The sequence below is a fragment of the Nostoc sp. DedQUE08 genome, assembly GCF_034530895.1.
Taxonomy (GTDB): domain Bacteria; phylum Cyanobacteriota; class Cyanobacteriia; order Cyanobacteriales; family Nostocaceae; genus Nostoc.
In genome coordinates, this window is the sequence record NZ_JAVRCD010000029.1 from 1 (window position 1) to 94,090 (window position 94,090).

A 94,090-nucleotide genomic window follows, 5' to 3' on the forward strand; every position below is an offset into this window, starting at 1 on the left:
CTTTGATCCTCGTGAATCCACCTCAGAACTCCGTTAACGAGTCTTTGATCCTCGTTAATGAAGCTATAATCTCCATTCTTTTACCTGACTTTTCGCGTTATATGGAAAAGTCCACCAAAAACCTAACCCCCAACCCGTGGCGGGAAGGGGGAAAATTCAAAGTCTCTCTCCTTTTAGGAGAGAGATTTAGAGAGAGGTTTTCCAGATGCCGTGAAAAGTCAGATTCTTTTACGTCCTGCTTGTTGTCCCATGCCCCATGCCCTATCCCCCGATTTTATTTGTATCAATATTAAATTTACGGGCGATCGCTGCGATTATTTCTTGTTCGTGTGGTGTAGTCTTATTATCAAGCTGGGCAATTTTTTTACACTGAGCCAGCAAGGGTATGGCAAAATCACGATTTAGCTGATTGAGCAGTATATCTAAAGATTTAGGTGATTTGATATTTTGAGCAATCGCATCCAACGAGGTAGGACTGAGTTTTACAGCTTGTAATTCTGGCAAAATTTCTTCTAAAGTCTTGTCTGGATGACTAGCAAGGATCATGTGAACTAAGATTTGATCCATGACTGCTTCTTGAGCGATCGCACTTTCTAGATACTTTTCACTTTCGGCTTTTAATGTTGCTAATGTCTGTGGTGATGCTAAGGAAGTTGATTCATCCAGCTTGGTTTCGTAAAATCGACAAGCAGCATAGCCCAATGAATAGATCATCGTTGCATTGGAACTAGCTCCAATAACTGCACCCGCCAAGGGCACATTTCGCAGCAAGCCTAATCCCGCAGCTTTCAACAAACGCCCTCCACCCAAAGCCAACCCAAAAATTGCTAAAATTTCACCTTTACGAGCAGGATCTTTTAAATCTAGCCCGTAGACAGATGCAATTTGATAAAGCATTTCTGACTGCAATTTTGTTGTGGCTGTTAAATCAATTGCCAACAATGCCACTGCTATTCCTGGCAAAATACTAGTGGTTAGTCCAACTGTGGCTGCTTTAGTTGATTTTTCCACCATGATTCGGTGAGCAAGCTGGCTAGGTGATTCATTTGGATACTGTTTTTTAAGCTTGTTTACCGCCGCTTCTGCTTGTTCTAAATTAACAAGGTTACTATCGTTAATCAGCCAATTGAGATTTAAGACTCCAGATAGTTTTCTAATCAGCCAATTTTCGCTCAGACGATTTACAACCTGACCGCTGGTTTGAGTTGTTTGCTCAATAAACTTGTGTGTTTCTTTTGCTGTCGCTTCTCCTACCTCGATTGCTGTGTCTAAAACTGCTTGGCCAGTCTCAGCAACAGTTTTAATCAAAGACTCTACTATAGACGGTTCATTTTCTACTGATAATTGAGTCTGGATTTTTACTTCTGAAGTTTCTCTGGATGAATTAACTAATTTATTCACCTCTATTTCTTGGAGTTTGTCTGCCATAGTTTGACACCATCTTGTAAAGCCTCTCTTTTTTGGTTGTAGCGAAGTTTGAGGGGCTTTGACATCTCTCGATAAGTACAATTTGTCAGAGCAAATAAGAATGATTCTAAGCTTTAACTATAGACATAAGATGGATGACAGAGGTTCTGATTTTACCACTGATAACCTAATGTCAACAATACTTTGCCTTCTAAAATAGTGAGTATTTCTGGAGTCAGAATGCCCAGTTTTATTTGCAATCTTGTTTTATCAATTACCCGCAATTGGTGGCAAAGAGCAACTGAATCCCGTTCTAATCCACCTTCACAACTTTGAATTAATAAACAGGTTGGCAAAGATGCACGACGCAAATTTGTTGTTAGAGGAATGGTGATGATGGTGGTGGAAAATTCGGCGACAATATTATCTTGAAAAAGAATAACTGGTCTTGTGCCTCCTTGTTCAGAACCCTTAGTAGGATCTAAATTGGCTAGCCATACTTCACCTCGTTGAACCCTCATTTTAAATCTTCTTGTGTAAGTAGTTCTGCATATTCATCTAATCCTGCCTCCGCTAGTTGACGATCTTCCTGGGCAAATTCACTGTAAAGAGCGGCCATTTGATTTTTATCTATTTGCCAGCTAATATTTCTGCTGCGAAATTTGAGGAAGGCAATAAAATCACTAACTTGTTTGAGTTGTTCTTCATTCAATTTGTCTAATTCCTGGCTGAGGAACTCTTTGAGAGCAATCATTTAAGAGTCTCCAAAAATATGTGTTTAAGCTTTTTAAGGATGCAAATCTTATTTGAAGGTGACGAGATATTAAATTTACTTTACTTTTCCTTCTTATCAAAGAAAGCAAAATTGAGGTTGTGAACTCTCTGAATTTATGTGTAGCACACTTTTTACTTATTAACTCTACCTGTATCAGCTTTACTTTCTAAAAAGTCGTTATCCTGAAGAATTTCATAGAGATTAGTATCTTGCTCTAGCAAGCAAGCGTGTCCACAATGGGGCAACACTACAATCTTTTTATTTGGTAAGATGTTCCCTATTCGGTTGACTTCGCTTACAGAAGGCAAAAGGCGATCGCTAGCACCAGCAATCAACAAAACTGGTTGAGTTAGACGCCTTAACTTTTCCTCATCAACATGAAAGTCTCGCAGTAAAGATAACCGCCAAAGAACGGTTTCTGACGGGACAGAACGCATCGTTTTTAGCAGATCGTGGCGATCGCTCCGAGAAATGCGTGACAAAGATGCTAAAAATGGCAACAAGCCTAATGCACCGACATCATACAATCCTGATGGCACTAGGTAAGTTAATTGGGATGCCCAACTTAACCAAGGGCGAAGCTGAAAGGACGAAGCTGGGTTAATCAGGATAATTCGCCTAAATAAATGGGGTGCTTGGATTGCCACTTTCATTGCCAAGCAACCACCAAAGGACTCACCGCACAGGTAAACTGGTCTTTGAGAGCTTTTTTCTAATTCAGCATCGATCAAGTCCAATACACTTTTAGTTAGGACATCCCAAGTGTTAAGGTCTTTCCGGGGGAGCGCCAAACAACGGACATCAAAGCCAGCTTCTAATCCAGCGGTTTGCGATCGCAATAGTTGACCAGTTCCATCCATTCCTGGCAAATATACCAAAAGTGGATACTCTGGCTGTACTCGTTTAGGAGTTAGAAAACAAGGATTTAGCTCAACTTCTGTGATAGTCATTGGTCATTAGTCATTAGTCATTGGTCAATGGTATAAAACTTTTGGACTGTCGATCGTTGCTTTCAAATAAAGTTCGGTGCTTCTTACCTAAAACAAACGTCCCTTTAGAGCAAGACATTGAAAGTCATAAGAACAATCCAAAATCCAAAATTGAATGGCTCTAATAGCAACCTTGACGCAGTAAATTGCTAATTTCGCCGTGACAGTGTTCTGTCAGTTCAGCCACAACAGTTCTGGCGTGTTTGCCATGATATTTTTTATGATGTTGGGGCGTAATCCAATAAGGACGACCGATTAACACCGCAACTCGACGATAAATTACCAAGGGATGCCAACCACTTTGCTTAAATAAAGGTTCTGAAGGGTCGAATACACTTAAAAGTCTTAATGGGAAGCCATTAGTGTTTACTTCTTCTAAGGAAGCGATCGCGATCGGCAAAATAGCTAAATCTTGCACATTCGCTCGTAATGCCAAATGGGCAAATCCGCGCTGAAACTCACCCACCTGGTTGGGCTGAGTAAATTTCACCATTGGTGCAGTCCCTTCTGGAAATACTCCCACCATCTGCTTGGACTGCAATAGCAATTGTGACTGCGAAAAAAAGCTTTGCTGGCGGTTTTGAGTTTCTTCCAAGGGAAAACACCCCAATTGACCGGTGACAATCTCCCGCATGACTGGAACTTGTCCCATGTAGTGATGGCAAGCAAAGCGAATCGGACTCGATAACGCCGCCATTAAAATCAGTGCATCCATAAAGCTGCGGTGATTGCTGACTACCAAGACGCTCGCATCCTGGGGAATGCGGTCTTCGTAATAGCGGAACATTTGCGTTGAGAATGCCGCCACCAAAGCGCGAGAAATCTCTAGGGGGCTATTTCCACTCATACCTAATCAATATATCTTCCAGTAAATATGGCAATTTGTCTTAATTTAATTTTTACATTTCTTTACTATCGCCATGACCGTCTTAAGATAGAAATATCTAATCTACAAGAGTAATTAGATTTTCTGCATTCTCAATTATGTATTCTTGAACACAAGAATATCTAATATAAACTATTCAAAAAAATTATGATTAGTTAGTTTCCATTTTTTAGGTAAAAATGAGTTTAATTGATGCGTATTAAAAAACGATTCTGGACTTGATAAACTTGCTAGTATGAAGATGTTATTGGAAAAAATGGTAATAATATTGTATAATTACCTGGTTTTGCCGATAAAAGGTAAGATGTAAAACGTTTTAATAAGTTAATTTTTATTTTGTATGAATCTAGTGAAAAAAAAAGAATTTACATTTGCGCTGACCACACCCCTATATTATGTAAACGATGTCCCTCATATAGGCAGTGCTTACACGACGATCGCAGCCGATGTAGTGGCGCGATTTCAGAGATTACTGGGACATCAAGTATTACTAATTACAGGTACAGATGAACATGGGCAAAAAATTCAGCGATCGGCAGAAAGTTTAGGGAAAGCGCCACAAGAATTTTGTGATGAAATTGTCCCTAGTTTCGTGAGTTTATGGCAATTATTAGATATTCAATACGATCGCTTTAGTCGGACTACTGCGCCTCATCATCAAGCGATCGTTAAAGAATTCTTTGAGCGAGTCTGGGAATCTGGTGACATTTACCAGGGACAACAACAAGGCTGGTACTGCGTATCCTGCGAAGAATTCAAAGAAGAACGGGATCTGCTAGAAGGACACCGTTGCCCAATTCATACTAACAAAGAAGTGGAGTGGCGAGACGAACAAAACTATTTTTTCCGCTTATCAAAATATCAAACTAAGCTGACAGAATTTTATCAATCTAAACCGGATTTTATTCAACCAGAAAGTCGGCGCAACGAAGTCCTCAGCTTTGTCAATCAAGGACTGCAAGACTTTTCCATTTCACGAGTGAATTTAGATTGGGGTTTTCCCGTACCAGTCGATCCCAAGCACACTCTCTATGTCTGGTTTGATGCGTTGCTAGGTTATGTCACAGCATTGCTAGAACCAGATACAGAACCGACTTTAGCAAATGCTTTAGAAACATGGTGGCCAATCAACTTGCATTTAATTGGTAAAGATATTCTGCGCTTTCATGCAGTTTACTGGCCAGCAATGCTGTTATCGGCTGGCTTACCCTTGCCAGAGAGAGTCTTTGGACATGGCTTTTTGACCAAAGATGGTCTCAAGATGGGCAAAAGTCTGGGTAATACCCTTGATCCTGTGGCATTAGTTAAGAGCTATGGTAGTGATGCCGTTCGTTATTACTTCCTTAAGGAAATCGAATTTGGCAAAGATGGAGATTTTAATGAAGTTAGGTTCATTAATGTTCTGAATGCAGATTTGGCAAATGATTTAGGTAATTTGCTCAATCGCACCATGAGCATGGTGAAAAAGTACTGTGCTGAGAATAATGTCCCATCAATCGGCAATGAAGGGATTCCTGACGAAAATCCTTTGAAAGCCATTGGTTTACGTCTAGGGGAACAGGTAAAACAAGCATACCAAGAGCTAGCTTTCAGTCAAGCCTGCGTGGTCATACTTTCACTGGCGCAAGCCAGTAATAAGTTTATTGATGAACAGGCTCCTTGGTCATTATATAAACAGGGACAGCAGGAATCGGTCGAAAAGGTTCTCTACGCAGTTCTAGAATCGGTTAGACTGGCAGCTTATCTGCTATCCCCAATTATTCCGAACATCAGTAGCGATATTTATCAGCAACTGGGCTTTGGAATAAACTTTAACGATCAAATACAAAGTTCAGTTAATGCTCCTTTTGCCACCCATGCTACATGGGGACTACTATCGAGCAAACAACAGTTGGGTAAACACCAACCTGTTTTTCAGCGAATAGAATCCCCGAAAAACGATTAGTCCTTATCAAACTCTGATTTTGTTCAATTTTTTTATTTTCTCACAAAATTTATCGTGGCTCAATTTAAATTAGCTGCGGAACATTATCATAAGCCGCTGTGACTAGCATCTAAAAGTTGGTAATTTGTATCAAAAATAACAGGGATAAAAATTGAGGTATCACAACAATGTTGAATAATTTGGAAAACGATTCAATATTTACGCCAGAACAAGTTTTGGAAAATCGGGGTAGGGTCGCCATATTTATTGATGGCTCAAATTTATTTTACGCGGCATTGCAACTAGGGATTGAAATCGATTACACGAAGCTATTATGTCGATTAACAGGAGGTTCTAGATTACTGCGTTCTTTTTTCTACACTGGTGTAGATCGGACAAACGAGAAGCAACAGGGGTTTCTGCTGTGGATGCGTCGCAATGGCTATCGAGTCATTGCTAAGGATTTAGTCCAGCTACCAGATGGCTCTAAAAAAGCTAACTTGGATGTAGAAATAGCAGTAGACATGATGGCACTTGTAGATTCTTATGATACCGCAGTTTTAGTTAGCGGTGATGGGGATTTGGCTTATGCAGTAAATTCAGTCAGCTATCGTGGCGTGCGGGTAGAAGTTGTCAGCTTGCGTTCGATGACCAGTGACAGCTTAATTAATGTAAGCGATCGCTACATTGATTTAGAAGCGATCAAAGAAGATATTCAAAAAACTCCTCGCCAAAGCTATCCATACCGGCCTTTATCTGGGATCGGTTTTTTGGAAGACCCCAGAAGTAGTGATGGACACCTAGAAATCCAAGAATAATGGCGTATCAATTTCATAAAAGAGGGAGATGGGGAAAGAGAAAAATGCAAGATTTCTCCTCCACTCCCTCCTTTCTTGTTTTACCTTTGACCTTTTTATTGGTATTTGCTTTAGTCGCCTGTGGGGGTAAATCACCTCCAGCTTCCCAACAAAATACTGCTGATTCATCTAACAAAGATAGCAATTTGACTTTCTTTGATGTCACCCTAGAACAAGCAGATGAAGTGGGAAGACCAATTTGGAAAGTCAGGGCTAAAACCGCAAAATACACCAAAGAAAAACAAATTGGTCAGGCTGAAAGTCCTTATGGTGAACTATATCAAGATGGCAAAATTGTTTACCAAATTAAGGCAGATGTAGCAGACATTGAACAAGATGGGAAGCAGTTGTTTCTAAAAGGTAAAATATTTGCCACAGATCCTAGTAATGGGATTGTGTTGCAAGGTAATGAATTAGAATGGCGTCCCAAAGAAGATTTGTTGATTGTTCGTAACAAGATTAACGGCAGCCATAAAAAACTACAAGCAGTAGCGCAGGAAGTACGAGTTAAAACCCGCGAACAACGGATGGAATTTTCTGGAGGAGTAGTAGCAAATTCTATCGATCCCCAGATGCAAGTGAGAACTGAACATTTAATCTGGAATATTAAAGAAGAAAAACTGATTGGCGATCGCCCTCTAGAAATTGACCGCTACAAAGATAATAAAATTAGCGATCGCGGTAAGGGTAATTCTGCCGAAGTCAACTTAAAAACAAAAATTGCCACTATCCAAAAGAATGCTCAACTAGACTTACTAGACCCACCAATGCAAATAGCTAGTAACTCTATGACCTGGAACATGAACGCAGAAACTGTAACTACAAACTCACCTACGCGAATGTTCCAGCGTGCTGAAAATGTCACAGTGACAGCCAATCAAGGTGAAATGAAAATACCGCAAAAAACCGTTTACTTAAAAGGTAACGTCAACGCCGTTGGTCAGCGTCGCCAGTCTCTAAGATCCAATACATTAACTTGGTATTTAGATAATAAGTTAGTTGAAGCTCAGGGAAATGTTGTTTACCGACAAATTGACCCACCATTAAATTTTGTGGGTGAAACAGCAGTTGGTAATCTGCAAACAGAAAATATTGTTGTCAAAGGTGGCAGTTCTAGCGGTAGGGTAGTAACGGAGATTATTCCCCAAGAAAGAGCCAATCGTCAGCAGTAAAGTTAGGGTGAATAGGATCTGCTTTCACTCGTAAGTTTTGGGTTGGTCAAGTACTAGACTAGGATCTTAGTAATACAAGCCTTTTGATAGCCCATGAATGGATCAAATCGATTAGGTAAAAAATCCTTGCCAACACCCCAGCAAGCAGAACATCCCCACTATCACGATACAGACCACGAGCATACAGATGGTACTCATGGGACTGGAGAGTTGGCTCATCCCCACATCCATAGCGAAGAGTCTTTACGGCGAATTGTCAATCGATTATCGCGTATAGAAGGACATGTTCGTGGTATTAAGGCAATGGTCGAGCAAAATAGCCCTTGTCCTGATGTTCTACTGCAAATTGCCGCAGTGCGGGGCGCATTAGATAAGGTAGCGCGAATTGTTTTGGATGAACATTTAACTGAGTGTATTGCTAGAGCCGCACAAGAGGGTAATATTGACGTTGAAATTAAACAGTTAAAAGCTGCTTTAGATCGATTTTTACCTTAAGAATGAGAAAAATAATCTAAATGCGTTCGCCAAATTAATAATTAATATAGTGCATCGTGACATTCACCCTGGCAACATCATATTGATAACTTGTAGATAACCTATTTTTATAGACTTGCCTTGTTTACTCCTAGAAAAAAAAAGTGAACGAGGTAAAAACTTTTTCCATAAGATAATATAGCGGTTATCGAATGGAAAATGCAGTTTGACTTCACTTCCATTCTTCTCTCCTAAAAGGAGAGAGGCTTTGAATCTTACTCCCCTTCCCTTATAAGGAAAGAACTGGCGGTTAGGTCTGTATTCCACTCAACTGATAACCGCTATATGCTGTAGGATTACGAAGTTTTTAGCTAAACTATGAGCGTAAAAAACTATCAGCTTAATTATTCTTTAACTAGCACTCTAGATAAACCACTAATTCTTTTTTTGCATGGCTTCATGGGTAATATTAATGAATTTGATGAAGCTATAAAATTACTATTTAACGAATTTTCCTATTTAACAATTGATCTCCCCGGACATGGAAAAACTCAAGTTTTGGGTGGGGACGAATACTATACAATGGCAAACACTGCTCATGCTTTAATCAACTTACTGGATGAGTTAGAAATTGCCAAATGCTTTTTAGTTGGTTATTCAATGGGTGGAAGATTGGCTTTATACCTAGCCTTGAATTTTCCAGAACGTTTTTATAAAGTTGTGCTAGAGTCAGCTTCCCCAGGTTTATCAACAGCAACAGAACGATTAGAACGGATTAAACTTGATACACAAATAGGTAGAAAATTAACAAGAACCTTTGAAAAAACTGATTTTATTGCTTTTCTATCAAATTGGTACAATCAGCCGATTTTTGGCGATATAAAAAATCATCCAGAATACGATCGCATGATTGAAAGTCGGTTGCAGAACAATTCACAGGAATTAGATAAATCATTGCGCTTTATGGGTACTGGATGTCAGCCTTCTTTATGGGAAAAACTACAATGCAGTACAATTCCCATGCTTTTACTAGTCGGTGAATACGATCAAAAATTTATATCTATTAATACAGAAATGGCTAAAATATGCGAATTTGTACAGCTAAAAATAATTAGCAATGCTGCACACAATATCCACTTTGAAAATCCTTTGGCATTTGTGGAAAATATCAAAAGTTTTTTATCCGCAGCAAGTTAAAAATTAGGATAACTTCACTACTTCTTTAGTGCCTTGCTAGAAGGAGTTGGAGATGGTGGCAAATTTGGGGCTGTTGGTTGTTTAGCTGCGGTTAATTCCTCTTGCAACATTTTCTGATAAACTTTAGGCAAAGAGCTACTAACAGAATTAGTTTCTATACCATATCCCAGACTTGTCCAAGTGGGAGAGAGTCGCCGCAAAACATCATTTAATTTTCCCTGACGCAACAGTTGCGAAATATTAGTTCCCCAAACTTTAGAATCATTTAACCAACGGTAAACTACTACATCTTGATATTCTGCTTCAAAACTATAAGTAGTCCAAAACATCATTCGCATCGGCTTTGGGTGATAAAGAGGAGCTAAACGATACCAAGTAATGTTGATAATTTGATATCTGCCAGCAGCGGTAGAACAATTTCCTGTATTAGGGCCTGTGACAATTGTGACGCATATCTCAGGATGTCGGCTAAGGTCGTTGACTTGCTGTCCCCCATACAACAGCGAATAGGGGCGGTTTCCACTAGCCTCACTTGCCGAGATAGTTCGCATTAAAGCGCGGATATAAGGGTCGCCCTCTTTCATCACCAAAGGCGGCTGTTTATTTTCAAAGATGGGATCGGGAGGCGATCGCAAGTCTCCAATATACCATTGCAACAAATACACAAAGCCGAGAAGCGCGGCTATTGGGCCAATAAGTTTTTCAACACCTTTGAATTCAAAGCCTTTCAGAGTCTGACTCCTTCAAATTCACTCTTTTTGCTAACAAAAATCACCGACGAACTAATTCGAGTAAAGTTCACACCTGATTGTTAGTTATTATTTCCGATTTGCTCATTTTTTGAGAAATTAGCAAAAAAGAGTATAAATACAGGAGTTTGTAAGTAACTGAGGTACAAAATGCCGGACTGACGCATCAAATATAAAGAGTTTCTACCTCCTGCCTTAAAATCCGTAGCTTTGTACTTCATCTAAAAGAAAACTACTGTAAGTATAACAACCGAGAGACTCGCAAAAATCTCGAATAAGTATAAAGTCAATTGATTATAGTAGCATCTGCTCTCAGTAATAATTGCTTCTTTGCTCAAATCGGGCGATAGGTCGATACAATCTCATTGCGAAGGTTTTGATTTAATTTGACACCAATGCCCAACTGCGATCCCCAATAAAAAGTCTGTATTACGACCGATTGAGAACTGCGAACCGTGAGATTGAGTATTTAATGATACTAATTTTAAAAAGAATGCGACAGATACATAGGGACATACCTTTGTTCTGTCTGGCTTTCTTAGAGCTAATTTGTGAAATCAAGTAAAGTACTTGTCTAATAAGGGTTTCAATAATTTAAATCAATCCAGATTTATTCGCTGAAATTCAGACCTAGTAATGAGTTGAGTACCCTTAAAATTTTCTTTACGAATCAGCTCTTAATTTTGAATTGGTATGAGTCTGTTCCTGTAGCCCCACATCATTTTTGTATTTTAAGATACCAAGAATTTCCTGAAGACACTGGAGATAACAAATGTTACTGTGGGCTAGTTGAAAACCAAGAGGCAGATTAGCCTTTATCAATATTGAATCTGCTTTGTGTTTTTACACAATAGTCATAGTCATGGGCACAATATTCAAGTAGCTTGAAATATGAAAATCACTCATATTCACCACCAGTTTGAAAAACTATGGTTAACCGTTTTACTTCCGTGAGTACTGCTCTCACACTTAAGGTAGTTGGAATAATCTGCATTTTGTCGTTTTTCGTTGACTTTTTGATTCTGTTGTTACCCTTTCAACCCACCGATCGGGTATGGCAAATCAATTTGGGAACAGCGCTTGTCGATCGCGGAATTGTCCCTCTAGTCGGTTTGGGGCTTTTGTTTGCTGCCTATTGGATTGAGAATGCCGATCCAGCAAGCGATCGCCCCCAGGGTATCGACTTAAGATTTCCCGCCGCGATTATCTCCAGTATTTTAGGGTTGATGTTCTTGCTGATTTTTCCCCTGCACTTAAATAACGTCAATCAAGCCAAGACTCAAACACTCAACCGAATCACCCAGGAAGCAGATCAGGCAGAAACTCAACTAAACACTCGATTATCGCAATTGCAAGCACAACTGAATACCGATCAAGGAAAAGCGCAACTAGACCAACTGCGAAACCAAACCAAAGCTCAATTTAGTGAAATCCTCAAAGATGACCAAAAATATAAGCAAGCAATTGAAAGCCCTCAAATTCCCGCAAATATCAAAGAGTTACTGAAGAAGGCTAAAACAAATCCCCAAGTACTTGACAAAGCTATCGAACAACAAACAGATGTTCAAACACTGCAAACTCAACAATTGAGCCAAGTTCGCCAGCGCCGAGACGAAGCACTGCAACAGGCTAAAGATACTGCTTGGAAGTCTGGGCTGCGGATTGGTATTAGCAGTTTGCTATTGTCCATTGGTTACATTATCATCGGCTGGACAAGCTTAAGAGGTAGGGGTGCTGTACAAGGTGGTAAACCTAGAACTGCCGCACGCTAATCCACTATTGGCATGGCAGTAGGGAGTATCCAAAAATTATTGACGGCTGATACTGCCATGCGCCTAATAGCTAATAACAATAAAAAGACAACGATCGCTGAGTAAAATCGCTATAAAACTTGAGTAATGTTCTCAATTTACATACTGACATATAACGAAGAACTAGATATTGCTGCTTGTATCGAATCGGCGATGTTATCAGATGACATCATTGTTATGGATTCATGCAGTAGCGATCGCACTGTGGAAATCGCCAGTCGCTATCCCATCCGCGTTGTCCAACACGCTTTTGAAAGCCACGGACGCCAACGTACCTGGATGTTAGAGTCTATCCCCCCGAAGCATCAATGGGTTTACATTCTCGAAGCTGACGAGCGCATGACACCAGAATTGTTTGCAGAATGTGAAAAGGCAAGTCATAATCCAGACTATATCGGTTACTACGTGGCTGAACGCGTCATGTTCATGAATCGTTGGATTCGCTACAGCACACAGTATCCGCGTTACCAAATGCGACTCTTCCGCCACGGGAAAGTCTGGTTTACAGACTACGGTCATACCGAGCGAGAAGTTTGTGAGGGTGCAACTAGCTTTTTAAAAGAAACATACCCACACTACACTTGTAGCAAAGGTTTGAGCCGCTGGATTGACAAGCACAACCGTTATTCTACGGATGAAGCTCAAGAAACATTGTATCAGCTAGAACAGGGTAAAGTTAACTGGCAAGATTTATTCTTTGGTAAATCGGAAGTCGAAAGACGGCGTGCTCTGAAAGATTTGTCTTTGCGTTTGCCTGCTAGACCGTTGCTCCGGTTTGTATATATGTATTTTATCTTAGGCGGATGCTTAGATGGACGCGCCGGAGTCGCTTGGTGTACATTGCAGGCATTCTATGAATACCTGATTTTGCTCAAAGTCTGGGAAATGAAATATCTACCAAAACCTAATTTAGATACAACAGCGATTTTGGTAAAAGAGAGTACACAACAGGTGCAGTGTGCGGATTCTGAAACTACACAGGTTGATGCGGCGTGAACAGGGCTGAAAATCCTTTTGATTTCCAGTAAAATCAGCGATCGCAAAATCATATGGTGCACAGATGTGCTACACAGATCCTTGACTTCGTAAAAGTTGTCAGGGATCTTGTTTTTTATGAATCAAGACTAGATAAAAGGCAATACAGTTCAGTTGGACTTTGGAACCAGAGTTTTACCCTTAGAGGGTGTTTGAAAAGTCCTCTTGTTGGTATCAAAAGTTTTAGATCCCTCTAAATCCCCCTTCAAAAGGGGGACTTTGATTCCGGTTCCCCCCTTTTTAAGGGGGGTTAGGGGGGATCTAAAAGTGCCTAAAGTCACAGCGAACCACTTTTCAAACAACCTCTTAACTGAACCGTATTGAGATAAAAGGGACTTCCAAATAAAAAACATCCCAAATTTTCTAGTGGGATGGGTGTCCTCATCTGTATTCAGGGCAAGCAGAATACTTACCCCACAAGATGGATAATTTATTTCTTAGAAATCCTTAACAAATTAATATTTTTAATAGAACATTTTCATAAAAGCCGCTCCTGTTCAAAAGTGAGTGACTGAACAGATAAACTAATAAATTATTTTATCCAGTAGTACTTGCACAATCATCAGCAGCTTTTGATTAAGCGCGGTACATTAATAATATCTAAGAACTTGCAACAATCATTTACAAGTCTTATAAAGAAAAGTAATATCCTCTAAGAATAAACAGTTGCGATCGGATTGGTGAATGTCTATGTGTATGCTTATAGGAAAATAGCTAATTTCCAGCAGCAGGTACGTGTTTTTGCGACAGCAAGCAACTTGCTAGCGTTTTAGACAGTTGCTTGCGGCAAAAACTGCCAAAGTTAAAGCCTTCGGAATTTGACGAATCTGCTGGTATGGATACGAATAACAAAAGTTCCTCTAGCTTAAAACAGGAGAATCGGGGCTTGGTAATCGATCGCCTAAAACAGGACTTAAAAAACGACCTGATTGCTGGTTTATTGGTAGTAATTCCCCTAGCAACCACTATCTGGCTGACAATTACCATTGCGACTTGGGTAATCAACTTCCTCACCCAAATTCCTAAACAATTGAATCCCTTTGATGGGTTAAACCCAGTTTTAGTAAATATACTTAATTTATTAGTAGGATTGGCTGTACCCCTACTAAGTATATTGTTGATGGGATTGATGGCTCGGAATATAGCTGGGCGCTGGTTGTTAGATTTTGGTGAGCGATTATTACAGGCAATTCCTTTAGCAGGACAGGTATACAAAACTCTCAAACAGCTTTTAGAAACGATACTAAAAGATTCTAATGGCAAGTTTCGCCGAGTAATTTTGGTAGAGTATCCCCGCCGAGGAATTTGGGCGATCGCTTTTGTGACTGGTGTAATCAGCAGTGATATCCAAGCCCAGATATCTCGCCCAATGCTAAGTGTTTTTATCCCCACCACCCCAAATCCGACTACCGGATGGTACGCAGTTGTTCCTGAAGACGAGGTGGTGAACCTCTCAATGTCGATTGAAGACGCCTTTAAAATAGTTGTTTCTGGTGGCATTGTCGCCCCTAATACGCCTTTTGTTTTCCCTCAAGAATCCACACTGGAAGTGAAACACGACGAAATCAAGCAGTAGGTTATTCCCGTTGAAGAAACTTAAAATCAATCTGGCATAGTCACAAGCAAATGCGTAATGTTGTTGTTTGAGTGTGCCAAAATTGATATAATTATAAGTTTGTTTTGCCTAGTTAATTCAGTTCTTGCACAATCACCCCTCAGTTTTATGCAACCTCGTAAACCCCAGCAAATTGCTCGTGAATTGGCGCTTTTAAGCCTTAGCCAATTGCCAGTCAACCCAAAGAAATTAGATAAATTAGAAGACGATCAACTAGTATCCAAGTTGGTGCTAGGAGCAGTACGTACTCTGACCTCAGAAGTACAAGATACCCTCGATAATGCCGCAGGTGAACTGCAACGCAGTAACGATCGCCTCTTAAGCAGCCAAACTCGGGCCTCCGACCTCAATACTGCCAGAACAATGCTTCAAGAAGCGATCGCCTGCACCCAGACAGCAATTAATCAGTTGGGTACAGCAGTTGATTTCCCAGTATTGATTCAATTAGCTAATCAGGACAAGGGAGTTCGGAATTACGCTAAAGAGCTTGTAATCACCGTCAACGAAAATCGACACATTATAGATGAACTCATTTCTGCAGCCTTAGTAGATTGGCAAGTAACTCGTCTCGCCCAAATTGACCGCGATATCTTGCAAATCGCCGTGGCAGAAATGAAGTTCTTAGGAGTTCCAGACAGTATCGCCATCAACGAAGCTGTGGAGCTAGCCAAACGCTACAGTGGAGACGATGGTCATCGGTTTATTAATGGTGTTTTGCGCCGAGTCACTGAGCAGAAAAAAACTGCGTAGTACTGCCGCGGAATTCATAATTTCTTTACTGCCGTGGAAAAAAATCTGTAGCCCCTTCTGCGGCTTCCTCCAAGCGGAACCTCTTCCAAGGGAGATGCTGCGCAAACAGAGGAAACCTTTTATTGTAACGATTTTCTTTAAACTGGCGTTGAAAGGTGAGGATAACCCGGAAGTTTTCACCCCAAGAAAAAGTACAAAGTTAAATTAAACTCATAATTTATAACTTATAACTCATATAACTAATACTGCTGCAATGGTTTTTAATTGGTTCCGTCGTCAACATAACGATTCCTCTAACACTCCCTCCGATCAGAAACAGGAAGAAACTCCTCCTGCAAAAGAACCCCAACCAAAGCCAGCCGAAACCTCCACACCAACTGCTGAAACTACACCAGACACAACGGCAGATTTATTGGCATTTGCGAAAGCTGCCTACAAAAATATTCAGCAAAAACAGCAAGTCGAGGTAGTAGAAACCCTACCCGATCCAGCAGATACCTTAGCACCATCAATAGAACCTGAAACCGCAGAAACGGCAACTGCGGAAATAACCGAACCAGAAGCTACTAATACAACCGTAGAAACAGCACAGCCAGAAGTTATCCAAGCTGCTAGTGAGGAAGAAATTACAGAAGATTCTTCAGTGGCAGCAATTGCTGAACAGCCTGATGTTTCCACCACAGAACTCACGGCAAGCGAAGTTGAACCAACACCTAGCGAACCACTAGCTACGCCAGAAGCAACACAGCCAACAGCACCAGCTAACTTATCCTTTTTAGAACGGGCGGCGGCAGAACGGCAAGCCAAGCTAGAACAACTAATAGCCACCGCCATTGAAGTTCCAGAACCGGAGGTAGTACAGCCAGTAGCTACAACCTCAGAAACACAAGAGGAAATTCCCGGATTGGTTTTTGATGATGGGTTTGTCTGGTCAGCGAAAGTTCTAGCAGCTCAAGGTAGGAGTGCAGAAGACGTTTCTATTGAAGAAATTACCTGGCTGAAAAAGCTCCGGCAAGGGTTAGACAAAACTCGTCGTAGTATTCTCAATCAACTGAAGGCGATCGTTGGTCAAGGGCCGCTAAACTCTGCTGCTGTGACGGAAATTGAAGCATTGCTTTTGCAAGCTGATGTGGGTGTAGAAGCGACAGACTTTATTATCAATGCCTTACAGACAAAACTGCGAGAAGAAGTTACCGCACCTGAAGAAGCGATCGCTTTCCTAAAAAAAATCCTCCGGGATATGCTGGATGCACCGAGCAAAACATCCCAGAAAACTACCTTTACGCCAGAAAAAGAAACCTTGAATATTTGGTTAATCACTGGGGTAAATGGTGCCGGTAAAACCACTACCATCGGTAAAATTGCCCACTTGGGACAAAAATCTGGCTATAAATGCTTGATTGGCGCAGCAGACACCTTCCGCGCCGCCGCAGTGGAACAAGTAAAGGTTTGGGGTAGTAGAAGTGGCGTGGATGTAATTGCCAATCCGGGAAAAAATACAGATCCGGCAGCAGTTGTATTTGATGCGATCGCAGCCGCCCAAGCGCGTCAAACCGAATTACTTCTGGTAGATACAGCTGGGCGACTGCAAAACAAGAAAAATTTAATGGACGAACTCGGTAAAATCCGGCGAATTATCGACAAAAAAGCCCCAGATGCCAAAGTAGAATCTCTTTTGGTTCTAGATGCCACTTTAGGTCAAAATGGACTACGGCAAGCTGAAGTTTTTTCCCAAGCTGCCCAACTCAGTGGTGTTGTCTTAACCAAGCTAGATGGTACTGCCAAAGGCGGCGTTGCCCTTGCCGTTGTACAGCAGCTAGGTTTACCCATTCGCTTTATTGGTGCTGGCGAAGGAATTGAAGACCTACGCCCCTTTTCGAGCTATGAGTTTGTCGAAGCTCTTTTGAGTGGTTAATTGAAAAATTTCGAGTTAAAAATTTTTCTTACCAAACTTAGGACTTACGCAATATTGTATTATTCTTCTCTGGGAGACACTGCGCGTTGGCGTCAGCCTCTGACAGAGAAGGAGGTTCGATCAATTAAGCTTTTTAGCTATTTTTGCGTAAGTCTTAAAACTGATAAATTTAGGGATGACTGGTGTTGGCTATGGCGACTTACTCGTGCAACGTCTATCGAGGGGTTGGAATTATGATGGTTAAATGAAAAGACTCTTTCTGACTTTTGACTTAAAGTTCTTAGAAGATATTTCTTCTATTTTTAGTGTCATCTCTTCTATTCATATCTTACACTTACCAAATGACTCACCCCTAGAATAAATTACAGGCTAATGGTTTAACTCTGTTACCTTTGACTAAGAAGATAGAGTTACTTCACTTTTATCCAGTTTTGATGGATTTAAATTTTGCGTATTCAGCAACTCAAAATTTACAAAACGAGAAATTAAAAATGGAAAAGCTCAATCTTGGCGATTATCCGAGCATTTATGGTGTACAAATTAAGTATTTGAAAACTTATTAACATATACTCAGGTTTGGGAACGAGTGTAGTTCTGTTTTTGAGCAAATCAAGCTCGATTTGAGCGCTTATAGAGGTTTTTACTCAAAAGACTTCTAGTCTTCTAGCTAGTTGCTTCTGCCCAAAAAGTCCCTCTGAGAGCGTTATAAATTATTCTTTGAATAAAGTATTTTTATGACTTTAGAGATATGCTTTGGTAATTAAGTTATGGAAAAATGAAAAATTTTCTGATATATCAGCGAAACTAGTAATTTTTACGGGTAAAATTTGGACTAAAAATACATGATTTGAAATAACTAATATTCCATCAAAAATACAATAAGCAAATAAAATACTTATAAAATTTGCCTGTTACGTCTTTATACTCTTGCTAAAATGGCAAGTCTTGTCTAAATATGGTTTAGCAATGCCAAAGCCAAAAGATTTATAAATCATCTAAAATCTGCCAATATAAAGTGCAATAATACCCGTGCCTGTGTCTCAACTGCCCTCTCAACCCACTGATAATAGTAGTAGTGCCGCGACGGATGTCACACCAGTCGTGGCACTCAAAGAACTCGTGGCAAGGTTGCACCGGGAACAGAACAAAATTCAAGATTTGCTAAGTTCTTTAGGATTTGCCCTGAGAAGTTTCAATAATTTGAATCAGTTTTTAGAACTGATTCCGCTGATGGCAACAAGAGTGACAGATGCAGACGGTAGCGCCCTGTTTCTCTACAAACCTAATGGTCAAGTCAGGTTAGAACAGTTACATTGGCAAGATAGTGGCCAGCGCAAGAATATCCGCAAAGCGCTAGAAATAGCCAGTAGTCAAATCACGCTTTTACCCAATACTGCACCTCTAGCGAATGCCACGGGGATTTTGGATGACCAGATGCATCGCTATTTGGGGCCAGATGTGCAAATCTTTGGTACGGCGATTCTGGTAAAGCATACAGAACGGGGATGGCTCTATGTCTTGAGCCGCGATCCAGAATATAGTTGGACAGAAACCAGGCAAAAGTTAGTTAGGTTAGTGGCAGACCAAACAGCAGTAGCGATCGAAAACGATGAACTAGCTGTAGAACTAAGAAAAAAAGAACGCTTAGACCAAGAATTAGAAATTGGCGCAGAAATTCAACGGCGACTTCTACCACGTCAATGCCCTACAATTCCTGGTGCAGTCCTAGCTGCACGCTGTAAACCTGCCAATCGCGTCGGCGGAGACTACTACGACTTTATTGCTACCAATCATAATAAGATTCAGCCCAAGATCAAAGGTGGCAGCGAAACTAGTCGCTGGGGTTTAGTTATTGGAGATGTCATGGGCAAAGGTGTCCCCGCTGGACTGATTATGACGATGATGCGGGGAATGCTACGGGGAGAAGTCTTACATGGTAATTCCCCAGCCGGAATTCTACAAAACTTAAATAGAGTTATGTATGCGGATTTGGAAAATTCCCACCGCTTTGTAACACTATTTTACTCAGAATATAACCCCTACAGCCGAATTCTGTCTTATAGCAATGCGGCACACAATCCTCCTTTATGGTGGCACGCAGCTACAAAAACTGTCACCCGTTTAGATACTTTGGGAATGTTAATCGGTTTGGATGCTAACAGCCAATATGAAGATGCCCAGGCACAGCTAGAGCCTGGAGATACAATTATTTACTATACAGATGGCTTAACTGATGCCGCTGCTGCTGGTGGCGATCGCTTCGATGAAGACAATTTTGTTACTAGCTTCAATACTGCTTGTAAATACTGCAATGGGCCAGAGGAGATTGTAGATTACCTATTTGACCAAGTTCAGCAATTCATCGGTGCTGATAAACAAAACACTGATGATATGACACTAGTTGTTCTGCAAATCTTATAATCATTGGCTATTTATACTCGATCGAGTCCATTAGTCAATGCTTGAGTTTATGGTGACAGAGGATTCACCACAGTGATTACACTAAATTTAATTTTTTATTTATTTTTCTTTGAATTTTCGTGGCGACCGCCCAAATGGTTGCACATCAACCTTTTTTGGGAACTTGTTTGTATTTAGCCTTTAGGATAATACATAAAAAATGATCGTTAGAATACTTTTCTGTTCAATTAAAAACTATATATTTTGCACATCTAGCACAGTAGGAAACGCCAAGGGGGAGAGCAGGTAAAAGGTAAAATGTACAAGGTAAAAAGTAAAAGGTAAATTTACTTCTTCATTTTTGCTTTCTTTCTATCCTTGTGACGCAAGCATTTAGTCTGCTCCCTTTTGGCGTTTTAATTTTTCTTTCTCCGCCGTAGCAAGTTCACAACAGCTACGACGGAGTTTTGCTTTCTTTGTTTCTTCGTCCTAAATTTGGTTTTTTAAACTTCCTTGCTATTTCAGCGAATAAGCTTCATTTAATAATTTGTCAAGATATTTCTAGAAAATATTTTCGATGAAGAATTTAGATTGCTATTCTTGCGCCCCAGCTTTTTGCAGACTCCGCACCACATTTTTATAACCATTAAATTCTGCAATCATCAAAGCAGTATAACCGCCACGGTTTTTCAAATTCACATCTGCCCCAGCTTGGAGTAATAACTGCACAATTTCGCCATAACCTCCTGAAGCCGCCCACATCAATGATGTGGCCCTCGCTGAGTCTTGAAAATTCACATCTGCCCCCTTTGCCAGCAGCAAATGTACGATCTCTTTGTGTTGGCGTTCGGTTGCCTTGATCAAAGCAGTTTTGCCATCATCCCCTGAAATATTGACATCAGCACCATAGTCTAACAACACTTGCACCGTTTGGGTGTGTCCTTGTGATGCAGCCAACGTCAAAGGTACTTCACCAAGACTTTTCCCATTTATATCTCCGCCAGAACGTACCAGTGCCTCGACAATTTGGCTATGTCCCTGCAATGCTGCTACAAGCAGTGGTGTATCGCCCAGGTGGTTGCTAATTTGGACATCTGCACCCCTGTCAAGTAATATTTGCACCACATCAATGTAGCCTTCCACAACGGCAAGGTGTAAGGCAGTTTCACCATCTCGATCTTGAAGATTAATCTGGGCACCTCCATCTAGTAAAGCTGCTGCGATCGCACTGTGTCCAGCCGCTGCTGCTGCCGATAGGGCTGTTCCACCATCAGCGTTTTTCACATTCACATCAGCCCCTGCTGCTAGCAGTGCTTCCACAATCTTTATATGTCCCAAATCTGCCGCTAGCATTAAAAGTGTCTCACCCTCCTCATCTGGGATATTGACATCGATACCAGTTTGGAGAATTGCTTGTAAAACTTCTATTTTTCCCTGCTTAACGGCAAGTTTCAACGCCGTATCATTATCTTTATCAACAATATTAACTTCGGCACCAGCAGCCAATAAAACTTGCACTACATCGATATAACCTTTGAGGACTGCTGCCATTAATGCTGTACTGCCATCTTCATTAGTGGCATTGACATCTGCACCTTTAGATAGTAAAAGTTGCAAAATGTCAAGCTGTTTGGCACTAGCCGCCAACATCAAAGCTGTTAAACCATAGAGTTTTCTGGGCAAGTTGATATTTGCCCCAGCATCGAGCAGCGATCGCACAATTTCGGTGTAGCCTAAATTGGCAGCAAACATTAACGCCGTGGTACCTTGGCGATCGCACGCGTCCACCCTTGCACCAGCAGCCAGTAGCGCACACAGCCCCTTAATATCACCACTTTTAGCAGCTTTGAGCAGCAAAGTATCGTTGTTTTCAGTCATGGATGAGATCCCACACAAGGGGTTTTGTTCGTCTACCCTCAAAATTTAGTCTGAGATTGTTTATCCACTTTGGCAAGAGGGTGAAGGAAAATAGTCAGGGACGTGCGGAAGTCTCTTTTAATTTGTGCAACATTAAGCACAGAAAATAGAGTTATGCTAATTTTTATAAATATTTAATAATTAATTAGGCGAGAACACGATGAGTCTGGAACTTTCTACGTCGGTGAAATATTGGCTGAACTTCTTCCACCCGGTGCTCATGTGGGCGCTATTAGTACTCTCAATTTATGCTGCCTATTTGGGACTGCAATTACAGCGTACCAGAAATGCTCAAGGGGAAGAAAAGAAAGAACTGATTAAAGGTAAATATAACGTCAGACACTACCAAATCGGTTCTATACTCCTAGGTTTGATGGTAGCAGGTGCGATCGGAGGGATGGCTGTCACTTACATCAATAATGGTAAGTTGTTTGTCGGGCCTCACCTGCTGGCAGGACTTGGTATGACAAGTCTAATTGCATTTTCTGCTGCTTTGTCCCCTTATATGCAGAAAGGGGCAAATTGGGCGCGTGCAACTCACATTTTAATAAATTTCACTCTTTTGGGACTTTTTGCTTGGCAGGCTGTTACTGGGGTGCAAATTGTCCAAAGAATTCTCACTAAAGCATAGTCCTTTGCCATTTGTCCTTTGTCATTTGTCATTAGTAGATGATAAATGACAAAGGATTGTTGACTCAGCGCTTTTGTTTAGAATTCCCAGGAAATGGTATTTCTAAAGATTTATGAAAATCTTCCTGAACTTTGCGAGTTAAGCGGCGGGAGACTTGGCGGACAATTTGGTTAAGTAAGCGATCGCCTGTAGATTGAATTATAGATTTGGGTAATCGCTGAATAAACCGGGGAAAGTGAAGATAAACTATCAAATCCAATTCCCATTCAACTCTTGTAACCTTACCAATGCTAGTGGAAACATCGGTTTCTTTTAACTCTAGAGATGCGCGATAGTCTACGTCATAACCAGGCGGTTGGTAGTCAGGAATGGGGATTGTACGGATGCGGTAAATACCCTCCTCTGGGGGCAACAATTCCAAACCTATTTTTGGTTCTACTTCATAACCGAAAGAACCAAAACGACCAATTGTTAAAGCATAGCCATTTTCCCCAAGTGATTGTACGTTCATGGGTTCAGCGCAGCGCGCAAACCATGAGGCGTGAGAATTGAGATACTCAGCAACCTTCTCTACTGGGGCAGCCATTTCCATACAATCTTGATAACGACCGTAAAATTTTGTCAACGTCGCTACATTTGGTTCTGTTAATGTGTCCTCGGCTTCTTGGCTGGACGCTACAGGTAAAACTGCTTCTGTTATTTCCCAGGATTTATATTCGCCTTTTCTTGAAAGCATAAATGCATTACTGTATATTTTGGCGTTAGTCTATATTAATGATTCCCCACACACCTGGGTCATTTCGCATTCAGATCCTATTTTGACCGAAACCTCATGAATCTGCGAGTAACTCCATAGAATTACTAAAATAAAGAACTGAACAAGCACACAATAGTTTCCCAGGATAGCATTTATCATGAAAGCATTTGTAGCAGGGGCAACAGGTGAAACAGGTCGCCGGATTGTGCAAGAATTAATCGCGCGGAATATTCCCGTCCGAGCCTTGGTGCGGGATATAGAGAAAGCTAGGGGTATTCTGTCTCCTGAAACCGAATTAGTGTTAGGCGATGTGTTACAACCAGAAAGTTTAAGTGCTGCCTTGGGAGATAGCACAGTTCTATTGGTTGCGACTGGGGCAAAACCTAGCTTTGACCCCACTGGCCCCTATAAAGTGGATTTTGAAGGGACTAAAAATTTAGTAGATGCTGCTAAAGCAAAGGGAATTGAGCATTTTATCTTAGTTTCTTCTTTGTGTACTTCTCGGCTTTTCCATCCGCTGAACTTGTTTTGGCTAATTTTGTTGTGGAAAAAACAAGCTGAAGAGTATATTCAAAAAAGTGGTCTTACTTATACGATTGTCCGACCTGGTGGGTTGAAGAATGAAGATAACTCCGACCGCATCGTGATGCAGAGTGCAGATACGCTGTTTGATGGTAGTATCCCCAGGCAGAAAGTTGCACAAGTTGCTGTTGAAGCGCTGTTTGAAGCAGATGCACGCAATAAAATTGTCGAAATTGTTGCCAAACCTGAAGCAGCTTCAAAAAGCTTTAAGGAGCTATTTCAGCAGTGCTGATATTTCACATGATTTTATTGCTTCTGTCTACTTAATTCTCATCCCCAAGATAATCGGCTCACATCTTTATGGAAAAGTGATTCTTATGGCTGTGCCTACGCACTTTTTCAATTCGCCTCTTGATTTTACTCCTTAAAGCGATCGCTCCATCTCCCCTGCAAGGGCTTGTTCCCAAATTGGCAGATCCTCCAGTCGGTCAACATCAGCTAAGGGCAACAAGTCCGCGTATGATAAATTAAGTTTCTGGGCAATATCCACGGTTTTCTGGAATACTTGAGCAGTTCCCCACTCGATGTTAACGAATAACTCCGGGATGGGTTGGCGCAAACCAATTAAGTAATATCCACCATCGAGCGCAGGGCCAAGTACGAGGTCAAAGGCGTGTAACTTCTCAAAGGCTGTTGCTAAAATCTGGGCATTCACTCCAGGACAATCTGTACCAATGATAATTACTTTTTCTGCACCAGATTGAAAAGCATCAAAAAGCGATCGCGCCATCCGCAAACCTAGATCCCCTTCTCCTTGAGACTGGTAAATCAAATCCAACCCCAGCCAATCTTGCATAAGTTGCAAATCGCCGCCTGCAAACCGCACTTCTACAAATATGTCAATGGCCTTTTGCAATTCTTGAACCTGAAATATTGTATGCTCAGTCATTTTCCGTTGAAGATTGGCAGCACCAACATTTCCCAAAGCAGGTATCAATCGGGTTTTTGTCCTACCTGGTTCTGGATAGCGGGTGAAAATAATCAGGTGCTGTTTTGGGCTTGCTGGTAAGTTCAGCACAAAATACCTTGTTTAATTGAATAAAAAATATCTTAAACCACATCTATATTGAGAACCATAGTTTTAAAAGTAGTGGGAGCATGTTGCTACCTGCTGGTATTATTGGGCAAGATGCCCGCACTGCTCCAGGTTTCAAAATCGACGAGATTTAATAGCAATAATTGCCGTTATCGGCTCTAGTATGTTCTTTTGCCGTTCGCATTGTCCCTAAAAGCGTTGAAACAATAACACAACGTTTAGCTTTACCACCAGATTTACTCGATAACGTAATCCTTCCTAAATCTTTAGCATTACCTTTGTAGTCAAATGGAACTTTTTGTATACTACTTAGTGACGGTTGGAAGTTTGTCTCAGAATCAAGGCGTATATTAGCATCTAAGTTATTCCAGTTAGCGTTAGATGGATTTACTGTAGCAGGATGAACTGCCCATTGAACGATATTGTTTTGTTCACGAAAGCTCGCTTGCCAAGTCAATTTTTCCTTGGTGGCTTGCCTTTGGGCTTGACGCATAGCGTAGTAAACCTCGTTTTGAGCAGTGTTGAGGCGGCGAGTATCCATAAAAGCTAGCCAATTAGCTATTCCCAGTGTAGTCAATATACCTATTAATACAACAACAATTAACATCTCTGGTAAGGTAAAACCACTGTTAGAGTGCTTATTTTTAAAGAGTTTTTTTGCATAAGCTAAAGATGGTAGATGCACCAGGCTATCCATTTTTTCTTTTGGTCGTTTTTCAGCTACCTAAGTGTTGAACAATGTTTCAGATTTTTGGCTTCTTACTTCGCGCTGGTTAGTAATACTGTTGAGCAACCTAGGCATTAAAAGGATTATGAAAATTTTTAGTAATAGTTTTAAAGTGAAAGTTATATGCTGAAACCTTGAAGAGTCATTCAGAACATAATTCCATAAAAATTTGGCAGCAGTTAAACCTTTTTGTCGATTAAACGGCTTTTGTAGGGCTTTGCATGTTAGGTACTTATATAAATTTGCCAGACTTAGATTCCAAATATTTTTAAGTCCTAAAGACCTTTTTTTATATGCTTTCTCAAGCACCTGCAAGCAAGCTTTTTCTTGCCTGACAAGATTGGAAGAAACTGAATTAGCAATTATACGGTATAGGGTTTGTGCAGATGGTACACATATAAAATCAAATTTACAGGCTAATCGCAACCACATATCCCAATCTTGAGCAGCACATAGAGATTCATCAAATCCACCTAATTCGATTAAAGCTTCTCTACGAATCAAAGGATTGGAGCCATTCTCCAAAAAATTTGTCACTAATAACTTTTCATAAACGTCTCCATTGGCTGTAACGTGTGTACCAGAGAGTACTATTTCACTCTTTTCATCGATATAATCAGTCCAACTGTAAGCAACTTTTGCAGTCAAATTTTCTTGCAGAGCCTTTAATTGAGATTTAAGTTTATCAGGTGTCCAAAGATCATCTGCATCTAAGAAACTAACAAATTCTCCAACTGCACGGTTTAGCCCTCGGTTACGACTAACGTTTCCGCCAGCGTTGGGATAAGAAAATACTTTTATTCTAGGGTCTTTAATTTGTGTAATAATATCTAAAGTTGAGTCTTGCGAACCATCATTTATGATAATTAATTCAAAATTAGTAAAAGTTTGATTTAAAACAGATTGAATTGTTTCTTTAATGGTTTTTTCACTATTGTAAGCTGGTATAATTACAGAAATAATTGTTACATCCAAAGTTGATTTAACCATTTTGTTGTATTTCCTAAAATTCTGTCTAATTTCCATTTTAGAGAATAAAAAGGACTGATCATACTAGCAAAGTAAAAATTAATTTCAAAAATTGCAATTAAATTAGTTTTTAATTGACCTCTATACTTAATAATATGCTGTAATACTCGGTGTAGATTTCCTAAGATAGTTTTAACTAAAACTATTGGTTTTTGCCAGGTTTTAGCATTGATCAAACGTAGCTGGAAAATACACAGACCACAACCACGCGCTAGCACTAGTAAATAATCTTTTTCTAATCTCCAATGTGGAATTTGATGATTGATATGCATCGCGGGATTATACCATATTTCCCAACCTGCTTTGTGTAAATATAAGAGAGCTTCTGTATCATCCCCGCCAACCATCAATTTATTCAGTCTGCCCTTAAAAACCAATTCTTCAGGAACACTTTTATACCAAGCTTGCTTACGAACAACCAAAGCAGCACCTGGAGGAAGTCTTAAATTCTCTGCATCAAATAAATAAGGTTGTAGTCCGTGTTCCCTGATAGCTAGAAAGGCTTGAATTCTTGGAAAATCTTTTGGAGGATTTACTTCAAAATCACCGTGGATTTGACCACTCCAGGCACCAGCATGAGGATGCTCTTTGCCAAAAATATAAGACTGAAAAACCCAATCTGATGCTGGGAGATTATCATCATCTATGAATGCAATAAACTCACCTCTAGCTTCATTAATAGAACGCATTCTTGCAAATGCTATTCCCTGTTGTTTTTCTTGAAAATACCTCAATTTAAAGTTTTGATTAAATTTGTTTTGGTAATAATCGACTACTTGATTTGTCTCATCTTTACTATTATTGTCAATAATAATAACTTCCCAATTTAGGCTTTCTATACCTGTTTGATTGAGTAACAAGTCTAAAACTTTAGGTAAACGTTTTGCACCATTGTATGTAGGAATAGCTACCGTAAAATCTAATTTTTCAATATCCATATAAATACAAGATTAATTTTTAATTCTATTTTTTAGTTAAATAGCCATTTTTACAAAGATAAAAAGGACTAATAAAACTGCTTAAAAATAGTTGCATTTCGCAAGCAGCTACTAAATCAGTTTTCAACATAGTTCTATATTTAAGTAAATGTAAAATAATTTTACGCAGGTCATTTATCAGATAAGCTAAAAAAGCAAATGGTCTATATATCTGTTTGACATTAATCATTCTAGTTACATAACGGCTAAGTCCAATACCTCTAAAAAATGGAATTAAATAATCTTTTTGCAAACGAAATTTTGGTATTCTGTGAGAAATTTCCATTTCTGGGTTATACCAAATTTCCCATCCTGCTTTTTGGATATAAGACAACATTTCTAAGTCTTCACTGGTAAGCATACTGCCTTTAACTCTTCCAGTTAAAATAGGCTTATCTGGTACAATTTCTAACCAGACTTGTTTACGGACAACAAGTCCGGCAGATGGTGGTAGCAATTTTTTAGCTGCTTCATATAATAGTGGTAAATTACCTCGCTCTGTAATTGCCAAGAATGGAGCAATTCGCTGAAAGTTTTCTGGTGGTTCTACTTCCCAGTCAGGATGAATTTGGCTGCCATAAGCTCCCGCTTTCGGATATTTTTCACCAAAAGCATAAGCTGCTGACACCCAATTTGATACTGGGTAGTTGTCATCATCTAGAAAACCTATGAATTTACCTTTAGCTTCTAAAACTGCTTTTTTTCGGGCATAAGCTGCGCCTTGTTTTGCTTCAAAGCAATACTTTAAAGGGTAAGGACATCGCCAATCTTTTTGATAGGTTTGAACAACTTTAGCTGTATTATCAGTGCTGTTATTGTCTACAACTATAATTTCCCAAGATAAATTTTCGGTGTGAATTTGGTTTTGTAGTCGTTCTAGTAGTTCAGGCAAACGACTTTCACCGTTATAAGTTGGGATAGCTACAGTAAAGTCAAGGTTCTCAGTCATTATTCGGAAAAGTATATTTTAATGATGACGCTTTTTATTATGTTCAGGCAATGGCTAATTTATCAATGGCTTTTAAATGAATCTATCAAATATTAAAACTGCATATGATGTTTCAATTTTGCTATCAACGTGCAGTTTTATGTTCAGCAATATTACGTATTTTTAAACAAATATTGGTATTTAAATTACTTAACTGCATTTATCATCTTTTGCTGTCAGCATTGAGCCTAAGAGAGTTTTTACAATGACACATCGTTTTACGCTACTAGCCAATGTAGGATTTGCAGAGCTTGGTACAGCTACCACTATTTTTAACCCAGGTGGCTCTGTACCTGCTGCCACTGTTCCAAAGTTATTTGGCAGAGTTAGAACTCCCATATAGTCAAAGGTAATTTTTGCTGATGTACTTAAAGGATAGGATACAGGAGAATTAGTAGTAGTATTAGCAATGTTTTCTCCACTAAGATTTCCGCCCAGCAAAAATTTATCGGAATTGGCTCCCACATCGACCGCTAAAGGTTTCCATGTCCATGTGCCGATTGCAGCATCGCTACGATAAATAGCAACCTCTACATTTTGGGTTGTGCTATTTCTCTGAAAACTGACACTGTAGCTAAGTTTTTTGATTTTAGCTTCGCGTTGTGCTTCTTGTAATGCAGCGAAAACGGCGTCGTTAACTTTATTTATCCGTTGCCGATTTACGAAAGCAACCCAACCAGGAGCTGCGATCGCTGCTAAAATTCCTACTAAGAGCATTACTACTATTAGTTCTATCATGCTAAAACCAGCATCCTTTTGGAAGTATGCTGATGTGTAGCGGAGTCTGTTCGCTGAACATTGCGGTTTTGGTGTTTCCACTACAAATCGCTTAAGAATTTTGTTTAACCTCAATAAAGCTGCACTGTGCATACAATACCTTTGATGTTATTAGCTAGAGGTTATTTAGTAAATAAAAATCCGTGGCCTTGTACTCGAATGCTCGAACTTGGAAAATAAGTTTTTGTATTAGCAGTGTAAGCTAAGTTATTATTTTGCAGACGAGCAAGTGCATTGCCTCTAATGTACACCTGTGCTAGTACTTCGTTGGCATCGACACAAGCAAAAAATCCACTTGTTTGGCTGCCTACGAGATTTGGACTAGTGCAAGGTGTGCTGCTAGGTGCAGTGGTACTAATATAATCAACTAAAGTTACGACTTGATTACTAGTAGAGTAATTAGCTAATGCACCTAATGCAGTTTGCCATTGATTCATTTTGTCTTTGAGTGTAGCACCGCTTTTATTTAGTGGTGGTGGATTAAATCCAGTATCACTTGCACTTCCTGTTGCATTAGCATAAGCTGCATTCACTGGGCCTTGAAGTTCAAACCTGCCAATCCGTGCTTCTTGAGACCAAGTATCGTTGGTCTTATTTGGATTTGTGATTAAGTAGTATGCTACCAATGAATAAGCAAAACCATCATCTGTTTGTGTGGTACTAGTCTGAGTGCTGGCAGTAATTCCGACACTATCAGGTTTAAGCTCACGTTTCCAAAAAACAAGTATTGGTGTGCAAACACTCGGATTGCTGCCGCTAGTAGGGCTACAGCTAGAAGCGGATTTAGCTGGTGGTATTTGGTCTGCAATGCCTGAACTACTAATAGTAGTAGTATTTGTGTTTCTGGTAACACCATCGGCATCATAGATGTAAACGGCTTGCTCTAAGTCACGAGCAATATAATCTAGTGCTGCTTGGATTTCTTGCTCGGAATTTGCCTTGGCTTGTTCTTTGCGATCGCCATCTAGAATATTAATCATAAAGGCCATTAAAGGCGTTATGATTAATACTGCCATTATCATAGCTACTAGCAGCTCAATCAGGGTAAAGCCGCTAATTGTCTTATTTATTCCAGAGCGTTTTAATTGAGCACTCAGGATAAATTTCAGTGAATTTATCATACTGCGGTTTCCCTTTTCTTGACAGATATTTAAGAATAGACTTCTTGCATAAATATTTATTTGCGTCACGCAGAGGCGTATGAGAAAGATTTTAAAATTGGAAATTTTCCAAGAAGTCTAATTAAAATTCAATTGCAACCACCCGTGTAGCGGGCGCAAAGGTCGCTGTATTTAGGCACAGTGTCGTTGATATCTGTTGTCATTTCTACTACAGGTGCTTTGCGCTGACCAACGCCTCCGGTAAAAGTAGCTTGTGTTGTCTTAGTTGTGGAAGTGTTCTTGAGTAGAGTAGTGGTTTCTCTGAAAGCATCAGCTCTGTAAACCCGCACTCCTAAAGCATATCCACTAGTAGCACTACTACTAGCTGAGTTGTACCGAAAACCCTGTACAACCATGTCTGTAACACTGGTGTTTTCGCAGCCACCACTATTATCAAAATCAACGCAGTACAAGGATGTACCAGTTGGGGCTGTGCAGTAAGAATTTGCTGTTGTGCAAGTTAGAGTTCCCGTCGCTGTGGGAGCGGCGTATGCAGTTAGGGTATCAGTTCCCGTTGAGGTGGGGGCGTCAATTTTCTTTGTCTTCACCGCATCAATGTATGATTTAGCAGCTTGTGTGGCTAATTCTATCCGTCTGGATTGTATACGGGTTGCTACTGACAGGGAAAGAACAGGTGCGATCGCAACTAGCAAAATGCTAACTACAAGTATCGCTACCAAAGATTCAATAATCGTGAAACCCCCTTCGTTATGTCGTAGGTAGAATACAGATGTATTACCTACTTCAGTAGCCTGTAATCTTTGTTTGTTAGCTTTTTTCCGTATCAACATGGTAATTTACCCAATATCTACAGGATTTATAGGGAGTCAGATGGTATATCTGATGCAGATGGGCAGTCGCTTGGGCGATATTCATCAGGAACTGCTTTTGCATAAGTTACTGTCACTCCTGTTGTCGGGATACCTGTCTGGTTACTAGCTTCCCCGGCACAGAGCAATGTTTTCACCCAGGTATCATCTCGACCAACTTCTCTAAAGAACTCATTCGGGCGACCTGTTGGAGGCGCTGTAAACCTTTGGGCAAACAAGTCTGGTTGCTCTGACAACAGACCAACATCAAACCCCCACTTTCTATTTGGTGCTGCATAGAAAGGTAACAGACCACTAGCGTTTCGAGTTGGGTAAGTGTCTAATGAGTAGTCAAAAATGCTGAGATTATAGTCTTTAGAAGCAGTAGCACTGGATTGTCTGTTTGTGAAAATGGGTGCAATTGGCGCAGTGGAGAAGCTACTCCGTTTTAATTGAATAAAGCTACCGCTAATTTTGGCTTTTTTGGTATCCCAGTTTTCCAAAAACCGCACAAAGTTTTGCAAACCTGATGAGATTTCATCTGTTCTACTAGGACTATTTCCTACTACAAAGGTGGCGTTAAATATAGTGTCAGTTGCCTGTTGTAGCCAATTAGACTTAGAGTCATCGTTTGTACCCACATCGAGCGCATCTATTCTCAAGTTAGGGGGATTCTTTCTTGCATCATGAATTTCTAATACTGGTACTAAGAGCGGTTGACCATCTAAATCAGGGTCAGTATCAGCGTCAGGCCCATCAATGGGGGGGAAATAGAATAGTGGTTTATCACTTGCGTATGATGCTTGGTCTCTGTCTCCTGGGGTCGTTGGGGTACTTGTGGTTCTAAACCAGAGACCGCGGATGTTGGTGTCTATTAAGCCGTAATTAGTGCCATAAGTACATCCATTATTGCTATAAGCAGTACCAGTAGTATCTAAGGGGCAACCTACACCCATAGGTTTGTACAGACCAGGACTGCTTGTAACCAGATTGTTGCTGTTATCACGGGCAAATGCAACTCGACGGGGATAAAGGCGATCTGTAGTTAAAAGATTTTGCAGGGACAATAGATTTGTATCCCCAGACCCAAGTCGGTCTCTGATCGTCTTGCTACCAGTTCCAAATGAAGTACTCCAATTGCTTGGAGTAGATACAGTACCACTTGAAGCAGTACCACCAGCAGCAATTATAGCTTGACCTAACTGATACGTCTTGATATCTTTCTCTTTATCAAGGCTGTTTACTAATCCGTCTCCATTAACATCAAAGGAAACTGTATCTTCTAAGTCAGGTTCTCCATTAGCCTTTAAATCTCCATTAACATTAAACCCAACAACCCAATCATTAGCCGTACACTCTGAAACTAGTAATTTACGGCACATTTCCATAACATACAAGGGTTGACCAGTAACCCTGCGCTGAACTGGAGTCACTCCATTTACTAAGTAGGAGCCTAGAGAAATGTTAGGAGTAACGGTAGTGTCTAGTCTGGGATTACCGTCAGTTGTCCAAAAAGAACTGGTAGAATAGGCATTTTCCCAAAAACCATTTTTTAGACGTTTTAATCTTCTCTCATCTAAAGTGGCTAAGAAAGTGGATGAAGGTGTGGGATAAGGACTTAAGCCATCTTCTATAGCAATGCCAGTGTTATTGTTCAAATCGTAGTCAGCGTATCTCCGTACACCATCTACGAAACTGCCAGAAAGCAAGGTCATTGAATCGGCAATAATCGTTGCTGGTCTCCAAAGGTCGCCCCCAGAAGTAGGGCAGCCAGTTCTTCCTGCACGACAGGCAAAGTCAGTATTGGGAGTACTGCGATCATAAAAGTTGGTACCTGCTGATTCTGTTTCTGAAAATTCCTCAATTTCTGTAGTGCTTGTACTTGTACTGTGCAGATTGAAGTTGCCCTTAATATATGCGGGCAAATTTGTTACTAAAATCAAACCTTTTTCTTTAGCAATGTAAGTATTAGCACTAGTTCTTGCTAAAGTTCCCCCATTAATCAGACGAATGCCATTTGGGCGACGAGTTGAGTCTAACCGAAAATCAGTTGGGCTGAGTAACTCTGAGTTAGATACACTGCTGACATCAGTTTCCACGTATGGCTGACTTGCATCGCGCAAGGCATCATCCCTACTAGCGTAAATAATGCCACTGTAAGGCAATAGATACTCGTTAGCTGTTATTGCTGTGGTGGCTATACCACTCGTAGTGGAACTTAAATCAATGTCTGTAACCCGAATTTCTAAAGGTTGACGCTGTTCTAAGTCTAAGTTGTATGTGGTTGGTGAGCCTGATGTACTTATCTGCTTAACTTCCCTAGCATCAAGGAAAGTTGCTTCCTTGATTGCACCGTGTTTAGGTTGGTTACTAGGAGTAGTAACAAAACCACCTGGATTAGCCAAAATTGAAATAGCACAAAGCGCTGTATCAATTGCTGAATAATCAGCTAGCTGCAAACCAGTACTAGGTACTGTAGTACCAGCTCCAATTTTTGCTAGAGCATCTTGTAAAGGTTTATTAACCCAACGCCCGTTGGGGAATTTCAAGTTGGCTTGTAGTTGTAGACGAGTTTTGTTAGTCGTAAAAAATGTGCCTCTTCCATTTGTCGGGTAATTGTAAACAACGCCATTGTTTGACCGACCGTTAATAACACTCGAAGGTAGCGCAGGTGTTGTATCTGGTCTATTATTTTTTGTGTCTTCGGTTGAAGGATCGTAGTAGCTACTTACACAAGCAATTGGTTCTTGGTCAGTGCCATAGTCTACTTTGTAGTGATAAACAGCGGTGGCTCGCATTTGGAGATCGCCTTTGCGAACATTTCCAGGTGTTGACATCGGCATTGTGTCAGGCCAGACAACTGTATCAGTCGCAGAAGGAGCTGGTAAAAATGAACCTAGTGTACTAGAACCTCTTGGGTAAAATGGGCCAGTTATTATGTTCGGAATACTGCCAGAACCATCTACATAAATACCTGCACCAGTAACAATCCGCACACCACCCACGCTGTCTAAATCATTTATGGGATTTGCTGCCGCATTTTCTTCCCAAAAGCCATTACGGTCAGATAGACCTAAATCAGCAACTGCCTGTATTTGAGTGTTACGCCATCTTGCTGGTGGTTCGGAACCATATCTAGTCCAGTTAATCGCAGTGCCAGAACTGTTCAAAACTGGCTGTTCAGCCTCTGAACCAACATATTTTCCGTTTTTTAGCCACAGAGCAGGCAGGTTATTGCCGACAAAAACGCGATCGCCTAATGCGGTTTGAACACCTTCTTTCTTTTGTAAATTTGGTTGTGTGGCTTCTAGCTTAGATGTATTTATAGAGGGAGATGATGTTGCTACACCAGTGAACTCATTACTAGATGTTAGTGGTTCCCGCCAACTTGCCTGAGGTTCTAAAGTGGCAGTAATGGCAGTGTATCCAGTTGTTGCGTATGCTCCTGTTGCATCTGGTACTTCTGCAAAGGGTACTCGACGAGTACGATTTTGCAAATAGATTTGTATTTCGTCGTAGAGGATATTTTTGGCTGTCGTCGCATCGTCAGCATCTAGTACTTTGACATCGACGTTGGTTTTCACATCTGTCGGATAACCACTTAATTTAACAGCCGCTTTAAGAGTGGTACCGTTAGTTGCGCTATTGCAATCTGTGCATAAAGCGATCGCAGTAGTCTTCATTGCAGCAATACGTTGATTGTATGCCGCATCGTTGAATCCAATACTACTACCACCAGTAGCGTCTGTAGATTTATTGGCGCTGTTAATAGCAGCAGTGCTGATACTCTTCCCAAAACCTTTGTATAGGTCAACAGTTACATTCTGATTACTAGTTTGAGCAAGACTACCATTTCCGACGTTTCCCCCAACGCTAACTTGCCCGTTTTCTTGATTATAAAAACAGGATGTTTTGCTGCTAACTTGGCGGAAAGTTATATTACCGTCACTGTCAATAACCCCTACTAGCAAGTTGCCATTGGTATGAACTCTTCCATTTAAAAGTAACTCTGTACTACCAACTATGACTTCTAGATCATTATCAAAGAAAACAGCGTTATTTGCTAATGGAATGCGACTGCGATCTTGCTGAAACTCTAGTGCTACAACACTTTTGTTACCTTTGTATGGCTCAGAATTATTTTGATTAATACTAGGTGTAGTAGTTGTTGGCAGACTATCATACACTTGTTGAGTAATCGGCAGGTTAACGCTATAGACAAAGAAGCTTTTACCCAGATTGCCACTATTTAACTTATACCAACTGGAATTGCCTACTAAGCTAGAAAAACCTGATGCATTGCATTGCTGATTTGACGCATCATTATCCATTGGTGGGGTTCTAGCATCTAGAGGTTTTCTTTCGCGATTAAACTGTCCTGTAGTTGAGTCTCTACTGGGTGAGCGAAAGAAGATTCCATAAAGAGTAAAAGTATCTTTTTTGCCGTTATTGTCTGTGTCAACGGCATATTTCCAAGCTGTTTTTAATGTTTCATCGTTCTCTATATTGCTACTAGTCTCAATAGTGTTGTCACCGTCAAGGTCAAAAGCTAGCTTCAGGCGAGTTTCATCACCAAGTCTATATTTGTCTTTTTTAATAGCATCATATAAGGCGCTATCAGAAGGAGTTCCTCGTGGTAGTGTTGGGTCTTCTATTAATGCATCTAATTTAGCTCTAGCACGATCAATCGCTGGGGTAGCAGCGTTAAGCACAGCCTCATTAACGCGGACATTACTAGCATTTTTAGAGCGCTCAAAAGACCGAAATAAAATTGCAGTTGTTAACAGTACGACTACCAAAACTACCATTGCCACTGTTGGTAAAATAAAGCCAGAATTCACAGAACTGCGTCTTCTTCGAGTGCCAGAGATACTCCGCAGTAGCCAAATAATTTGCTTGTTAATTGTAGATAAAAACTTTTTGCTAGTTTGCCTGAAGGTTTTTTGAATTGCCTTGACTAACTGACGTTTTCGAGACATAGCTGTTTCCCGATCAAGTGTATTTTAGCGGATTTTCTATTTTTTAAACATTTTCATTTATGCCTGTTAAGTATTATTACAGGCATAAACGAAGCTATGTTTATCTAACTACTACATTTGGCTTTACTAACTTCCAAATAAAGTAGCTACAACAAAAGATAATTTATTAAAGTTATATCATTTATGAATTGTTCATTTGCTCCGGTAAACACTGATTTTTTCAGAATTATTTAGTTCAGGTCTGATAAATAATAAAAGCATTAGTTCACAGTATATTTGCGTAAATGTGTTTTATTTGAAAACAAATTTATGAAGATGTTGTCAGCAGAGTAGGCTTATAATACCCATCTGTTAAAAAAAAGATATCAATTAGGGGCAAAATAATCAGATGTACGGCTTAGATTCCCGACTTCTTTAATTAAAAAGTCGGGAATCTTGTTGTTCGCATTGCTTTGATTAATTACTAATTACTCATTAGTACACCTTGGCATAAATCCCACTACCACCTTTAAAGACAAGCAAGCTTCTGCCACAAGGTACGCAAAATTAGTACCCTGTGGCAGAAGCTACTAGGCATCATAGATGCAACACGCAGTTACATTAATGAATGTTAAAAGGATGGTTAGAAACCGCAACTATACGAGGTTTACTCACATCCGTAGGTTTCAAACCCTCAATTATTCTTATACCAATTTGAAAAAAGAATGCAATACATAGATAAGACCTTACCCAACCCTCTACAAGGCTTTGGGGAGGGTGTGCGTCAGAAAGCGTGGGCATCTGGTCGCAAACATTTTTTAAATTGATATTAGATTTTGTTTGTGTATCCGGCGTTGCTGAATCAAGGGATGATTCTTGTAGGGTGGGCGGCACGAGCGCCCTGAAACACAAGGGACAGGCTTTTCGGCCCATCCCACAAAACTAGCAAAATCATCCCGCTTTCTCTGCAACGCCGTTTATCCAAGCCAGTTTGGTCTTCTCCCTACAGCCCTTTGGCTACGTCCCGTTGAGTGAAGGGGAGACGCTAGGTGCTATGTAGCAATTTGTGGTACTGACACCTTCACTAGCACTTTTTTGCTAAAAGACAGACCATTTTCATTTTTGTCAATGATAATCGTGTCTCCAGAGATAAAAGTATTCTCCAATAACTTGGTGGCAAGGGGGTTTTCTACTTCTCGCTGAATTGCCCGTTTGAGTGGGCGGGCACCGTAAACTGGGTCATAGCCTGATTCGACAAGGTGATCGCAGGCTGATTGGGATATCTCAAAGAAGATTTTTTGCTCGCGTAGGAGATTTTCTACCCGTTTGAGTTGAATGCGGATGATCTGCCGCATTTCAGTGCGACTGAGGGCATGGAAGAGAATAATATCATCAAGGCGGGTGAGAAATTCTGGGCGGAAATGCGATCGCAAAGCATCCATTACCCGCTTTTGCATTGTTTCATACTTGGAATCATCACCAGATATATCCAAAATATGTTCGCTACCAATGTTACTGGTCATCACAATGACGGTGTTACGAAAATCTACCGTCCTTCCTTGAGAGTCAGTAACTCTCCCATCATCCAACACCTGCAATAAAATGTTGAACACATCGGGGTGCGCCTTTTCTACTTCATCCAACAGCACCACTGAATAAGGACGGCGGCGAATCGCCTCGGAAAGTTGACCGCCTTCTTCATATCCTATGTATCCTGGAGGCGCACCCACTAAGCGAGAAACTGAGTGTTTTTCCATATACTCAGACATATCCAAGCGCACCAATGCATCATCAGAATCAAAGAGAAACTGAGCTAAAGCACGGGCAAGTTCGGTTTTACCCACACCTGTAGGGCCCATGAACAAAAATGAACCAATGGGACGAGAGGGATCTTTCATCCCCGCACGGGCGCGGCGAATTGCGGCTGCTACTGCTTCTACAGCCTCTTCTTGCCCAATGACTCGTTGATGCAAATGACTTTCTAATTGCAGTAATTTTTGTCGTTCCGATTCCAACAAGCGATTGACGGGGATTCCTGTCCACTTGGCGACGATTTCGGCAATGTCGGCTTCGGTGACTTGTTCTCGCAGCAACGTGGAACCTTGGTTTTGAATTTCTAAAAGGCTCGCTTCTTTAGCTTCACGCTCGTGCTGCACTCCCTCCAATTTGCCATACTTTAATTGAGCAGCTTTATTTAGATCGTAGGCGCGTTCCGCCTGTTCAATTTGCACTCGCAGCGCATCTTCTTCTTTCTTTAAGGCGCTTATCGCCTCCAATATCTGCTTTTCACCTTGCCATTGCTCATTAAATGTTTGCTGTTTTTCCGTCAAATTGGCGATTTCTTGCTCAATTCGCTGCAAACGTTCTTTTGTTTGGAGAGTACCCTTTTCTTCACCAGCTAATGATAGCTTTTCCATTTCTAATTGCATGAGGCGGCGATCGATGGTTTCCAATTCGGCTGGTTTGGAGGTAATCTCCATTTTCAACTGTGCTGCTGCTTCATCCACCAAATCAATAGCTTTATCTGGTAAGAAGCGATCGCTAATATAACGTGCTGACAAGGTTGCTGCTGCTACTAAAGCCGAATCAGAAATTTTGACGTTGTGATGCACTTCATAGCGTTCTTTCAACCCCCGCAGAATCGAAATAGTGTTTTCCACACTTGGCTGATCGACAAATACTTGCTGAAAGCGGCGTTCTAGGGCAGCGTCTTTCTCAATGTGTTTGCGGAATTCGTCAAGGGTAGTAGCACCAATACAACGCAGTTCTCCCCGCGCCAGCATTGGTTTGAGCAGATTTCCCGCATCCATTGCCCCTTGTTGGCTGGAACCTGTACCGACTACGGTATGTAGTTCGTCAATAAACAAGACAATTTGACCGTTAGATTCCGTAACTTCTTTGAGGACAGCTTTCAGGCGTTCTTCAAATTCTCCTCGCAATTTTGCCCCAGCAATTAAACTACCGATGTCTAAAGAGATGAGTTGGCGGTTTTTCAGAGATTCAGGAACATCACCGTTTACCATCCGTTGTGCTAATGCTTCGGCGATCGCAGTTTTACCTACCCCAGGTTCGCCAATGAGTACGGGGTTGTTTTTGCTACGACGAGACAATACTTGAATTACCCGTCGAATTTCGTCATCCCGCCCAATTACTGGGTCGAGTTTTCCCGCTTTTGCCTGTTCTGTCAAATCTCTGCCAAATTTTTGTAAGGCTTCATAGCGGGATTCTGGGGTTTGATCTGTTACCTTTTGGCTACCGCGAATAGTTTTGATTGTAGCTTCAAGTTTAGGTGCATCCGCATTAAAGCCTTTGAGCATCTTTCGTCCAATGCGATCGTCTTCAGCAAAGGCCAAAAGTATGTGTTCCACAGAAATGTAGGAATCTTTCATCCTAGCTCTAGCTTCCTCGGCTCGGTCTAGTAAAATATCTAAATTACGGCTAAGGTAAAGCTGATCGCTTTTACCAACTTTCGGCTGACGTTGGGTAAAGGCTTCTAGCTGCTGCTGCAAGCGGATTGGATCGACCTCAGATCGAGCTAGGATACGTATTGCTAGACTAGTAGGTTCTTCTAACAGGGCAATAATTAAATGTTCAACATCTAGTTGCTGTTGTTGATAAGCACGGACTATATCCTGAGATTTAACAATTGCTTCCCAGGCTTTATCAGTAAATTTATTTGGATCTGTAGGTTGCATCTTTAGAATTTTAGAATTTGAATTTTTAGTTTAAGGATTGGGGATTATTAAAGGGAGTAGGGAGTTGAGAGTGGTTGTAACCCTACTCCTTAATACCCAGATAATTATCCAAACATTCTGGGCGGATATCCGCGTGTATCTCCGGTGGCAATTTTGGATTGGCAATTGATGATAGTTTAATCCATTGCCTATTTCCTAATTTAAAACGAAAACACTGTTATGAGCAGACTTTCCCCAATGGTGTTATTGGAGCGATGTCTACGACTGGCTATTTGACTTCGCTATTAATATTGCTCATCAAGGACAGTATTGGGGAAATACTAATAGGATTTACGTAGAGGAGATCCCGTAACCCGCCCAAAAAGGGAAAACTCTAGCGCGTCTTCTGTGTTTACTGACACCAGATGACAGTGTGCCAGAAGAATCAATCTTTTTCTAGCTCCACTTTTTAAGACATCTGTGTAGATTTTCCGATCGCTCTTAAGCACAAATTGCTGCCCAGATTCCCGACTCCTTAAAGAAGTCGGGGATCTGAATTCAGCTTAGATAAATGACATTCCACCCTACTGGATAATTAATTTTTTGGAAATCCCTGATAGAATTATTGACTCACAAGTTGCTCTTGTGATTCCTGTTTGACTGCCGAACCTTGAGTTCCCACTTGAATCAGTTCAATTTTATACCCATCAGGATCTTCCACAAAAGCAATTACCGTCGAACCATGTTTCATTGCCCCTGGCTCGCGCACGACTTTACCGCCCTGAGTGCGAATTTCTTCACACGTAGCGTAAATATCATCAACGCCAAGGGCAATGTGACCGTAAGCATTACCTAATTCGTACTTTTCTACACCCCAGTTGTAGGTTAGTTCGATTACCGAGTTGTCGCTTTCGTCGCCATAGCCAACAAAAGCCAGGGTAAATTCTCCGCCTGGATAATCTTTTCGGCGCAGCAGTTTCATTTTGAGAATTTCACAGTAGAACTTTAAAGATTCTTCAAGGTTGCCCACCCGCAGCATTGTGTGTAGTAATCGCATATTGACCTTTTCTCTGTAATTGATTTAGTGTTATTCTCTGCAAACATTTTACCTAGCTCAAAGTCTTAAGGTAAAAATGCTGTCACAGAAAGAATTAAAAGCCGAAAGGACAGGATAAACAATTACCCATTCTGGGCATTGCTCCCTATCCCTGATAATGGAAATCTTCTTTAATCTCAGCCGAGAAAGTCTCTTAACCACCTATGCTAGCGATTGGGTTAGGCAACTGGACTGGATGCGTAACACACTCGAATAAAGGATAAAGTACAGATGAGTAAATTTCTAGATACTGCCATTGAGGCGATCGCAGCCCGTGAAATTCTTGATTCACGCGGTAGACCGACAATTGAAGCCGAAGTACATTTAGCTAATGGTGTTGTCGGACTGGCGCAAGTTCCCAGTGGTGCTTCTACTGGCACTTTTGAAGCTCACGAACTGCGTGATGGCGATAAAGGCCGTTACGGGGGCAAAGGCGTACTCAAGGCAGTACAAAACGTCAAAGAAGCACTTGCGCCACAATTGTTAGGCTTGGATGTCCTCAATCAAGAACTGCTAGACCGCACAATGATTGCGATAGATGGTTCTGCTAACAAAAAAAATTTGGGGGCTAATGCAATTTTGGGGGTTTCCTTAGCAGCTGCTAAAGCTGGTGCTGAGTCTCTAGAAATTCCTCTATATCGCTATTTGGGTGGCCCTTTAGCGAATTTGCTCCCGGTGCCGTTGATGAACGTGATTAACGGTGGCGCACACGCCTCAAATAACGTGGATTTTCAAGAGTTTATGATTGTCCCAATTGGCGCAACTTCCTTTCGGGAAGCGTTGCGCTGGGGTGCAGAGGTGTTTGCTACTCTCAGTCAAGTATTAGATGAGAAGGGTTTGCTTACTGGTGTGGGCGATGAAGGCGGCTTTGCTCCTAACCTAGAATCTAATCAGGTGGCTTTGGAATTGCTGGTTGCTGCCATTCAGAAAGCTGGTTACAAGCCAGGGGAACAAGTAGCTTTGGCGTTGGATGTGGCGGCTAGCGAGTTTTACAAGAATAGTCAGTATGTTTACGATGGTAAACCTCACGCCCCGACAGAGTTTATTGATTATTTAGGACAACTGGTTGACCAATACCCAATTGTGTCAATTGAGGATGGCTTACACGAAGAAGATTGGCAAAGTTGGCAATTGCTCACCCAGAAGTTAGGTTCGCGGGTGCAATTGGTAGGGGATGACTTGTTTGTGACTAACGCTACTCGCTTGCAAAGAGGCATCCAGGAAAAAGCCGCTAATGCCATCTTGATTAAACTCAATCAAATTGGTTCGCTTACCGAAACCTTGGAAACAATTGATTTGGCAACTCGCAACAGCATCCGTTCAGTAATTAGCCATCGTTCTGGTGAAACAGAAGACACAACGATCGCTGATTTAGCTGTAGCAACCCGTGCCGGTCAAATCAAAACAGGTTCTCTGTGTCGCAGCGAACGCGTAGCAAAATATAATCGCTTGCTACGAATTGAAGATGAACTAGGCGATCGCGCCGTTTATGCTGGTGCTGTAGGGTTAGGGCCGAAGTAGGGACTAGGGACTGGGGACTGGGGACTAGGGACTGGGGCAAGAATTCTTCCCAATACCCAATCCCCAGTACCCAATCCCCAATCAAGGATAAAACCCCAACTTGGGCAACCCCAAGGTTTCATCCCAGCCCATCATCAGGTTTAGACACTGAATAGCTTGGCCCGCCTGTCCTTTAATTAGATTGTCAATTGCTGACATGACAATTACGCGACCCGTGCGTGGGTCAACTTCTACACCGATGTAACAAAGATTGCTGCCGTTAGCCCACTTGGTTTGGGGGTAAACGCCGCTACCGCAGACTCTTACCCAAGGAGAGTTGCGGTAGAAGGCTGAGAAAATTGTGATTAAGTCATCTCGCACTAGACCTGGATCGCTCATTGTGGCATATACCGTTGCCAAAATACCGCGTACCATTGGGATCAGGTGCGGTGTAAATTGGATCATGAGTTCGTGACCAGCTAAGTCACTGCAAATTTGCTCAATTTCTGGGGTATGACGGTGACGACCAACATTAAAAGCTGTTATGGAGTTGTCGGCTTCAGCTAGTAATAAGTTGGTTTGAGCCTGCCGTCCGCTACTAGATGTGCCAGACTTGGCATCGATAATAGCTGTTTCCGGTCTGATTAAGCCTTGCTTTAAAAGTGGCGAAAGTGCAAGAAGACTAGCAGTGGCATAGGAACCGGGACAGCCAATAAGTTGAGCTTCGGCAATGCGATCGCGATAAAGTTCTGGTAATCCATAAACTGCTGTCGCTGCAATTGTGCGATCGCTTCTCTCCGTACCATACCAATTGGTATAAGTTGTCAAATTACTAAACCGATAGTCTGCACTCAAATCTAGTACTTTACATCCTTTTTCCAAAAGTTTGGGTGCTATTTGGCAAGCCAGACCATTTGGTAAAGACAGGAAAACTACTTCACAGCGGTGAGCAATTATTTCTGGTTCTACCGCCTCTATTAGCAGGTTAGTTGCATGAGCCAGATGCGGGTAAAGATCCCCAAAGGATTTCCCGATACTAGTCTCACCTCCTAAATAAACCATTTCGACTTCTGGGTGATCCATCAGTAGTCGTACTAACTGCACTCCACCATAGCCCGACGCGCCAACAATCCCAACGGGTACGCGTCTAAATTTGCCCATGATCTGAAATCCTTATCCCATGAATGGTTAATTCGTTCTCAGCTATCAACAATATCAGCGACCAGACGCACAGCACACAAAAGGTCTTAAACGCCTCTACTTTGTTCCGAGAAGATGGGGGAGCAAACAAATGATTATTATGCTTCCTCATCCTCTTGATCCTTTGCGATCGCTGCACTTTATCCCCACTTTTAATGGCAAAAATTTTTGCCCCGTTATCAAATCATTGCTAGTCTACTTCTCTGCCTTATAAAGGAGCTACAATCTAAAAGAAGAAATTGTTAAAAAAATTTACGTTTATAGCTGGAAATCTTCTGTGTCACAGCCTAATCCTACCCAAGCTTTTAAATTTGATTCGATTGATGCCGCTTTAGCAGACCTAAAAGCTGGTCGCGTCATTGTAGTGGTAGATGATGAAAATAGAGAAAATGAAGGCGACTTAATTTGTGCTGCCCAATTTGCCACACCCGACATGATTAATTTTATGGCGGTGGAAGCAAGAGGACTAATTTGTTTGGCAATGACAGGCGATCGCCTAGACGAGCTAGACTTACCCTTGATGGTAAGCAACATTACAGATACTAACCAAACTGCTTTCACTGTCAGTATTGATGCCGGGCCAGAATTAGGTGTCACTACAGGCATTTCAGCAGAAGACCGCGCCCGCACTATCCAGGTTACTCTCAACCCAGCCACAAAACCTACCGATTTACGCCGTCCTGGACATATTTTTCCCATTCGGGCTAAGGTTGGAGGCGTACTCAAACGCGCAGGACACACGGAAGCGGCTGTGGACTTAGCGAGATTAGCAGGGCTATACCCAGCGGGGGTAATTTGTGAAATTCAAAACTCCGATGGTTCAATGGCGCGCTTGCAGCAGTTAGTTGAATACGCGAAACGTCACAATTTAAAAATTATTAGTATTGCGGATTTAATCAGCTATCGCCTACAGCACGATCGCCTAGTTTATCGTGAAGTTATTACCAAACTGCCTAGTCAATTCGGTCAGTTTGAGATTTACGCCTATCGCCATACTCTGGATAATACAGAACACGTGGCAATTGTTAAAGGCGATCCCGCTAACTTCAAAGATGAGCCAGTAATGGTACGGATGCACTCAGAATGCTTAACTGGTGATGCTTTGGGTTCTTTGCGCTGCGACTGTCGGATGCAGCTTGTAGCTGCACTGAAAATGATTGAGTCTGCTGGTCAAGGTGTAGTTGTATACCTGCGTCAAGAAGGGCGGGGAATCGGCTTGATTAACAAACTCAAAGCCTACTCGTTGCAGGATATGGGACTAGATACAGTAGAAGCAAATGAGCGTTTGGGATTTCCTGCTGACTTGCGAGACTACGGTATGGGGGCACAAATGCTCATGGATTTGGGCATCAAAAAAATTCGCCTAATTACTAACAACCCCCGTAAAATTGCTGGAGTTAAGGGCTATGGGTTGGAAGTAGTCGATCGCGTGCCATTGTTAATTGAGGCAAACGACTACAATTCCTATTATCTGGCGACAAAGGCGAAAAAGCTGGGTCACATGCTGTTACAGACTTATCTGGTGACAGTAGCAATCCACTGGCAAGATGACCCGGAAGCTGTGACAGAACGTTATGAACGCTTAGAGAAGCTGCGACACTTAACCAGAAGTAACGATCTATTGTTACAGGAAGAGGCACGTCCCTTGGCGATCGCTTTATTTGACGAGCCATCTTTAACAGTACACTTAGGTTTCGATCAAGCAAAAGTTGCTAGCTGTGATTGGTATCAGCAGAGTGGTCATCCTTACATACAGGCAATCTTCCAAATTCTAGACAATCTCGCAACTGTGCCTTACATCCAGAAATTAGAATTTCTGATTTCTTCTGGTTGCGATCCTTTGAGTAATTTACAAGTCCAACTAGATCGGCAGACATTCGCCGATGGTACATTGCCTTCATCGATTAGCGATCGCTTGGAGACGCAGCAAATTTACAGCTTTAGCAAATAGCCACGAACTAAGAGAAAAATTTTTAAGGGGGTTGGAGATTTATTGTGCTTAAGTCTTACCTTCCCCCGAACTTTTCAGCCGTTCTTTTATATGACAATGAGAGTAATAAAAATTATTGTTGAAAAACATAATGACGGTTACGTAGTATATCCCTTGGGTATCAAGGGGGTTGTAGTTGGCGAAGGTGACAGCTATGAACAAGCACTAGCTGATGTTAAATCTGCTATCCACTGCCATATCGAGACATTTGGTCAAGAGGTTTTAGAAGAGCAATCACCAGTCCTAGAAGCTTTTGTGGCGGAAGCTGAGGTTCCTATTTAATCACTAAATGTAGAACAAGAAAAGGATAAAATCGAATCAAGCCTGAAGATTTAGATTATGAACACAACTATTATTGCCAAAGTCACAGCTGATGGAAAGCTAGAAATTCCTCTAGAGGTTTTGGAAAAGCTTCAGCCTTGTACAGAATATGAAGTATTTGTTACCGAAAATGAAATTGTGTTTAAAAAAACAAACAACCGATTAACATTAAAAGAATTAAGGCAACGAGTGATGCAGGCTGGTTCAGATCCAAATCAACCAACTCTCGAAGAAATTAATCAAATAGTCAAGGAAGTTAGGCAAGAACTTTGGACTGAAACATGAGGGTTGTAGTTGATGTAAATGTTTGGATTTCAGGATTACTTTGGGGAGGAGTGCCAGATATAGTTTTGCTACTGGCAGAGGAGCAGAAAATAACTATATTTGCATCTGATGCTTTATTTTTAGAGTTAGAAACTACTTTGCGCCGTCCAAAATTTCAGTCTAAAATCGAGTCTTTAAATTTAAGAGTAGAAGATATAATTAATGCTACAAAAGATGTACTCCAATTTTGTCTAACTGTTTCTGTCAGCGCTCCTCAATTACGCGATCCAAAAGATACTATAGTTCTGGCTGCGGCTATTGCTGCAAATGCTGAAGCAATTATTACTGGTGATTTAGATTTATAGGACTTACGCATTGACAGAAAATCCTAAATGATAGATATGCCTTTCAAGGCTTTTAGCTAGATTTTTCAATTATCTTTTTGCGATCGCAATTAACAAAGGATGCTTTGTAAAAGCCTGAAACAACCTATTTACGTTAATACACAAGATGATTCATTTGTACAGTGCGTAACTCCTAATTTATTGGTTTTAATAGAGTTTAATGGAATTTCCATTTTGACACCACAAGATTTTCTGATACGTTATTTTCCAGAAAGGTCTAATATTAATTCATAATTATTAATAGTCTACGGAAAGCACATAGCTGTACGTAATAGACACTGGGGAAGAATTTTCCAATCCCCAGTACCCAGTCCCTAATTAATAATGAGTTGCCGACTTGCGATGATGCACGGCTGTAACGCCATCAGTATCCAACAGTTTGCCACTCTCAACAGTTGCATAAACTAGCCAGTGGTCGCCAGATTCCATCCGGTTTTGTACGGAACATTCGAGATATGCTAGAGCATCCGTAAGTATGGGAGAACCGCTTTCAGCTTCTTCAGCGGCGACATCAGCAAATCGGTCTTGTCCTGGGCCAAAAGGTTTGAGGAAGTGCTTCATCAATCCCAGGTGATTCCCTTCTTTAAGAATATTGAGGACAAATTTGTTTCCTGTGTGCGTCAGTGTTTCTACTGCCCGATCTTTGGCAACGGCGATGGTTAAACCAGGTGGACTAAAGCTGGCTTGAGACACCCAAGAGGCTAACATGGCACTGGCGCGATCGCCTTCTTTGGCTGTGAGAACGCAAAGAGAACCGACAATCCTACCAACTGCTTGTTCTACATTTGTTGCAGGTTGACTTGGCGATCGCACTTTTCTCGCTTTCTTCAGTGCTTGGGCAAAGTCGGTTCCAGCTTCTTCGCATAATTGTAAGGTGGCATCGTCGGGTTTGAATTTGACGCGGATGGTATCAAAACCAAACCGATAGCCAGCATCTTTTAATTTACTCTCGATTAAATCAACCGCTTCCCCACTCCAGCCAAAGGAACCAAAAGCACCAGCGAGTTTATTGTTAGTAGCGGTAGATAGCACAATCCCTAATGCGGTCTGCACGGGTGTCGGTGCATGACCGCCGAGAGTGGGAGAACCGATGATGAAACCACCCGCTTTTTCGACAGCCGCTCGGATTTCTTCTGGTTCGGTAAATTCGCAGTTAATCGATTCTACGGCAACACCAGCTTTTGTGATCCCACGAGCGATCGCTTGGGCTAATGTGGCTGTATTTCCATAAGCTGATGCATAAATTAACGCTACTGTCAAGTCAGCAGATGTTTGCTGTTGACTCCATTCCCGATAAGCTTTGGTTAGGTCGATTAAGCCATAGCGCACCAAAGGCCCGTGTCCAGTGGCATACATTCTCACAGGAAAATTGACCAGTTTATCCAGCGCTGTTTCAACTTGACGAGCGTGGGGAGCCATCAGGCAATCAAAATAATAGCGCCGATCTTCGTTATATACTTCCCAGCCTTCATCAAATACCTGATCTCCACAAACGTGCGCCCCAAATAACTTATCTGTGTAGAGAATTTCTGTTTGTGGATCGTAGGTGCAAAGTTGATCGGCATAGCGGGGATTGGGAGTGGGAATAAATTCTAAATTATGCCCATTACCCAAATCTAGAGTTTCCTCGCCCCGCATCACAAGAATTTGCAAATCTTGATTTTCCAACGCCGCACGTAAATTTCTCGCCCCTGGATTAGAACATACAAAGGTGATTTGCGGGGCAATTTCTAACAAAGCTTTTAAAGTTGCAGCACGGTTAGGATTTACGTGTCCCAAAATTACATAATCTAAATCTTCGAGATGGAAACGTTGTTGCAAAGCTTCTAAATAAATTTGCGTAAAGGTTTCCCCTGGAGGATCGATAATGGCAGTTTTCTCGCTTTCAATTAAATAAGAATTAGCAGTTGTACCCTTAGCAAGAGCATATTCAATTTCAAATCTCAGCCTTGACCAACTGCGCGATCGCAGTATTCTCGTATCTGTCGCAATCGGGAAAACTTGAACGTCACGGGGTTTGTTTTTTGACATAGCTTTATTGGGGATTGGGTGATTGGGTACTGGGGATTGGGGATTGGGTACCGGGGATTGGGGATTGGGTATTTGGAAAACTTTTTCCCAGTTCCTAGTCCCCAGTCCTCGATCCCTAGTCCCTAGTCCCTAGTCCCTAGTCCCCAGTCCCTAGTCCCCAGTCCCTAATAATGATTACCAACTTTACGGTGATGCACAGCAGTCAAACTTTCTGGTTTAGAAACCCGTCCGGCGTAGACTGTGCTATATACTCCCCAATGGTCGCCGCAATCCATTCTGCTGATGACTTCACACTCCATGTAGGCGAGGGCATCGTTGAGGATGGGCGCACCATTTTCGGCTGGCTGAGTTCTCACACCTTGAAAACGATCTGCACCAGGGGCGAACCGTTTCAAAAAGTGTTTCATTAATGGTTGGAAATTGCCTTCTTCTAAAACGTTGAGAACAAAGCGATCGCCTACTTGCATGAGTGATTCAATTGCCCGATCTTTGGCGACTGCAATGGAGAATCCCAATGGTTTGAAGCTAGCTTGAGCAACCCAGGAGGCAAGCATCGCACTGGATACATCGCCTTTTTTGGCAGTAATAATATATAACCCGCCGCTGATTCTACCTAGTGCTTTATCTAAGTCAGCACCAAGGGATTTCATCGCTTTGATGTTGCGATCGCGTGTTACCCATTGAGCTAAGTCTGTACCCGCTTCTTCACACAACTTGTAGGTATTTTCCGTAGGCGTTTGTTTAATCCGAATTGGTGGAAAAACTGTTGTCAAACCCAAATTGCGGAATTTACTCACCAAAGGATCTATTGGCTCATCATCGCCACCACCGGTTTCAAATACGCCGATAGCTTGCTTTTCTTTGGTCGATCCTAAAACTGTGCTGAGTGCAGCTTGGATATTCGCAGCGCCAGAAGCCGGAGGTAATCCAACGACTAGTCCAGCACAACGGCTAACTAGTTCCCGCAGTTCTTGTAAATCGACTTCAGATCCCAAATCGACAATTTCCACGGCGACACCAGTTTTACCGATACCGTTGGCAATTGCTTGCGCTAGGCGATCGCTATATCCGTATTCAGAAACGTAAAATATCCCAATCGTTGTTTCTGCCTTGGTTTGGCTTTGGCTCCAAGTGCGGTAACGTCCAACTAGTTCTTCTACATTGTGAGATAATAAGGGGCCGTGCCCTGTGGCAATCATGTCGATGGTTTTCAGTTCACCCATCCGTTTCAGCGCAGATAGAACCGAGCGGGCATTGGGCCCCATCAAGCAATCGTAGTAGTAATGAAAGTCTTCTTCGATCGCTGCCAGGTTTTCATCAAAAGTGCTGTCTGAGCAATAGTGCAACCCAAAAGCGTCGCAGGTGTAGAGAGTTTTGGTTTTGTGGTCAAAGCTGAAAATGGTATCCGGCCAATGTAAATTTGGAGCAATCACGAATTCAAATTCATGCCCATTGCCCAAATCTAAGCGATCGCCATTTTTCACAATCCGCCGTTTAAATGGCTGATGTACCAAATTCTCCAGAAACTGAATCGCCACTTTAGAACCGACAACGGTTATTTCTGGAGCCATAAGCAGCAAATCTTTAACTAAACCGCTATGATCTGGCTCCGTGTGGCTGATAATTAAATAATCAATCTCTGTTGGGTTGATTAATCCGGTGAGCGTATCAAAGTATAGTTGGCGAAATTTTTCGTGGGAGGTATCAACTAAGGCAGTCTGCTCCCCGCGAATGAGAAACGAGTTATAAGTGGTGCCGTTTTGCAGACCAAACTCAATATCGAAGCGATCGCGATCCCAATCCAAAGAGCGAATAGCCGTTGTCTCTTGAGCAATCTCTACAGTCTGTATGGTGAGCCGTTTTTCAGTTTTTTCTGTGAGTGCTACCATAACTCCCTCCTTGACACAATGAGTATTTCTTCCTCTTCTTTTATTGTTACACGGCTTTAATGTTAATTTTTATTAAAAAACCTATAGTTGACTTAAAAAAGTTAAAAGTGTGAAACCACAGAGGCACAGAGAGGAAATTTGGCTAGCCTTGGAAATTGGTAATTCGCGGCTGCATTGGGCATTGTTTATTGGCGAGACACTTTACTCAGCTTGGGATACCGACTATCTTGCTGAGTCTGTCATACAACATCTAACTGAATTTCAAACCCTAGATGATTTATTGCTGGCAATTTCTCCAAGCCATCAACAAAGTAATTTTCTCACAAATACTCCACCCCTTTGCGCTTTTGTCTCTCTGCCCCCGTGCCCTCTTGTCCTTGCCTCAGTAGTTCCCAGTCAAACTGCTATTTGGCAAACTTACCCAAATGTTCGCGTTATTACCTTAGACCAAATACCACTAAAAGGCGTGTATCCCACACTAGGAATTGACCGCGCTTTAGCTTTGTGGGGTGCGGCGAAAACTTGGGGTTTTCCGATGTTGGTAATTGATGCTGGAACAGCGCTAACTTTCACGGCTGCGGATGCTAATGAGTGTCTAGTTGGAGGTGCAATTTTGCCGGGATTAGGCTTGCAATTTGCAACTCTCGGTCAAAAAACAGGACAATTACCATTAGTAGAAATGCAAAATTTTCCGTCTCTACCAGCACGTTTTGCTCTCAATACTAAAGAAGCAATTCAAAGCGGGATAATTTACACAGTATTAGCTGGAATCAAAGATTTTATTGAAGCCTGGTTGCAATTATTTCCTAATGGTAAGATTGCAATTAAAGGGGGCGATCGCACTTTATTGATTAACTACTTGCAAGCTTTATATCCTGAAATTGCAGATACTTTAATTGTGGAAACAAATTTGATTTTTTGGGGAATGTGCGAAATAGTAATGGGTGATAGTACAGATGAAATAAAATGAAGAGAGAAGTTTATCCATAGTGAAGTTATGCCCAAAGCATCATCGCTTTATGTAATTATGCAACAACTTGCTGCCCTTTCTTTAGTGGATCTTTTCAAACTTAGGGCAATAATCGATGCGTTGATTGAGGAAAAATCTTCTCCACCGTCCAATATTTTGAGTGTTGGAAGCTATCAAAGAGCAATGTCTGTTTCTAGTGAAACGAGAGACATTGATATCGCTGCTGTATTCCCTCCTATGATTCCGGGGTCGAGTATAAGAGGTCAGATCAGATCCGCTATTATCTCAGGAAACTTAGAACACATTAATTTAGATGAATATCAAGTTGTCCAATTTTCTAAATCGGAAGCAAAAGGGGATGATTCCTTAGAAAAGGTAATAAAACTGGTTGACGAATGGATGGCTGATGAATCTGGATACGATGAGCAAACATACCCACAGATTGAGACAGCTTTGAACCAAAATCAGTTATCACTATAAAAACTTAGATGGGTAGAGCCATATTGCTAGACACTCATCCTTTGAGTCAAGTAATACATCCAAAAGTAAACCAAAAAGTCCAACAGTGGTTGAAATCTTTACAGAAAACCGAAACTGTTATACGTGTGCCAGAAATAGCTGATTATGAACTTCGGCGTGAACTATTGAGACAAGGAAAACAAAAGAGTATAGATCGCCTCAACAAACTTAGCCAAGATTGTCTCATCCCACTGACTCCCGAAACGATGCGAAAAGCAGCCGAATTATGGGCATGGGTACGAAACCAGGGGAGGCCTACAGCAAGCAATGAAAGTTTGGATGGTGATGTAATTCTTGCTACTCAAGCAATTCTTCAATTAAGGAGTTTTAATCAGGTCATAGTTGTGACAACAAACTTGAAACACATATCACGGTTTGAGAGCGAAGGAATATGTGTAGTGGATTGGCAACAAACCTTGAATGAGCTAGTTTAATTCGTTGAAATTATGACTTTTTAAAATACCTTGAATAAACTCCCGAATTTCGCTCGCCACAACCTCAGCACAAGATTCTGGCAAGTCATTTCCGGCATGGGCAATCATTTTCAACTCGACTTTCGGTATCAGTTGAGCATAAACACGGCTTCTGGCTAAAGCATCTGGAGTATCTTGGCCACCTTGTAAAATAAAAACTGGGACATCTATCATATAAAGCTGCTTTTGTAGTAATTCCGCCTCAATTTCTACTTGTCGCCGTTTGAAAAGTAACTGGCAACCTATGGGATACGGCAATAGCGATTGACGCAACTGCAAGTCTTGGGCAATTTTTTCATGCCAACCCAGGATTTTAGTCAAAGGACTGAGCGATCGCAACAATTTAACTACTAGTGGTGGATAATTCAATAATCGCCGCATTTTCTGACAATACTCTTCTTGTCCTGCTATCTCTACGCCCTCTGGTGCTAGCAGTACCACACCATCAACTTTCTCTGGATACTTTAAAGCATAGCTAGCAGCAATCCAACCCCCAAGAGAATGCCCCACTAAATATACTTTTTCTAGCTTCACAGCTTGCAAAAATTCAGCTAAACACTCAACTTGTAAATCTATCGAATGATAGATATTAGGATTTTCTGATTCACCAAACCCTAACAAATCAGGTGCAAAACAATGAAAATCTTGTGCAAGGGATTCCATCACAGATAACCATTGACTGCTCTCATTCCAAGCACCATGTAAAAAAATTATAGGAGTTTTTTCACCGACTTCACGCCAGAATAATAGCCCTTGAGAGAGCTTTCTCCGGGAGTTACGCAATAGTGTATCCATTTTATTTAGTAGTTAACTTTTAGCATCATAATAAATAGTCATTAGTCATTAGTCATTAGTCATTAGTCAAATTACAAACACAAAGGTGTGGTGCAATTCGTTTAGCGTCTCCTTGGGGAAGCCTATCGTAGAGGAGAGAGGATTCCTTAAATCATAACCTTGGTGGAAATAACCAATGACAAATGACAAATGACAAATGACAAAATATTATTATGCCAATGTTGTCAAACCATTCAAGTAGTCTTGCAACTGCCGAGTATGGTCGTGAGACATCTTTCCTGAAGGTAGTAAACTGGGAGAGAAAGCTTGGATTTCCATGACTTCTAAAGTGTCTTGAATCTCCATTGTCCCATGCACCTCGGCTTCAACCACAATACAAATTGAATGGATTCTGGGATCGCGGTCTGGTGCAGAGTAAACTCCTACTAAACGGTTAATTTTCACCAATTCTAGCCCGGTTTCCTCCATTAATTCCCGGCGCACTGTATTGGGAATATCTTCTCCCCAATCTACAATCCCTCCAGGCAATGACCAAAGACCATTGTCGCGCCGCCGGATCAGTACAATCCGACCATCGGGTAAAATTGGGATGATACTAGTGCCAGTAATGGGATGACGAAATATTATACCCAATACTGTTTGTCCAATACGCCATAAGCTACGTGTGGACTCGACAGCTGCCGGAAAAAAAGCAATAACGTTCAATCTTCAAAATTTATGTGTTGTATTCTATATTTCCCTACCACTTACATAAGCTCAACTAATAAAATTTTCGTTGAGTTTTATTTTATACAAAAATGTTTGTGGGTTGAGATTTTATTCTTACGATTTACGTAGAATACTATCGATTCTAACATCAAGTTTCAATAGAAGCACTGTATTTATATATACATACTATTTATTGAATCAGGTATATTTTTAGTTTATGGCAAGCATTAGTGGTATTGAAACTAGCTATCACTTATAGTTTTTCAGTAAATATAAAAAAATATGAATAATAAGTCAAAATCCAAAATTCTGAATATCTAAATTTATAAGAGGCAATTAACTAGAGTTTAAGACCTCCTCTTAATTTAAATATCGCTCAATCAAATATTAGACTTCATGCTTAAATTCACCTATGCCTGCTAAGTTTTGATGACTAATTACTGAATTATTTATTAATAAAATTGGTTTGTTTCTATAACAACAACTAGTGAGCTATTTTACAATCTATTTGACCCATTGGAATCTAATAAAAGATATTTTTCGTCTTGCTAGTGGAGATAATTCAGAATTTTTATTGACAAAGTTAGGTATAATGCGATAGACTAGTACACTGTTTAAAGCGTATTTATTGCTGCACTAGGTTAAAAGTATATCAATAACATTGGTAACTAATATTGCCTACGTGATGCCTAGTTGCTACTTTTTTGTTGTTTATTAATAGAGGTGAACATGGCCAAGCGCCGTAACCCGAAAAAAGAAAAGGCGCTACGTAACCAGGCGTATGCCAGAAAGTTTCGTAAACGGACTACGACAGGAAGAATGCAGAGAAGGTTCCAACAAAGACCACCAAAGAGTGAGGAAGAAGAAGGCGCAGCAGCAGCTGACACTGAATAAGTTGTCTGCCTAAATCCTTATTGTTTGGGTTATTTACCTTTTAGGGCGCACATTTATTTGTACGCCCTTATTTATTTTTGGGGATTGGGGCATTGGGCATTGGGCATTGGGCATTGGGCATTAGTTATTCCCCTTGTCTCCCTTATCTTTTTTGTCCCCCTTGTCCCTACTCCCCAGTTTCCCAATCCCTCTATTGAGCAATTTGAGCACGGGCGGCTATGAGTGCTTTGTTTACCTGAACAAAGCCAGTACCTCCGTAACTGTTGCGGGCAGCAACAACTTGACGGGGGGAAATCGCCTCATAAATATCTGCTGCAAATGCCGGATGTATTTGTTGCCACTCTTCCAATTTTAAATCTTTTAGGAGTTTACCTGCGGCAATACTAGTTTTTACTACCTTACCTACAAGGTTGTAAGCTTCCCGAAAAGGAACGCCCCGTGCTGCCAAATAATCTGCTACATCGGTAGCATTAGAAAAATCCTCCGCTACAGCTGATGCTAACCGCTGGGTACGAAATTCTAAGCCTTCTCTGAGCAAAATCGTCATCGCTTCTAGAGAAGCTTTGACTGTGTTAACGCTATCAAATAGACCTTCTTTATCTTCTTGTAAATCTTTGTTATATGCCAGGGGTAGCCCTTTCATAATGACTAACATCGCCTGGAGATGACCGAATACACGTCCTGTTTTTCCCCGCACCAATTCTGGAACATCAGGGTTTTTCTTTTGAGGCATGATACTGGAACCTGTAGCACAGCTATCTTTGAGGGTGACGAAGCGAAATTCTTCAGATGACCAAAGAATGACTTCTTCTGCAAGGCGGCTGAGGTGAACCATAATCAAGCTAGCAGCACACAAAAATTCGATCGCAAAATCGCGATCGCTCACTCCATCGAGGCTATTAGCATAAATATCGTCAAAATTCAATAGTTTGGCTGTGTAGTGGCGATCAATGGGGAAAGTAGTTCCCGCTAAAGCACCGCATCCTAAAGGTGAAATATTCACGCGGCGAGAAACGTCTCCTAAGCGTTCCCAGTCGCGTTGCGCCATTTGAAAGTATGCCAAGAGGTGGTGAGCTAAACTCAGGGGTTGGGCGCGTTGGAGGTGGGTATAGCCAGGAATCAGAGTTTCAACGTGCTTTTCGGCTATATCAAGTAAAACACTTTGAAATTCTCGTAATTGGCTTTTGATTTGTTGGATTTGGTCGCGGAGATAGAGTCTGGTATCGGTTCCAACTTGGTCATTACGCGATCGCGCTGTATGCAGCTTTTTACCTACATCGCCAACAATTTCTGTCAGTCGGCGTTCAACTGCAAAATGCACATCTTCAGCATCGACACCGGGCTGAAATTTCCCCTGGCGGTACTCTTGGCGAATTTGTTCTAAACCGGCAACCAGTTGCTCTCCTTCTTCTGGGGAGATAATGCCCGTGTGAGCAAGCATTTTGGCATGAGCTTGAGAACCAGTCAGGTCATATTCGATTAATTCAATATCAAAACTTATACTGGCATTAAAACGAGCGATCGCTGGATGCAACGCTGATTCAAACCGCTGGCTCCAAGTTTCTTCTTTGGTCATAAATTATCAAAAGAGTGGGCGAGAGTTAAGAGTTAAGAGTGAGGAATTATGAGTTTTTGACTCCTAACTTCTCACTCCTCACTTTCAACTCCTAACTTTTAAATTTAACCGTAGCTAGTTAGATTCCGAATCATATAGCCAATGACTAAACCAATCAACAATGCCCACACTTGACCTGTTTGTATAAAGTGGCTCCAAGCTTTTTGCATCTGACCCATAACGTTTGGATCGGTGATTGTTTGTGCTAGTGCCGTCAAATTTACAGGCAAATGCCAAAGTAACTGAGATGTCAAATCGCTGTAATTGCTCATATTTGGTAATTAAGAAGTTAGGACTGAAAAATTCCAGTATCAGTTCATTTTTTACATTAAGTACTGATATTTACTGAAATATTAGATATAACTTCAATGTCTTAACTCAAGATGCAGCCGATGCCAACCGCAATTTCTCGGCAGTCCGCAAAATTTGCCCCGCCAAAACTGCTGCACCAAAACCATTATCGATATTGACTACGCCTACTCCCGCAGCACAAGAGTTAAGCATTGTCAATAAAGGTGCTAAACCACCAAAACTTGCGCCATAACCAATGCTGGTGGGTACGGCAATCACGGGACAACTCGCTAAACCTGCAACAACGCTGGGTAAAGCGCCTTCCATCCCCGCCACGACAATCAACACCGATGCTGATTCAATCAGGTGGCGGTTACTCAGCAAACGGTGAATTCCAGCAACACCAACATCCCAGAGACGCTGTACCCGAAAACCAGAAAGTTCAGCAGTGACAGCCGCTTCTTCAGCAACGGCTAAATCGGCAGTACCAGCAGAAAGAATGCCAATTTCACCTGCAAATTGTGGTTCGATGGTAGGGGGAGCGATCGCACAAATTCGCGCCGATTCGTAATATCGCAAACCGCTAACTTTTGATTGCAATACGGTATAAACTGCTGCTTCGATACGAGTTGCCATCACGACCGGATTGCGGAGGCGCATCACCTCGATAATTTGAGCAATTTGGTCGGGAGTCTTACCAGGGCCCCAAATCACCTCTGGAAAACCAGTTCTTAGCTGGCGATGATGGTCAATTTTGGCAAATTCACCTACAGATTCATAAGTTAAATCTTTGAGTGAGTCTAATGCCGTATCTGGCGTAACTTTACCATTAGCAACCGCTTCTAAGAGCGATCGCAAAGTTTTTTCATTGGTCATGGGTCATTTTTCCTTTGTCATTTGTCATTTGTTTTTTGTGAATAAACAATGCCCCATGCCCCTCAATAGTAATTAGTGCTGAGTGCTGAGTTGTGAATCTTACTTATTTACTAGGAACTCGGAACGGGCTAAACGCCCCGCTTCCGCTAAAGGAACTGTTTTGCCCAATGCCCAATGCCTAATCTTCTGTTACTTTAATTTGTTCAATATTCCAGAATGCGCCGCCAAGAGCAGAGAATTTAATGCCTTCAAAACGATTACGCACCGCTGATAATGAATAAGGATTAACCAAGTAAATAAAAGGTAAATTTTCCTGAGTAATCCGCTGTGTTTCGGCATAAATCGCTTTAACTTTAGCTTCGTCTAATTCCTGTGCAGCTTGAATGTAAAGATTCCCTATTTCCGCTTCCCAAGGAGCAACCTCCCAACCCTGAATCGGCTTTTGTCCTGCTTGGGGTTTCTGATTAAACATGTGCAATCCGCCTTCAGGTGCCCAGACATTAGCTCCGTCATTCGGTTCTAATCCGCCAGTCAAACCCATCAAAGAAGCTTCCCAATCCAAGGAGTTAGAAGTTTTATCAGTAAAAGTATTCCATGCCAACGGCGTGAAATCAACTTGAATGCCGATTTTGCTCAAGTCTTGTTTAATCTGCGATCCCATTGCCTCACGGATTTTATTTCCAGCATTAGTAAGCAAAGAGAAACGAACGCGATTTCCCTGAGAATCTACTAACTGATTGTTGTTGTACTTAAATCCTGCTTTTAGCAGTAATTCCTTCGCTTTTTGTTGATTGTAATCGTAAACTTTTAACCCCTCTTTAGGGGAAAGGTAATAGGGGCTTTGCACAGAAATCGGTGAATTTTGTGCTACACCCAAGCCGCGAAAAGTATTATTAATCATCGTTTGGCGGTCAATTGCATAAGCTATAGCTTGCCGAAATTGCACATTATTGAACCACCGAGATTTAACTGGATCTACCAGTGGTTTTCCGTCCCTTTTACCTTTGTTGAGATTGAACCAAACAAACGATGTAGCAGATGTTGGCCCTCCATTATAAATTGTGAAATTACTCTGTTTTTCTTGCACCTTTAGCAAAGAAAAGTAATCTGGTGACACTCCTACAGTATCTAACCCGCCAGAACGAAATTGCAGCAAGGAGGTATCTGTTGATTCCACAATTTGCCAAATTACCCGTTCAATATAAGGTTGGGAATTACCTTGAGCGTCCTTGCGCCAGTAGTAGGGATTGCGCCGGAAGACCACACGCTGACTTGTGTCGTAGCGCTCTATTTTGTAAGGGCCGTTGACAATAATTTGGTCGGGAGGAGTATCAACACCCCATTTTGTCAGAAAAATCGGACTCCCATTTTGGTCTTTGATTTTTACTGATTGTTGCAATATGTGGGCAGGCAAAATTGGCGAACCTGTATTTAGTAAGAAAGGTCTAAAGGGTTCTGGTACGATAAACTCAACCCGGCGCTCATCCACTTTTTGCACAGTGGGTAGCTTCCGACTCTCACCAATTCTCAAACCGTCTCTCACATCTGTAGGAATTGCTTCGTTAAGGTAAATATCGTTGTAGGTAAACACCACATCATCTACTGTTAGTGGCTGACCATCAGACCATTTCAACCCTTCGCGTAGGGTAAAAACAATCTTTAATTTATCATCAGAAATTTGCCAGGATTCAGCTAATGCTGGCTCAATTTTTGCAGTGATTGGATTTTGGGTAATTAACCCCTCGTAAATTAAAGGAAAAACATTAGGAAACTCTTGACTCAGGGGGTAGTTAAAAGTTTTAGGATCGCTGAGAATGCTACTTACTAATTGCGGTACTTGAGCAGCGGGACTTTTAAAGTTAGCTGGGTTGCAGGCGGTAACTGTAAATGCTATTGCTGAAGTAAAAATTATTGGCAGCCAAAAACGTTTAATTGCCAAAAATATTTGTCTAAAAAAGTTCATAATTACTAATCTATTTACATTCTAATCAGTCTTGAATATCTTTATTAGAAGCTAAAGAAAGTTATTCTGAAGCACCTAGCAAGACGACAGCATAAGCACATATACCTTCTTCACGGCCAACAGGGCCTAATTTTTCATTGGTTGTAGCTTTGATGCCAATTTGATTTGGTTGTAATTCTAAAACCGCCGCTAGTTTGTCGCGCATATTCTCAATATGCGGCTTTAATTTTGGACGTTCTGCTACTATCACCGAGTCAATGTTTCCGATCTGCCAGCCTTGAGCGCGAATCAGTTGATGTACTTGAGTTAATAGTACTAAACTATCTGCTCCCGCCCATTTGGGATCGCTAGGTGGAAAATAATGACCAATATCGCCCAAAGATAATGCCCCAAGCATGGCATCCATAATCGCGTGTGTTAGCACATCAGCGTCACTGTGCCCTAATAAACCCAGTTCATGGGGAATTTGAATTCCACCTAAAATCAAAGCGCGATCGCTCACCAGTTGATGAATATCGTAGCCGTTACCAATACGAATTTTTGTCATTTGTCGTTTGTCATTTGTCATTTGTCAGGAGTTATAAATTATTCTTCTCTCCATACTCCCCTGCTTTCCTGCTTCCCTGCTCCCCCTGCTCCCCCTGCTCCCCCTGCATCAATTTCTCCAGGAGATCGGGGCGGCGATCGCGGGTTCTTTGAATTTGTTGTTCGTAACGCCATCGAGCGATCGCTGCATGATTCCCACTGAGCAGGACATCAGGCACTTTCAAACCGCGAAAATTCGCAGGACGAGTATATTGGGGATAATCCAATAACCCCTCCTCAAAACTTTCTGCTGTCAAAGATTCAGTTTTGGCTACGGTTCCTGGTATTAGCCGCACTACGCCATTAATCAAAGCCATTGCTGGAATTTCTCCACCAGTCAGAATAAAATCGCCCAAAGATACTTCACGAGTTACCAAATGCAGCACTCTCTCATCCACTCCTTCGTAATGCCCGCAAATAACTACTAACTGGTCATAATTTGTCGCCAATTCTTTCAAAAGAGCTTGATTAATTGTTTGACCCTGTGGACTCATCAAAATTACTTCTCTTCGGGGTAGAATCGGCAGCGACTCCACGGCGGTAAAAATAGGTTCTGGCTTCATTAGCATCCCAACGCCGCCGCCGTAGGGTTCATCGTCTACCTTTCGGTGTTTATCAGTGGTAAAGTCCCGTGGATTAATCAGATGCACTTCGGCAATCTGTTTGGCTAAGGCTTTACCTAGCAGCCCAGAATTGAGAACAGAGTTAAAACAGTCAGGAAAAAGCGTAACTATATCAAAGCGCACAGTTATTCGTATTCGAGGACACTAATCTTAAATTTGAATGTCTAGCAAACACCAGCAAGCCAAGGTCGGGTTAAACTCCAGTTAAACTTTATCAATAGTATCTAAAACTACCAGACCTCCTGGATTTTAGATGGGATCAAAAGTTTTTCTAATTACTTAATTTATGTTTAAATGTTGTCACAACTACATTTAAATTAATAATCATATCAAGTTAACAACTTCCAGGATGCATCGAGCCAGCCTCAGAAAAAAGCGTAGTCTTAACTGCTTTTCCCCAACTCTAAAGGGGGAATCTAGCTACTCAAAGACTATTTTGCCCTGCTGCAAGTGGACAGATGAAAAACAAGGCGCTGGCCAGAGAGGAATGGGAACAAACACGTTTAGACTGAGGCAATGCGAGCGTGAAGCGAGAATTTGGAGAGTGGCTTTCCCCAGTTCCAAACTTCCAAAAAGTGTCCTCTCAAAAGTTGCAAAGCGCAAAAATTATCAGCAACTGAACCTTGTTGAATTCACACGCCATTCGCCACAAGCCGGGGAACCATGCACGGCAGTCGCTCATGGGGGAAACCCTCAAGACCGTGCTGCCTCTCCTGACGGAGACGCTATGCGAACACCAAGGCGATGGCTCCTGAAGTTGTTGACAGGAGAACCAAAATGCCGCAATTACAAGCTAAATCGCTAGAAATGAGGACACCCCAAGCAACTAAAACCGCCGTTCTGGTTATCGGAGGTGCAGAAGATAAAGTTCATGGGCGCGAAATCCTACGAACTTTTTTTGGACGCGCTGGTGCTAGTAAGGCTTATATTACAATTATTCCATCTGCCTCTCGCGAACCTGCCATCATCGGTGGTCGGTATATTCGCATTTTTGAAGAAATGGGTGCCCAGAAGGTAGAGATTTTAGACATCCGCGAACGAGAACAGTGTGAAGCCTCCCAGATCAAAGCATCCTTAGAAGCCTGTAGTGGGGTATTTTTGACAGGAGGAGACCAGCTGCGTCTTTGTGGCGTCTTGGCAGATACGCCAGCAATGGAAATTATTCGTCAGCGGGTGAGGGCGGGGCAACTTACGTTAGCAGGCACCAGTGCAGGAGCGGCGGTGATGGGGCATCACATGATTGCTGGCGGCGGGAGTGGAGAGACGCCCAATCGTTCCCTAGTGGATATGGCAACGGGTTTGGGATTTATTCCTGAAGTAATCGTTGACCAACACTTTCACAACCGTAATCGGATGGGGCGACTGATTAGTGCGATCGCAGCTCATCCCGATCGCTTAGGTATTGGCATTGACGAAGATACTTGTGCAGTGTTTGAACGTGATGGTTGGCTACAAGTTATGGGTAAAGGCAGTGTCACCATTGTCGATCCCACCGAACTGACCCATACTAACGAACCCCATGTCGGTGCTAATGAACCTTTAACCGTACATAATTTACGTCTTCATATCCTCAGCTTAGGCGATCGCTTCCACTTGTACCAGCGGACTGTATTGCCTGCTGTACACCGAATCTCCAGCTGACGGGATAGAGTATCTGAGGTTACACTGAGTTGACCGCACATTTATTATTTCTTACCGTAGAAAGAAAAATGATAAGAATACCATGTAAAAAGAAAAAACTGTTTTTAACGAACAGTTTAGCGGTCAATTCCAGTAAGAAACTAGAATTTTGGTTCCGAATCTCCATCTACCTATTCCCATGAGAATTCTCAAGATCCAGACATTACGCGGCCCAAACTATTGGAGCATTCGACGCCACAAACTGATCGTCATGCGCCTCGATTTAGAAAACCTTGGCGAGACGCCCTCGAATGAAATCCCTGGCTTTTATGAAGGATTAGTTGAGGCGCTGCCAAGTCTGGAGGGTCACTATTGTTCGCCTGGCTGTCGCGGTGGTTTTCTGATGCGAGTCAAAGAAGGCACTATGATCGGCCACATAGTAGAACACGTAGCCTTAGAACTCCAAGAATTAGCTGGGATGCATGTCGGCTTTGGTCGCACCCGCGAAACTGCCACACCCGGAATTTACCAAGTAGTAATCGAGTACCTGAATGAGGAAGCGGGACGCTACGCTGGACGAGCCGCAGTACGGCTATGCCAGAGTATTGTCGATCGAGGCCGTTATCCCAAGGCAGAACTAGAGCAAGATATCCAAGACCTGAAAGATTTTTCCCGTGATGCTTCCTTAGGCCCTTCTACGGAAGCGATCGTCAAAGAAGCAGAAAAAAGAGGTATTCCCTGGATGGCGCTGGAAGCCCGCTTTTTGATTCAGCTAGGCTATGGCGTGAACCAGAAGCGGATGCAGGCAACAATGACGGACAACACCAGCATTCTGGGCGTAGAACTAGCTTGCGATAAAGAAGCCACTAAACGTATCCTTGCTGCTGCTGGTGCGCCAGTACCCAGAGGTACAGTAATCAACTTCTTAGACGATTTGGAACAAGCCATTGAATTCGTTGGCGGCTATCCCATCGTCATCAAGCCCTTAGATGGCAATCACGGGCGTGGGATCACCATTGATATCAGAAGTTGGGAAGAGGCTGAGGCTGCTTATGAAGCTGCCAGACAGGTTTCTCGGTCAATTATTGTCGAAAGATATTACGTTGGGCGCGACCACAGGGTACTGGTGGTAAATGGCAAAGTAGTAGCAGTAGCCGAACGTGTCCCAGCTCATGTCATTGGCAACGGCAGATCCACCATTGCCGAACTGATTGAAGAAACAAACCTCGATCCAAATCGCGGTGAAGGACATGATAACGTCCTGACCAAGATTGAACTAGACCGCACCAGCTACCAACTGCTAGAAAGGCAAGGTTACACCCTAAATAGCGTGCCACCCAAGGGCACTATTTGTTATCTCAGGGCAACAGCCAACTTGAGTACAGGTGGTAGTGCCGTCGATCGCACCGATGAAATTCACCCAGAAAATCTGTGGTTGGCACAACGAGTAGTCAAGATCATCGGTTTGGATATCGCCGGACTCGATATCGTCACCACAGATATTAGCCGTCCTCTGCGGGAAGTGGATGGCGTGATTGTCGAAGTTAACGCTGCTCCCGGTTTTCGGATGCACGTTGCCCCAAGCGTAGGTATTCCCCGCAATGTCGCTGGTGCAGTGATGGATATGCTGTTTCCTAACGAGCAATCTAGCCAAATTCCCATTCTCAGCATCACGGGTACTAATGGCAAAACCACCACTACTCGACTACTAGCACATATTTATAAACAAACTGGAAAAGTAGTAGGTTATACTACTACCGATGGAACATACATCGGTGATTACTTAGTAGAAGCTGGCGATAATACAGGCCCTCAAAGTGCCTATCTCATCCTCCAAGATCCTACGGTAGAAGTAGCAGTACTAGAAACGGCTCGCGGTGGCATTCTCCGCTCTGGATTGGGCTTTGAAGCCGCAAATGTAGGAGTAGTATTGAATGTAGCCGCCGACCACTTAGGAATAGGCGATATAGATACCATTGAGCAGTTAGCTAACCTCAAAAGTGTAGTGGCAGAAGCTGTATTCCCTGATGGCTATGCGGTACTCAATGCCGACGATCGCCGCGTCGCTGCGATGTCAGAAAAAACTAAAGCTAATATTGCTTACTTCACCATGAATCCCGATTCGGAATTAGTGCGGAAGCACATCCAAAAGGGTGGAGTTGCGGCAGTATATGAGAATGGCTATTTGTCAATTGTTAAAGGTGACTGGACACATCGCATAGAAAGAGCAGAAAATATACCTTTAACAATGGGCGGACGTGCGCCGTTTATGATTGCCAACGCTTTAGCAGCAAGTTTGGCAGCGTTTGTGCAAAACGTCACAATTGAGCAGATTCGTGCTGGTTTGAAAACCTTCCGGGCTTCAGTTAGTCAAACACCGGGACGAATGAATCTATTTAATTTGGGCAACTACCACGCTTTAGTGGATTATGCTCACAATGCAGCCAGTTACGAAGCTGTAGGTTCCTTTGTGCGGAACTGGACTACAGGACAACGGATTGGCGTAATTGGGGGCCCTGGCGATCGCCGCGACGAAGATTTTGTTACTCTAGGTAAATTAGCAGCGCAAATTTTTGATTACATCATCATCAAAGAAGACGATGATACACGCGGACGCTTACGTGGTTCAGCCGCCCAGTTGATTATTCAAGGCATCACAGAAGTTAAGCCTGATAGCCGCTATGAATCAATTCTGGATGAAACCCAAGCAATCAATAAAGGCTTAGATATGGCTCCTGATAACAGCCTGGTGGTGATTTTGCCAGAAAGCGTTACTCGCGCCATTAAGTTAATTAAGCTGCGTGGTTTAGCCAAGGAAGAGATACACCAACCAAATTCTGGCACAACTATAATCGATTCCCAAAATGGGATCGCGCCTTCTTCTGTGGTGAATACCTTACTGTAGCCAGGAATCAGGAGAAAGCAGTATACTGGCTCCTCCTGACTCTTTTAATTACTGTTTTTCTTCTCCCTGATTGGTTTCCTCGCTGGGAGTTTTCATCTCCTCCTTAAAACCTCGCAGGGTTTTGCCCAGTGCAGTTCCCAGTTCAGGAATTTTTTTTGGGCCGAAAATTAGAATAGCGACTATGCTAATTACAGCTATTTCTGGCCATCCCAGTCCAAACATATAATTTCCTCTAAAGCATCTGTAATTAAATATAGACATTGATGGCTCACATCCCATAAGTTCGCCACAAAGCGGCGGCGCAACTAACTTCTAATTGGATTGGTAATTGGCAAACCTAACCAATCGCTTAATTCCTGAGCCAGCCATTCCAGTTCCGCTTCCGATTTAATTGCACCATCACTACCACCAAGTTGATATTTTTTTACTCCTACCCAAATATCCAATTGTGCGGGAACGGCAATTCTCGTACCTTCAGAATCTTTCGTAAAATGTTTGGGAATGTAAACTAATTTATTAATACTTTGTCTTGGCGATGCACGGGGACGATAAAATTTCCAAGCAAACAATTCCCAAGTTAGGGAAATTTGTTCTGGATTCAGGCGTAAGCAAATGCGTCCAAAAAAATGAAAGAAAAATTTATACACCATCATCAAGCCAGCACCCCAAAATGGAAGTGAAAACAACGCAAAGGGGATGTTGACAGGAAAAGGTGCTGAAAGTGCGCCAATTGTCCAAAAGAGAATAAATGAATTCCAGACGATCGCAAATAAACCTGTAAATATTATTGATGGATCAAAACCAGATGGTGGAACGATAATTTCTAGAAAATCCCAATTTTTGGTTAGTTGAATCTTACTGCCATCTGGTTTGCCAACAACCAAAATCGGCAAGTTTGTTGGTTGTGGTTTCTCTAAAGCTGCGAGTGCTTGGTCAGCTGAACTCAAACGCCGTTCTAAATTAGGTTCAATCATCCACTTTAACCAATTGCTAAAGCTGGGACTGAGATTAGCCAGTTGTTTAAACTGAATGCGAAAATCTTTTTGGGGTAAATCGGCTGGGTGAGTACCTGTCACCAAGTAAATTAAAGTTGCGCCTAAACTATAAAGGTCTGATGCTGCAACAGTGCGTCCGCCAAATTGCTCTGGTGGCATATAGCCATAAGTTCCCACCACAGTTCTTGTCCCGGTTTCGCTAGCCAGGACTGTTTGCACTGAGCCAAAATCTACCAAATAAACTTGACCGACACTATTTCCAGAACGCTCCCCCAATAAAATATTGCTAGGCTTAATATCACGATGAATTACAGGCGGATGTAGTTCATGTAGGTAAACAAGAATCTCTAAAAGTGCTTTGGCTATCTGTTTAACTTCAGCTTCGGTAAAAGTCCGCCCAGTTTGTAAGCATTGCTCTAAAGTTTGTGCAGGGATATAAGTTTGTACTAGAGCAAATCCTTTGATGGTTGGTAAATTTACCTCAAAATAGTTTAAATAGCCAGGAATTGAGGGATGTGCTAGGTTTTTTAAAGTTTCAGCTTCTCGTTCAAACAACTTGAGTGAATCCCACTCAAAGTCACTGCTAAAAGAGAGTAATTTAATGACAACTAATTTCTGAGTTTGCAAATCACGAGCTAATAGCGTCCGTCGCCCTGCTTTTTTTCCTAATAGCTGCTGAATTTCGTAGCGATCGCCTAATATTTCACCAATCATTATGTTTTCTTATAATGCTACCGTTGAAAAGTTTTATAGCTGATAGCTTTTCAATTTGGCAAATCGATATCTTTAGTATAATTGCGTAATTCTATGCCCTCCCAACTTTGGCCTTATATTACCCCTGGTATTCCCGATGAATTATTTGAGCATTTGCCAGGAATTCCCCTGAGCCAGCGAGAAGTCCGACTGCTATTGATTGCCCAACTGCGGCTGAAATCAGATTCCGTGTTGTGGGATATTGGTGCAGGGACGGGTACAATTCCGGTAGAGGTGGGGCTATTGTGTCCAGGCGGACAGATTATCGCTATCGAAAGGGATGAAGAAGTAGCTAGTCTGATCAAGCGTAACTGCGATCGCTTTGATGTGAAAAATGTCGAAGTTGTTGAAGGCAGCGCCCCAGAATGTTTACATGACCTCAAAATTACCCCTCATCGCGTTTGTATCGAGGGAGGTCGCCCCATTCAGGAAATACTGCAAGCAGCTTGGCATTATTTGCCGCCATCCGGTCGGGTTGTAGCCACAGCTGCTAATCTAGAAAGTCTGTATGCTATTTCCCAAAGCTTTTCCCTATTAAGGGCTAGAAATATCGAAGTCGTCCAATCTGCGGTTAACCGCCTAGAGACACGCGGCTTTTCTCAAACCTTTACCGCCGTCGATCCCATTTTTATCCTCAGTGGTGAGAAACTGGATTAGGGAATGGGGCATGGGGACTAGGGACTAGGGACTAGGGACTAGGGACTGGGGACTGGGGACTAGGGACTAGGACTAGATGGGAAAAAGTTTTCCAAATACTCAATACCCAATACCCAATACCCAATACCCAGTACCCAGTACCCAGTACCCAATACCCAGTACCCAATACTTCTATGCCTTGGTCTCGGATTATTAGTGGAATTGTTGCGATCGCTCTTGCTCTTTCTGCAACCCTTTTTGGGGGTTGGTACTTTACCATCATCTTTGCGGTTATCATCTTTTTGGGTCAACAGGAATATTTTAATTTGGTGCGAGCTAGAGGCATCGCTCCCGCCGCTAAAACCACTATGGCTGTCAGCCAAGTATTGCTGGTGATTTGTACCCTTGATGGCAGTTTAGCTGACGCTGTGATGCCAATAGCTGGCACACTTATTTGTTTTTACCTGCTGTTTCAACCCAAATTTGCGACGATCGCTGATGTTTCCGCTTCTATTATGGGGCTATTTTACGTCGGTTATTTACCAAGTTACTGGGTGCGGTTACGAGCAATTGATAGCGCTGCTTTTAGCAATCTCCCTTTGGGAGGTTACTGGCCCACAACCTGGACAGATTTCTGGGAAAAAGCAAATTCCGCTTCTTTAGCACAAGGTTTTACAGCCACATTACTAACTTTTTTGTGTATTTGGGCAGCTGATATCGGTGCGTACACCATTGGCAAATTCTTTGGGAAAACGCGTCTATCTGACATTAGCCCGAAAAAAACTGTTGAAGGCGCTGTCTTTGGTATTACTTCAAGTGTTGCCGTAGCCATAGCGGGAGCTTATTATCTTCACTTGCCTGAATCCCCGTTCACTGGTTTAGCATTGGGTTTGCTGATTGGCATTGCTAGTCTTTTAGGGGATCTTACAGAATCTATGCTCAAGCGGGATGCTGGAGTTAAAGATTCTGGGCAATTAATCCCCGGTCATGGTGGTATTTTAGACCGTACCGATAGTTATATTTTTACTGCTCCTTTGGTTTACTATTTTGTGACATTACTTTTGCCACTACTTAGTAAATAGGTGAGTTGGGCATTGGGCATTGGGCATTGGGCATTAAAAAGAGACAGGGTAGACAAGGAAGAGGGGGAAGAACAGGAAAAGATTTATTCAATAATTCCTCCTTGTCTCCCTTGTCCCCCTTGTCCCCCTTGTCCCCCTTGCACCCCTGCTCTTGTTCCACTAGACGCCACATCATTTAAAATAGGGTATTAATATTTTTTAATTTGTGAGATCCGTCAAGGGTTAACGTTAATCCGCCCACGACACACCAGCTTTCCTGGGATCAGCGTTAATTCTTGGATATCGACATCTGAGCCAAGATCGAGATTGTACTCATAATTGTTTTTTAATATATCTCCTTGGTCTGGGTTGATTGGGATATGTACCAGTTGCAACTCATGTCCACTAAGTAATTGTAAGCCTAGACAAATCTCTAGAGGCGTTGTTTCGCTATTGGTTACTCTCAAACCTCGCAGTATAATTTGGTTGTTCCCAAGGATAATTTCTTGCCACTTGATTGGTTGTGACTGGGGATAACCTTTTGGTAAAACCTTAACCAATAGATCGCTCAAAGCAGTCGATAATAAGTCTGATGAGAGAGAAGCATTAAGATCCTTCTCATCTACGATCAAATTGCCAACCACTGGTACTGTTTCTAACAGTCGCAGGGGTTTTCCCTTGAGTACGGAGCCAAGATTTATCCGAATATTTTCTGCTATTAATTGAATTTGGGTAATTAGGAGACCTTGATAAACTGCATGAGTAGCAAAAACAGATACCAAAGGAATGCGTCCAGAGAAAAGTTGGCGATCGCTAGCTTTAATCTCCACTTCTAATGCCGATATTTGGCTGACCTGCGCTCTCAACCAAAGCTTGACTGCTGTTGTGAGTACTTGCGTAATTATGCGGATTTTATTTCCACTTGTTGTTTGGGGATTTTGCTCTGGCATTTAACCAATCTGTTTAAGAGTATTTGCTCAACAACCGAACCGAAATTAAATAAGCTTTAAATGTAACATTTATGCCTACTCGCTACAAAATGCAAATATCATTTAATTGATAACAATAAATAAGCAATTTCCACATGGAGGTACGGTTACAAAAAATTCTTGCTCAATGGGGTATCGCCTCACGTCGTGAAGCCGAAGAAATGATTAGGCACTCACGGGTGCGGATTAATGGGGTATTGGCACATTTAGGCCAAAAAGTCGATCCCGAAAAAGATGCGATCGCAATTGATGGTCAGTCTGTATCCGAAAAGCAGCGTCCGGCTTTAATATATCTATTGCTGCACAAACCACCGAAAGTGGTTTCCACTTGCTACGACCCTCATCAAAGACCAACAGTCCTAGATTTACTACCGAAAGAATTACGGGAGGGTTCAGGTATTCACCCAGTTGGCCGTTTAGATGCAGACTCTACAGGAGCATTAATCCTGACCAATGACGGAGAACTGACATTTGGACTAACCCATCCACGTCATAGTATTTCCAAGACATATCATGTTTTGGTCAAAGGACATCCTCCAGAAACAGTACTACAGATGTGGCGTCAAGGTGTGATGTTGGAGGGTAGAAAAACCAGGGTCGCTAAGGTACATCTAATAGAACGTCGTACCGAAGAAAGCGTTTTAGAAATAGTGTTGCAGGAGGGAAGAAATCGCCAAATTCGCCGTATAGCTCAACAGTTAGGATACCCAGTAATCAAGCTGCATCGGACTGCTATCGGCCCAATTCAATTACAAACTCCAAAGCAACCCTTTTTGTCAGAGGGTAAATATCGTTCCCTCAAAGATTATGAAATTCGCTTTTTGCAAGATCAAATAACGCAACCTAATTATTGATTCAGTGGAGTTAAGGAGTGTCAGTAGGCATGAAATGGCTAAGAAAGAAGAATAAGCACCAGCCATCACTTTCATTAGAGGAACAACGAGCCGAAAAGTTGGCAGAATTAGGCGCTCAACTTTGGGCATTGCGCCAAGAACAGGGTCTATCCTTAGAACAAGTGGTTGCATTGACCAGGATTCCCCGACGATTATTGCAGGCGATTGAAGAAGGTAATTTAAACGATCTACCAGAACCAGTCTATATTCAAGGTTTGATCAGACAATTTGCCGATGCACTCGGCTTGAATGGAGTCGAATTTTCTGGCACTTTTCCGGTCAGTTCTGCCCAAGTTAGTCCTTTAAGTAAGGGGAATACTTCACCCCTGGCTCAACTACGTCCGATTCATCTTTACTTTCTTTACATATTGCTAATAGTATGCTCTGTAAATGGGTTATCTCAGTTATTAAATAACGCTTTACTACAAGCAAGTAATAGCCCAAACCAGCAATATCCAAAACAAAAGTCTGTTGTTAAACCAGAACTAGCTCAACTAAAAGAGTCAACACAGGTACAACCTGTCAGCGATACCCTCAACGGTGTCCAAAAGGGACAGGTTGTACAGGTTGGTGTAACTTTGAAAGCCTCATCTTGGATTCGTATAGTAGCCGATGGCAAAACCGAGTTTGAGGGTATTCTGCCAGAGGGAACTCACCGAGTTTGGAAAGCCCAAGAGCAACTGACAGTGAAAACTGATAATGCTGGTGGTGTCTTGGTGAGCGTCAATCAAGAGAAAGCTAAGGAAATGGGAGAGCCAGGGAAAGAGGAAGAAGTTAGGATTGCTGCGAAACCTAAATTTTGAAATATGGGGCATGGGGCATGGGGCATTGGGGATTGGGGATTGGGGATTGAAAAGAGACAGGGTAGACAAGGAAGAGGGGGAAGAACAGGAAAAGATTTATTCAATATTATTCCTCCTTGTCCCCCTTATCCCTTGCTCCCTGCTCCCCTGCTCCCCTGCTCCCCTGCTCCCCTGCCCCTCTGCTCCCCTGCTCACTCAGCCCCACTCCTCACTGGACTTGATCTTCCGGGGCGCGTCCATTGAGTTTGGTAAGAACCTTCAAGCGATCGCGGAATTCGTCTGTTATCGCTCCTGCTTGATAGCGCCACTCCCAGTTCCCCTCTGCAATACTGGGAAAATTCATCCGCGCTTCGTTTCCTAATCCCAAAATATCTTGCAAGGGAATAATCGCTTGGTTGGCTACAGAACTCAAAGCTAGGCGAATTAAATCCCAGTGAATGCCATCAGGGCTGATAGAACCTAAATAAAGCAACAAGTTTTGCTTTTCCTCGTCCTCGGCTGTATTGAACCAGCCTATAGTTGTATCATTATCGTGAGTTCCGGTATAAACTACAGCATTGTGCGGATAATTGAATGGTAAAAATGGATTAGCGGAATCAGCACTAAAGGCAAATTGCAAAATTTTCATCCCCGGAAATTCATACTTGTCTCGCAGTGCTTCTACCCCCGGTGTAATTACTCCTAAATCTTCTGCTAAGACAGGTAGCTTGCCTAACTTTTGCCTAATCACTTCAAAAAAAGCATCTCCAGGCGCTTCCACCCATTTACCATTGATGGCAGTTTGTTCGCCTTGCGGCACAGCCCAATAAGCCTCGAAGCCCCGGAAGTGATCGATGCGAATTATATCTACATAATCCAGCATTGCCTCAAAGCGCTGTACCCACCATTTAAAGTCTTGTTTTTGCAATTCATCCCAGTTATAAACCGGGTTGCCCCACAATTGACCAGTAGCGCTAAAGTAATCTGGTGGAACTCCTGCCATTTGAGCAGCAGCACCTGTCTCTGGATCTAAGCAAAACATATCGGGATGCGCCCACACGTCGGCACTATCATGAGATACGTAGATGGGGATATCGCCAATAATGTGAATACCGCGCATATTAGCGTAACTTCTTAGTTCTGACCACTGGCGGAAAAACTCAAATTGGACGAATTTGTAATAATAAATCTCTCCGTTGAGCCGATGCTGTACTTGCTCCAATGCTTGGGGATCGCGCTTGACAAATTCGGGCTTCCATGAGTGCCAGTTTGCATTGTCGTTGGCATCTTTCAGCGCCATAAATAAGGCGTAATTATCTAGCCAATAAGCTTTACTGTCGCAAAAACCTGCAAATTCTTTCTGCTGAATGGGCGTAGCATTGGCTCTAAAGTTGTCACAGGCTTTTTTGAGTAGCCCAATCTTAATTGGCACAACCTGCTCGAAGTCTACCTTTTCTACCGGAAATCCTGGTAAATTGGCAAAGTCTTCTTCAGTGAGCAAATTCTCATCTCGCAGTTTTTCTGGGCTAACCAGCAGGGGATTTCCCGCCATTGCCGAGTAGCACATATACGGAGAATTGCCGTATCCAGTGGGGCCCAGTGGTAAAACTTGCCAATATTGTTGATGGCTCTCTTTAAGAAAATCAATGAAGCGATAGGCTTCTAAGCCTAAATCCCCAATGCCAAATCGACTGGGAAAGGAGGTAGGATGCAGCAAAATGCCACTGGATCTAGGAAAAGGCATAAGTAACCTGAATTATGAGAGGGAGCAATTGTCTGATGGAAACGCTAGGCGATCGCATCGAATTTATCACGGAACGGTATTTGCAGGGGAAATCAAGTAAACTCATTTTGTTTGTCATTTGTCCTTTGTCATTTATCCTTTGGTAATAACCAATACAACTCTTGGAGAGGCTGCACTTAGACTATGCTCAGTGACTACGCCAACGACTACGCGGTAGTTGAATCTCGACTTACTTCGACTATGCTCAGTACAAGTCGCTCGATTACCGCGCAGTCGAAACTTAGTACAAGTGACTAATGACCAATGACCAATGACCAATGACTAATGAGTAAATCACTATGACTTACCGAAATCCTACACCGACAGTTGATATCATTATTGAACTAGTAGATCGACCTCATCGGCCAATAGTGTTAATTGAAAGACATAATCTACCTTTAGGTTGGGCTATTCCTGGTGGTTTTGTAGATTATGGAGAAGCGGTGGAAGTGGCGGCGCGGCGAGAAGCTGAAGAAGAGACGGGTTTACAGGTGGAATTAGTTGAACAATTACTGGTATATTCTGACCCAAATCGCGATCCGCGTCAGCATACCATTAGTATTGTGTTTTTGGCGACAGCTACGGGGGAACCGATGGCTGGAGATGATGCTAAGGGTGTAGGCATTTTTGAGTATTGGCGTATGCCTGGTAATTTATGTTTTGACCACGATCGCATTCTGCGCGATTATTGGCGATATCGGCATTATGGGATACGTCCGAGGTTGGGGTAAGAGGGACGAACCGCAGAGGCGCAAAGAGCGCAGAGAGAAGAGGGGAGAGGAATATCTGTGACACAAAGTTTTTGTGATTATACTGTGTCAGTGGTATTTAAAGGTGAATTATGGACGCTGAGACACTGTTGGAGAAATACGCCGCAGGAGAACGAAAATTTCACAACGAGAATCTTAGAGGAGTAGACCTCAAATATGCAAATCTAACTGGAATAGACCTAACAGGTGCAGATTTGACGGGTGTAGATTTAAATGATGCGAACCTAAGTAAAGCATTTCTTCAAAACGCAAACTTCACTAGAGCTTCTCTAACAGGTGCAAATTTGAGTGAGTTGGGCGAAAGTTCTAGTTTAAATTTGAGTTGGGCAGACCTAAGTAGTGCTGACTTGAGTGGAGCTAAACTAAATAGCGCTAACTTTAGTAACGCTAATCTGGATAACGCCAACTTGAGTAAAGCAAACTTGAGTAGCGCTAACTTTAGTAATGCCAACCTAGATAATGCCAACTTGAGTGATACAACACTCAATTCTGCAAACTTAACTGACGCATCCTTAAATGAAGCAAAGGTAGTTAGAGCTAATCTTACTAGTGCTAATTTAAGTGGAGCTAACTTGTTTGCAGCTGATTTGAGTCAAGCAAACTTAGCTCAAGTGATACTCAAAGGTGCTAATTTGCAGGGAGCCAAAATTCGGGGCGTTAATTTATCTCAAAAGGATTTGTCAGGTATGAATCTGACTCAGGCTGATCTTGGCGCAGCAAATCTTATCGGTGTAAATTTCAGAAGAGCCTGCCTTGAGGGGACAAATTTAGAGAAAGCAGAACTACAAAAAGTAGATTTGATCAACGCGAATCTGAAAGAGGCAAAGCTGAAGAAGGTAGATTTAACTGGGGCAAATATCTATGGTGTCAACTTTAAAGATGCTGACCTAACTGGTGCGATAATGCCAGATGGAGAAATCTATAAACCGATCGCAGCTGAAGCAGAAATCGGTAAACAGGAAACATCGTTAGAGAAAGTAATATCTATGATCCGTAAAGTAATTAATACTGATAACGCACCCGCACCAGTCGGCCCTTATAATCAAGCGATCGCAGCTTCAGGTCAATTTATATTTATAGCTGGACAAATTGCCATCGATCCCCGCCTTGGTGATGTCGTCTACACTGATGATGTCAAAAAGCAAACTGAGCAGGTATTAGCTAACCTTGAAGCCATCCTCACAGAAGCCGGTGCGACTTTTCAAGATGTGGTGAAGACCACTGTATTTTTAGCTGATATGAATGATTTCGCGGCGGTGAATGCCATTTATGCTAAATATTTCCCGGAAAATACAGCCCCAGCGCGGGCTTGTGTGCAGGTATCGCGCTTACCTAAAGATGTGTTGGTAGAAATTGATGCGATCGCTGTGATTGGCGGTTAGGAGAAATAGAACAATGAGCAAAATTTTAACAGTTACATTTGATGGTTCTGTTTTGCGGCCAGATATTCCACTTGATTTAGAACCGAACAAACGCTATGTGATTACCATTGTTTCTGAGGATATTAACTCATCTCAAATTAAAGTAGCTGATGCATGGGATGTATTAGAAGGTTTAACTGGAACAGTTGATGCACCCGATGATTGGGCAAGTCAACACGATTATTACCTGTATGGCACACCAAAACGTCAACCTGAAATTAACACATGACAGGTGAGCGAATATTTTTAGACACTGTTTTTATCCAGGCGTTACTGAATGCACGCGATCAATACCATATCAAGGCTAGAACGCTGCTACCGCGTGTCCGAAATGCTGTTGAAGTATGGGTTACTGAAGCTGTTTTAATCGAAGTTGGTAATGCTTTGAGTGCTTTTAATCGCACAGCTGCCATGCAGTTTATCCAACAGTGCTATCAAACCCCAAATATGTATATTGTGAGTGTAGACACACCACTGCTCAACCATGCTTTAAAACTTTATCAATCCCGTCTAGACAAAACCTGGGGTTTAACTGATTGTATTTCGTTTATTGTCATGCAGGATCAGGGGTTAATTATTGCAGCCACGGCCGATCAACATTTTGTCCAAGCAGGTTATCAGGCACTTTTGCTGGAAATACAAGCTTGACTGGATCGTGGTTTAAAAAATTAGAACTTCAACAGCAAAGTTAGCAATTAGCAATTGCAAGTATTTTTGAGTGTTCTCCTCTGATGAATGCGATCGCTGTGATTGGCGGTTAGGAGGAACGCATCAATGAGCAAATTTTAACGGTTACATTTGATTGTTTTGTTTTGACTCTAAAAACTCCATCACTTCTTGTAGCACATCGGCTATATGTGGCTTTTCGCAAGCAATTACGTTATCGAAAAGATGTTTATGGTGCGGGAAGCTAGGCAAGTTGGGAAAGTGTGGTGTACTGTCATAACGAAAAATCAAACTATTTTGCTCGTTTTGAAAGTGATAACGGTAATCGATATATGTAATCTGATTATCTACAATAACAAAGGCTTCACTGATTCCTAGTCAATATTTGAGAGCGAAACGTATTCTAATGCGGAGATTAGCTCTCTTTGTCGTTAAAATTACGGCACTATATTCTTCAACGTATATGTTAGAGCATCTGAGTAAAAGTTGATCGATTTCATTTAAATATGCTTGGATGACTTTACGCGACATCTCTAAGTTTGCTCTTTATATCTTGGTGTAGAGCTAGATAATGTTGGTAGTTTCCTGCCCATTCGACAAATACTTCATCGTCAGAAGTTTCGCCTTGGCTGTATTGGGCAAAAAAATCTTCTGAATTCATTTGGTACTTTATTTCATAGGTATTTAACTGTTTGGTAAGGGCAATCAGCGCATCTAGTGGAGATGTATATTCGATGATTTGTTTACGCATTGATTTCTGCATTCAGTTTCATCGTTAATTATCTCTCAACAAAGGCGATCGCTTCTACAACTTTGGGAATACTGAAATTAAGTACCCTAAAGGAGTATTAAAAATGGCAGAAAATCGCATCAGTGCTAGCCTCGCCCCAGCAGATAAAGAAGCAGTCATGCAGGCGATAACCACTATTCGGGAAAAGTTACCGTTTTTGGTTGATTTGACCCCCGAAGACAGGCGAACAATGTTGAAAATGGGAGATAAAAGTCGGGCTTTTGTCAGCAAAGCTTTAGAAGTAGCGACACAAAACCCTAACTTTTTGCCCCGTTCTTTTGATTTAGAAGAGATGCGCCGGGACTTAGAAATATATGAGGACTTGTATCCGGTGCTGTTATCTTTGACACAACTGCAAGAACTGGTAGATGATACCTGTATAGCTGCTGCTAGTGAAGCGTATGCCTCAGCATTAGCAGTTTATAGCTATGCCAAAGCTAGCGGTGATGTCACAGGTTTAGATGCAGTAATTGATGAGATAGGACGCAGGTTTAACCGCCGTTCTAAGAAAAAGCAACCTGAAGCCTCAGTTAGCTAAAGCTTAAAACAGGTAATCATACCAATTATCAATTTGATAAAATATACCTTATTTGTAGGGGCATAACAATGTTATGCCCTTTTCGCGTTTTGTATCCAAAGATTCTTGAAACCCACGCAGGCGGTCACTGAGCTTGCCGAAGTGTGGGTTTTGTCTGTGTAGCCGCGATTTATATAGTGCATCTCGTTAATCTCAAATACACTTTAACCTCTCTCCAAACCTCTCCCCTACAAGGGGAGAGGCTTTGAATCTTACTCCCCTTCCCTTGTAGGGAAGGGGCTGGGGGTTAGGTCTATATTAGACTTCACCGATAAGCGCTAAGTCGCCAAAGCATTTTTGAGCCTCAGAAGGTCAAAGTTGAGCCTCAGAAGGTCAACATTGAGCCTCAGAAGGTCAACGTCGAGCCTCAGAAGGTCAACATTGAGCCTCAGAAGGTCAACATTGAGCCTCAGAAGGTCAAAGTTGAGCCTCAGAAGGTCAAAGTTGAGCCTCAGAAGGTCAACATTGAGCCTCAGAAGGTCAACGTCGAGCTTCAGAAGGTCAATGCATAAAAATTACTGAAAAAAAATTTAATAAATTACGAAATACACTTTGTATATTTAGTAGTTATTCTGAAGGCATTAGCACCTCAAAATTGAATCTTGTAATGAACCCACAAAACAAGCCCAAGAACCTACAAGATATTATTAAACAACGTCAGCAATTAGGTTTTGTGGGTCGTGAAGACCAAACCAATCAATTCCGCCAAAATCTGGCATTGCATGTAGAAGACACTCGTCGTCGTTTTTTGTATAACATTTGGGGTGAAGGCGGGGTTGGTAAAAGCACACTTGTACGACAGTTTCGCAAAATTGCTGAAGAAGCAAAAAATATTACGGCCTATATAGATGAAGCCGAGAAAACTGTACCAGAAGCTATGGGTCGTCTAGCTGAAGACTTGGAACGGCAAGGTCACAAACTGCCGCAGTTTACCGAACGCTACAAAGTTTACCGTCAAAAGCGACAAGAATTAGAAACCGATCCAGATGCTCCTCAAGGTTTTTCGGCTTTTGTAGGCAAAACTGTAGTTAAAACTGGTGTGCGTCTGGCGCGTCAAGTTCCCGTTGGCGGTGCTGTATTTGACTTTGTAGATGAGGATGCTTTGGCTACCCAAGCCGGAGAATGGGCATCTTATGTTGCTAAGAAAATCACAAATAAAGATGAGGTGCAGTTAGTTCAAGAACCTGTAGAAGTCCTGACCCCACTATTTTTACAAGATATTTTTAAAATTTGTGAGAAAACTGCTATTGCTTTGTTTTTTGATACTTATGAACGCACCGGGGAATTCTTAGATAACTGGTTACGAGAAATTTTAGAGGGTCGCCACGGTCAAGTATCTTTGAATATATTGATAACTATTGCTGGTCGGCAGGAATTAGATAAAAATCTTTGGACAGGCAACGAGGGGTTAATAGTTCGTTTCCCTCTAGAACCCTTTACAGAAGAAGAAGCCCAAAAATATCTAACTTGCAAAGGCATCACTAACAGTCAGCATGTTGAAGAGATTTTACGCCTTTCTGGAAACTTGCCCTTGCTAGTGGGAATGCTAACAGACGCTTATCAAAATAACCCTAACCAAATAATTGAGCCTAGCAGCAGTGCTGTAGAACGCTTTTTAAAATGGATTGATGAACCCAAACGACGACAAGTAGCTCTTGATGCTGCCATTGCTCGGTGCTTAAATCGGGATATTGTCGCTCAGTTGAGAGGAGAACAAGAAGCCGATGAGCTATTTAGTTGGCTAAAAGAAATATCCTTTGTCAACGAACGTACTGACGGCTGGGCTTATCACGATGTCGTCAAAATGCTAATGTTACGCCACAAGCGCCTATCATCACCGCAGGGTTGGGCTGAGATACATGGCAAGTTGGCAAATTACTACGACACCCTGCGGAACGATCTGCAATTAGAAGAAGAAAAGAAACAGCGCGATCCTAGCTGGCAAAGTCACACTTTAAATGTGTTGTACCACAGGTTATGTCAGTCACCACAAAAAAGTTTATCTCTAGCTCTCAATGAATTTCTCGTTGCACTCAAAAATCAACGTAAATTTGCTCAACAATGGGCAGAAACGATACTTCAGGCTGGTAAAGATGCTGATTCTGCTGAAGTTAAGCGTTGGGGTGAACAACTAACTAATGGTTTAAAAGCTTATGAAGAAGACCGTTATCAAGTCACGGTTGAAATGTTTACCGCAATCTTACAGAATCCCAGCATTCAGATACAATGGCAATCTATTGCTCTAGGTTGGCGCGGTGAAACTTATCGCTCAATGAAGCGTTACCCAGAAGCCCTACAAGACTTTGACCGCGCCATTGAACTTGACCCCAAAGATGCCTGGGCGATGGCACTTCGCGGTGTAACTTACCGTTTAATGAAGCGTTACACGGAAGCTCTACAAGACTTTGACCGCGCCATTGAACTTGACCCCAAATATGCCTGGGCGATTGTACTTCGCGGTGAAACTTACCGCTTAATGGAGCGTTACACGGAAGCTCTACAAGACTTTGACCGCGCCATTGAACTTGACCCCAAATATGCCTGGGCGATTGTACTTCGCGGTGAAACTTACCGCTTAATGGAGCGTTACACGGAAGCTCTACAAGACTTTGACCGCGCCATTAAATTTGACCTCAAATTTGGCTGGCTGATCGCACTTCGCGGTATAACTTACCACTCAATGGAGCATTACATGGAAGCTCTACAAGACTTTGACCGCGCCATTGAACTTGACTCCAAATATGCCCCGGTGATTGCACTTCGTGGTGAAACTTACCGCTCAATGGAGCAATACACGGAAGCCCTACAAGACTTTGACCGCGCCATTGAACTTGACCCTAAAGATGCCTGGGCGATCGCAAGTCGCGGTCAAACATACCGCTCAATGGAGCGATACACGGAAGCTCTACAAGACTTTGACCGCGCCATTGAACTTGACCCTAAAGATGCCTGGGCGATTGCACATCGCGGTGAAACTTACCGCTTAATAGAACGTTACATAGAAGCTCTACAAGACTTTGACCGCGCTATTGAACTTGACCCTAAACTTGACTGGGCGATCGCACTTCGCGGTGAAACTTACTGCTCAATGGAGCAATACACGGAAGCCCTACAAGACTTTGACCGCGCCATTGAACTTGACCCTAAAGATGCCTGGGCGATCGCAAGTCGCGGTCAAACATACCGCTCAATGGAGCAATACACGGAAGCTCTACAAGACTTTGACCGTGCCATTGAACTTGACCCCAAAGATGCCTGGGCGATTGCACTTCGCAGTGAAACTTACCGCTTAATGGAGCGTTACACAGAAGCTCTACAAGACTTTGACCGCGCCATTGCATTTGACCCTAAAGATGCCTGGGCGATCGCAAGTCGCGGTCAAACTTACCTAATGCTTAAACTGTATAATGAGGCTCTTGCAGATTACAACCGCGCTATTGATTTAGATTCTGACAGTAATTGGGATTTATACAATCGCGCTTTAGCTTACCTAGCCCTTAATCAACCAGACAAAGCACGAACTGACCTAGTGCTTGCCATCAAGCTTGCTAAACAGAGTTACGAAAAAGATACTAAAGACTGGCGTAATGCCTTTAATTTAGCTCTTTATTACTTGGCTGCTAATTATACTCAACCAGCAGAGCGGTTATATCGCTATGCCTTATCTAAAGATGCTTCCTCAGAATCTATTCGTGGAGCTATCCAAGACTTAAATAACTTTTTAACTGTCTTCCCTAACCATCCGCAAGCTACATCCATGCGACAGTTGTTGCAGTCTTCTCTAACTTAGGTCATGTAATTTCTACTACAAATATTAAGCGATGCCTGCGGTGGTCACTGAGCTTTGTTGTTCGCGCAGCGTCTCGTAGAGAAGTGCGGGCTATCCCCTACCCTTTTACAACTGTGCCCTTCTCGTGAGAGCCTGTAGGCGATCTGACAAATTCCATAAAGACATTAAGCGATCGCTACTACTACTTTGTCTTTATCATCACAAAGTGTAGGCGATCGCTTTGTTATTAAGCTGTAGGTAAGCGATCGTAAGATTCCGGTTCAATATCTGGTACTTTCGCTAAAACTGCGTCGTATTTTTCTCGACTGCCTCGCTTTGCTAACTCCCCTAGATAAATTTCAGTTGTGAGTGCAGCGATTTTCTCCGCAACTGCTATCGCCACAAACTGATCGATAGAAATCCCGTCTTGTTTGGCAAGTTCCTGCAAACTTTTGTTCAAAGAGTCAGGAAGCTGGATGCTCACGTTGCTCATGACATGCTCTCGCTAAACCCAAATGCATACAAATATTAAGCGATGCCTGCGGCGGGCTACGCCTACGCTACTACTACATTGCCTTGCTCATGACAAAGCGTAGGCGATCGCTTTGTTATGCATAACAATGTTATGCCGTTTTTGCATTTTGTTTCCAAAGATTCTTGAAACCCGCGCAGGCGGTCACTGAGCTTCTTGCCTTGAGCGAAGCCGAAAGGTGCCGAAGTGCGGGTTTTGTCTGTATAGCCGCGATTTCTAATCGCCAAGGCATTTTTGAGCCTCAGAAGGTCAACGTCGAGCCTCAGAAGGTCAAAGTCGAGCCTCAGAAGGTCAACATCGAGCCTCAGAAGGTCAACATCGAGCCTCAGAAGGTCAACATTGAGCCTCAGAAGGTCAACATCGAGCCTCAGAAGGTCAAAGTTGAGCCTCAGAAGGTCAACATCGAGCCTCAGAAGGTCAACGCATAAAAACTAGGACTTACGCATCGTACATAAGTACTAAACACAATTTGGGTATTTTAGCCATGTTTTGCATCCAGCGATCGCAAATGTCGGAATAAATCAGGGTTATCTGAAGCCTCTGAAAAGACTAAATACCGTAGTACACGTTTTGGTTGATTTGTATAGTGCGTAAGTCCTAAAAACTATCTCGAAAAAGTTTAGTAAATTCCGAAATACATTTTGTATATTTGGTAGTTCTGTTTATAGACATTAACGCCTCAAAATTAAATCTTGTTATGAATACCCAAGACAAGCCCAAGAGTTTACAAGATATTGTTAAGCAACGTCAACAATCAAATTTTGTCGGTCGTGAAGACCAAATAAACCGATTTCGCCAAAATTTAGCATTACCAGTAGAAGACAATCGCCATTGTTTTCTGTTTAACGTTTCTGGTCAAGGCGGAGTTGGTAAAACTACTTTGCTGCGGCAGTTTCGGAAAATTGCTGACGAAGCAAAAATGATTTCGGCTTATATCGATGAAGCTGAAAAAACTATACCAGAGGTCATGGGTCGTATAGCTGAGGAGTTAGAACAACAAGGTTACAAACTAACGCAGTTTAGCGATCGCTACAAAGTTTACTGCCAAAAGTGCCAAGAATTAGAAACAGATCCAGAAGCTCCTCAAGGTTTTTCCGCTTTTGTTGGGAAAACTATGGTAAAAACTGGTGTGCATCTGGCGCGTCGAGTTCCAGTTGGCGGTGCTGTATTTGACTTTGTAGATGAGAATGCTTTGGCCACTCAAGCCGGCGAATGGGCGTCTTATGTTGCAAAGAAAATCACAAATAAAGATGAGGTACATTTAGTTAAAGAACCTAAAGAAGTTCTGACCCCGCTATTTTTGCAAGATATTTCTAAAATTGCTGATAAAACTCCTGTTGTCCTGTTTTTCGATACCTCAGAACGCACCGGAGAATTCCTAGAGAACTGGCTACGGGAAATTTTTGAGAACCAGCACGGTAAAGTCTCTGCCAATATATTAATGATCGTTGCCAGTCGGCAAGAATTAGATAAAAATGACTGGGCATCCTACGAAGGATTAATAGTTCGTTTGCCTCTAGAACCGTTTACAGAAGAAGAAGCCAAACAATACCTAATTCACAAAGGCATTACAGATAATCGCATTGTTGAAGTGATTTTAAACGCTTCTGGAAACTTACCCCTGCTAATAGAAATGTTAGCAGATGCTCATCCCAATCACCCCAACCAGGTAATTGAGCCTAGCAGTAGTGCTGTAAAAAACTTTTTAAAATGGATTGACGATCCCAAACGGCGACAAGTGGTGCTTGATGCTGCCATTCCTCGGTGCTTGAACCGGGATGTTATAGCCAAATTAAGAACGGAAGAAGAAGCTGATGAGCTATTTTCTTGGTTGAAAGAAACATCTTTTATCAACGAACGTAGCAACGGCTGGGTTTATCATGATGTCGTCAAAACCCAAATGTTATGCCACAAACGCCTTTCATCGCCGCAAGGTTGGGCTGACATACATGGTAAGTTGGCTCAATATTATGACAGCCTGCGGAACGATTTGCAATTGGATGAAGATAACAAACAGCGCGATCCTAGCTGGCAAAGTCACACTTTAAATGTTTTGTACCATAAATTATGTCAGTCACCGCAAAGGAATTTATTTGTAGCTCTTAATGAATTTCTTGCTCTCCTCAAAAATCAACCCACTTTTGCCCAACAATATGCAAAAACAATGCTTCAGGCTGGTAAAGATGGGGATTCTGCTGAAGTTCAGTATTGGGGTAAGCAATTAGCAAATGGGTTAAAAGCTTATGAGGAAAAACGCTATGAAGATGCTAGATATAATCGTGCTTTAGTCTACTTAGCCCTTAACCAACCACACAAAGCACAAACTGTCTTAGTACCCGCTATCAAGCTGGCTACAGAACATTGCAAAAAAGATGCTAAAGACTGGCGTAATACTTTTAATTTAGCCCTTTACTATTTGGCTGCTCAATACACTCAACAAGCAAACGATTTGTATCGCTATGCCTTATCAAAAGGTGCTTCCTCAGAATCTATTGGTAAAGCTATCCAAGACCTAAATGACTTTTTAATTGTCTTCCCTGACCATCTGCAAGCTACATCCATCCGACAGTTGTTGCTATTTTGTCTAACTAAGTCATGTAATTTGCAACCTACTCTCCAGAAAACCCACAAGTCCCAACAAGAAACTGCTAATCAATTTCCTCTCTCATAATGCAAGTCCACTCAAATGGACTTGCATTATGAGCCTGGGATTTCAACCTCTGGCACAGAAACGGGTAAGCGCAATATCTCAGCCTACTTGCATTCGAGAGACTGGCGGCTGAACGCAATTACATAAAAATGTTAAGCGAATTTTCCTTTCTTATGAGAAAGTGTGGCGATCGCTCAATGTAATTCTGTATTAAATGAGACACTACGCATAGCTTGCTTCACATTAAGAGACATAATCCAAAATTTAAAATTCAGAATGATATCAGCCAGCTAAAAACGGGATTTGTCTAAATCCACTCAAATCCCTTTGTGGCTAAAAATTCTTTAGCTGGTTCCAAAATATCTTTGCTTAAAATCAGTTTGACTTTTGGAGAACCAAGATATAAGCGAAAACGCTCAATAAATAGTTGGTTAGCAGGTTCAATCTTGCTAATGGCACTCCAGGGAATCAACAACGGCGTAAGTCCAAAGCTAAACAACGGGAAAATACTCAGATAAATCCCTTGAGAATTTGTACCAACATTTAAAGTTCCTTTGTAATACACTAAACCCACAGAACCACTTTGCATTCGGGAGAAGTTTTGTGGCGGCGCTTCTTGGGTGCTGTAGAGTTTAGCGAGGTGATTCCAGTCATGACGGAATACAAAAATCATGACTATCGTGCTAAGTGGGAAAAAAACGATATATATCCACTGCGGGGTGTGTGGCATTTGTTTTTAAGTCATTGATGATTGACGCTTCCACTGTAAGCGATGTCTAACAACAAGCCTCAGTGCGTCTACGTACTCACCAATCAATCACATTCCCTTGAATCTTTTTAAATTATCGAACCATCCCAATTAAAAATTGCTTAATAAAAATCCTTTTCATTCAAAAAACTGGCCTTAATTAAAGCCAGTTTTTTGATTTTATTACAAACTTCTAGCGGGCTTTACAGCCGAGTCTTAACGGAACACACTTGAGAAGATATTATTAAGCTTTTTCATCTAAATGTCAAGATTTTATGAATTTTTTCCCCAAAGCTTGCCATTAGATATCACTACTTCCCTTAAATTCTCAGGCTGCGCTGATAAAGTCTTGTCACCAAAATGCTTATCCATTAACGCTGGAACCTGTGCAGCTTGAATTCGACTATGGCGGGTTTTATCTGGCATTACTAAATTCGGCCCGGCTTTACAGTTCTTCATACAACCAGTGCCCTTGATTGTAACTTGGTCTTCTAAACCGCGATCGCTTAAAGCTGCCTCCAACGCCTGACAAACTCCTTTACCACCGCGTTTCATACAATCAGACTTTTGACACACCAAAATAGTGGCTTTAGCCTTAGCTGGCTTTACCTTAACATTATCAATCGATGGGGGTTCTTGGACTGGTGCGATCGTTTGAATTGTTGCTGTTTCAGAACGCGCCGCCATCACACGTTCAGCTTTGAGTGTAACTTTGTCTTTTTTTATATCGTATTCTCTATAACCAACAACTTGTAGCCAAGTACCTGCTGGTAGCCGCAAATCAAAAGCAGCCCGTAAGTGTTTAGCGAGTTTAACGTAGCATTCACCCTCATGAGTACTTAGCAGTAAACCTTTTAGCTTATAGCCGTCTTTAATAACAAAATCTATAAATCTGCCCTCAAGGCAAAATTTTGATACTTCCATATTGTGAGATGCACCCATTTTTTAACCTCCTTTTTACTAAAACAAGCTGTCAAGCGAGATATTCTCAGCAGTAGCAAAAAATTAGAACTGTTGATAGCGACTTTTCCAGCAACACTCAAGAGTCCAAATTTGGTCTTGACGAGAGGCTGTAAATCGCCGTACTACACTCCAAAGTTGAACAGCCGCAGTCAGATTGCTAATTTCAACTTTTAATGGCTGGTTAGTCGCACAACTACAGGGAATGTCTAACTCCTCTAAGCGTTGATAGACTTGCCAGCGGTCTACCCAATTCACCTCTACAAGGTGGTTTATTTCTATTTCTGAACTATACGATTTCAAGAGAATTGCCCTCAAAGTGCAACAAACTTGTAGTAACTACGGCCATTTAACTTCCTGCTTTTTGAAAATCTTAGTAGTCTAGCCTCTTAAAACCAGCATACCTTAAGTGCAAACAATTCTCATTAATTTTGGAAAAAAAATATAATTCTTGCAATCCCCCAATGAGGGAGATGAAGGGGATGACGAGGAATATTAAGCCAAGGAGGCATTTACTCCTCCATCTCCCCTCCTCCCTTCGGGATGGATGCACACTTAAATTTTCATGTCAACAGTAATGAGAAATATACACAACTTGATGAGCGTGCCATAATCTAGCAAACAATAAACTTAAGACTTTTAGTAAACAAAAATACAAAATATTGTGATGGCAAATTGGCTTGCTATTATTGTGAAAATGTTAATATGTAAAGAATAAGCAGTTAAAATCTATAATTGCTAAATAGCGAGGAGAACAATGTCTGAAACGCAAACTTTGTTACGGAATTTTGGTCATGTATATGACAATCCTGTGTTACTGGATCGCAGTGTAACTGCTCCAGTTACAGAAGGATTTAACGTTGTATTAGCTAGTTTCCAGGCACTGTACTTGCAGTACCAAAAGCATCATTTTGTAGTTGAAGGCTCAGAATTTTACTCTCTGCATGAGTTTTTTAACGAAAGCTACAACCAAGTACAAGACCACGTTCATGAAATTGGAGAACGTTTAGATGGACTGGGTGGTGTGCCAGTAGCTACCTTCAGCAAATTAGCAGAATTAACCTGTTTTGAGCAAGAATCTGAAGGCGTATATTCCTCTCGCCAAATGGTGGAAAACGATCTAGCTGCCGAACAAGCAATCATTGGCGTAATTCGTCGCCAAGCTGCTCAGGCAGAGAGTTTAGGCGATCGAGGTACGCGCTATCTGTACGAAAAGATTTTGTTGAAAACTGAGGAACGTGCGTATCATTTATCTCACTTCCTCGCCAAAGACAGCTTAACTTTAGGGTTTGTCCAAGCAGCTCAAAGCTAAAATTCTCATAATCTAGATTTGTCTACCGAGACTGAAAGAAAAAGTTGGCAGCAGCAACTATTAAAATATTATAAAAAATGGCAGAGAATGGTATCCCTATTTCTCTGCCATTTTTAATTTAAGTAAACATATTTATATAATATTTAATGTTGAAAATATTTAGCAATTAGCTAGTTAAAATAAATTTTTATTTAAATAATCTCTTTGTATATAAATAAGCAGATAGATATACACCAAAATAAATGATCATTTATTGCAAGTTTCATCAGATTAAATAATAAAGATTCGCAAAAGCTTTAGAAATTTGAGCATCATAATTAAATAAAATTAAAAATACAAAATAATCATTGGGCATTGGGCATTGGGCATTGGGCATTGGGCATAAAAGGCAGAGGGGCTAAGGGGCAGAGGGGAAAAACTTTCTGCAACTTCTCCCCTGCTCCCCTGCTCCCCCACTCCTTTCTGTCATCAAACTTAGAAAACTTAATAATAAAAAGCACCATAGGGGGTAAAGACCCTTAAAATGATCAGGATTTCTATTCTCGTATTCCAAGGCAACGACTATGCCCCGCCGTGACGACCTCCAGAAGATTCTACTGTTAGGTTCTGGTCCAATTGTGATCGGACAAGCCTGTGAGTTTGACTACTCTGGCACTCAAGCCTGCAAAGCGCTCCGAGAAGAAGGCTATGAAGTGGTTTTGGTCAACTCCAACCCTGCAACGATTATGACCGACCCGGAAACGGCCGATCGCACTTACATTGAGCCGTTGACACCGGAATTGGTCGAAAAAGTCATCGAAAAAGAACGCCCTGATGCTCTCCTACCAACGATGGGAGGACAAACCGCCCTCAACATCGCCGTTGCTTTAGCCAAAAATGGGGTGCTGGAAAAGTACGGCGTTGAGTTAATCGGCGCTAAACTACCAGCGATCGAAAAAGCTGAAGATCGAAAACTTTTTGGTGAAGCAATGGCAAGGATTGGGGTAGCCGTATGTCCCAGTGGCACAGCCGAATCTTTAGAAGAAGCCAAAGCTGTTGCCCGTCAAATTGGTAGTTATCCCCTAATTATTCGTCCAGCTTTCACAATGGGTGGAAGTGGCGGCGGCATTGCCTACAACCAAGAAGAATTTGAAGAAATGGCACAGGTAGGTATAGATGCCAGCCCTGTTTCGCAAATTCTCATTGACCAGTCTTTACTCGGCTGGAAAGAATATGAACTCGAAGTGATGCGTGACTTGGCAGATAACGTGGTGATTATCTGCTCCATCGAGAACCTTGACCCTATGGGCATCCACACCGGAGACTCTATTACCGTCGCTCCCGCGCAAACCCTTACTGATAAAGAATATCAAAGGCTGCGGGATATGGCAATTAAAATCATCCGTGAGATCGGTGTGGAAACTGGCGGTTCTAATATTCAATTTGCCATCAATCCAGTTAATGGCGATGTGGTTGTAATTGAGATGAACCCGCGCGTTTCCCGCAGTTCGGCTTTATCTTCCAAAGCCACGGGTTTCCCGATCGCCAAAATGGCTGCAAAATTGGCTGTGGGTTACACCTTGGATGAAATTAAAAATGACATCACCAAGAAAACTCCCGCGTCCTTTGAGCCGACAATTGACTATGTGGTGACAAAAATTCCCCGCTTTGCCTTTGAAAAGTTCCCCGGTTCCGACGCAGTGCTGACAACCCAAATGAAATCAGTTGGGGAAGCAATGGCAATTGGGCGCACATTCAATGAATCCTTCCAAAAGGCACTGCGATCGCTCGAAACCGGACGCGCTGGTTGGGGTTGCGATGGAGCTGAAAAACTACCCAGTGGCGAACAAATCCGCGCCCAACTGCGGACACCTAACCCCGATCGCATTTTCTCCGTGCGCCATGCCTTGCAACTAGGGATTAGTGCTGAGGAAATCTACGAACTGACTGGTATTGACCCCTGGTTCCTAGATAAATTTCAGCAATTGCTAGATGTCGAGAAATTCCTCAAGCGGACACCTTTGCAGCAATTGACAAAAGAGCAACTTTATGAAGTGAAACGGGACGGATATAGCGATCGCCAGATTGCTTACGCCACAAAAACCACTGAAGATGAAGTTCGCACCTACCGCAAACAACTAGGAATCATCCCAGTTTACAAAACAGTAGATACCTGCGCTGCTGAGTTTGAAGCCTTTACTCCCTACTACTATTCTACCTACGAAGAAGAAACAGAGGTTTTGCCTGTAACCAAGCCAAAAGTGTTGATTTTGGGTGGTGGCCCAAACCGCATTGGACAAGGAATTGAGTTTGACTATTGTTGTTGTCACGCCGCCTATGCCTTGAAGGATGCAGGCTATGAGACGATTATGGTCAACTCTAATCCAGAGACAGTTTCGACAGACTACGATACCAGCGATCGCCTTTACTTTGAGCCGTTAACAAAAGAAGATGTTCTTAACATCATCGAAACTGAAAATCCAGTCGGGGTAATTGTCCAGTTTGGCGGACAAACGCCGCTAAAGTTGGCTATTCCTTTACAAGAGTTTCTTAACAATGACGCATCAGGACTGCTCACTAAAATTTGGGGGACATCGCCAGATTCCATCGACATGGCAGAAAACCGGGAGCGGTTTGAAAAGATTCTCCAACAGTTGAATATTTCCCAACCACCTAATGGTATTGCGCGGAGTTACGAAGATGCGCTGATTGTCGCCAAACGTATTGGCTATCCAGTGGTGGTGCGTCCCAGCTATGTGTTGGGGGGACGGGCAATGGAAATCGTTTATTCCGATTCTGAGTTGGAACGCTACATGACCTTTGCGGTACTCGTAGAACCAGAACATCCGATTTTAATTGATAAGTTTTTGGAAAACGCGATTGAAGTCGATGTCGATGCGATCGCCGACCATACAGGAAGAGTGGTAATTGGCGGTATTATGGAACACATTGAGCAAGCAGGTATTCACTCAGGAGATTCTGCTTGTTCCTTACCTTCCATTTCCCTATCACCAGCAGTTCTCAATCAGATTCGTACTTGGACGATACAGCTAGCACAAGCATTGTCAGTCATAGGGTTGATGAATATTCAATTTGCCGTTGTCGGTGCAAGCAGCTATTCTCCCCAAGTTTACATTTTAGAAGCCAATCCCCGCGCTTCTCGCACAGTGCCATTTGTATCTAAAGCTACGGGCGTACAGCTAGCGAAACTAGCATCCTTAATTATGTCGGGTAAAACCTTAGAGGAGCTAAATTTTACAGAGGAAGTCATTCCCATACATATTGCTGTAAAAGAAGCTGTATTACCCTTTAATAAATTCCCAGGAACTGATACAATATTGGGCCCAGAAATGAGATCCACTGGTGAGGTGATGGGGATTGACAGTGACTTTGGCCGTGCCTTTGCCAAAGCGGAGATGGGTGCTGGGGAGCGTTTACCGCTAAGTGGAACTGTATTTGTATCAATGAGCGATCGCGATAAAGCTGCTGCAAGTGGTGTGGTCAAGGAATTTATCGATTTGGGCTTTACAGTGATGGCTACCCTTGGTACACGCCGAGTTCTTCTGGAGCAGGGGTTAAATATTGAATTAGTCTTAAAACTCCATGAAGGTCGTCCCCACGTCCTAGATGCGATCAAAAACCAGAAAATCCAACTTATTATCAACACACCATCAGGGGAAGAAGCCCAGACTGATGCTAGGTTAATCCGCCGCACAGCCTTAGCTTACAAAATTCCCATCATTACTACCATCGCTGGTGCAAAAGCTACTGTCGCCGCTATCCGTTCCTTACAAAATACGACTTTGGATGTAAAAACTATCCAAGAGTACTGCCCTCTTTAGGGAGTAGGAAAGCAGGGAAGTAAAAGAGCAGGAAGCAGACTTGCCGTGAGCGTAGCCGAACGGGAGCAGGGGAGCAGGGGAGACAAGGGGAATAACTACACCCAATGCCCCATGCCCCATGCCCAATTCCCGATTTACAATTCCCAATTGCCAGAAAAATTAAACAATTGTTAGAAGAGAATGAATATAGTTCTCATTGAGATACTTTAACAAATATGAGGAAAATTATTTGAATCAGATCGTTTCTTAAATTGACTTTTAGTCAACCTTCAGATAGAGACCAACATTCAATGAACTGGAAAAACCAGGAAATTTCATGTCGCCATCTAGCCAAAATATTCTCAGAAATGTTACAATTGTTAATAGGACTTTCATAAAAAATGTTTAAAAAGCAACCTTTTATCTAACTGTAGATACTTGTGAAAAATAGAAAATAACTGTAGTTTTAGCAGTTAAGAAGCCTAAATTTGATTATTATGAGCAGCCGACGACGACTTTCTCAGGCGCGTAAGTTGCAAACCATAGTACGGGTTCCCAGTCTGACTGGGTAGAACCTTAATAAATAAAGAAAGCTAAAGAAAGCATCTATCCCTTAATGACCCTACCGCCAACCCCATCATTACCAAAGAGTAGCGCCATGAAGACCGCTCAGACAGCCACAGACCTCGTGCGGACTTACCTGCGTGAGATTGGCCGTGTGCCACTTTTAACCCACGAGGAAGAGATTTTCTATGGTAAACAAGTGCAACGTTCCTGCGCTTTGCACGAATCAAGGGAATCTCTTGCCACCCAGCTAGGTTATCAACCGACTCTAGAAGAGTGGGCCAAAGCAACAAACCTAGAACCAGCAGAGTTGAACGAAGCGATCGCAGATGGTGAAATTGCCAAGCGCAAGATGGTAGAAGCCAATTTGCGGCTGGTAGTCTCCGTTGCCAAAAAATACATCAAGCGTAACGTCGATTTACTGGACTTGATTCAAGAAGGTAGCATTGGTATGCAACGGGGCGTAGAAAAGTTTGACCCCACCAAAGGGTACAGATTTTCTACTTATGCCTATTGGTGGATTCGGCAAGCTATTACTCGTGCTATAGCCGAAAAAGCTCGTACCATTCGGTTGCCGATCCATATCACCGAAAAATTAAATAAGATTAAAAAGGCACAGCGCCAATTGTCTCAAAAGTTGGGACGCGCTCCTACGGCTGGGGAGCTAGCTCAAGAATTAGAATTGACGCCCAAACAAGTGCGAGAGTATTTAGAAAAGGCGCGTTTGCCTCTTTCCTTGGATTTGCGGCTGGGTGATAACTACGACACCGAACTTGGAGAAATGCTGGAAGATCCAGGCGCTTCTCCCGAAGAGTTTGTTATGCAATCTTCCCTATCTTATGACTTAGATCGCTTGATGGGCGATCTCACGCCACAACAGAGGGAGGTAATCACACTGCGTTTTGGCTTAACTGATGGGCAAGCTCTGACTCTGGCTAGAATTGGTGAAATATTGAACATCAGTAGAGAACGAGTCCGACAAATTGAACGGGAAGCCTTAAGCAAACTTCGCAAGTCTAAAGCCAACATGGATGAATATTTGGCAAGTTAGTCATTTGTCATTAGTCATTTGTCATTAGTTGTTAACAAAGGACTAAAGACCAATGACTACTGACCAATTGGTGAGAAAATACGCTGACTTTGGTACGGTTACACCTACTTCCACTCTTACGCTAGGCTGTTACATTAGTTGACAGGAAGACAAAATAACTAAGTCAAATCCAAAACAAACATTTAATATTCAAATCACAAGCACCGCAGCTAATAGTGGTAGTTAAGGAGCTAAAAAATGAGTAACCCATCCAATCGTGTCTCAGAATTTTTTAATAGCGAAGCAGAAACTAACGATTTACTATGGCAGTACGTTAAATCCTTGAGTCCAGAGACAGTTACCCAGCTATCCAAACCCACGTCTGCCGAAGTCTTTCAGGTAATGGAACGAAATATTACAGGACTATTAGGTAATCTACCTTCAGAACACTTTGGTGTTACTGTCACCACAAATCGGGAAAATTTAGGTAGGCTTCTTGCTTCTGCGATGATTAGTGGTTATTTCTTACGTAACGCCGAACAGAGAATGAATTTTGAAATGGCCTTACAAGGATCTGATACCGACAACAGCGAAATTGACTAGAAATGTAATAAAATTTGGAAAATTCAATCAATAGTGTTGAACTGATAGCTAGTTATAGTTACAGCGATACGAATTGAAAATAAGTCTCTAAGAAATCTTTACCGCTAATTTCCGATTATACATCAGTTAAGTTTTTTAAAATATCCGAAATAGTGACGAATTCAGGTTTAAATTTAAACGCAGAGGAACGCGGAGTTTTTGATTCCGCTTCTCTGTGATCTCCTGTAATTTTGTGTTGATTCAATCAATTATTGATGTCAGGCTAGTTAGGTAGAACTCCCGAATCTATGCAGAATACCGGAAAATTCCTTTCCTCTAGGCCTTTGCGGTCTTAATAAGAAGTTTTTAGCCAGACACGATATTAGAGGTGTATTTGTAGATGATTAATGCACATTTGTGGATAAACGAACAGTGCTAAATGACTTTTGCAATAAATAAATCTGGCGTTGCATAATAGAGGGATGAATTGAGGTCATCTACTGTGCAATGTCCATAC

The 94,090-nt window shown here is 42.0% G+C and carries 80 protein-coding genes; 40 read left to right on the plus strand and 40 right to left on the minus strand.

Annotated elements, in window-relative coordinates; translation table 11 throughout:
* Positions 1-261 precede the first annotated feature (261 nt).
* From RMY64_RS19535 to RMY64_RS19555, 5 genes are all read right to left on the minus strand, one after another.
* A complete protein-coding gene (locus RMY64_RS19535; protein ID WP_322700889.1) occupies positions 262-1,428 on the minus strand; it encodes an EcsC family protein in 1,167 nt (388 codons plus the stop codon).
* Positions 1,429-1,580: 152 nt separating this feature from the next.
* Positions 1,581-1,928, minus strand: a complete 348-nt coding sequence (locus tag RMY64_RS19540; protein WP_322700890.1) for a type II toxin-antitoxin system PemK/MazF family toxin — start codon at positions 1,926-1,928, stop codon at positions 1,581-1,583.
* A complete protein-coding gene (locus RMY64_RS19545) occupies positions 1,925-2,161 on the minus strand; it encodes a hypothetical protein (protein WP_322669845.1) in 237 nt (78 codons plus the stop codon). The genes RMY64_RS19540 and RMY64_RS19545 overlap by 4 nt, the downstream gene beginning before the upstream one ends.
* A 152-nt stretch (positions 2,162-2,313) precedes the next feature.
* Entirely contained in the window at positions 2,314-3,132 is an 819-nt protein-coding gene (locus RMY64_RS19550) for an alpha/beta hydrolase (protein ID WP_322700891.1), read from the minus strand.
* Between the two features lie 160 nt (positions 3,133-3,292).
* Complete coding sequence (locus RMY64_RS19555; RefSeq protein WP_322669843.1) at positions 3,293-4,018, minus strand: 1-acyl-sn-glycerol-3-phosphate acyltransferase; 726 nt, start codon at positions 4,016-4,018, stop codon at positions 3,293-3,295.
* 379 nt (positions 4,019-4,397) lie between these two features.
* Between RMY64_RS19555 and metG the strand changes: the two genes are divergently transcribed.
* From metG to menH, 5 genes are all read left to right on the plus strand, one after another.
* Positions 4,398-6,002 carry a methionine--tRNA ligase gene (metG, locus tag RMY64_RS19560; RefSeq protein WP_322669842.1) on the plus strand — a complete coding sequence of 535 codons (1,605 nt, stop codon included), beginning with the start codon at positions 4,398-4,400 and terminating at the stop codon, positions 6,000-6,002.
* 167 nt (positions 6,003-6,169) lie between these two features.
* The gene (locus RMY64_RS19565) at positions 6,170-6,799 is read left to right on the plus strand and encodes an NYN domain-containing protein (RefSeq protein WP_069072029.1); all 630 of its coding nucleotides are present in this window, start codon (positions 6,170-6,172) and stop codon (positions 6,797-6,799) included.
* A gap of 44 nt (positions 6,800-6,843) precedes the next feature.
* The gene (lptC, locus tag RMY64_RS19570) at positions 6,844-8,010 is read left to right on the plus strand and encodes an LPS export ABC transporter periplasmic protein LptC (RefSeq protein WP_322669841.1); all 1,167 of its coding nucleotides are present in this window, start codon (positions 6,844-6,846) and stop codon (positions 8,008-8,010) included.
* Between the two features lie 93 nt (positions 8,011-8,103).
* Positions 8,104-8,505 (plus strand): metal-sensing transcriptional repressor, encoded by a 402-nt coding sequence (locus RMY64_RS19575; RefSeq protein WP_322669840.1) that lies wholly within the window; start codon positions 8,104-8,106, stop codon positions 8,503-8,505.
* A 357-nt stretch (positions 8,506-8,862) separates the two neighbouring features.
* The gene (gene menH / locus RMY64_RS19580; protein ID WP_322669839.1) at positions 8,863-9,681 is read left to right on the plus strand and encodes a 2-succinyl-6-hydroxy-2,4-cyclohexadiene-1-carboxylate synthase; all 819 of its coding nucleotides are present in this window, start codon (positions 8,863-8,865) and stop codon (positions 9,679-9,681) included.
* A 17-nt stretch (positions 9,682-9,698) separates the two neighbouring features.
* On the opposite strand, the gene RMY64_RS19585 is transcribed toward menH, so the two are convergent.
* Positions 9,699-10,346, minus strand: a complete 648-nt coding sequence (locus tag RMY64_RS19585) for a glycoside hydrolase family protein (protein WP_322669838.1) — start codon at positions 10,344-10,346, stop codon at positions 9,699-9,701.
* 1,013 nt (positions 10,347-11,359) lie between these two features.
* Between RMY64_RS19585 and RMY64_RS19590 the strand changes: the two genes are divergently transcribed.
* The 6 genes from RMY64_RS19590 (at position 11,360) to RMY64_RS19615 (ending at position 19,977) form a co-directional block, all read left to right on the plus strand.
* The gene (locus tag RMY64_RS19590; protein ID WP_322669837.1) at positions 11,360-12,202 is read left to right on the plus strand and encodes an HpsJ family protein; all 843 of its coding nucleotides are present in this window, start codon (positions 11,360-11,362) and stop codon (positions 12,200-12,202) included.
* A 126-nt stretch (positions 12,203-12,328) separates the two neighbouring features.
* The gene (locus RMY64_RS19595; RefSeq protein WP_322669836.1) at positions 12,329-13,237 is read left to right on the plus strand and encodes a glycosyltransferase family 2 protein; all 909 of its coding nucleotides are present in this window, start codon (positions 12,329-12,331) and stop codon (positions 13,235-13,237) included.
* An 874-nt stretch (positions 13,238-14,111) separates the two neighbouring features.
* Entirely contained in the window at positions 14,112-14,852 is a 741-nt protein-coding gene (locus tag RMY64_RS19600) for a DUF502 domain-containing protein (protein ID WP_322669835.1), read from the plus strand.
* 147 nt (positions 14,853-14,999) lie between these two features.
* A complete protein-coding gene (gene nusB, locus RMY64_RS19605) occupies positions 15,000-15,641 on the plus strand; it encodes a transcription antitermination factor NusB (RefSeq protein WP_292787087.1) in 642 nt (213 codons plus the stop codon).
* 253 nt (positions 15,642-15,894) lie between these two features.
* A complete protein-coding gene (ftsY, locus tag RMY64_RS19610) occupies positions 15,895-17,556 on the plus strand; it encodes a signal recognition particle-docking protein FtsY (protein WP_322669834.1) in 1,662 nt (553 codons plus the stop codon).
* 1,029 nt (positions 17,557-18,585) lie between these two features.
* Positions 18,586-19,977 carry a PP2C family protein-serine/threonine phosphatase gene (locus RMY64_RS19615; RefSeq protein ID WP_322669833.1) on the plus strand — a complete coding sequence of 464 codons (1,392 nt, stop codon included), beginning with the start codon at positions 18,586-18,588 and terminating at the stop codon, positions 19,975-19,977.
* 573 nt (positions 19,978-20,550) lie between these two features.
* On the opposite strand, the gene RMY64_RS19620 is transcribed toward RMY64_RS19615, so the two are convergent.
* On the minus strand, positions 20,551-21,834 hold the full coding sequence (locus tag RMY64_RS19620) for an ankyrin repeat domain-containing protein (RefSeq protein ID WP_322669832.1): 1,284 nt from the start codon (positions 21,832-21,834) through the stop codon (positions 20,551-20,553).
* A 199-nt stretch (positions 21,835-22,033) separates the two neighbouring features.
* Between RMY64_RS19620 and RMY64_RS19625 the strand changes: the two genes are divergently transcribed.
* On the plus strand, positions 22,034-22,504 hold the full coding sequence (locus RMY64_RS19625; RefSeq protein ID WP_322669831.1) for a DUF4079 domain-containing protein: 471 nt from the start codon (positions 22,034-22,036) through the stop codon (positions 22,502-22,504).
* A gap of 64 nt (positions 22,505-22,568) precedes the next feature.
* On the opposite strand, the gene RMY64_RS19630 is transcribed toward RMY64_RS19625, so the two are convergent.
* Positions 22,569-23,240 (minus strand): DUF1997 domain-containing protein, encoded by a 672-nt coding sequence (locus RMY64_RS19630; protein WP_322669830.1) that lies wholly within the window; start codon positions 23,238-23,240, stop codon positions 22,569-22,571.
* Positions 23,241-23,418: 178 nt separating this feature from the next.
* Here RMY64_RS19630 and RMY64_RS19635 point away from each other — a divergent pair, with 178 nt between their 5' ends.
* Positions 23,419-24,075 carry an NAD(P)H-binding protein gene (locus RMY64_RS19635; RefSeq protein WP_322669829.1) on the plus strand — a complete coding sequence of 219 codons (657 nt, stop codon included), beginning with the start codon at positions 23,419-23,421 and terminating at the stop codon, positions 24,073-24,075.
* A 132-nt stretch (positions 24,076-24,207) separates the two neighbouring features.
* On the opposite strand, the gene RMY64_RS19640 is transcribed toward RMY64_RS19635, so the two are convergent.
* The 11 genes from RMY64_RS19640 to gloA all read right to left on the minus strand — a co-directional run bounded on the left by RMY64_RS19640 (position 24,208) and on the right by gloA (position 41,035).
* The gene (locus RMY64_RS19640; protein ID WP_322669828.1) at positions 24,208-24,861 is read right to left on the minus strand and encodes a TIGR04282 family arsenosugar biosynthesis glycosyltransferase; all 654 of its coding nucleotides are present in this window, start codon (positions 24,859-24,861) and stop codon (positions 24,208-24,210) included.
* A 148-nt stretch (positions 24,862-25,009) separates the two neighbouring features.
* Positions 25,010-25,576: a type II secretion system protein gene (locus RMY64_RS19645; RefSeq protein ID WP_322669827.1), complete on the minus strand. Its 567-nt coding sequence runs from the start codon at positions 25,574-25,576 to the stop codon at positions 25,010-25,012.
* Positions 25,577-25,603: 27 nt separating this feature from the next.
* The gene (locus RMY64_RS19650; RefSeq protein WP_322669826.1) at positions 25,604-26,596 is read right to left on the minus strand and encodes a glycosyltransferase; all 993 of its coding nucleotides are present in this window, start codon (positions 26,594-26,596) and stop codon (positions 25,604-25,606) included.
* A complete protein-coding gene (gene hpsE, locus RMY64_RS19655) occupies positions 26,572-27,573 on the minus strand; it encodes a hormogonium polysaccharide biosynthesis glycosyltransferase HpsE (RefSeq protein ID WP_322669825.1) in 1,002 nt (333 codons plus the stop codon). The genes RMY64_RS19650 and hpsE (RMY64_RS19655) overlap by 25 nt, the downstream gene beginning before the upstream one ends.
* A gap of 25 nt (positions 27,574-27,598) precedes the next feature.
* A complete protein-coding gene (gene hpsE, locus RMY64_RS19660) occupies positions 27,599-28,561 on the minus strand; it encodes a hormogonium polysaccharide biosynthesis glycosyltransferase HpsE (RefSeq protein ID WP_322700892.1) in 963 nt (320 codons plus the stop codon).
* Positions 28,562-28,750: 189 nt separating this feature from the next.
* Complete coding sequence (locus tag RMY64_RS19665) at positions 28,751-29,470, minus strand: type II secretion system protein (RefSeq protein WP_322669823.1); 720 nt, start codon at positions 29,468-29,470, stop codon at positions 28,751-28,753.
* Positions 29,471-29,499: 29 nt separating this feature from the next.
* Positions 29,500-30,498 (minus strand): hormogonium polysaccharide secretion pseudopilin HpsC, encoded by a 999-nt coding sequence (hpsC, locus tag RMY64_RS19670; protein ID WP_322700893.1) that lies wholly within the window; start codon positions 30,496-30,498, stop codon positions 29,500-29,502.
* A 128-nt stretch (positions 30,499-30,626) separates the two neighbouring features.
* Positions 30,627-31,328 carry a hormogonium polysaccharide secretion pseudopilin HpsB gene (gene hpsB / locus RMY64_RS19675; protein WP_322700894.1) on the minus strand — a complete coding sequence of 234 codons (702 nt, stop codon included), beginning with the start codon at positions 31,326-31,328 and terminating at the stop codon, positions 30,627-30,629.
* A gap of 26 nt (positions 31,329-31,354) precedes the next feature.
* Entirely contained in the window at positions 31,355-36,325 is a 4,971-nt protein-coding gene (hpsA, locus tag RMY64_RS19680) for a hormogonium polysaccharide biosynthesis protein HpsA (RefSeq protein WP_322700895.1), read from the minus strand.
* A gap of 1,031 nt (positions 36,326-37,356) precedes the next feature.
* Complete coding sequence (gene clpB / locus RMY64_RS19685; RefSeq protein WP_322700896.1) at positions 37,357-39,999, minus strand: ATP-dependent chaperone ClpB; 2,643 nt, start codon at positions 39,997-39,999, stop codon at positions 37,357-37,359.
* A 601-nt stretch (positions 40,000-40,600) separates the two neighbouring features.
* Entirely contained in the window at positions 40,601-41,035 is a 435-nt protein-coding gene (gene gloA / locus RMY64_RS19690) for a lactoylglutathione lyase (RefSeq protein ID WP_322700897.1), read from the minus strand.
* A gap of 270 nt (positions 41,036-41,305) precedes the next feature.
* Between gloA and eno the strand changes: the two genes are divergently transcribed.
* Positions 41,306-42,595, plus strand: a complete 1,290-nt coding sequence (eno, locus tag RMY64_RS19695) for a phosphopyruvate hydratase (protein WP_322700898.1) — start codon at positions 41,306-41,308, stop codon at positions 42,593-42,595.
* 81 nt (positions 42,596-42,676) lie between these two features.
* On the opposite strand, the gene argC is transcribed toward eno, so the two are convergent.
* Entirely contained in the window at positions 42,677-43,735 is a 1,059-nt protein-coding gene (gene argC / locus RMY64_RS19700) for an N-acetyl-gamma-glutamyl-phosphate reductase (RefSeq protein ID WP_322700899.1), read from the minus strand.
* A gap of 316 nt (positions 43,736-44,051) precedes the next feature.
* Between argC and ribBA the strand changes: the two genes are divergently transcribed.
* The 4 genes from ribBA (at position 44,052) to RMY64_RS19720 (ending at position 46,714) form a co-directional block, all read left to right on the plus strand.
* Positions 44,052-45,725 (plus strand): bifunctional 3,4-dihydroxy-2-butanone-4-phosphate synthase/GTP cyclohydrolase II, encoded by a 1,674-nt coding sequence (gene ribBA, locus RMY64_RS19705; protein ID WP_322700900.1) that lies wholly within the window; start codon positions 44,052-44,054, stop codon positions 45,723-45,725.
* A gap of 90 nt (positions 45,726-45,815) precedes the next feature.
* Complete coding sequence (locus tag RMY64_RS19710) at positions 45,816-46,046, plus strand: hypothetical protein (protein WP_322669814.1); 231 nt, start codon at positions 45,816-45,818, stop codon at positions 46,044-46,046.
* Positions 46,047-46,103: 57 nt separating this feature from the next.
* The gene (locus RMY64_RS19715; protein ID WP_322669813.1) at positions 46,104-46,370 is read left to right on the plus strand and encodes a hypothetical protein; all 267 of its coding nucleotides are present in this window, start codon (positions 46,104-46,106) and stop codon (positions 46,368-46,370) included.
* On the plus strand, positions 46,367-46,714 hold the full coding sequence (locus tag RMY64_RS19720; RefSeq protein ID WP_322700901.1) for a putative toxin-antitoxin system toxin component, PIN family: 348 nt from the start codon (positions 46,367-46,369) through the stop codon (positions 46,712-46,714). Before RMY64_RS19715 ends, RMY64_RS19720 begins: the two co-directional genes overlap by 4 nt.
* Positions 46,715-47,071: 357 nt before the next feature.
* Here RMY64_RS19720 and RMY64_RS19725 read toward each other — a convergent pair whose 3' ends face one another.
* A complete protein-coding gene (locus RMY64_RS19725) occupies positions 47,072-48,784 on the minus strand; it encodes a diflavin flavoprotein (RefSeq protein WP_322700902.1) in 1,713 nt (570 codons plus the stop codon).
* A gap of 164 nt (positions 48,785-48,948) precedes the next feature.
* A complete protein-coding gene (locus tag RMY64_RS19730; RefSeq protein ID WP_322700903.1) occupies positions 48,949-50,673 on the minus strand; it encodes a diflavin flavoprotein in 1,725 nt (574 codons plus the stop codon).
* A 109-nt stretch (positions 50,674-50,782) separates the two neighbouring features.
* Between RMY64_RS19730 and RMY64_RS19735 the strand changes: the two genes are divergently transcribed.
* From RMY64_RS19735 to RMY64_RS19745, 3 genes are read left to right on the plus strand one after another with little or no spacing between them, the layout of a single operon-like run.
* Positions 50,783-51,643: a pantothenate kinase gene (locus tag RMY64_RS19735; protein ID WP_322700904.1), complete on the plus strand. Its 861-nt coding sequence runs from the start codon at positions 50,783-50,785 to the stop codon at positions 51,641-51,643.
* 27 nt (positions 51,644-51,670) lie between these two features.
* On the plus strand, positions 51,671-52,123 hold the full coding sequence (locus RMY64_RS19740) for a hypothetical protein (protein WP_322700905.1): 453 nt from the start codon (positions 51,671-51,673) through the stop codon (positions 52,121-52,123).
* A gap of 8 nt (positions 52,124-52,131) precedes the next feature.
* Positions 52,132-52,596: a type II toxin-antitoxin system VapC family toxin gene (locus RMY64_RS19745; protein ID WP_322700906.1), complete on the plus strand. Its 465-nt coding sequence runs from the start codon at positions 52,132-52,134 to the stop codon at positions 52,594-52,596.
* On the opposite strand, the gene RMY64_RS19750 is transcribed toward RMY64_RS19745, so the two are convergent.
* Positions 52,588-53,430 (minus strand): alpha/beta hydrolase, encoded by an 843-nt coding sequence (locus RMY64_RS19750; RefSeq protein WP_322700907.1) that lies wholly within the window; start codon positions 53,428-53,430, stop codon positions 52,588-52,590. The two genes, RMY64_RS19745 and RMY64_RS19750, sit on opposite strands and share 9 nt — an antisense overlap.
* Before the next feature lie 210 nt (positions 53,431-53,640).
* Positions 53,641-54,135, minus strand: coding sequence for an NUDIX hydrolase (locus RMY64_RS19755; protein WP_322669806.1), 495 nt, complete (start codon positions 54,133-54,135; stop codon positions 53,641-53,643).
* 732 nt (positions 54,136-54,867) lie between these two features.
* On the opposite strand from RMY64_RS19755, the gene RMY64_RS19760 reads away from it, so the two are divergent.
* Positions 54,868-55,032 (plus strand): hypothetical protein, encoded by a 165-nt coding sequence (locus RMY64_RS19760; protein WP_167407613.1) that lies wholly within the window; start codon positions 54,868-54,870, stop codon positions 55,030-55,032.
* A gap of 190 nt (positions 55,033-55,222) precedes the next feature.
* Here the strand turns inward: RMY64_RS19760 and argH are convergent, their stop codons facing one another.
* The 6 genes from argH to trmD all read right to left on the minus strand — a co-directional run bounded on the left by argH (position 55,223) and on the right by trmD (position 61,108).
* Positions 55,223-56,608: an argininosuccinate lyase gene (gene argH / locus RMY64_RS19765; protein ID WP_322700908.1), complete on the minus strand. Its 1,386-nt coding sequence runs from the start codon at positions 56,606-56,608 to the stop codon at positions 55,223-55,225.
* 104 nt (positions 56,609-56,712) lie between these two features.
* Positions 56,713-56,919, minus strand: coding sequence for a hypothetical protein (locus RMY64_RS19770; RefSeq protein ID WP_094348493.1), 207 nt, complete (start codon positions 56,917-56,919; stop codon positions 56,713-56,715).
* Between the two features lie 106 nt (positions 56,920-57,025).
* Positions 57,026-57,814 carry a nickel pincer cofactor biosynthesis protein LarB gene (larB, locus tag RMY64_RS19775; RefSeq protein WP_322687735.1) on the minus strand — a complete coding sequence of 263 codons (789 nt, stop codon included), beginning with the start codon at positions 57,812-57,814 and terminating at the stop codon, positions 57,026-57,028.
* 178 nt (positions 57,815-57,992) lie between these two features.
* Positions 57,993-59,777, minus strand: a complete 1,785-nt coding sequence (locus RMY64_RS19780) for an ABC transporter substrate-binding protein (RefSeq protein ID WP_322669803.1) — start codon at positions 59,775-59,777, stop codon at positions 57,993-57,995.
* Between the two features lie 61 nt (positions 59,778-59,838).
* Positions 59,839-60,324: a 2-C-methyl-D-erythritol 2,4-cyclodiphosphate synthase gene (gene ispF, locus RMY64_RS19785; protein ID WP_322669802.1), complete on the minus strand. Its 486-nt coding sequence runs from the start codon at positions 60,322-60,324 to the stop codon at positions 59,839-59,841.
* A 31-nt stretch (positions 60,325-60,355) separates the two neighbouring features.
* Positions 60,356-61,108, minus strand: coding sequence for a tRNA (guanosine(37)-N1)-methyltransferase TrmD (gene trmD / locus RMY64_RS19790; RefSeq protein ID WP_322669801.1), 753 nt, complete (start codon positions 61,106-61,108; stop codon positions 60,356-60,358).
* A 654-nt stretch (positions 61,109-61,762) separates the two neighbouring features.
* Here trmD and RMY64_RS19795 point away from each other — a divergent pair.
* The gene (locus RMY64_RS19795; RefSeq protein WP_322669800.1) at positions 61,763-62,626 is read left to right on the plus strand and encodes a cyanophycinase; all 864 of its coding nucleotides are present in this window, start codon (positions 61,763-61,765) and stop codon (positions 62,624-62,626) included.
* A gap of 178 nt (positions 62,627-62,804) precedes the next feature.
* The gene (gene cphA, locus RMY64_RS19800) at positions 62,805-65,510 is read left to right on the plus strand and encodes a cyanophycin synthetase (protein ID WP_322669864.1); all 2,706 of its coding nucleotides are present in this window, start codon (positions 62,805-62,807) and stop codon (positions 65,508-65,510) included.
* A 48-nt stretch (positions 65,511-65,558) separates the two neighbouring features.
* On the opposite strand, the gene tatA is transcribed toward cphA, so the two are convergent.
* Entirely contained in the window at positions 65,559-65,732 is a 174-nt protein-coding gene (tatA, locus tag RMY64_RS19805; RefSeq protein WP_322669863.1) for a twin-arginine translocase TatA/TatE family subunit, read from the minus strand.
* Between the two features lie 83 nt (positions 65,733-65,815).
* The gene (locus tag RMY64_RS19810; RefSeq protein ID WP_322686645.1) at positions 65,816-67,219 is read right to left on the minus strand and encodes a serine/threonine-protein kinase; all 1,404 of its coding nucleotides are present in this window, start codon (positions 67,217-67,219) and stop codon (positions 65,816-65,818) included.
* Positions 67,220-67,312: 93 nt separating this feature from the next.
* Here RMY64_RS19810 and cbiT point away from each other — a divergent pair, with 93 nt between their 5' ends.
* Together cbiT and RMY64_RS19820 are read left to right on the plus strand one after the other, a co-directional pair.
* Positions 67,313-67,915 carry a precorrin-6Y C5,15-methyltransferase subunit CbiT gene (gene cbiT / locus RMY64_RS19815; protein ID WP_322669798.1) on the plus strand — a complete coding sequence of 201 codons (603 nt, stop codon included), beginning with the start codon at positions 67,313-67,315 and terminating at the stop codon, positions 67,913-67,915.
* 173 nt (positions 67,916-68,088) lie between these two features.
* Entirely contained in the window at positions 68,089-68,976 is an 888-nt protein-coding gene (locus tag RMY64_RS19820) for a phosphatidate cytidylyltransferase (protein ID WP_322669797.1), read from the plus strand.
* 215 nt (positions 68,977-69,191) lie between these two features.
* Here RMY64_RS19820 and RMY64_RS19825 read toward each other — a convergent pair whose 3' ends face one another.
* Positions 69,192-69,905, minus strand: coding sequence for a DUF2993 domain-containing protein (locus RMY64_RS19825; protein ID WP_322700909.1), 714 nt, complete (start codon positions 69,903-69,905; stop codon positions 69,192-69,194).
* A gap of 134 nt (positions 69,906-70,039) precedes the next feature.
* Between RMY64_RS19825 and RMY64_RS19830 the strand changes: the two genes are divergently transcribed.
* Positions 70,040-70,798, plus strand: coding sequence for a pseudouridine synthase (locus RMY64_RS19830; RefSeq protein WP_322700910.1), 759 nt, complete (start codon positions 70,040-70,042; stop codon positions 70,796-70,798).
* A 29-nt stretch (positions 70,799-70,827) separates the two neighbouring features.
* Positions 70,828-71,640, plus strand: coding sequence for a RodZ family helix-turn-helix domain-containing protein (locus RMY64_RS19835; protein WP_322669794.1), 813 nt, complete (start codon positions 70,828-70,830; stop codon positions 71,638-71,640).
* 208 nt (positions 71,641-71,848) lie between these two features.
* Here RMY64_RS19835 and malQ read toward each other — a convergent pair whose 3' ends face one another.
* A complete protein-coding gene (gene malQ / locus RMY64_RS19840; RefSeq protein WP_322700911.1) occupies positions 71,849-73,363 on the minus strand; it encodes a 4-alpha-glucanotransferase in 1,515 nt (504 codons plus the stop codon).
* A gap of 338 nt (positions 73,364-73,701) precedes the next feature.
* Between malQ and RMY64_RS19845 the strand changes: the two genes are divergently transcribed.
* From RMY64_RS19845 to RMY64_RS19860, 4 genes are all read left to right on the plus strand, one after another.
* Positions 73,702-74,133, plus strand: a complete 432-nt coding sequence (locus tag RMY64_RS19845) for an NUDIX hydrolase (RefSeq protein WP_322700912.1) — start codon at positions 73,702-73,704, stop codon at positions 74,131-74,133.
* Between the two features lie 110 nt (positions 74,134-74,243).
* Entirely contained in the window at positions 74,244-75,554 is a 1,311-nt protein-coding gene (locus RMY64_RS19850; RefSeq protein ID WP_322700913.1) for a Rid family detoxifying hydrolase, read from the plus strand.
* A gap of 13 nt (positions 75,555-75,567) precedes the next feature.
* On the plus strand, positions 75,568-75,822 hold the full coding sequence (locus RMY64_RS19855; RefSeq protein ID WP_322669790.1) for a hypothetical protein: 255 nt from the start codon (positions 75,568-75,570) through the stop codon (positions 75,820-75,822).
* Positions 75,819-76,241 carry a type II toxin-antitoxin system VapC family toxin gene (locus RMY64_RS19860; RefSeq protein WP_322669789.1) on the plus strand — a complete coding sequence of 141 codons (423 nt, stop codon included), beginning with the start codon at positions 75,819-75,821 and terminating at the stop codon, positions 76,239-76,241. Before RMY64_RS19855 ends, RMY64_RS19860 begins: the two co-directional genes overlap by 4 nt.
* A gap of 144 nt (positions 76,242-76,385) precedes the next feature.
* On the opposite strand, the gene tumE is transcribed toward RMY64_RS19860, so the two are convergent.
* Together tumE and tumA are read right to left on the minus strand one after the other, a co-directional pair.
* Complete coding sequence (tumE, locus tag RMY64_RS19865; RefSeq protein ID WP_322700922.1) at positions 76,386-76,631, minus strand: toxin TumE; 246 nt, start codon at positions 76,629-76,631, stop codon at positions 76,386-76,388.
* Positions 76,632-76,779: 148 nt separating this feature from the next.
* Positions 76,780-77,010 (minus strand): antitoxin TumA, encoded by a 231-nt coding sequence (gene tumA, locus RMY64_RS19870; protein ID WP_322700914.1) that lies wholly within the window; start codon positions 77,008-77,010, stop codon positions 76,780-76,782.
* A 103-nt stretch (positions 77,011-77,113) separates the two neighbouring features.
* Here tumA and RMY64_RS19875 point away from each other — a divergent pair, with 103 nt between their 5' ends.
* Positions 77,114-77,587 carry a hypothetical protein gene (locus RMY64_RS19875; protein ID WP_322700915.1) on the plus strand — a complete coding sequence of 158 codons (474 nt, stop codon included), beginning with the start codon at positions 77,114-77,116 and terminating at the stop codon, positions 77,585-77,587.
* 646 nt (positions 77,588-78,233) lie between these two features.
* Positions 78,234-81,416, plus strand: coding sequence for a tetratricopeptide repeat protein (locus RMY64_RS19880; RefSeq protein WP_322700916.1), 3,183 nt, complete (start codon positions 78,234-78,236; stop codon positions 81,414-81,416).
* A 226-nt stretch (positions 81,417-81,642) separates the two neighbouring features.
* On the opposite strand, the gene RMY64_RS19885 is transcribed toward RMY64_RS19880, so the two are convergent.
* Entirely contained in the window at positions 81,643-81,888 is a 246-nt protein-coding gene (locus RMY64_RS19885) for a toxin-antitoxin system HicB family antitoxin (RefSeq protein ID WP_322700917.1), read from the minus strand.
* A gap of 164 nt (positions 81,889-82,052) precedes the next feature.
* On the opposite strand from RMY64_RS19885, the gene RMY64_RS19890 reads away from it, so the two are divergent.
* Positions 82,053-82,355 (plus strand): hypothetical protein, encoded by a 303-nt coding sequence (locus RMY64_RS19890; RefSeq protein ID WP_322700918.1) that lies wholly within the window; start codon positions 82,053-82,055, stop codon positions 82,353-82,355.
* A gap of 269 nt (positions 82,356-82,624) precedes the next feature.
* Entirely contained in the window at positions 82,625-84,598 is a 1,974-nt protein-coding gene (locus RMY64_RS19895; RefSeq protein WP_322700919.1) for an ATP-binding protein, read from the plus strand.
* 286 nt (positions 84,599-84,884) lie between these two features.
* Here the strand turns inward: RMY64_RS19895 and RMY64_RS19900 are convergent, their stop codons facing one another.
* The 3 genes from RMY64_RS19900 to RMY64_RS19910 form a co-directional block, all read right to left on the minus strand.
* Positions 84,885-85,250, minus strand: coding sequence for a hypothetical protein (locus RMY64_RS19900; protein ID WP_322669779.1), 366 nt, complete (start codon positions 85,248-85,250; stop codon positions 84,885-84,887).
* 348 nt (positions 85,251-85,598) lie between these two features.
* Entirely contained in the window at positions 85,599-86,267 is a 669-nt protein-coding gene (locus tag RMY64_RS19905) for a (2Fe-2S) ferredoxin domain-containing protein (RefSeq protein ID WP_322700920.1), read from the minus strand.
* 63 nt (positions 86,268-86,330) lie between these two features.
* Entirely contained in the window at positions 86,331-86,588 is a 258-nt protein-coding gene (locus tag RMY64_RS19910; RefSeq protein ID WP_322686660.1) for an Asr1405/Asl0597 family protein, read from the minus strand.
* A 454-nt stretch (positions 86,589-87,042) separates the two neighbouring features.
* On the opposite strand from RMY64_RS19910, the gene RMY64_RS19915 reads away from it, so the two are divergent.
* The 4 genes from RMY64_RS19915 (at position 87,043) to RMY64_RS19930 (ending at position 93,594) form a co-directional block, all read left to right on the plus strand.
* Positions 87,043-87,597, plus strand: coding sequence for a Dps family protein (locus RMY64_RS19915; RefSeq protein WP_322669776.1), 555 nt, complete (start codon positions 87,043-87,045; stop codon positions 87,595-87,597).
* A 563-nt stretch (positions 87,598-88,160) separates the two neighbouring features.
* Positions 88,161-91,418, plus strand: a complete 3,258-nt coding sequence (gene carB / locus RMY64_RS19920; RefSeq protein WP_322700921.1) for a carbamoyl-phosphate synthase large subunit — start codon at positions 88,161-88,163, stop codon at positions 91,416-91,418.
* A gap of 637 nt (positions 91,419-92,055) precedes the next feature.
* A complete protein-coding gene (locus tag RMY64_RS19925; RefSeq protein ID WP_322686662.1) occupies positions 92,056-93,012 on the plus strand; it encodes an RNA polymerase sigma factor, RpoD/SigA family in 957 nt (318 codons plus the stop codon).
* A 237-nt stretch (positions 93,013-93,249) separates the two neighbouring features.
* Positions 93,250-93,594: a DUF760 domain-containing protein gene (locus RMY64_RS19930; RefSeq protein WP_322687721.1), complete on the plus strand. Its 345-nt coding sequence runs from the start codon at positions 93,250-93,252 to the stop codon at positions 93,592-93,594.
* Positions 93,595-94,090 lie beyond the last annotated feature (496 nt).

Bases quoted from the DNA above. Each gene is read 5' to 3' on its own strand.
- RMY64_RS19535 (WP_322700889.1), bottom strand. From the start codon at position 1,428: ATGGCAGACAAACTCCAAGAAATAGAGGTGAATAAATTAGTTAATTCA.
- RMY64_RS19540 (WP_322700890.1), bottom strand. From the start codon at position 1,928: ATGAGGGTTCAACGAGGTGAAGTATGGCTAGCCAATTTAGATCCTACT.
- RMY64_RS19545 (WP_322669845.1), bottom strand. From the start codon at position 2,161: ATGATTGCTCTCAAAGAGTTCCTCAGCCAGGAATTAGACAAATTGAAT.
- RMY64_RS19550 (WP_322700891.1), bottom strand. From the start codon at position 3,132: ATGACTATCACAGAAGTTGAGCTAAATCCTTGTTTTCTAACTCCTAAA.
- RMY64_RS19555 (WP_322669843.1), bottom strand. From the start codon at position 4,018: ATGAGTGGAAATAGCCCCCTAGAGATTTCTCGCGCTTTGGTGGCGGCA.
- metG (WP_322669842.1), top strand. From the start codon at position 4,398: ATGAATCTAGTGAAAAAAAAAGAATTTACATTTGCGCTGACCACACCC.
- RMY64_RS19565 (WP_069072029.1), top strand. From the start codon at position 6,170: ATGTTGAATAATTTGGAAAACGATTCAATATTTACGCCAGAACAAGTT.
- lptC (WP_322669841.1), top strand. From the start codon at position 6,844: ATGCAAGATTTCTCCTCCACTCCCTCCTTTCTTGTTTTACCTTTGACC.
- RMY64_RS19575 (WP_322669840.1), top strand. From the start codon at position 8,104: ATGAATGGATCAAATCGATTAGGTAAAAAATCCTTGCCAACACCCCAG.
- menH (WP_322669839.1), top strand. From the start codon at position 8,863: ATGAGCGTAAAAAACTATCAGCTTAATTATTCTTTAACTAGCACTCTA.
- RMY64_RS19590 (WP_322669837.1), top strand. From the start codon at position 11,360: ATGGTTAACCGTTTTACTTCCGTGAGTACTGCTCTCACACTTAAGGTA.
- RMY64_RS19595 (WP_322669836.1), top strand. From the start codon at position 12,329: ATGTTCTCAATTTACATACTGACATATAACGAAGAACTAGATATTGCT.
- RMY64_RS19600 (WP_322669835.1), top strand. From the start codon at position 14,112: ATGGATACGAATAACAAAAGTTCCTCTAGCTTAAAACAGGAGAATCGG.
- nusB (WP_292787087.1), top strand. From the start codon at position 15,000: ATGCAACCTCGTAAACCCCAGCAAATTGCTCGTGAATTGGCGCTTTTA.
- ftsY (WP_322669834.1), top strand. From the start codon at position 15,895: ATGGTTTTTAATTGGTTCCGTCGTCAACATAACGATTCCTCTAACACT.
- RMY64_RS19620 (WP_322669832.1), bottom strand. From the start codon at position 21,834: ATGACTGAAAACAACGATACTTTGCTGCTCAAAGCTGCTAAAAGTGGT.
- RMY64_RS19625 (WP_322669831.1), top strand. From the start codon at position 22,034: ATGAGTCTGGAACTTTCTACGTCGGTGAAATATTGGCTGAACTTCTTC.
- RMY64_RS19630 (WP_322669830.1), bottom strand. From the start codon at position 23,240: ATGCTTTCAAGAAAAGGCGAATATAAATCCTGGGAAATAACAGAAGCA.
- RMY64_RS19635 (WP_322669829.1), top strand. From the start codon at position 23,419: ATGAAAGCATTTGTAGCAGGGGCAACAGGTGAAACAGGTCGCCGGATT.
- RMY64_RS19645 (WP_322669827.1), bottom strand. From the start codon at position 25,576: ATGGATAGCCTGGTGCATCTACCATCTTTAGCTTATGCAAAAAAACTC.
- RMY64_RS19650 (WP_322669826.1), bottom strand. From the start codon at position 26,596: ATGGTTAAATCAACTTTGGATGTAACAATTATTTCTGTAATTATACCA.
- hpsE (WP_322669825.1), bottom strand. From the start codon at position 27,573: ATGGATATTGAAAAATTAGATTTTACGGTAGCTATTCCTACATACAAT.
- hpsE (WP_322700892.1), bottom strand. From the start codon at position 28,561: ATGACTGAGAACCTTGACTTTACTGTAGCTATCCCAACTTATAACGGT.
- RMY64_RS19665 (WP_322669823.1), bottom strand. From the start codon at position 29,470: ATGCACAGTGCAGCTTTATTGAGGTTAAACAAAATTCTTAAGCGATTT.
- hpsC (WP_322700893.1), bottom strand. From the start codon at position 30,498: ATGATAAATTCACTGAAATTTATCCTGAGTGCTCAATTAAAACGCTCT.
- hpsB (WP_322700894.1), bottom strand. From the start codon at position 31,328: ATGTTGATACGGAAAAAAGCTAACAAACAAAGATTACAGGCTACTGAA.
- hpsA (WP_322700895.1), bottom strand. From the start codon at position 36,325: ATGTCTCGAAAACGTCAGTTAGTCAAGGCAATTCAAAAAACCTTCAGG.
- clpB (WP_322700896.1), bottom strand. From the start codon at position 39,999: ATGCAACCTACAGATCCAAATAAATTTACTGATAAAGCCTGGGAAGCA.
- gloA (WP_322700897.1), bottom strand. From the start codon at position 41,035: ATGCGATTACTACACACAATGCTGCGGGTGGGCAACCTTGAAGAATCT.
- eno (WP_322700898.1), top strand. From the start codon at position 41,306: ATGAGTAAATTTCTAGATACTGCCATTGAGGCGATCGCAGCCCGTGAA.
- argC (WP_322700899.1), bottom strand. From the start codon at position 43,735: ATGGGCAAATTTAGACGCGTACCCGTTGGGATTGTTGGCGCGTCGGGC.
- RMY64_RS19710 (WP_322669814.1), top strand. From the start codon at position 45,816: ATGACAATGAGAGTAATAAAAATTATTGTTGAAAAACATAATGACGGT.
- RMY64_RS19715 (WP_322669813.1), top strand. From the start codon at position 46,104: ATGAACACAACTATTATTGCCAAAGTCACAGCTGATGGAAAGCTAGAA.
- RMY64_RS19720 (WP_322700901.1), top strand. From the start codon at position 46,367: ATGAGGGTTGTAGTTGATGTAAATGTTTGGATTTCAGGATTACTTTGG.
- RMY64_RS19725 (WP_322700902.1), bottom strand. From the start codon at position 48,784: ATGTCAAAAAACAAACCCCGTGACGTTCAAGTTTTCCCGATTGCGACA.
- RMY64_RS19730 (WP_322700903.1), bottom strand. From the start codon at position 50,673: ATGGTAGCACTCACAGAAAAAACTGAAAAACGGCTCACCATACAGACT.
- RMY64_RS19740 (WP_322700905.1), top strand. From the start codon at position 51,671: ATGCCCAAAGCATCATCGCTTTATGTAATTATGCAACAACTTGCTGCC.
- RMY64_RS19745 (WP_322700906.1), top strand. From the start codon at position 52,132: ATGGGTAGAGCCATATTGCTAGACACTCATCCTTTGAGTCAAGTAATA.
- RMY64_RS19750 (WP_322700907.1), bottom strand. From the start codon at position 53,430: ATGGATACACTATTGCGTAACTCCCGGAGAAAGCTCTCTCAAGGGCTA.
- RMY64_RS19760 (WP_167407613.1), top strand. From the start codon at position 54,868: ATGGCCAAGCGCCGTAACCCGAAAAAAGAAAAGGCGCTACGTAACCAG.
- argH (WP_322700908.1), bottom strand. From the start codon at position 56,608: ATGACCAAAGAAGAAACTTGGAGCCAGCGGTTTGAATCAGCGTTGCAT.
- RMY64_RS19770 (WP_094348493.1), bottom strand. From the start codon at position 56,919: ATGAGCAATTACAGCGATTTGACATCTCAGTTACTTTGGCATTTGCCT.
- larB (WP_322687735.1), bottom strand. From the start codon at position 57,814: ATGACCAATGAAAAAACTTTGCGATCGCTCTTAGAAGCGGTTGCTAAT.
- RMY64_RS19780 (WP_322669803.1), bottom strand. From the start codon at position 59,777: ATGAACTTTTTTAGACAAATATTTTTGGCAATTAAACGTTTTTGGCTG.
- ispF (WP_322669802.1), bottom strand. From the start codon at position 60,324: ATGACAAAAATTCGTATTGGTAACGGCTACGATATTCATCAACTGGTG.
- RMY64_RS19795 (WP_322669800.1), top strand. From the start codon at position 61,763: ATGCCGCAATTACAAGCTAAATCGCTAGAAATGAGGACACCCCAAGCA.
- cphA (WP_322669864.1), top strand. From the start codon at position 62,805: ATGAGAATTCTCAAGATCCAGACATTACGCGGCCCAAACTATTGGAGC.
- tatA (WP_322669863.1), bottom strand. From the start codon at position 65,732: ATGTTTGGACTGGGATGGCCAGAAATAGCTGTAATTAGCATAGTCGCT.
- RMY64_RS19810 (WP_322686645.1), bottom strand. From the start codon at position 67,219: ATGATTGGTGAAATATTAGGCGATCGCTACGAAATTCAGCAGCTATTA.
- cbiT (WP_322669798.1), top strand. From the start codon at position 67,313: ATGCCCTCCCAACTTTGGCCTTATATTACCCCTGGTATTCCCGATGAA.
- RMY64_RS19820 (WP_322669797.1), top strand. From the start codon at position 68,089: ATGCCTTGGTCTCGGATTATTAGTGGAATTGTTGCGATCGCTCTTGCT.
- RMY64_RS19825 (WP_322700909.1), bottom strand. From the start codon at position 69,905: ATGCCAGAGCAAAATCCCCAAACAACAAGTGGAAATAAAATCCGCATA.
- RMY64_RS19830 (WP_322700910.1), top strand. From the start codon at position 70,040: ATGGAGGTACGGTTACAAAAAATTCTTGCTCAATGGGGTATCGCCTCA.
- RMY64_RS19835 (WP_322669794.1), top strand. From the start codon at position 70,828: ATGAAATGGCTAAGAAAGAAGAATAAGCACCAGCCATCACTTTCATTA.
- malQ (WP_322700911.1), bottom strand. From the start codon at position 73,363: ATGCCTTTTCCTAGATCCAGTGGCATTTTGCTGCATCCTACCTCCTTT.
- RMY64_RS19845 (WP_322700912.1), top strand. From the start codon at position 73,702: ATGACTTACCGAAATCCTACACCGACAGTTGATATCATTATTGAACTA.
- RMY64_RS19850 (WP_322700913.1), top strand. From the start codon at position 74,244: ATGGACGCTGAGACACTGTTGGAGAAATACGCCGCAGGAGAACGAAAA.
- RMY64_RS19855 (WP_322669790.1), top strand. From the start codon at position 75,568: ATGAGCAAAATTTTAACAGTTACATTTGATGGTTCTGTTTTGCGGCCA.
- RMY64_RS19860 (WP_322669789.1), top strand. From the start codon at position 75,819: ATGACAGGTGAGCGAATATTTTTAGACACTGTTTTTATCCAGGCGTTA.
- tumA (WP_322700914.1), bottom strand. From the start codon at position 77,010: ATGCGTAAACAAATCATCGAATATACATCTCCACTAGATGCGCTGATT.
- RMY64_RS19875 (WP_322700915.1), top strand. From the start codon at position 77,114: ATGGCAGAAAATCGCATCAGTGCTAGCCTCGCCCCAGCAGATAAAGAA.
- RMY64_RS19880 (WP_322700916.1), top strand. From the start codon at position 78,234: ATGAACCCACAAAACAAGCCCAAGAACCTACAAGATATTATTAAACAA.
- RMY64_RS19885 (WP_322700917.1), bottom strand. From the start codon at position 81,888: ATGAGCAACGTGAGCATCCAGCTTCCTGACTCTTTGAACAAAAGTTTG.
- RMY64_RS19895 (WP_322700919.1), top strand. From the start codon at position 82,625: ATGAATACCCAAGACAAGCCCAAGAGTTTACAAGATATTGTTAAGCAA.
- RMY64_RS19900 (WP_322669779.1), bottom strand. From the start codon at position 85,250: ATGATTTTTGTATTCCGTCATGACTGGAATCACCTCGCTAAACTCTAC.
- RMY64_RS19905 (WP_322700920.1), bottom strand. From the start codon at position 86,267: ATGGGTGCATCTCACAATATGGAAGTATCAAAATTTTGCCTTGAGGGC.
- RMY64_RS19915 (WP_322669776.1), top strand. From the start codon at position 87,043: ATGTCTGAAACGCAAACTTTGTTACGGAATTTTGGTCATGTATATGAC.
- carB (WP_322700921.1), top strand. From the start codon at position 88,161: ATGCCCCGCCGTGACGACCTCCAGAAGATTCTACTGTTAGGTTCTGGT.
- RMY64_RS19925 (WP_322686662.1), top strand. From the start codon at position 92,056: ATGAAGACCGCTCAGACAGCCACAGACCTCGTGCGGACTTACCTGCGT.
- RMY64_RS19930 (WP_322687721.1), top strand. From the start codon at position 93,250: ATGAGTAACCCATCCAATCGTGTCTCAGAATTTTTTAATAGCGAAGCA.